This is a genomic window from Paludisphaera rhizosphaerae, assembly GCF_011065895.1.
Taxonomy (GTDB): Bacteria; Planctomycetota; Planctomycetia; order Isosphaerales; family Isosphaeraceae; genus Paludisphaera; species Paludisphaera rhizosphaerae.
The window spans coordinates 1-114,701 of record NZ_JAALCR010000005.1 but is presented as its reverse complement, the minus strand read 5'-3'; the positions used below and the strand labels follow the sequence as shown (position 1 = coordinate 114,701).

At 66.6% G+C, this 114,701-nt stretch carries 97 protein-coding genes and 1 tRNA gene (1 of these 98 running past the window's edge); 58 read left to right on the top strand and 40 right to left on the bottom strand.

Annotation, left to right across the window (positions count from 1 at the left end; genetic code table 11):
- Both G5C50_RS08070 and G5C50_RS08065 read left to right on the top strand, forming a co-directional pair.
- Positions 1-83 carry the 3' end of a class I SAM-dependent rRNA methyltransferase gene (locus G5C50_RS08070; RefSeq protein WP_165067562.1) on the top strand. Its footprint begins 1,225 nt before the window's first position, so 83 of the gene's 1,308 nt are visible here — the last part of the coding sequence; its start codon lies off the left edge, out of view; it ends in the stop codon at positions 81-83.
- 60 nt (positions 84-143) lie between these two features.
- Entirely contained in the window at positions 144-806 is a 663-nt protein-coding gene (locus tag G5C50_RS08065) for a metal-dependent transcriptional regulator (RefSeq protein ID WP_165067978.1), read from the top strand.
- 176 nt (positions 807-982) lie between these two features.
- On the opposite strand, the gene G5C50_RS08060 is transcribed toward G5C50_RS08065, so the two are convergent.
- Entirely contained in the window at positions 983-1,252 is a 270-nt protein-coding gene (locus tag G5C50_RS08060; protein ID WP_165067560.1) for a hypothetical protein, read from the bottom strand.
- Between the two features lie 376 nt (positions 1,253-1,628).
- On the opposite strand from G5C50_RS08060, the gene G5C50_RS08055 reads away from it, so the two are divergent.
- Positions 1,629-2,114, top strand: coding sequence for a YfcE family phosphodiesterase (locus G5C50_RS08055; protein WP_165067557.1), 486 nt, complete (start codon positions 1,629-1,631; stop codon positions 2,112-2,114).
- Between the two features lie 249 nt (positions 2,115-2,363).
- On the top strand, positions 2,364-3,125 hold the full coding sequence (locus G5C50_RS08050; RefSeq protein ID WP_165067555.1) for a hypothetical protein: 762 nt from the start codon (positions 2,364-2,366) through the stop codon (positions 3,123-3,125).
- 93 nt (positions 3,126-3,218) lie between these two features.
- Here the strand turns inward: G5C50_RS08050 and G5C50_RS08045 are convergent, their stop codons facing one another.
- Positions 3,219-6,521 carry an Ig-like domain-containing protein gene (locus G5C50_RS08045; RefSeq protein WP_165067552.1) on the bottom strand — a complete coding sequence of 1,101 codons (3,303 nt, stop codon included), beginning with the start codon at positions 6,519-6,521 and terminating at the stop codon, positions 3,219-3,221.
- A 230-nt stretch (positions 6,522-6,751) separates the two neighbouring features.
- Here G5C50_RS08045 and G5C50_RS08040 point away from each other — a divergent pair, with 230 nt between their 5' ends.
- Both G5C50_RS08040 and G5C50_RS08035 read left to right on the top strand, forming a co-directional pair.
- Positions 6,752-7,657, top strand: coding sequence for an RNA polymerase sigma-70 factor (locus G5C50_RS08040; RefSeq protein WP_165067549.1), 906 nt, complete (start codon positions 6,752-6,754; stop codon positions 7,655-7,657).
- Positions 7,642-8,130 (top strand): carboxymuconolactone decarboxylase family protein, encoded by a 489-nt coding sequence (locus tag G5C50_RS08035; RefSeq protein WP_165067546.1) that lies wholly within the window; start codon positions 7,642-7,644, stop codon positions 8,128-8,130. Before G5C50_RS08040 ends, G5C50_RS08035 begins: the two co-directional genes overlap by 16 nt.
- Before the next feature lie 81 nt (positions 8,131-8,211).
- Here G5C50_RS08035 and G5C50_RS08030 read toward each other — a convergent pair whose 3' ends face one another.
- Both G5C50_RS08030 and G5C50_RS08025 read right to left on the bottom strand, forming a co-directional pair.
- Positions 8,212-8,403, bottom strand: a complete 192-nt coding sequence (locus G5C50_RS08030) for a hypothetical protein (RefSeq protein ID WP_165067543.1) — start codon at positions 8,401-8,403, stop codon at positions 8,212-8,214.
- Between the two features lie 49 nt (positions 8,404-8,452).
- Positions 8,453-9,478 carry a DUF1559 domain-containing protein gene (locus tag G5C50_RS08025; protein WP_165067540.1) on the bottom strand — a complete coding sequence of 342 codons (1,026 nt, stop codon included), beginning with the start codon at positions 9,476-9,478 and terminating at the stop codon, positions 8,453-8,455.
- A 760-nt stretch (positions 9,479-10,238) separates the two neighbouring features.
- On the opposite strand from G5C50_RS08025, the gene G5C50_RS08020 reads away from it, so the two are divergent.
- Together G5C50_RS08020 and G5C50_RS08015 are read left to right on the top strand one after the other, a co-directional pair.
- Complete coding sequence (locus tag G5C50_RS08020; RefSeq protein ID WP_165067537.1) at positions 10,239-10,862, top strand: serine O-acetyltransferase; 624 nt, start codon at positions 10,239-10,241, stop codon at positions 10,860-10,862.
- 134 nt (positions 10,863-10,996) lie between these two features.
- Positions 10,997-11,713, top strand: coding sequence for a tetratricopeptide repeat protein (locus tag G5C50_RS08015; protein ID WP_165067534.1), 717 nt, complete (start codon positions 10,997-10,999; stop codon positions 11,711-11,713).
- 7 nt (positions 11,714-11,720) lie between these two features.
- Here G5C50_RS08015 and G5C50_RS08010 read toward each other — a convergent pair whose 3' ends face one another.
- Complete coding sequence (locus G5C50_RS08010; protein WP_165067531.1) at positions 11,721-12,188, bottom strand: Rrf2 family transcriptional regulator; 468 nt, start codon at positions 12,186-12,188, stop codon at positions 11,721-11,723.
- A gap of 132 nt (positions 12,189-12,320) precedes the next feature.
- Between G5C50_RS08010 and G5C50_RS08005 the strand changes: the two genes are divergently transcribed.
- From G5C50_RS08005 to G5C50_RS07995, 3 genes are all read left to right on the top strand, one after another.
- The gene (locus G5C50_RS08005; RefSeq protein ID WP_165067528.1) at positions 12,321-12,728 is read left to right on the top strand and encodes a group III truncated hemoglobin; all 408 of its coding nucleotides are present in this window, start codon (positions 12,321-12,323) and stop codon (positions 12,726-12,728) included.
- Between the two features lie 84 nt (positions 12,729-12,812).
- Positions 12,813-15,116, top strand: coding sequence for a nitric-oxide reductase large subunit (locus G5C50_RS08000; RefSeq protein WP_165067525.1), 2,304 nt, complete (start codon positions 12,813-12,815; stop codon positions 15,114-15,116).
- Positions 15,117-15,185: 69 nt separating this feature from the next.
- The gene (locus G5C50_RS07995; RefSeq protein ID WP_165067522.1) at positions 15,186-15,518 is read left to right on the top strand and encodes a cupin domain-containing protein; all 333 of its coding nucleotides are present in this window, start codon (positions 15,186-15,188) and stop codon (positions 15,516-15,518) included.
- Between the two features lie 16 nt (positions 15,519-15,534).
- On the opposite strand, the gene def is transcribed toward G5C50_RS07995, so the two are convergent.
- Positions 15,535-16,065 carry a peptide deformylase gene (def, locus tag G5C50_RS07990; protein WP_165067519.1) on the bottom strand — a complete coding sequence of 177 codons (531 nt, stop codon included), beginning with the start codon at positions 16,063-16,065 and terminating at the stop codon, positions 15,535-15,537.
- Positions 16,066-16,108: 43 nt separating this feature from the next.
- Here def and G5C50_RS07985 point away from each other — a divergent pair, with 43 nt between their 5' ends.
- The 4 genes from G5C50_RS07985 (at position 16,109) to G5C50_RS07970 (ending at position 21,042) form a co-directional block, all read left to right on the top strand.
- Positions 16,109-17,821, top strand: a complete 1,713-nt coding sequence (locus G5C50_RS07985) for a glycoside hydrolase family 9 protein (RefSeq protein WP_165067516.1) — start codon at positions 16,109-16,111, stop codon at positions 17,819-17,821.
- A 148-nt stretch (positions 17,822-17,969) separates the two neighbouring features.
- Positions 17,970-19,001, top strand: a complete 1,032-nt coding sequence (locus G5C50_RS07980; protein ID WP_165067480.1) for a GMP reductase — start codon at positions 17,970-17,972, stop codon at positions 18,999-19,001.
- Between the two features lie 88 nt (positions 19,002-19,089).
- Positions 19,090-19,653 (top strand): YqgE/AlgH family protein, encoded by a 564-nt coding sequence (locus G5C50_RS07975; protein WP_165067477.1) that lies wholly within the window; start codon positions 19,090-19,092, stop codon positions 19,651-19,653.
- A 36-nt stretch (positions 19,654-19,689) separates the two neighbouring features.
- Complete coding sequence (locus G5C50_RS07970) at positions 19,690-21,042, top strand: NAD(P)/FAD-dependent oxidoreductase (RefSeq protein ID WP_165067474.1); 1,353 nt, start codon at positions 19,690-19,692, stop codon at positions 21,040-21,042.
- Positions 21,043-21,060: 18 nt separating this feature from the next.
- On the opposite strand, the gene G5C50_RS07965 is transcribed toward G5C50_RS07970, so the two are convergent.
- Genes G5C50_RS07965 through G5C50_RS07955 form a run of 3 tightly spaced genes read right to left on the bottom strand, consistent with a single transcriptional unit; the run spans position 21,061 to position 25,408 of the window.
- Positions 21,061-23,502 (bottom strand): protein kinase domain-containing protein, encoded by a 2,442-nt coding sequence (locus G5C50_RS07965; RefSeq protein WP_165067471.1) that lies wholly within the window; start codon positions 23,500-23,502, stop codon positions 21,061-21,063.
- 24 nt (positions 23,503-23,526) lie between these two features.
- Positions 23,527-24,114: a sigma-70 family RNA polymerase sigma factor gene (locus G5C50_RS07960; protein WP_165067469.1), complete on the bottom strand. Its 588-nt coding sequence runs from the start codon at positions 24,112-24,114 to the stop codon at positions 23,527-23,529.
- 43 nt (positions 24,115-24,157) lie between these two features.
- On the bottom strand, positions 24,158-25,408 hold the full coding sequence (locus tag G5C50_RS07955; protein ID WP_165067466.1) for a hypothetical protein: 1,251 nt from the start codon (positions 25,406-25,408) through the stop codon (positions 24,158-24,160).
- A gap of 307 nt (positions 25,409-25,715) precedes the next feature.
- On the opposite strand from G5C50_RS07955, the gene G5C50_RS07950 reads away from it, so the two are divergent.
- Both G5C50_RS07950 and G5C50_RS07945 read left to right on the top strand, forming a co-directional pair.
- Positions 25,716-26,492: a hypothetical protein gene (locus tag G5C50_RS07950; RefSeq protein ID WP_165067463.1), complete on the top strand. Its 777-nt coding sequence runs from the start codon at positions 25,716-25,718 to the stop codon at positions 26,490-26,492.
- Positions 26,493-26,689: 197 nt separating this feature from the next.
- A complete protein-coding gene (locus tag G5C50_RS07945; protein WP_165067460.1) occupies positions 26,690-27,154 on the top strand; it encodes a DUF1569 domain-containing protein in 465 nt (154 codons plus the stop codon).
- A gap of 83 nt (positions 27,155-27,237) precedes the next feature.
- Here the strand turns inward: G5C50_RS07945 and G5C50_RS07940 are convergent, their stop codons facing one another.
- Both G5C50_RS07940 and G5C50_RS07935 read right to left on the bottom strand, forming a co-directional pair.
- A complete protein-coding gene (locus G5C50_RS07940; protein WP_165067457.1) occupies positions 27,238-30,387 on the bottom strand; it encodes an efflux RND transporter permease subunit in 3,150 nt (1,049 codons plus the stop codon).
- Between the two features lie 234 nt (positions 30,388-30,621).
- Positions 30,622-30,993, bottom strand: coding sequence for a hypothetical protein (locus tag G5C50_RS07935; RefSeq protein WP_165067454.1), 372 nt, complete (start codon positions 30,991-30,993; stop codon positions 30,622-30,624).
- A gap of 128 nt (positions 30,994-31,121) precedes the next feature.
- Between G5C50_RS07935 and G5C50_RS07930 the strand changes: the two genes are divergently transcribed.
- Positions 31,122-31,844 (top strand): hypothetical protein, encoded by a 723-nt coding sequence (locus G5C50_RS07930; RefSeq protein ID WP_165067451.1) that lies wholly within the window; start codon positions 31,122-31,124, stop codon positions 31,842-31,844.
- 262 nt (positions 31,845-32,106) lie between these two features.
- Here G5C50_RS07930 and G5C50_RS07925 read toward each other — a convergent pair whose 3' ends face one another.
- Positions 32,107-32,799: a PEP-CTERM sorting domain-containing protein gene (locus G5C50_RS07925; RefSeq protein WP_165067448.1), complete on the bottom strand. Its 693-nt coding sequence runs from the start codon at positions 32,797-32,799 to the stop codon at positions 32,107-32,109.
- A gap of 164 nt (positions 32,800-32,963) precedes the next feature.
- Between G5C50_RS07925 and G5C50_RS07920 the strand changes: the two genes are divergently transcribed.
- From G5C50_RS07920 to G5C50_RS07875, 10 genes are all read left to right on the top strand, one after another.
- Entirely contained in the window at positions 32,964-34,052 is a 1,089-nt protein-coding gene (locus G5C50_RS07920) for an IS630 family transposase (protein ID WP_165067445.1), read from the top strand.
- A gap of 416 nt (positions 34,053-34,468) precedes the next feature.
- Positions 34,469-36,256 (top strand): ATP-binding cassette domain-containing protein, encoded by a 1,788-nt coding sequence (locus tag G5C50_RS07915; protein ID WP_165067443.1) that lies wholly within the window; start codon positions 34,469-34,471, stop codon positions 36,254-36,256.
- 48 nt (positions 36,257-36,304) lie between these two features.
- Positions 36,305-38,059 (top strand): DNA polymerase/3'-5' exonuclease PolX, encoded by a 1,755-nt coding sequence (polX, locus tag G5C50_RS07910; protein ID WP_165067440.1) that lies wholly within the window; start codon positions 36,305-36,307, stop codon positions 38,057-38,059.
- Positions 38,060-38,358: 299 nt separating this feature from the next.
- A complete protein-coding gene (locus tag G5C50_RS07905) occupies positions 38,359-38,805 on the top strand; it encodes a DUF2203 domain-containing protein (RefSeq protein ID WP_165067437.1) in 447 nt (148 codons plus the stop codon).
- A gap of 143 nt (positions 38,806-38,948) precedes the next feature.
- Positions 38,949-39,602, top strand: a complete 654-nt coding sequence (gene cmk, locus G5C50_RS07900) for a (d)CMP kinase (RefSeq protein ID WP_165067434.1) — start codon at positions 38,949-38,951, stop codon at positions 39,600-39,602.
- Complete coding sequence (locus tag G5C50_RS07895; protein WP_165067431.1) at positions 39,599-40,336, top strand: lysophospholipid acyltransferase family protein; 738 nt, start codon at positions 39,599-39,601, stop codon at positions 40,334-40,336. The genes cmk and G5C50_RS07895 overlap by 4 nt, the downstream gene beginning before the upstream one ends.
- 567 nt (positions 40,337-40,903) lie before the next feature.
- The gene (locus G5C50_RS07890) at positions 40,904-41,857 is read left to right on the top strand and encodes a sugar phosphate isomerase/epimerase family protein (RefSeq protein WP_165067428.1); all 954 of its coding nucleotides are present in this window, start codon (positions 40,904-40,906) and stop codon (positions 41,855-41,857) included.
- A gap of 4 nt (positions 41,858-41,861) precedes the next feature.
- The gene (locus tag G5C50_RS07885; protein ID WP_165067425.1) at positions 41,862-42,431 is read left to right on the top strand and encodes a tRNA (mnm(5)s(2)U34)-methyltransferase; all 570 of its coding nucleotides are present in this window, start codon (positions 41,862-41,864) and stop codon (positions 42,429-42,431) included.
- 328 nt (positions 42,432-42,759) lie between these two features.
- Entirely contained in the window at positions 42,760-43,872 is a 1,113-nt protein-coding gene (locus tag G5C50_RS07880) for a DUF1559 domain-containing protein (RefSeq protein ID WP_165067422.1), read from the top strand.
- A gap of 60 nt (positions 43,873-43,932) precedes the next feature.
- Complete coding sequence (locus tag G5C50_RS07875) at positions 43,933-44,409, top strand: hypothetical protein (RefSeq protein ID WP_240907011.1); 477 nt, start codon at positions 43,933-43,935, stop codon at positions 44,407-44,409.
- 63 nt (positions 44,410-44,472) lie between these two features.
- Here G5C50_RS07875 and G5C50_RS07870 read toward each other — a convergent pair whose 3' ends face one another.
- The 3 genes from G5C50_RS07870 to G5C50_RS07860 form a co-directional block, all read right to left on the bottom strand.
- Complete coding sequence (locus G5C50_RS07870; protein ID WP_165067419.1) at positions 44,473-45,585, bottom strand: DUF1559 family PulG-like putative transporter; 1,113 nt, start codon at positions 45,583-45,585, stop codon at positions 44,473-44,475.
- Between the two features lie 86 nt (positions 45,586-45,671).
- On the bottom strand, positions 45,672-45,923 hold the full coding sequence (locus G5C50_RS07865) for a hypothetical protein (protein ID WP_165067416.1): 252 nt from the start codon (positions 45,921-45,923) through the stop codon (positions 45,672-45,674).
- A gap of 393 nt (positions 45,924-46,316) precedes the next feature.
- Positions 46,317-47,567, bottom strand: coding sequence for a heparan-alpha-glucosaminide N-acetyltransferase domain-containing protein (locus G5C50_RS07860; RefSeq protein ID WP_165067414.1), 1,251 nt, complete (start codon positions 47,565-47,567; stop codon positions 46,317-46,319).
- 229 nt (positions 47,568-47,796) lie between these two features.
- On the opposite strand from G5C50_RS07860, the gene G5C50_RS07855 reads away from it, so the two are divergent.
- The 10 genes from G5C50_RS07855 (at position 47,797) to G5C50_RS07810 (ending at position 57,253) form a co-directional block, all read left to right on the top strand.
- Complete coding sequence (locus G5C50_RS07855; RefSeq protein ID WP_165067411.1) at positions 47,797-48,417, top strand: flavin reductase family protein; 621 nt, start codon at positions 47,797-47,799, stop codon at positions 48,415-48,417.
- 31 nt (positions 48,418-48,448) lie between these two features.
- Positions 48,449-49,561 (top strand): o-succinylbenzoate synthase, encoded by a 1,113-nt coding sequence (menC, locus tag G5C50_RS07850; RefSeq protein ID WP_165067408.1) that lies wholly within the window; start codon positions 48,449-48,451, stop codon positions 49,559-49,561.
- A 24-nt stretch (positions 49,562-49,585) separates the two neighbouring features.
- Complete coding sequence (locus G5C50_RS07845) at positions 49,586-50,722, top strand: M20 family metallopeptidase (protein WP_165067405.1); 1,137 nt, start codon at positions 49,586-49,588, stop codon at positions 50,720-50,722.
- A gap of 28 nt (positions 50,723-50,750) precedes the next feature.
- Positions 50,751-51,563 (top strand): hypothetical protein, encoded by an 813-nt coding sequence (locus G5C50_RS07840; RefSeq protein ID WP_240907010.1) that lies wholly within the window; start codon positions 50,751-50,753, stop codon positions 51,561-51,563.
- A 43-nt stretch (positions 51,564-51,606) separates the two neighbouring features.
- Complete coding sequence (locus G5C50_RS07835) at positions 51,607-51,954, top strand: hypothetical protein (protein WP_165067402.1); 348 nt, start codon at positions 51,607-51,609, stop codon at positions 51,952-51,954.
- Positions 51,955-52,235: 281 nt separating this feature from the next.
- Positions 52,236-53,138 carry a GTP cyclohydrolase, FolE2/MptA family gene (locus G5C50_RS07830; protein WP_165067399.1) on the top strand — a complete coding sequence of 301 codons (903 nt, stop codon included), beginning with the start codon at positions 52,236-52,238 and terminating at the stop codon, positions 53,136-53,138.
- On the top strand, positions 53,135-53,833 hold the full coding sequence (locus tag G5C50_RS07825) for a RibD family protein (protein WP_165067396.1): 699 nt from the start codon (positions 53,135-53,137) through the stop codon (positions 53,831-53,833). The genes G5C50_RS07830 and G5C50_RS07825 overlap by 4 nt, the downstream gene beginning before the upstream one ends.
- Before the next feature lie 29 nt (positions 53,834-53,862).
- Positions 53,863-54,663, top strand: a complete 801-nt coding sequence (locus tag G5C50_RS07820; protein ID WP_165067393.1) for a glycosyltransferase family 4 protein — start codon at positions 53,863-53,865, stop codon at positions 54,661-54,663.
- A gap of 46 nt (positions 54,664-54,709) precedes the next feature.
- On the top strand, positions 54,710-56,116 hold the full coding sequence (locus G5C50_RS07815; protein WP_165067390.1) for a glycosyltransferase family 4 protein: 1,407 nt from the start codon (positions 54,710-54,712) through the stop codon (positions 56,114-56,116).
- 126 nt (positions 56,117-56,242) lie between these two features.
- The gene (locus tag G5C50_RS07810) at positions 56,243-57,253 is read left to right on the top strand and encodes a DUF1559 family PulG-like putative transporter (RefSeq protein ID WP_240907009.1); all 1,011 of its coding nucleotides are present in this window, start codon (positions 56,243-56,245) and stop codon (positions 57,251-57,253) included.
- Between the two features lie 55 nt (positions 57,254-57,308).
- Here G5C50_RS07810 and G5C50_RS07805 read toward each other — a convergent pair whose 3' ends face one another.
- The 5 genes from G5C50_RS07805 to G5C50_RS07785 form a co-directional block, all read right to left on the bottom strand.
- The gene (locus G5C50_RS07805) at positions 57,309-57,815 is read right to left on the bottom strand and encodes a hypothetical protein (RefSeq protein ID WP_165067388.1); all 507 of its coding nucleotides are present in this window, start codon (positions 57,813-57,815) and stop codon (positions 57,309-57,311) included.
- Positions 57,816-57,889: 74 nt separating this feature from the next.
- Positions 57,890-58,795 carry an alpha/beta hydrolase family protein gene (locus G5C50_RS07800; RefSeq protein ID WP_165067385.1) on the bottom strand — a complete coding sequence of 302 codons (906 nt, stop codon included), beginning with the start codon at positions 58,793-58,795 and terminating at the stop codon, positions 57,890-57,892.
- A gap of 89 nt (positions 58,796-58,884) precedes the next feature.
- A complete protein-coding gene (locus G5C50_RS07795; RefSeq protein WP_165067382.1) occupies positions 58,885-59,415 on the bottom strand; it encodes a hypothetical protein in 531 nt (176 codons plus the stop codon).
- Between the two features lie 35 nt (positions 59,416-59,450).
- Positions 59,451-60,488 (bottom strand): acetyl-CoA carboxylase carboxyltransferase subunit alpha, encoded by a 1,038-nt coding sequence (locus G5C50_RS07790; RefSeq protein ID WP_165067379.1) that lies wholly within the window; start codon positions 60,486-60,488, stop codon positions 59,451-59,453.
- Positions 60,489-60,550: 62 nt separating this feature from the next.
- The gene (locus G5C50_RS07785; RefSeq protein WP_165067376.1) at positions 60,551-61,435 is read right to left on the bottom strand and encodes a serine/threonine protein kinase; all 885 of its coding nucleotides are present in this window, start codon (positions 61,433-61,435) and stop codon (positions 60,551-60,553) included.
- A gap of 228 nt (positions 61,436-61,663) precedes the next feature.
- Between G5C50_RS07785 and G5C50_RS07780 the strand changes: the two genes are divergently transcribed.
- Positions 61,664-62,941 (top strand): ATP-binding protein, encoded by a 1,278-nt coding sequence (locus G5C50_RS07780; protein WP_165067373.1) that lies wholly within the window; start codon positions 61,664-61,666, stop codon positions 62,939-62,941.
- A gap of 115 nt (positions 62,942-63,056) precedes the next feature.
- Positions 63,057-63,596 (top strand): molybdopterin-dependent oxidoreductase, encoded by a 540-nt coding sequence (locus tag G5C50_RS07775; protein WP_165067370.1) that lies wholly within the window; start codon positions 63,057-63,059, stop codon positions 63,594-63,596.
- Positions 63,597-63,880: 284 nt separating this feature from the next.
- On the opposite strand, the gene G5C50_RS07770 is transcribed toward G5C50_RS07775, so the two are convergent.
- Together G5C50_RS07770 and G5C50_RS07765 are read right to left on the bottom strand one after the other, a co-directional pair.
- Entirely contained in the window at positions 63,881-64,234 is a 354-nt protein-coding gene (locus tag G5C50_RS07770; RefSeq protein WP_240907008.1) for a hypothetical protein, read from the bottom strand.
- Positions 64,231-64,542: a hypothetical protein gene (locus tag G5C50_RS07765; RefSeq protein ID WP_165067367.1), complete on the bottom strand. Its 312-nt coding sequence runs from the start codon at positions 64,540-64,542 to the stop codon at positions 64,231-64,233. The genes G5C50_RS07770 and G5C50_RS07765 overlap by 4 nt, the downstream gene beginning before the upstream one ends.
- A 340-nt stretch (positions 64,543-64,882) precedes the next feature.
- On the opposite strand from G5C50_RS07765, the gene G5C50_RS07760 reads away from it, so the two are divergent.
- Together G5C50_RS07760 and G5C50_RS07755 are read left to right on the top strand one after the other, a co-directional pair.
- The gene (locus G5C50_RS07760) at positions 64,883-65,800 is read left to right on the top strand and encodes a ThuA domain-containing protein (protein ID WP_165067365.1); all 918 of its coding nucleotides are present in this window, start codon (positions 64,883-64,885) and stop codon (positions 65,798-65,800) included.
- A 78-nt stretch (positions 65,801-65,878) separates the two neighbouring features.
- Entirely contained in the window at positions 65,879-66,481 is a 603-nt protein-coding gene (locus G5C50_RS07755) for a hypothetical protein (RefSeq protein WP_165067362.1), read from the top strand.
- A 35-nt stretch (positions 66,482-66,516) separates the two neighbouring features.
- On the opposite strand, the gene G5C50_RS07750 is transcribed toward G5C50_RS07755, so the two are convergent.
- The gene (locus tag G5C50_RS07750) at positions 66,517-69,735 is read right to left on the bottom strand and encodes an amidohydrolase family protein (protein ID WP_165067360.1); all 3,219 of its coding nucleotides are present in this window, start codon (positions 69,733-69,735) and stop codon (positions 66,517-66,519) included.
- 14 nt (positions 69,736-69,749) lie between these two features.
- Positions 69,750-72,230 (bottom strand): efflux RND transporter permease subunit, encoded by a 2,481-nt coding sequence (locus tag G5C50_RS07745; protein ID WP_240907007.1) that lies wholly within the window; start codon positions 72,228-72,230, stop codon positions 69,750-69,752.
- A 231-nt stretch (positions 72,231-72,461) separates the two neighbouring features.
- Here G5C50_RS07745 and G5C50_RS07740 point away from each other — a divergent pair, with 231 nt between their 5' ends.
- The 6 genes from G5C50_RS07740 (at position 72,462) to G5C50_RS07715 (ending at position 80,428) form a co-directional block, all read left to right on the top strand.
- A complete protein-coding gene (locus G5C50_RS07740; RefSeq protein ID WP_165067357.1) occupies positions 72,462-73,097 on the top strand; it encodes a TetR/AcrR family transcriptional regulator in 636 nt (211 codons plus the stop codon).
- A 61-nt stretch (positions 73,098-73,158) separates the two neighbouring features.
- Positions 73,159-74,367 carry an ABC transporter permease gene (locus tag G5C50_RS07735; protein ID WP_240907006.1) on the top strand — a complete coding sequence of 403 codons (1,209 nt, stop codon included), beginning with the start codon at positions 73,159-73,161 and terminating at the stop codon, positions 74,365-74,367.
- A gap of 62 nt (positions 74,368-74,429) precedes the next feature.
- Entirely contained in the window at positions 74,430-75,191 is a 762-nt protein-coding gene (locus tag G5C50_RS07730; RefSeq protein ID WP_165067354.1) for an ABC transporter ATP-binding protein, read from the top strand.
- A gap of 32 nt (positions 75,192-75,223) precedes the next feature.
- Positions 75,224-76,384: an HlyD family secretion protein gene (locus G5C50_RS07725; RefSeq protein ID WP_165067352.1), complete on the top strand. Its 1,161-nt coding sequence runs from the start codon at positions 75,224-75,226 to the stop codon at positions 76,382-76,384.
- Positions 76,385-76,441: 57 nt separating this feature from the next.
- Positions 76,442-76,903: a hypothetical protein gene (locus G5C50_RS07720; protein WP_165067349.1), complete on the top strand. Its 462-nt coding sequence runs from the start codon at positions 76,442-76,444 to the stop codon at positions 76,901-76,903.
- Between the two features lie 150 nt (positions 76,904-77,053).
- Positions 77,054-80,428: a PVC-type heme-binding CxxCH protein gene (locus tag G5C50_RS07715; protein ID WP_165067346.1), complete on the top strand. Its 3,375-nt coding sequence runs from the start codon at positions 77,054-77,056 to the stop codon at positions 80,426-80,428.
- Between the two features lie 242 nt (positions 80,429-80,670).
- Here G5C50_RS07715 and G5C50_RS07710 read toward each other — a convergent pair whose 3' ends face one another.
- A complete protein-coding gene (locus G5C50_RS07710) occupies positions 80,671-82,149 on the bottom strand; it encodes an Nramp family divalent metal transporter (protein ID WP_165067343.1) in 1,479 nt (492 codons plus the stop codon).
- A 243-nt stretch (positions 82,150-82,392) separates the two neighbouring features.
- Here G5C50_RS07710 and G5C50_RS07705 point away from each other — a divergent pair, with 243 nt between their 5' ends.
- Both G5C50_RS07705 and G5C50_RS07700 read left to right on the top strand, forming a co-directional pair.
- Positions 82,393-83,595, top strand: coding sequence for a serine/threonine-protein kinase (locus G5C50_RS07705; RefSeq protein WP_165067341.1), 1,203 nt, complete (start codon positions 82,393-82,395; stop codon positions 83,593-83,595).
- A gap of 9 nt (positions 83,596-83,604) precedes the next feature.
- Positions 83,605-84,351, top strand: a complete 747-nt coding sequence (locus tag G5C50_RS07700) for an alpha/beta hydrolase (RefSeq protein WP_165067338.1) — start codon at positions 83,605-83,607, stop codon at positions 84,349-84,351.
- A 7-nt stretch (positions 84,352-84,358) separates the two neighbouring features.
- Here G5C50_RS07700 and G5C50_RS07695 read toward each other — a convergent pair whose 3' ends face one another.
- On the bottom strand, positions 84,359-85,927 hold the full coding sequence (locus tag G5C50_RS07695) for a hypothetical protein (protein WP_165067335.1): 1,569 nt from the start codon (positions 85,925-85,927) through the stop codon (positions 84,359-84,361).
- 126 nt (positions 85,928-86,053) lie between these two features.
- Here G5C50_RS07695 and G5C50_RS07690 point away from each other — a divergent pair, with 126 nt between their 5' ends.
- Positions 86,054-86,611 (top strand): DNA-3-methyladenine glycosylase, encoded by a 558-nt coding sequence (locus G5C50_RS07690; RefSeq protein WP_165067333.1) that lies wholly within the window; start codon positions 86,054-86,056, stop codon positions 86,609-86,611.
- A 12-nt stretch (positions 86,612-86,623) separates the two neighbouring features.
- On the opposite strand, the gene G5C50_RS07685 is transcribed toward G5C50_RS07690, so the two are convergent.
- Positions 86,624-87,139, bottom strand: coding sequence for a response regulator (locus G5C50_RS07685; protein ID WP_165067330.1), 516 nt, complete (start codon positions 87,137-87,139; stop codon positions 86,624-86,626).
- Between the two features lie 94 nt (positions 87,140-87,233).
- Positions 87,234-88,460 carry a tetratricopeptide repeat protein gene (locus G5C50_RS07680; RefSeq protein WP_165067328.1) on the bottom strand — a complete coding sequence of 409 codons (1,227 nt, stop codon included), beginning with the start codon at positions 88,458-88,460 and terminating at the stop codon, positions 87,234-87,236.
- A 199-nt stretch (positions 88,461-88,659) separates the two neighbouring features.
- Here G5C50_RS07680 and G5C50_RS07675 point away from each other — a divergent pair, with 199 nt between their 5' ends.
- On the top strand, positions 88,660-90,636 hold the full coding sequence (locus G5C50_RS07675) for a gluzincin family metallopeptidase (protein ID WP_165067326.1): 1,977 nt from the start codon (positions 88,660-88,662) through the stop codon (positions 90,634-90,636).
- Positions 90,637-90,646: 10 nt separating this feature from the next.
- Here G5C50_RS07675 and G5C50_RS07670 read toward each other — a convergent pair whose 3' ends face one another.
- The 5 genes from G5C50_RS07670 to rimO form a co-directional block, all read right to left on the bottom strand.
- A complete protein-coding gene (locus G5C50_RS07670) occupies positions 90,647-94,054 on the bottom strand; it encodes a UvrD-helicase domain-containing protein (protein ID WP_165067324.1) in 3,408 nt (1,135 codons plus the stop codon).
- The gene (locus G5C50_RS32550) at positions 94,051-95,082 is read right to left on the bottom strand and encodes a PD-(D/E)XK nuclease family protein (RefSeq protein ID WP_240907025.1); all 1,032 of its coding nucleotides are present in this window, start codon (positions 95,080-95,082) and stop codon (positions 94,051-94,053) included. Before G5C50_RS32550 ends, G5C50_RS07670 begins: the two co-directional genes overlap by 4 nt.
- A gap of 2,059 nt (positions 95,083-97,141) precedes the next feature.
- On the bottom strand, positions 97,142-98,146 hold the full coding sequence (locus G5C50_RS32545) for an undecaprenyl-diphosphate phosphatase (protein ID WP_165067319.1): 1,005 nt from the start codon (positions 98,144-98,146) through the stop codon (positions 97,142-97,144).
- Between the two features lie 36 nt (positions 98,147-98,182).
- Positions 98,183-98,803, bottom strand: a complete 621-nt coding sequence (gene pgsA, locus G5C50_RS07655; RefSeq protein WP_165067317.1) for a CDP-diacylglycerol--glycerol-3-phosphate 3-phosphatidyltransferase — start codon at positions 98,801-98,803, stop codon at positions 98,183-98,185.
- Between the two features lie 21 nt (positions 98,804-98,824).
- A complete protein-coding gene (gene rimO, locus G5C50_RS07650) occupies positions 98,825-100,270 on the bottom strand; it encodes a 30S ribosomal protein S12 methylthiotransferase RimO (RefSeq protein WP_165067315.1) in 1,446 nt (481 codons plus the stop codon).
- Positions 100,271-100,491: 221 nt separating this feature from the next.
- Here rimO and G5C50_RS07645 point away from each other — a divergent pair.
- The 4 genes from G5C50_RS07645 to G5C50_RS07630 all read left to right on the top strand — a co-directional run bounded on the left by G5C50_RS07645 (position 100,492) and on the right by G5C50_RS07630 (position 102,961).
- Positions 100,492-100,564: transfer RNA gene (locus G5C50_RS07645), tRNA-Arg, on the top strand.
- 204 nt (positions 100,565-100,768) lie between these two features.
- A complete protein-coding gene (locus tag G5C50_RS07640; RefSeq protein ID WP_165067312.1) occupies positions 100,769-101,467 on the top strand; it encodes a class I SAM-dependent methyltransferase in 699 nt (232 codons plus the stop codon).
- A 63-nt stretch (positions 101,468-101,530) separates the two neighbouring features.
- Entirely contained in the window at positions 101,531-102,430 is a 900-nt protein-coding gene (locus G5C50_RS07635; protein ID WP_165067309.1) for a spermidine synthase, read from the top strand.
- A gap of 69 nt (positions 102,431-102,499) precedes the next feature.
- Positions 102,500-102,961, top strand: coding sequence for an MOSC domain-containing protein (locus tag G5C50_RS07630; RefSeq protein ID WP_165067306.1), 462 nt, complete (start codon positions 102,500-102,502; stop codon positions 102,959-102,961).
- 20 nt (positions 102,962-102,981) lie between these two features.
- On the opposite strand, the gene G5C50_RS07625 is transcribed toward G5C50_RS07630, so the two are convergent.
- The gene (locus G5C50_RS07625; protein WP_165067303.1) at positions 102,982-105,561 is read right to left on the bottom strand and encodes a DUF4132 domain-containing protein; all 2,580 of its coding nucleotides are present in this window, start codon (positions 105,559-105,561) and stop codon (positions 102,982-102,984) included.
- Positions 105,562-105,622: 61 nt separating this feature from the next.
- On the bottom strand, positions 105,623-106,027 hold the full coding sequence (locus G5C50_RS07620) for a hypothetical protein (RefSeq protein WP_165067300.1): 405 nt from the start codon (positions 106,025-106,027) through the stop codon (positions 105,623-105,625).
- 132 nt (positions 106,028-106,159) lie between these two features.
- Here G5C50_RS07620 and G5C50_RS07615 point away from each other — a divergent pair, with 132 nt between their 5' ends.
- The gene (locus tag G5C50_RS07615; RefSeq protein ID WP_165067297.1) at positions 106,160-106,765 is read left to right on the top strand and encodes a hypothetical protein; all 606 of its coding nucleotides are present in this window, start codon (positions 106,160-106,162) and stop codon (positions 106,763-106,765) included.
- 30 nt (positions 106,766-106,795) lie between these two features.
- Here the strand turns inward: G5C50_RS07615 and G5C50_RS07610 are convergent, their stop codons facing one another.
- Positions 106,796-107,584, bottom strand: a complete 789-nt coding sequence (locus G5C50_RS07610) for a YiiX/YebB-like N1pC/P60 family cysteine hydrolase (protein WP_165067294.1) — start codon at positions 107,582-107,584, stop codon at positions 106,796-106,798.
- Positions 107,585-108,569: 985 nt separating this feature from the next.
- Here G5C50_RS07610 and G5C50_RS07605 point away from each other — a divergent pair.
- Positions 108,570-109,586 carry a formylglycine-generating enzyme family protein gene (locus G5C50_RS07605; RefSeq protein WP_165067291.1) on the top strand — a complete coding sequence of 339 codons (1,017 nt, stop codon included), beginning with the start codon at positions 108,570-108,572 and terminating at the stop codon, positions 109,584-109,586.
- Positions 109,587-109,774: 188 nt separating this feature from the next.
- On the opposite strand, the gene G5C50_RS07600 is transcribed toward G5C50_RS07605, so the two are convergent.
- The 4 genes from G5C50_RS07600 to G5C50_RS07585 form a co-directional block, all read right to left on the bottom strand.
- Positions 109,775-110,203, bottom strand: a complete 429-nt coding sequence (locus G5C50_RS07600; protein ID WP_165067288.1) for a TIGR03067 domain-containing protein — start codon at positions 110,201-110,203, stop codon at positions 109,775-109,777.
- 155 nt (positions 110,204-110,358) lie between these two features.
- Positions 110,359-111,363, bottom strand: coding sequence for a family 43 glycosylhydrolase (locus G5C50_RS07595; protein ID WP_165067285.1), 1,005 nt, complete (start codon positions 111,361-111,363; stop codon positions 110,359-110,361).
- A gap of 96 nt (positions 111,364-111,459) precedes the next feature.
- Positions 111,460-112,215: an adenylate kinase family protein gene (locus G5C50_RS07590; protein WP_165067282.1), complete on the bottom strand. Its 756-nt coding sequence runs from the start codon at positions 112,213-112,215 to the stop codon at positions 111,460-111,462.
- 154 nt (positions 112,216-112,369) lie between these two features.
- Positions 112,370-114,508, bottom strand: a complete 2,139-nt coding sequence (locus G5C50_RS07585; RefSeq protein WP_206107615.1) for a sodium:solute symporter family transporter — start codon at positions 114,506-114,508, stop codon at positions 112,370-112,372.
- Positions 114,509-114,701 lie beyond the last annotated feature (193 nt).

Here is a 114,701-nt window from a genome sequence, read left to right as displayed (position 1 = left end):
GCGCCTACCTGAAAGCGGCCTGGCTGCGCGTCGGCGAGCGACTCCCCGAACCGATCGGGGCGTCTTCGGCTCCCGAAGCCTGACACGGCCCGACCTTGCTGTTCGACCCCCTCTCCGACGACCTCGAAGCCGAGACGACCGCCGTGGCCAGCCTGACCGTTGAGAACTACGTCAAGACGATCGCCCTGATCGCCGACCGCAGCCCGGCCGGGGCGGCCGTCGCCACCGGAGAACTCGCCCAGGCGATGGGGGTGTCGCCGGGGACCGTGACGGGGATGCTCAAGACGCTCTCCGAGGCGTCGCTGGCGACGTACACCCCCTATGAAGGCGCCCGGCTGACCGAGGCCGGCAACCGCCTGGCCCTGATGGTCATCCGCCGCCACCGGCTGCTGGAGCTGTTCCTCGCCAAGACCCTGGACATGTCCTGGGACGAGGTCCACGAGGAAGCCGAGCACATGGAGCACGCCGTTTCCGAACGGCTCATCGACCGCATCGAGCGGTTCCTGGGCCATCCGGCCGTCGACCCCCACGGCGATCCCATTCCCGCCGCCGACGGCTCGCTCAATGAGCCCAAGGGAATCCCCCTGGCGCGGTGTCGGGCCGGGGCGGGATTCCGCGTCGTCCGGGTCATGGATCAGGACCCGGCGTTCCTGCGGTATCTGACCGAGTGCGGCCTCGATCTCAACGCGCTCGGGCAGCTTCGCGAGAACCGGCCCGAGGCCGGCGCAGTGGTCTGCCGGATCGGCGACCGCGACGTGGCCCTGGGTCTGGCGGCCGCTGAAAAGGTGCTCGTCGAGCCTCGCTGAGAAACGAGGGCAGCCTTCGAAACGCCGAACGGCCGAGGGCGTTGGGCGCTCGGCCGTTCCGGTAGGAGAGGATCCTCGGGGACGTCGCTCGACCGGCTCTAAGGACGCCGGTGGGACGGTGCGGTGGGGCCTTCGGGCGAACCAGGACGTCCTGGCCCGACCGCTCCGCTCCTTCGTCAGCTGCGACCGCGATTCTCCCAATCCGACGACTCGGTGCAACGGCCGTAGCCGGCGTCGGGAGCCTCGGCGCTTTGAACGGCCGCTTCGGGCTCTTCGGCCGGAAGGGCGGAGTATTCCTGGGGTTCGACCTCGGCCGGCTTGCCCACGACGTGGACGGCCGTCTTCTCGAGATCGAAGGACGGCTCCTGGGTCACAGGACGCAACGCCTTGGACGCCTGGGCCTTCTTGGACTTGGTCTTCGTACGCGACTTCATTCCGATCGACATGGGACACCTCCCCGCGCGGCGCGGGAAAACCCTGGGGACGCCAGCCCGACCCCTCAAGGGACCGAAAGATCCCGGGCCAGGTTCGCGCTCCCCGCGACCGTCCCTTTCCTTCAGGTCGGTCGCACATCCACCGACGGGGTGGACGCAGAGCCCAAGCCCCCGAATGGTCTCGAACGGCCCCGAAGTGAAGATGGGACCGAGCGGGCCTCGCGGCGAGGCTGTGACTCCACTTGAAGTGTACCCGCCGGTGCACGCTCACGCCAGTCCTGGACCTGCAAAATCGCGCTGAACGACCCTTGCTCATGATCCAGGATGGTGCGACCATGCAACATGAATGCGGCTTCAAAACCTGCCTCGGCTTTGGGACGATCGATCCATGCGCATCGGCATTCTTTCCGACACGCACGACCAGGTGGAGCGCGCCCGACGCGCCGTGGCCTCGCTGCTGGCCGGCGGGGCCGAGGCCTTGATCCATTGCGGCGACCTTACCATCCCCGACGTGGTTGAGGAGATCGTCGGCGCTCCGGCCTACATCGTCTTTGGGAACTGCGACTATTACCCAGACGACCTCCGCCTGGCCATGCGTCGAACTGGAGCGACTTGCCTGGAGCAGGGGGGCCTGATCGAACTGGGGGGCCGGCGGATCGCCGTAACCCACGGCGACTCGCGCCGCGAGATCGACCGCCTCACCGCCGAAGCTCCCGACTACTTCTTTTCCGGCCACACCCACCTCCGCCGCGACGAGCGTCAGGGCCCGACCCGTTTCATCAACCCCGGCGCCCTCTACCGCGCGTCCGAGTTCACCGTCGGCCTTCTCGACCTTGACTCCGACGACTACCGATCGCTGACCATTCCCCGCTGACGGCGGCTTCGATTGGCTTTGATTGTCGTTTGGACGGTGCGGTGTTATTGTTGTTAAGTTGTTGTGTGAATTAAGCTTGCGCGGTTGACTCGCTGGCTTCGTTCGGCCGCGTTTCGACGTTTGGTGGAGGTTCGCAGCATCGGCGTGAGGTCTTGATCAGGGTGACTTTCACGGTGACTCCTTCTTCAGAGATCTTACGACCAGAATGCGATTTCTGGAGCGTTTGGCCGGGGAGGCGAGGGGACGTTCATGGCGGCAGCGGAGAAGGTCGGCGGACGATCGCAGAGGCTTTGGGGTCTCATCGAGTTGGGCGTCCCGCTGATCGGGCTGGTTTCGATCTATCACGTCGCCCGGACGAGAAGCCTTTACGATTGCTTGATTCGGTCGGCCGCCGACGCCGTGCCGTTCCTCGTCGTCTTTCAGTTGGTCTTGCACCGCGCGTTGAATCGTTGGCGCGTTCCTTCCTTCGGCGACGGCCTTCCCGCACGGCTGATCTGCAGCGTCGGGGCCACGGTGCTTGCGGCCGTCTGTGGGGCGTTGTTCTATTTCCTCGCGGCATCGACCGGCGACGTCGCCGACTGGTACCTGAGGTACTCGTTCGCCAATCCGACCGTCGGTCAGGTCTCGATGTGTCTCGTTCTGCCGATCATCGGCGGGGCGTTCTACCTGTTTCGCAAGAAGGCGAAGGTCGTCTACGGAATGACTGAGGTGGCCGCCGGGATCTACGCCGCGACCTCGCGGATCTTCTCCGACGCCATGGAGCGAAACTATAGCCGGGGCGACATCTATCTGATTCTGCTGACCGCCGGCGTCTATCTGATCGTGCGCGGCTACAGCAACATCGAAGAGGGGCTTCGCGCTGGACCCGAGGAGCGAGACGTCCTCTTCGACGGCGCCATGCAACGACTGAAACCGGGGTTGGCTCGGTTCGCTTCGCTCCTGGGCGCCGTGAAGCCTGCGAGGACGAGCGACGTTGAAGAGACGAGCCAAGGTCCCGGCTCTCGGCCCTGAGCTGTCGGGCTCAGAACCGAGACCGGCGTGGCCTTTCTCCTCGAGGACTCCCGCCCTACATCGTTCGGGTCGCCCGGTTGATCTCCGAAAGCGTCAGGACGAGGCGATTGGGTGCGCGGCGGATGGTCTCCGTTGGAGGAGCATGTGGGCGGCGATCGGCTTGTGCGCCGCACGGGGGACGGCCGGGGCTTGGAGGGGACGGATCGTCCCTCGCGACCTTCGGGTGGCGACGCCGAGGTTCGAGGCGTCGATCCTGAACGACGAGTCGCCGGCGAGTGCGTTGCCTGAGGCGTCTGCGATCCCCGCGCCGACGTTCAGGCGGTAGACGAGGTGGAGGTTCAACTGCCGCGCCAGGTGAAGGGTGGCCGTCGCGCCGGCGGCGTCGAGATCGACGTTCGAGGCCGTGAAGGTGGAATCGTCGCGAGTCCCGAACCGCCGATCCCGCCCTGGGTCGACGATCCGGTAGAGCGTCGGGTTGGTCGCCCCGGCGACGGGCTCGGTGAACGTCACGGTCAGCGTGGTCGGCTGGTGGTGGATGCCGTATCGTCTCACCGCCACGATGCTGGGCGCGACGACGTCGGCGGGCGGCGGCGAGGGCTCCGACGGCGGGGGAGGAATTGGGGCGACGTCGTCGTTGACGATGGTGACGGTCGTGGAGGTCAGCCCCCCCAGGGTGTATCCGTCGCCGGCGACAAGGGCGACCTGGAACGTCTCGTCGGGTTCGACCGTCGCATCGCCGATGACGGCGACCCGGATGACCTGCGTGAGCGGGCCGCCGGGTGTGAAGCTCAACGTGAGGTCGTCGGGGATCAGGAAGTCCGAACCCGCCGCGGCGGAACCGCCGACCACCTGGAAACGTAGCGTCACGTTCGACGTCGGGGCCGATGAGAGTGCGACGGGGATTTCGACGAACCGCGTCCCGGAATTCCCCTCGGCCTGGCTGTAAGCGGCCGAGCCGATCGAGGCCGACGGAGTCTCCGGCGTCGGCGGCGAGGTCGGGTTTGAGGCGACGACCCTCGCCGAGGCGGAATCGTTGGCGGCGTTCGGGTCGGGCGTGCCGCTGGCGAACGCCCCCCGCGCGACGAGGGCTCGGCCGTCGGCGATCCCGGAATCGACCTGGACGACCAGGCTGAACGTCAGAGAAGAACCGGCGCCCGCCTGGGTCGCCGTGGCTTTCGCCATCGCGTCGCTTCCGAGGCTGGTCCAACTGTTGGGGACGGCGAACCCGACGAGGTGCGTCCCAGCGGGGATCGGGATCGTGAGCGAGGGATTGGTCGGGCTCGGTCCGCCGGACGGCACCGTGACGACGAATCGATAGGTGATCTGGTCGCCGGGCCTGGCCGAGGAGACGCTCGCCGAGGCCGAAACCGAGACGTCGGCCGAAGCGGCCGGGGGCGGAGCGGTCACGCCGCCGAACTCGGAGGTCTTCCCCGCGTCGTCGGTGGCCGTTGCGCCGAAGGCGACCGAGGAGGAATCGGCGACGATTCGATCGAAGCTCGCCGCTCCCGACGAGTCCGTCGTCACGGCGAAGGTGCTCAGCAACGTCTTGCCCTGGACGTGGCCCGAGGCTTCGACGGCGTCATTGCCGAAGATCTGGATCGTGTACGTCTTGTTCGGAAGACTCTGGAGCGAGCCGATGATCCTCGTGCCTCCGGAGACGCGCGTGACGCTCGTCATGACGGGGAAGTTTTGGTAGTCGTTGGGGCCGACGTCGGAGTCGGTGGGGTCGTTGGCCGTGGCGCCGCCGCCGGCGATGAAGACCCCGCCCAGGTCGATGCCGAGCGTCCCGTTGCCGAAGATGCTGTTCCCCAGGATCGTGGCGACGTAGGTCCGGCCCACCCCGGCCGGGGACTCGCCCGCGGCGATCCCCGCCCGCGTGTTGAAGGCGATCACGTTTCCCGCTCCTGCGGCGGTCCCGCCGATCCGCGACGGTCCGTCGTAGGCCGTGATGCCGTCGGTCCCGTTCGGGATCGGGAGGTTTCCTGAAGCGTTGGTCCCGATCTTGTTTCCCTGGATGTCCAGGCTGTGGATCCCCGCAGCCGTGATGCCGATGCCAGCGGTCCCGTTGCCGGAGATCAGGTTGCCGGCGTTGGGGGCGGTCCCGCCGATGAGGATCGACCCCGGATTGCCGTCCCCTGAGACGGCGATGCCGTAGCCCGTATTGGGCAGTGCGCGGCTGCCGGAGACGTCAGTGCCGATGAGGTTGCCCTGGATTGTGAAGTCGCCGAGGCCAAGCTGGATCCCGTCGACGCCGCTGCCGGAGATCACGTTGCCGGCCCTGTTGGTCGAGCCGCCGATGCGGACGTGTTGCAGGGGAGTGCTGCTGGAGAACTGAATCCCGACGCCGCTGTTGGGGATGGCGGATTGGCCCCGGGGATCCGTCCCGAGGCGGTTGCCCTGGATGGTCAGGCCGTCGAAGACGTCCGCCGAGCCGGGACCCTGGACGAGAATCCCCGGGCCGCCGACGCCCGAAATGACGTTCCCGGCGCTCGCCGTGTCGTCCGTCGCGCCGTCGCCGCTGTCATCGGCTCCGATCCGCGTGTTCATCCCTTCCGCGACGGCGATCCCCGTCGTGCCGCCCAGTGCAGCGGTACCGGCGGCGTTCAGGCCGAGGTCATTCCCCCAGATGCGGGTGTCGACGGGGGCGGGGAGAGAATCGAACGTGTTGCCGACGGTGACCATTCCGACGGCCCCATTGCTCGAACCGCCGGCGATCACGTTCCGCGCCGCCGGCGTGGCTCCGCCGATCAGGTTGCCCGTCCCGGTGACGACCCAGACCTGGCTGGAGAAGCTCGCGGCGAGGGCGTCGCCGCTCGCGCTGACGCCAAGGTAGCAGCCCTCCACCACGTTCCCGTCGGAGCGGATCACCACGCCGACGTCGCCGCCGCCGATCGCGAGCCCTCGGACTAGCGAGCCGCCGCCGTCGAGCTGCAGGACCGTCGAGCTTCCCCCCGCGCTGATCTGGATCAGGATCGTCGCGTCCGAGCCGTAGCGTTGAGAGTTCGCCTTCGCGCCTGACTGCGAGTAGCCGTCGATCTCGACGGGGTCGCTGATCGAAGGAAGGGGGGCGACGAGCGCGATCGTATGCACGCCGGAGCCCGGGATGGCGAACTGGATCTTGTCCCGATTCGTCCCGCCCGAATTCACCGTCCCGGAGACCAGGGCCTGTTCGGCCGCCGAGAGCGAGGCGACGGCGAGCGAGCCGTCCGCGATCAGAATCGCCTCGCGGAGCGTGATCGAACCGTCGCGCGCCGGTGCGTCGTCGACCGCCGAATTGACCGTGATCGTCGCCGGCAGTCGGCGCACTTCCAGGACCTCGGGCCAGGCCATGAGCCGACGCCGGCCTCGGCGGAACTCCTTCACTCGCCGCCTACGATTCGAATGCGAGTCGCGCATGGTCCACCCCTTCTCGTCGGCGACGCCCCGCGCCGACGGGAAGCCGCCGGCTTGCGGTTGGAAGGGAGCCGCCGTTCATCGGCGAACACGCAAAACGCTCGAAAACCGCGCCGCCTTTGCGAGGTATTTTTGAGAACTCGCCGGTGGCCTCCGGAGAAAATCACGGGGGCTGTCACTGTTGGGAGGACCACTTCGTCCTTGAGGCTGATCGAGGAGATTGGAGAAGAGTGATGGGCGAAGCGGACGTGGAACGGCTGCGGCCGAAACTGCTGGCGGTGGCGTACCGGATGCTAGGGGACGCCGCCGAAGCCGAGGACGTGGTGCAGGACGCCTACCTGCGGTTTCAACAGCACGAGTCCGAGGTCCTCGACCCCGAGCCCTGGCTGGTGAAGGCGGCGACGCGGATCTGCATCGACCGATTGCGACGGGCGAAAGTTCGTCGCGAGACGTATGTTGGGCCGTGGCTGCCGGAGCCGGTCCCTTCCTCGTGGGCCGGGGCGACCCCCGACCGCGCCGAGATGGCGGAATCGCTGTCGATGGCGTTCCTCGTTCTGCTGGAGACTCTGTCTCCGGCTGAGCGCGCCGTGCATCTGCTTCGGGAGGTGTTCGGCTACTCCTTCGAGCAGGTTGCCGAGCTGATCGACAAGACGCCGGAGAACGTCCGTCAGATCGCCTCGCGGGCGAGGAAGCGGCTGGAAGCTCGCGAGCCCCGGTTCCGTCCCGACCCCGCCCAGGCGGATGCGCTGGCGGAACGGTTCTTCGCCGCTTGCCGAGACGGCGACGTGAAGGCCGTGGAGTCGATGCTCGCCGCCGACGTCGTGCTCACGTCCGACGGCGGGGGCAAGGCGTTCGCCGCGCCCCGGCCGGTGGTCGGCGTCCACAAGGTGGCCCGGCTGTTGACCGTCGCCTTCCGGAAGTTCCAGGCCGTCGGCGAGATCGCGCTCACGGTCGTTAACGGTCGATCGGGCGTCGCCCTGACGGTCGGCGGCCAACCGTTCGAGGTCGCCACCGTCGCCCTCGATCCGAGCGGTGAATCGGTCGCCGCCGTCTTCGCCGTCCTGAACCCCGACAAGCTGGCCCTCTGGTCGACCGATCCGGAGAGCCCCAAAGGAGTCAATCCATGGAAGCCCGGCTGAATTACGCGAACCTGTCGCACGAACCGATCAAGGCGATGTACGCGGTCAACGGCTACCTCGCCCGCTGCGGGCTGGAGCACTCGTTGCTGGAGCTGGTGAAGATCCGCGCCTCGCAGATCAACGGCTGCGCCTTCTGCCTGGACATGCACACGAAGGACGCCCGCGCCCACGGCGAGACCGAACAGCGCATCTACACTCTGACCGCCTGGCGAGAGACGCCGTTCTTCAGCGACCGCGAACGTGCGGCGCTCGCCTGGACCGAGGCCGTCACCCGGATCTCCGAGGGGGTCTCCGACGCCGTCTTCGAACAGGCTCGCGAGCACTTCACCGAGCAGGAGCTGGCCGACCTGACCTGGGCCGTCGTCCTGATCAACGGCTGGAATCGGCTGGCGATCTCGTTTCGAGTTCCGCCAGGTTCGTACAAGCCGCCCGTCTCAACCGAGGCCGTCGGGGCGGGGAGGGCGTCGGATTGACGATCATCGCCTGAGCCGACTCCGCGCGCGAAAACGCCCCGCGGAAATTCCCGCGGGGCGTCGCGTTTGGCAGCGGACGGCTCAGCGCTTCTTGGCCTTGTCGACGCCGGGGCCGTATTCCTTCCGCATGATGTCTTGCTGTTCCTTCTGAAGTTCCTCGGGCTTCTTGTCGGTCGGCGTCGGCGCGGATTCGCCGTCGCAGCCGGGGGCCAGAGGAAGAAGCATCACGAGAGACACCAGGGAGACGAAGAGTGACAGCGAGCGGCTCTTCAAGGCAAGGCTCCTGAATGGGTCGGGATGGATCGAAGGCGTCATGGGGCGATCAGTACGAGTCGGACGAGATGACCTCGCCGCCCGCTCGGGTGCTGAGCGCCATCCAGACCTGCTGGGAGACCGATTCCTTGAACGCCTTGACGCTGCCGTCGCAGAGGGCGGCGTTGACCACGCCGGGGTGGTACGACGAGGCCGGCTTGATGATGTACCACCAGGAGACGTCGTCCTCGCTGGCGCAAATCTTGTTCGGCGTCTGGATGGTGTTGAACCAGCTCCGCCACATGCTTCCCTCGACCCAGGGGTAGCCCTTGTACCGCCAGCCGCCGCTCCAGGGGATCGGGCCGGTGGACCAGTTGAGTCCGGCGAGCGCGGCGTTGACCTGCGCCAGGGTGGACGACTTGGAGAGGCCGCGAACCTCATAGCAGTCGGAGACGCGGGTCCGGCCGGCGCCGGTGCTCAGCGGGCCGTTGGCGACCTCGGCGGAGAGCAGCGTGTTGCTGGAACCGTCCGGCAAGGAGGCGAAGGTGATGCTCGTGCGGCTGAAAGGCTGAACGGTGGCGTCGTCGTCGTAGGTCCGGCCGAAAACGCCGTTCCAGCTCTGGGTCAGCGGCCACCAGGTGCCCGAGTTCCAGGCGTAGTTGACCGCGTAGGTGTTCCAGCCGTCGCTGGAGCGGCCGGTGTTGACCTCGGACGGGCAGGTGTAGGCGCCTACCCGGGCCTGGAGGACCGTCGTGTTCTCCGGCTGGGTCCAGAGCCAGCGCTGGTTGAGCGACGAGTTGAACGACGCCCAGAGCATCTGCTGCTCCACATAGGGGAGCATCGCCACGTTGACCGACGTCGCGCCGAAGCCTTCGCCCGGAGGGAAGACCCCCCAGGTATCGTGGTAGTTGTGCAGACCCAGACCGATCTGCTTGAGGTTGTTGACGCACTGGGCGCGACGCGCCGCCTCGCGGGCCGACTGCACGGCCGGCAAAAGCAGTGCGATCAAAACGGCGATGATGGCGATGACGACGAGCAACTCGATCAGTGTGAAACCCGATCGAGCTCGTCGGGGGCGACACGGAAGAGACGTCATGAACTAGCGCTCCTGTGTTGACGATGCGAGCCTGCCAGTGATGCAAAACGCACCGCGAACGCGCACGAGACCATCATCTCGCCAGACCGTTCAGGGCGGCTGAAATAGAGAATCGTCGAGCTCTCAAGACGAGACGTCGAAAGGGAGGCGTGCGGCCAAAAAAAGCTCTTATAGGTGACAGTCTGAGATAAACCGCGGGGTGAATCAAGGCAAGCAGAAAATGTCGGTCGAACCCGAGGATTTTCTGAGAATGAGGACCAGGCAATCGTTGCTGGGGAGCTCCACAGGTTTCATGACAGCGTGTTCGCAGTCTTGTTTTCCAAGGCCGTTGCCGGCTGGAGGGTGCGGACGCTCGCTTTGGCGAATGGAGCGGTCAGCCCGTAAGGCAACGGGCGTGCCGGGATCGATGGATTCTAATGAAATGCAATGTAAATCGAGTTTGGCGATGATCTTGCGGTTGCAACGATCCGCGCGGGGGTGGAATCGTTGAGGACGGTCCTTCGCCGTCCGCGCCTGTTGCGCGCGGTCGTGCTTAATCCGAAAACAGTCGGACGCCGCCGATCGGGGGGCCGTTGGTGAACGCGTGTTGATGTGTGATTTGGTGACTTGATGCGGTCGACGCCCCTCTGTTTGCTCCTTGTGGGAGTTATTTATAGAATGGCGAAGCAATCCAGTCCGCGATGAGGCGTCGCCGGGCGGCTGCCATCGGCCGGGAGGCGCGAACGCTTCGCCGGCGATCGAGTCGGGATCCCCAACATCCATGATTAAGCATCCGGCGTTCCGGGCGTCTCATCGCGTCGTCGGTTACTGGTTCAACCTCGTCCGCCTGAGTCCGTTTCTGGTCCTGTGGCGATTCAGCGCCAACCGAGGGCTGATCGACCAGGACGTTTGCCGTTGGGGAGAAGCGTTTCTCGGTCGCGCTTCAGGGGCTCCGTCCCTGCTTCAGGACTTCCTGACGCTCATGAGCGTGTTTCCTGAATATCGGTCGCTCTATTACTATCGCGTCGGCGGGATCGCGCGGCCGTTCTGGTTCCTCTGTCCGCCGTTGCAGTGCATGTTGCTGCACGCCGGGAGCATTGGGCCCGGCCTGGTCCTTCAGCACGGGATCGGGGCGGTCATCGTGGCCGACAAGATCGGATCGGGATGCTGGATCAACCAGCAGGTGACCCTGGGCGTCGGTCCGAAGCCTGGTTTCCCAACCCTGGGCGATGAGGTGGGCGTCGGCGCAGGGGCGAAGGTCCTCGGCGGCGTCGTCGTCGGCGATCGCGCCCGGATCGGCGCCAACGCCGTCGTCGTCAAGGACGTCCCACCCGACGTCACCGTCGTCGGCGTCCCCGCCTACATCGTCCGACGCAACGGCGTTCGCGTTCACGAGGAACTCTGACGACCGCCTCTCCATGAAGCTACCGGCTTGACAGCCGTCCCTCCCACAGGGGATGATAATTACATTGCAATTGAGACTGAATCTCAATTGCAATTCGTCGGCGATCCTGGAACGGGGATGCGGAGGCGCGCGCCATGAGTCAGGGCGGAGACATCCTGAGCCGTTGCTTCGAGCTGGCGGGGGCTGGGGACCTCGATGCGGCCGGGGACCTGGCGGAGCTGGCGCTGGAGGAAGAAGGGGACAACGGACCGCTCTGGCGGTTCGTGGGGTTATTGCGGCATCGTTCGGGGGATTACACGGGGGCTCGGGATGCGTTGGAAACGGCGCAGGCGCTGGTCCCCTTCGATCCCACGGCGACCTGCGCGCTGGCCGAGAGCCTGGCGCGGACGGGGCGTTCAGCGCCGGCTTGCGCGGTTTATCAGGCGCTGGCGTCTGACGGCCGTTGTCCGGAGCGATTGATGCCGGCGATTGCGGCGGGCCTCGGATACCTCGGCGAGTTCGAACAGGCGCTGGACGTCTGCGTGGAACTGATCCGCCGCCGACCGGACCATGCGGAGGCCTATTTCGGGGCGGCCTTCTACCTGCGGCGGCTCGGGCGGCCGTTGGAGACGGCGCTCTCTTACGTCGCCAAGGCGCACGCTCTGGCGCCGGATGCGGAGTTGTACCGGATCTCGCTGGCGACGCTCCTGGATCACGCCGGGCGTCGCGAGGAGGCCTACGAGCTGCTTCGCGGCGTGGATCTCGACGGCGTCTCTTGCCGCTGCTGTCTGCGGCGGATGACGACGATCTTCCTGGCTGTCGGCGACGTCGACCGCGTTCAGACCTGCCGTCGTCAGGCCGGCGAGGATTGAACTCGACTCAATCCGCTTCGCTGGACTTGGAATTCCTCAACAGAGACGCATCCAGGAGCTGGACCAACTCCCCCTTGCGCGTCAGGAGTTGGTCCAGCGTGTACTCGTCCAGCACGGCGAGAAACGCCTCGCGAGCTCGATAAAGGGCCCCCTTCAGGCCACAGGCCGGGGCGATCGGGCAGGTGTTGGTCTCGGGCCGGAAGCACTCCACCACGTCGAAATGAGGCTCGGTCCGGCGGATCAACCATCCGACGTTGATCGCAGACAGCTCCATCGCGAGTCGTATCCCGCCGCCGCGCCCTCGCCGAGAGGCCACCACGCCCAGTTCGGTCAGTGTCTGCACGACCCGAACCAGGTGATGCCGCGAGATCCCGTACGCCCGGCTGATCTCATCGACGGTCGCCGATCGATCCTCGCGTGTTCCCAAATAGATCGCCGTGCGCAAGGCATAGTCGGAGAACTGCGTCAACTGCATCGTCGCCTGCCGCCTTTCCTCCGCTCAGGAGTTCCTTGACCGATTGACAGGACCCGTCTCCAAGAATAATATGCATTTGGAATGCAGATTAAAAGCCCGGCCGCCTGGTCGGGATGGTGATGAGGCGCGGGCATGTCGACATCTTACACGCCCGGGTTGGGGACGCGGTGGTCCGAGGGGCCGGCCGTGTCCGAGGGGCGGATCCGTGAACTGGTGGTGGAGTTTTACCGCCGGGTTGCGAGCGACGATTGGTTGGGGCCGATCTTCGCTCGTCGGATTCTCGACTGGGATCGGCATCTGGATCGGATGGCGGACTTTTGGTCCACGGCGATGAACGGCACGGGGCGGTATCAGGGCCGCCCGGTGGAGGTGCATCGTGGGATTGAGGGGATGGCCGCTGGCCATTTCGATCGCTGGTTGGAGCTGTTCGAGGCGACGGTCCGCGAGGTCTGCACGCCGGAAGAAGCCGAAGCGTTCCTGGGTCGGGCGCGTCGGATGCGCGAGGGAATGGTCAAGGTGCTTGGCCTGACGGCGGGCTGAGCGGCCTGCGTCGGTTGGTTCGATGACCGAACACTTCATGAGACTTCGACGCGTCCTTCGCGACGTGTTGGGGAGGGTGACTCCATGCGCTATGGGAGGTTGTGGCTGGGGCTGGCGGCGGTCCTGGTCGGCTCGTTCACGGTCCTGATCTATTACGGGACGGAGCTGTACCGGATGGCGCCTCCGATCCCCTCGCGAGTCGTGACGACCGACGGCAAGGTGCTTTTCACGGGAGACGACGTCCGCGAGGGCCAGAACGTCTGGCAGTCGATGGGAGGTCAGGAGGTGGGCTCGATCTGGGGGCACGGCGCGTATGTGGCGCCCGACTGGTCGGCCGACTATCTCCACCGCGAATTGACCTGGATCCTCGATCGCTGGGCGGTCCAAAAGGGCGGCGCGAACTACGAGACGCTCGACGCCGAATCCCGCGCCGCGCTGCGTGAGCGTCTGAAGAACGAGATCCGTCACAACACCTACGACCCGGCGACCGGCGACTTGACCGTCTCTCCCGTTCGGGGAGAGGCGATCACGGCCGTCGCCGGACACTACGATTCCCTCTTCGGCGATGACCCGCAGTTGAGCGGCCTGCGCGACGCTTACGCCATTCCGACCGACACGATCAAGACTCCGGAGCGCCGGGCGCAGATCGCCGCGTTCTTCTTCTGGGCCTCGTGGGCGTGCTCGACGGATCGGCCAGGCTCGACGATCACGTACACCAACAACTGGCCGGCGGAGGAGTTGATTGAGAACCGACCGTCAGGCCAAGTCGTCGTCTGGTCGGTCGTCAGTTTCGTCTCGCTGCTGGCGGGCGTTGGAGCGTTGACCTGGGTCTTCGCCGTTCAACGCGGCCGCGAGGAGAGGGAAACCCAGCACCATGAGCCTCCGGAGCGCGACCCGCTGCTGGCGCTCGATCCGACGCCCTCAATGCGGGCGACGCTCAAGTATTTCTGGGTCGTGATCGCCCTGGCCGTCGTACAGGTCGGCCTGGGGGCGGTGACGGCGCACTACGGCGTCGAGGGGTCGGGCTTTTACGGGATTCCACTCGCGAAGGTCTTGCCGTACAGCGTGGTGCGGACCTGGCACACGCAGTTGGGCATTTTCTGGATCGCGACCGCCTGGCTGGCAACCGGCCTGTTCATCGCGCCGGCGGTTTCGGGCCACGAGCCGAAGTTCCAGAAAGCGGGCGTCGACTTCCTGTTCGTCTGCGTGCTGGTCATCGTGGTCGGCTCGATGTTCGGCCAGTGGCTAGCGGTGCAGCAGAGGCTGGGGAACGTCGCCAACTTCTGGTTCGGCCATCAGGGGTACGAGTACGTCGACCTGGGCCGGTTCTGGCAGCTCTTTCTGGCCGTCGGGTTGTTCCTCTGGCTGGGCCTGATGGTCCGGGCGATCTGGCCGGCGTTCCGTCGTCCGGAGACGAACCGGCATCTGCTGGGCCTCTTCCTGCTGGCCTCGGCGGCGATCCCGCTGTTCTACACGCCCGGCTTGATGTGGCATCGCCACACGAACCTGGCCATCGCCGAATACTGGCGGTGGTGGGTGGTCCATCTGTGGGTCGAGGGCTTCTTCGAGGTCTTCGCCACGGTGGTCATCGCGTTCCTCTTCACTCGGATGGGTCTCTTGAAGACGTCGAGTGCGGCGGCGGCCGTGTTGTTCTCGACGACGATCTTCCTCTCGGGAGGGATCATCGGCACGTTCCATCACCTGTATTTCACGGGGACGCCGACGGTCGTCACCTCGTTGGGAGCGGTCTTCAGCGCCCTGGAGGTCGTGCCGCTGGTCCTGATCGGCTTTGAGGCGTATGAAAACCTGACGCTCAGCCGGGCGCGGCCGTGGGTCGACGCCTATCGGTTGCCGATCCTCTTTTTCGTCTCCGTGGCCTTCTGGAACCTCGTCGGCGCGGGGTTGTTCGGGTTCTTCATCAACCCGCCGATCGCCCTCTACTACATGCAGGGGTTGAACACGACGCCCGTGCACGGCCACACGGCGCTTTTCGGGGTCTACGGCATGCTGGGCTTTGGCCTGGCGCTCTTCTGCCTGAAGGGTCTGACGGTCCGGCGGACCTGGAAGACGGGCGTTCTGACATTCGCCTTCTGGTCGATCAACCTGGGTCTGGTTCTGATGGTTCTGCTCAGCCTGCTGCCGGTGGGCTTGCTCCAGACCTGGGCCAGCGTCGAGCACGGCATGTGGTACGCGCGCTCGGCCGACTTCATGCAAAGCCCGACGATCCAGCGCCTGCACTGGATGCGGATCATCGGCGACACCATCTTCGCGATCGGCATTCTGGCCCTGGGCTGGTTCGTCCTGGGTCTGAAAGGCGGCTGGTCGCTCGATCCCGAGCCCGACGCCGTCGCCCGCAGTTTCTCCGTCGAACCGGCGTCGGCCCATTGAGTTGAGAGTCCGAATCTTAACGACCATCTCCCTCGAAGGGGGAAGGCGTCATCACGAAGGGACGTTGCGATGTCCGAGCCTCAAACCGCTTCCGTGGAAGCGATCGAACTCCTGAAGGGCGTGGAGATCCCGGTCGGCGGCCGAAAGATCGAAACGCTGGTGAAGACCGACGCATTCGAGCTGAAGCGGCTCCTGCTGGCGAAGGGGGTGGAGATCCCCGAGCACCACGCCCCAGGGCCGATCACCGTGCAGTGTCTCTCGGGTCGGATCGCCTTCAGGGCCGGCGGCGTCGTTCACGACCTGCGAGCCGGCAGCCTGTTGCACCTCGCGGCGCGCGAGCCACACGCCCTTGCCGGAGTTGAGGACTCGGTCGTCCTGGTCACCAAGCTCGCGCCGAGGTGATTGCTACGACGTGTTGTCAGCCGCGCGCGAGTCGCTTCTGATATTCGCGCTCGGCGACGACGTCGCGGGGGCTTTCCAGGCGGTCGAGGAAGACCAGGCTGTGAAGGTGGTCGTCCTCGTGCTGGAAGATGCGGGCGGGGAATCCTTCGAACTCGCGGACGATGCGGGCGCCCTGGACGTCCTGGTAGCTCGCCACGATTCGGCGGTGGCGAGGGACTTCGGCGCGGATGCCGGGGATGCTCAGGCAGCCCTCCCAGCCGCGCTCCATTTCGGCCGAGCGCTCGATCATCTCGGGGTTGATCACGACGATCGGCGGCTCTTCCACGGCGTCTGGGTAGCGCGGGTTGGGACGGGGGGCGACGATGAAGATCGCCAGCGACTGGTAGACCTGGGGCGCGGCGATCCCCACGCCGTCGGCCTCGCGCATCGTCGCCAGCATGTCGTCGACCAGGGCGCGGATCTCGTCCGATAGCGGGAACGCGACGGGCTCGGCGGGCGTCCGCAGTACCGGATGGCCCAGCAACGCGATCTGTCTCAATACGGGCATCGGACGCATTCCTCCCGGGCTTTCCTCAAGGGTCGACGCCCCGATGATCGCCCGCGACGGCCTGACGCACAAGGCGATTCGCCCGCGTGGGGCGGCGTGGTATCCTCGGGTCATGAAGAGGATCATCGCGCTTTTGATCGTGGCCCTGGGCCTGATATCCCCGGTCGTCGCCGTACCGCCGCCAGCCGGTCCGGGTCCGTGGATCCGCGTCAATCAGGTGGGTTACCTGTCGGGCGACCCGAAGGTCGCCGTCCTTTCGGGACCGATCGCTCTCTCGGGGACGTTTCGCGTCGGGAGCCTTGAAGCCTCCATTGGCCCGGACCAGGGGGCGTGGGGGCCGTTCGCCCACAACTATCGGCTGGATTTCTCGGCCGTGAAGACGCCGGGGCGGTATCGCGTGGAGTTCGGCGCGACCTCGTCGCCGGAGTTCGCGATCGGTCCAGACGCCTATGCCGAGGTCCCGAAGGCGCTCATCCATTTCATGCAGATCCAGCGCTGCGGAGACGACCCAATCGCCGGCCAACCGAAGTGCCACCTTCAAGACGCGATTGACGTCGAAACGAACGAGAAGGTCGATCTCGTCGGCGGCTGGCATGACGCGGCCGATCGGCTCAAGCACATGATCACGACCTCGTACTGCGTCGCGGCGTTGAAGCTCGTTCAGGACGACGGGGCCCAGGCCGAGGCTCGCCATGGCGCTCCCTTGATCAAGAAGCTGCATCCCAAGCCTGATGTGATCTACGTCCAGATCGGCGACGACCGCGATCATCGGCCGCCGCAGACGCTCTGGCACGACGACCAGTCCGACTACGGCCACGGTCTCGGCGGCCCGCGTTCCGCCTGGCCGGCGACAGGGAAGCCCGAGGGGCCGAAGTACAAGAACGCCTCCACCGGCAAGGCCAGTCTCGCCGCCCGATGCGCCGCGGCGATGGCCCTGAACGGCAACGTGGAGACGGCGCGGTCAATGTACCGGCTGGCGAAGGCGAGCCCCGGCGTGGCTATGTCGGTCCCGGTGCTCGCGCCCCACTACTACGGCGAGAGCACCGACAAGGACGACCTCGAATGGGGGGCCGTCGAACTCTACCGAGCCACCAACGAGTCCGCCTTCCTGGCTGACGCCGTCGCCTTCGCCGATCAGGCCGGCGACAACGTCTGGATGGGCCGCGACGCCCACGGACATTACGAGTTCTTCCCTTACGTCAACCTGGCCCACTGGCGGCTCCACGACCTCGTCGCGCCCGACGTGCAGGCGAGGGTGGCGGGCTACTATCGCTCGGGCCTGGAACGGATCCGCGACCGGGCGATGAAGAACCCGTACCGCATCGGCACGCCGGTCGTCTGGTGCTCGACGAACGACGTGATCGCATTTGCGACCCAGGGTCGGTTGTACGAGGCGATGACCGGCGACGACCAGTTCCGCACCTTGGCCGCCGAGGCTCGCGACTGGATCTTCGGCCGGAACCCGTGGGGCGTCTCGTTCGTCATCGGCGTCCCTGAGGCGGGCGTGGCGTCGAGCCGGCCGCACCACATGTTCTACAAGCTCGCCGGCCGCGCGCCGGTCGGAGGCCTGGTCGACGGGCCGGTGACGAAGGCGATCAACGACTCTTTGAAGTTCTCCCCGTTCGCCGACGACCCGCTCGCGCCGTTCCAGTCCGACTTCGCCGTCTTCCACGACGACTTCGCCGACTTCTCCACCAACGAGCCGATCATCGACGGTACGGTCTCACTCTTGCTGATGCTGGGTGTATGGAAGTGAGCGAGACTCTAACATAACTCCAAGCAAGGCTCTGAAGACGAACCTGGGTGCCATGGCCACGTTTGCGAGGCCATGAGATCGGCGAAGGTCTCGCAGCCACTCCATGCCGGCGCAGGACTCTACCCTTACCGGAGACGACTGACATCCCATGCGCATCGACAACGACCCGAAGCTGGATTTCGACGACGTGCTGATCCGCCCCAAGCGGTCCGAGGCGCCCAGCCGGGCGACGGTCGAGCTGGAGCAGGAATATCGCTTTCTCAACGGCGGCGGCGTGTGGCGCGGGGTGCCGATCGTCGCGGCGAACATGGATACGGTCGGGACCTTCGCCATGGCGAAGGCCATCGGCCCGCCGATGCTCACCTGTCTGCACAAGTACTATCCCGAGGAGGCCCTCGTCGACTTCTTCCGCGACGAGGCCCGCGCAAGCTCCACCTTCTTTACGCTCGGCCTGAAGGACGACGAGTTCGATAAGCTCGTCGCGGTGAAGAAGAAGGCCGACGTGAAGATGGTCTGCGTCGACGCGGCCAACGGCTACACCAAGTATTTCGTCGAGCGCGTGAAGCGAATCCGCGACACGTTCCCGGCGCTGACGATCATGGCCGGCAACGTCGCCACCGGCGACATGGTCCAGGAGTTGCTGATATCTGGTGCAGCCGACGTGGTGAAGATCGGGATCGGGCCGGGGAGCGTTTGCACGACCCGGCGGACGACGGGCGTCGGCTATCCCCAGCTCTCGGCGATCATCGAATGCGCCGACGCCGCCCACGGACTTCGCGGGCACGTCTGCGCCGACGGCGGCTGCCGATTCCCTGGCGACGTCGTCAAGGCGTTCGCCGCCGGGGCTGACTTCGTGATGCTCGGCGGTATGCTCGCCGGGCACGACGAATGCGAAGGGGAATGGGTCGAGGAGAACGGCCGGCGCGTGGCGTTGACCTTCTACGGAATGTCCAGCCGCGAGGCTCTCGACAAGTACGCCGGCGGTCGTCGCGACTACCGCGCCTGCGAGGGCCGTTCCGTCTCCGTCCCTTACAAGGGGCCCGTCCTGGAGACCATGCAGGAGATCACCGGCGGCATCCGCAGCGCGTGCGCTTATGTGGGCGCGACGCGGCTCAAGGACCTCTCCAAATGCACCACCTTCGTCATCTGCAACCGCCCCCACGGCAGCATGTTCGCCTGACGATCGCGTGAACGGGAGGCCCGGTTCTGAAATTGCAGCGTAGAATATCGTGGAGCCTCCCCACTCGAAACGACGGGCGGTACTCAAGATGACTCAACCATCGCTGAAGGGACGACTGCTGATCGCCTCGCCGCAGGTCGATTCCCCCATTTTCGCGCGGGCCGTGGTGCTCGTTCTGGAACATGGCGAGGAGCAAGGGGCCAAGGGGATCATCCTCAACCTGCCGACGAGCGCCACGATGACCGACCTCGCCGGCAAGTTGTTCGACGAGGACTTCGCCTGGGATAAACCGCTCCACCTGGGCGGTCCGGTGGCTGGACCCTTGCTGGTGCTGCACACCCGGCCGAAGATGGCAGATCTCGAGGTCGCCTCCGGCCTGTACGTGGCGCTCGATGCAACCAAGTCGCAGCACCTCATCACTCAGGAGATCGAGCCCTCGCTGGTCGTCGCCAACTTCTCGGGCTGGTCTCCGGGGCAGCTCGAAAAGGAGGTGGAGGAGGGAGTTTGGACCGTCGCCCCGATGGACGCCCAGCGCATCTTCAGGGGAGTCGACCAGGATCTTTGGTGGACGACGATGCGCGATCTTCGAGTGAATACGATGCGCGACATCCTGCGATTGCGATCGATCCCCACCGACCCGTCCGTGAACTAGCAGCACTGCTTTTCCGCCGGGAGTCGCCCGGCCTTCATGACCGATCGTAGGAGGTTTGCGAACGTGTCGAGCCGGGCGAAAGGACCTCATCGAGTCGTTGTGGTCGGGGCGGGGTTTGGGGGGCTTGCGGCGATTCAGGGGCTACGGCGGTCGAAGGCCTCGGTCACGGTCATCGACCGCCAGAATTTCCACCTGTTTCAGCCGCTGTTGTATCAGGTGGCGACGGCCGCGCTGAATCCCAGCGACATCGCCGCACCGATCCGTCGCGTGGTTCGCGGTTGGAAGAACACCGAGGTCATTTTGGCCGACGTGACGGGCGTCGATATGGACCGTCGCGTCGTTCAACTGGCCGACGGAGAGGTCCCCTATGATTCGCTGGTGCTGGCCGCGGGAGCGACGCATTCCTACTTCGGCCATCCCGAGTGGGAGGAACACGCGCCGGGGTTGAAGTCGATCGAGGACGCCCTGGAGATCCGCCGCCGTATGCTCCTCGCGTTCGAGATCGCCGAGCGCGAGCCAGATCCGGAAGTCCAGCGAGAGTGGTTGACGTTCGTGGTCGTCGGCGGCGGGCCGACCGGCGTGGAACTGGCGGGCACGCTCCGCGACGTGGCGCGGATGACGCTCGCGAAGGACTTTACCCACATCGACCCGTCGACGGCGAAGGTGATTCTGATCGAGGGATCGCCCCATGTTCTGCCCCCCTACGCATCCGAGCTTCAAGAGAGCGCCAAGCGACAGCTACAGGCCCTGGGCGTGGAGGTTCGGTCGGGGCTCCACGTGACGCACATCGACGCTCAGGGGGTGTGCATCAACGACGAACGCATCGCCGCTCGGACCGTCCTCTGGGCGGCCGGCGTGGCGGCGTCGCCGTTGGGGAAGACGCTGGGCGTTGCCGTCGATCGAGCGGGTAGGGTGCCGATCCAGCCGGACTTAACGATCCCCGGCCGACCCGAGGTTTACGTCATCGGCGATCTCGCTCACCTGGAACAAGACGGCAAGCCGGTGCCGGGGGTGGCTCCGGCCGCCGCCCAGATGGGATCGCACGCGGCTCAGAACATCCTGCGCGCCATGGCGGGCAAGCCGCTGCTGCCGTTCCACTACAAGGACAAGGGCTCGATGGCGACCATCGGCCGGGGGGCGGCGGTCGCCCAGGTGGGTCGGTTCAAGGTCTCCGGCTTCATCGCCTGGATGATGTGGATGTTCGTGCATGTTTTCTTTCTGGTCGGGTTTCGGAACCGACTCCTCGTGGTCCTCCAGTGGGCCTGGTCCTATGTAACGTACGACCGAGGCGCGCGTCTCATCACGGGCCGGGCTGACGGGCCCCTCGTGCAAGGGTTGACCGAGGACCGGCTTCCTTCCACCACCGGGGCGGAGCCGATCCGAGGATAAGAAATCGGCTCGGCTCGTTCACCTCGCGTCGAGGAGCGATCGAGCTTCCTTGACGCCCAGGCGCAGGGCGGCTTCGGCCTCGGTCCGGGCGGCGTCCGGGTTTCCCTGCGCGCGTCGCGTCAACGCCAGAGCGTAGCGGATCTTGCCGAGCGTCTCGCGGTCGGGATGCGAAAGGGCGCCGCGGTCGAGGTCGGCGGCGGCTTCATCGAGGCGGCCGACCTTGAAGGCGAGCAGGCCGCGGTTGAGCCGGGCGGGAGCGAAGTCAGGGTCTCGTTCCAGGGCCCGCGAGTAATCGGACTGGGCCTTCTCCACGAGGCCGAGGGCCTCATGGGCGACGCCCAGATTGTACGGGCAGAGGGCCGCCTTCAGATTGATCGCCTCGCAGGTGTGGAAGGCCGCGGCGGCGGCCTGATACTCCTTCAGCCGAAGAGCGCAGAAGCCCGCGTAGAAGTTGGGCCAGAAGCTCTGAGGGAGGATGTCGAGCGCGTGGGCGAATTCCTCGGCGGCCTCGCGGACGCGGCCTGAGCGGAGGAGAAAGCGGCCTCGGTCGTCGTGTTCCCAGGCCGTCTTCGGCAAGGGAGGATCCTGGTTCGAGCCGGCGAGTCGGGTCCGGCGGACGTCGAGAGCGTAGGTGGGGCCGAACGCCTCCTCGGCTTCGTTGAGGAGCTTCAGCGCTTCCTGGCGGTCCTTCCCGTCGCCGGAGCGGGTGAGCAGGTCGACGCGGACGGCGGCCAGTTCGATCAGGTCTGTCTTGAGCTGGGCTTCCGCTTCGGGGTCGAGGCTGGGGGAATCGGAGGCGGTCCGCCAGCCGCTGTTGTCCCAGACCGCCTGACAGGCGTGGGCTAGCGACCGAGCCTCCTCGTCGGCCGGAAGATCAACGCCGTGCTGGTAGCGGATCTGGTCGGCCAGGGCATGAAGCTCGGCGGCCGTCGCGCTGCGTTTGGCCAGACGGACTTCGGCCTCCATCTCGGCGCGGAGCCGGCCGACGGCGGGCAGTGAGCGGGCTTCCTCCAGGCCGGACGCCAGGAGCTGCAGGGCGGCGTCGAAGCGACCGACGGCCAGATCGCGGCGAGCGTCGGCCAGCGTGGTCTGGACGTGTTCGACGCGTTTGACGCGGTCGATGTACCAGAAGGCGACGGCCGCCGTCAGCGCTGTTAGAGCGGCCATCGCGGCGATCCCCCAGGCGAACGCGCCGGGGTGCCGCCGCCGCCATTTCTCCCAGAGTTCGATCGGGTCGCGGTTGCGAACGCCCCGCAGGGGGAGCGCGTTGAGATGGCGGCGGAGGTCCTCTGAGACGGCCGCGGCGTCGGCGTAGCGGTGGCGCGGCTGCGGGGCCAGGCACTTCCGCACGACGTCCGCCAGGGCGACCCCCACGCCGGCCGGCAGTCGGGAACGGGAGGTCACAGGCTCCGATCCCTTCCCGGCGATCCCCAGAGCGTCTCGGAGGAGCAGCCCGAGGGCGAAGACGTCAGCCCGACCGTCGACATCCGCCGGCGCGGGCAGGCCGTCGGAGACGGCTCGCATCGCCGCTTCCTGCTCCGGCGCCATCCAGCCCTGAGTTCCCCCCAGGCGGCCCGCGGGACTCTCGCCGGCCTGGATCGGCGGGCGAGCCAGGTGGAAGTCCAGCAGCATCGGCTGGCCGTCGGCCGTGATCAGCACGTTCGACGGCTTCAGGTCCATATGGACGATTCCACGCAGGTGGGCGTGGTGGAGGGCCTCGGCCAGGCAGGCGGCGATCCAGCAGACGGCGTCGACGTACGACGCCTCTTCCAGGCCGCGACGGAACGGCCCGGCGACCTTCGGCGCTCCTGGGATCGGTCGGCCTCGACGTTCCAGAACGTCGACGATCGCCGCTCCCGAACGCGTCGCCACCGGGAGGTAGGCCAGGTCCTGGAGCACCTCGGCCAGCGTCGCGCCGCCGAGGTAGGGCATGCAGAGGACTCGCAGGCCGCGTTCGGGGATCGTGTGCTCGGAGAAGAGCGGGACGATGTAGGTGTGGCGCAACGGGGCCAGCGCCAGGTGCTCGTCCTGCTCGTCGGAGACGACCTTGACCACCACGGGGCGGTCGGCGAGCGTCGGGTCGGTGGCCAGGAAGGTCCGTCCCGAGGCGCCCCGGCCGAGTTCCTCCAGCAGGACGAACGAGTCCAGCGTCTCGCCGGCGTCAGGGAAGTCGGCGACGGCCGTCGAAGGCCGGATCAGGCGGTCGCAGGCGAAGAGGTCGCGCAGCTCCTCGCTCCAGCGGGGGTGGCGACGGACGACCTCGGACGTGTCGACGTTTTCGCCGGCTTCGCGGCGGAGGCAGGCTTCCTCGTAGATGAGACGGATGGCGGATTCAGGGTCGGCGTCGGGATGGCGGCCCAGGACGTCGAGGGCGGTGACGGGCTCGCCGCGATCCCAGGCGGCGACCATCCCCGCGACCTCGTCCGAGACCCATTCCCCCTCGCTCGCTCCTTCGGCCATCCCCGCGCTCCCAGGTCTCGTCGATCAGTCCTCGTCGCCGCGGGAGATGGTCCGGCGGGCGACCGAGAGCCGTCGGGCCAGGTCGTAGAGGACCCGGCGGACGCTCCCCTCGTGCAGGCCGGTGGCGGCGGCGATTTCCGCCAGGCGGAGGCCGTCGCGGCGGAGCCGAACGATCTCGCGATGCCCCGGCGGGCAGGCCTGGAGGAGGCGGTCCCAGAACTCGTGCCCCTGGGCCTCCTGGCTAGGCCGGGGCAGGGGGGAACTGGGATGCTCGCCGGGCTCGGTCTCGTCGAGCGACTGCTCGCGGCCCATGGAGTGACGATGCTTGCGGCAGCGGTCGGCGATCCGCCGGGCGGCGATCCGCCGCAGGAACGCCAGGAGCTGCGCCCGTCCCGCGAACCGCCAGCCGCCGTCGCGGACGCCGGCCACGAAGTCCACGAAGACCGACTGGACGATGTCGCCGGAATCCACCTTGGTCCGCAGCCCTCGACTGAGCCGGCGGCGGACGATGATCCGGAGGTAGGGTTCGTAGGCCAGGAAGACGCGCTCGACGGCTGCGTCGTCGCCGTCGTTCAGACGCTCGATCCAGCGATCCAGGGATTCTTCGCTCATGGCGTCCGTTCTCGTCCTGGAGGGCGACGGAGGGATGCTCGCTTCAGGAGAGGCCCCGGAGCGAGGAGAGCCGCGAACCGCGACCGACGACCGGGCCCGGCGTCGAGGTCTTCCCCAGGCGTCGACGGGCTGTTTCCATGGCCGCCAGGGCGACGGCGACCGGGACGATGATCGGCAGCCGGTCCTGCGAGCCGGCGATCGGCGCCCCCAGGGCGTCGATCCGTTCCAGGAGCTTCTCCAGGGAAGCCTCGATCGTCTTCGGGTCCAGGGGCATGAACGCCGTCAGCACGCCTGCGGCCTGAGGCGCGGCGGCCTCCAGGTTCGGAGCCGTTTGCGAGTCGCCGGCTTCGCCTCGACCGTCGGTCGTCCCAGCCGGCATTCCGATCCCAGCCTGGATCGCGATCGTTGCGGGAGTGGAATTCGGCACACCGGCCACGAGGGCTTTCGTCGCGTCGTGCGTGTTCACGGACGTCTGCGTGACCGTCGCCGGTCCTGGCGATCCGACGACGCTGACGGTCGCCGTGGCGGTCCATGCGCCGCCGGGTTCGGCCAGCGGCTGTGCTGTGGACGGAGCCCCAGCGCCGGCGGCCATCGCGGCGGGGTTCGGTCCAGGCGGCGGGGGCGGATCGCCCGGATTCGGCCCTGGCGTCGCGGCGAGATTCCCCATCGCCTGCGGGTTACTCGTCGGCGCCGGCGTGGAAGGCGCCGCCCCCATCGGCAAGGCGGCGAGCGACGCCGCCGCGAATTCCCTGGGGCGGACGAACATGGGGCCGGTCGGCCCGACAGGTCCGCGACCTGTCGCTACGGCGTTGCCGTCCGCCGCGGCGGGACCCGAGGCCGAGGCCGACGGGTCCGGGGAGCCTGGAGGGGTCGCCGTCATCGGTGCGAGGCCTGTCGGCGCTGCATTCGGCCCGACTCCGCCGAAGGTCGTCCCGAAGCCGCCGGGGGGCGTCGCCATCGACGTCGACGCGCTGTTCGTCGCATCGCTGTTCGAATTTGTCTGCGACCATGCGTTCTGTCCGTCCTGCCAACCTCCGCCCTGCGGTCGTCCCCACGGGCCGACGCTGTTGTAGCCGAAGTGGAAGTCGGATTGCGGCCCGAAGTCGCGACTCGAACTCGCGCCCCAGCCCTTTTGGATCCCCCCAACGCCCCAGGGCGCCGGGTCGATCAGGACGACGACTGGCGTAATGGGGGCGGTCGTCACCAGGCCTTGCGCCTGGCTGAGCAGCATCCTCCCCTCAAGCGGTTGGAGGGTCGGCGCGAACCGGCCGGCTGCACGAGGAGCACTCCGCATCGACGGCTTCTCCCTCACGGACGACGAGTTCCGGGGCACGGCTGGGTGGGCTGCTTGATGTGATCGGGCGACCCGGAAACTGACGTGGTCTCGCGATTTCGAATACGAAGAATCTCGGACCCTGTTACGAAGATACCCCTCGCCATCTACTTTACGACATCATCTTCCGCACGCGGAGGCCAATTCCTTAAATCCCCTGCGATCGCCGCGCGCGCTTCGATCGCTTCCTGTGGATTTCTATCGGCAAGAGGACCGCCGGCCTCTCGATCTTCCCGACAAGATGGTCCACTCGCCAAGGAAACGCATCATGAGTCGTTCCAGGGAGATGCTGCGCCGGTTGGTTCCCGTCTGGAAGCGCCGTGACGACACTCCGCCGCGTCGGTCGAAAGGCATGCAGCCTTCCGTGGATAACCTGGAGGCGCGGCTGGTCCTCTCTCGGTTAGGAGCGCTTTCCGCTCCTTCGATGGCCTCACGCGCGGCGATTTTCGCGAAGGCCGCCGGTGGTGGATCAACGACCTCCCATCTGCACGGAGGGGGACCAGGGGGAATGGGCGGCGTTAAGGATACGCAGCTGGCCGCCGACCTGAAAACCTATCAGACGACTGTGAATTCGGTGTACCAGGGGTCGAGCGTCACCGACGCCCAACGTCTGGCGCTTCGCGACGCGTTCAGCGCCGTGAAGCAGGCCGGCGTAACCTATGATCCGACCAAGCTGGCAGCCGTGGCCGACACTGTCCTGGCTTCGCTGGCCGACTCCGATTCCTCGACGACCCCTGAAACCTCCCGCGCCGATTTCCTCGCCGCGTTCTCCGGTGCGACGTCTTCCACGGACACGGACAAGACCCTGACCGACGACGAGACGAAGTTGGTGAACACGGCGTTCGACGCCTTCGTCGCGGTCGCCGAGGGCCTGAGCGTCGACTCGACCGAGCTGTCGGCTCTTGCGACGGCCCGCGCGGCGATCGCCGCCGATTACACGAGGTTGAACCTCACGGCGACGCCGCCGCAGAATCTCGACCTGATCCTCGGCGGCCCCGGGTTCGGCGGCGGGCCTGGGGGCGGCGGCCCTCGCGGTTCCTGCTGATCCGGGCCGTCGGGGACCAACTCGGAACGTTCGACTCAACCCCGCCGACGCCGGCGTTGGGGAGAAGCCGACCGGTCGAAGCTGACCGGTCGGCTTCGCGTTTGAGGTCTGAACGTTCCGGGGCTGGCGGGGCGTCGGCGAATCGTTAGCATGGGCGTCGATCTGGGCCTGGAACCCGAACGAGCCGAGGACGACCCATGACCTCTGGACGACGCTCCCTGCAATTCCGCAACTTCGACGAGATCAACGACGAGGTCGCCCGCCTGCTTGAAGGCTGTTCCACGGTCGGCTCGTGGACGCTGGGGCAGATCTGCAACCACCTGGCGACCGTGACCCGACGGATTCTGAACGCACCCGTCAACGGTCCTCACGACACCTCCCTGCGCGTCAGCGAGGAGCAGCGCGACCGCGTGCTCTCAACGGGCGTCCTTCCCGAAGGGATCTCGCTCCCCGGCGGGCTTGCACCTCCGGAAGACATGGACGCTCGCGAGGCGGCGAGGTTCCTGCGCCAGACGCTCGCGGATTTCGCCGCGGCCCCCGGCCCATTCGCGCCGCATCGACTGTTCGGAACACTGTCCAGAGACCAGTGGAACCGCCTCGTCTGCGTCCATTGCGCCCACCATCTGAGCTTCGCGATTCCGACGATCGACGAGGCTTCCTGACGCGAGGTATCGCTGCAATCAGCGCGGCTGGCCTCGGGAACGAGAGTTCCCGAGGCCAGCCGCCGATCGCCAACCTTGCCGCGTCAGTGTCCGCCGCTCGTGCCGCCCGCGGCCAGGAGGTCGTCTTCTGCGGAAGACTCCTGCGGCTTGGGGACGCCCGGGTCGAACCACGGGTAGATGGCCGGGATGACGATCAGTTTCAGCAGGGTGCTGGTGAGGATGCCGCCGATGACGACTGTCGCCAGCGGGCGCTGGACCTCGGCGCCGGAGCCGTGGGAGAAGGCCATCGGGACGAACCCCAGACTGGCGACCAGGCCCGTCATCAGGATCGGCCTTAGACGAGACATCGAGGCGTTTCGAACGGCCTCGCGAGTGGGTTCGCCGTCCTCGATGAGCTGACGGATCGCCGAGACCAGCACCAGGCCGTCGAGCACCGCCACGCCCGAGAGCGCGATGAAGCCGACGCCCGCCGAAATGCTGAAGTTCAAGTCCCGCAGCCAGAGCGCCATCACCCCACCGATCGCCCCCAGCGGCACGGAGAGGAAGATCAACAGGCCCAGGCCGATCGACTGGAACGTCGCATAGAGGAGCAGGAAAATCCCCAGCAGTGCCACCGGCACGACGATCGTCAGCCGCTGGGTGGCTGACTGGAGGTTCTCGAACGTACCACCCCACTGAAGCACGTAGGATCTCGGCAGGGAGATCTGCTCCTTCACCTTCTCCTGGGCCTCGTTGACGAAGCTGGCCAGGTCGCGGCCGCGGACGTTGGCCTGGATCATCACGCGACGTCTACGGTCCTTCCGCCAGATTTCGTAGACGCCGTCGACGTTCTCGACGTCGGCCACGTCCTGGAGCGGGATCAGGCGGTTCTGAGCGTCTCGGATGCGGAGTTGGCCGATGGCCTGGGCGTCCTTGCGCATCTCCGGCGAGACGCGGACGACCAGGTCGAACCGTCGCTGGCCCTCGACGACCTGGCCGACGATCTTGCCGCCAAGCGCCGTGCCGACGTCGAGCACGTCGGCCGCGTCGATGCCGTAGCGAGCGATCCGATCGCGGTCGATCGTGATTTTCAGGAACGGCAGGCCGCCGAGTTCCTGGGCCTTCACGTCGGTCGCGCCGGGGATCTTCTGGAGCACGGCGGCGATGGCGTCGGCCTTCTCCTGGAGCACGTCCAGGTCGTCGCCGAACAGGCTGATGCCGACGTCGGCCCGGACGCCAGCGAGTAGGTCGTTGAACCGAAGTTGGATCGGCTGTGTGAAGCTGAGGAACGTTCCGGGCAAGACATCGGCGGCGATCTCATTGATCCGGTCGATCAGCTCATCCTTCGAGTGGACCGAGTGCCAGTCGTCGGAGGGCTTCAGCAGGACGAAGACGTCGGTGAGGTTCACGCCCGCCGGATCGATGCCGATCTCTGGTCGGCCAGTGCGGCTGACGACGGTGCGGATGACGTCCGGCAGCTTCTCATGGAGCGCCTTCTCGAACCGGGTGGTTCCCTCAAGGCCCTCGGAAAGCGAGGCATCCGGCGGACGAATCAGGACGACGACGAGGTCTCCCTCGTCGAGCTGGGGGATGAACTCGCCGCCGAGCTGCATCCCGAAGGGGACGGCGGCCGCCAGCGCCAGGGCCGCCGAGATCGCCACGACGTACGGCCGATTCACGGCCCAGTTGAGCGTCGGCTTGTACAACCGTTTGGCGATCCGGATCGGGAGCGTGTCGCGTTCGGCCGTTCCCGGCTTGAGGAAGAACGACGCCAGGACGGGCGTGGCCGTCAGCGAGAGCAGCAGCGAGCCGATGAGGGCGAAGACGACCGTCAATGCCATCGGCCGGAACATCTTCCCCTCGACACCCTCCAGCGCCAGAATCGGCAGGTGGACCATCGTGATGATCGCCACGCCGAAAACCACCGGCTTGCGGACCTCCAGCGTCGCGCGGCGGACGACCTCCACGGCGTTCTCGCGGGGGCTCGCGTGGGCCAGTCGACTCACGCAGTTCTCGATGACGATCACGGCGCTGTCGACGATCAAGCCGAAGTCGAGCGCGCCCAGGCTCATCAAACTGCCGGCGATCCCCGAGGCCAGCATCAGGTTCCCCGCGAAGAGCATCGAGAGCGGGATCGCCGAGGCCACGATCAGACCGGCGGTCAGGTTGCCCAGCAGGATCAGGAGCACCGCGACGACCAGCACGCCGCCCTCGGTCAGGTTGCGGGCGACGGTGGCGATGGTCCGCTCGATGAGCGACGCACGGTCGTAGAAGGGCTCGACGATCACGCCCGGGGGGAGAGTCTCCTGGATCTCGGCGATCTTCGCCTTGATCCGGTCGACGACCACGCGCGAGTTCTGGCCGGAGAGCATCAGCACGGTGGCCGTCGCGGCCTCGCCGCGACCGTCACGAGTGACGGCGCCCGTGCGGATCATGGGAGCGTAACGAGCTTCGCCGACGTCGCGGACCAGGATCGGCGTTCCGCTCACGCTGGTATCGACGACGACGTCGTTGAGCGCCTCCAGGTCGCCGATCAGTCCGACCATCCGGATCACGCGCTGCTGGCCGCTGCGCTCGATGTAGCCGCCGCCGGTGTTGGCGTTGTTGCGGCGGATGGCGTCGAAGACCTTGTCCATCGAGATGTTGCGGGCGGTGAGCCGCATGGGGTCGATGGTGACCTCGTAGGTCTTCAACTCGCCGCCGAACGGGTTGACCTCGACGACGCCGGGGACCGTCTTCAACGGCCGGGCGACCTCCCAGTCCAGGATCGTCCGCAGTTCCATCAGCGAGCGGGGGTGCTCGGCGTCGGGGGCGTTGCGGACCTCGAACTGGAAGATCTCGCCGAGGCCGGTGGCGACGGGGCCGATTTCAGGGCGGCCGAAGTCCGGCGGGATGTCGGCGGTGATCTGCCCCAGCCGTTCATTGACCTGCTGGCGGGCCCAGTAGATGTCGGTCCCTTCCTCGAACACGACGGTCACGCCCGAGATGCCTAGCTGCGAGAACGACCGCACCTCCTGAACGTAGGGGATGCCGTTCATCTCGTTCTCGACGGGAACCGTGATGAACTGCTCCACTTCCTCCGGCCCTAGAGCCGGGGCGTTGGTGAGGGCCATCACCTGGACGTTGGTGATGTCGGGGACCGCGTCGATCGGCAGGTTCAGGAGCGAATTCGCCCCCACCGCGATCAGAGCGGCCAGGGCCAGGACGACCAGCGATCGGTTGTTCAAGGCGCCGTTGATGAGACGATCGAACATGACTCGGCGAAGACTCCGTGGGAGATGAGACGTGAGGAACGCTGGCCGCGCGCGGAGATAGGGCGGCCGGAAGCCTTCAACATCCAGGATCCGAGACCATATCGGCCTTCACCCCTCGCGGGGGAAGGTGGCCGAAGGCCGGATGAGGGGGAATCGGCTTTGCGTCGAAATCGCTGCGGCGGATGTACAGGCGCCGAAGAGGAGGGCCCGCGCAGACGATTTCGCCGTCTCGTCTCAGAACAGGAGCCGGCAGAGGAGGCTCAGCGGCACGCCCCTGGGGTGTGCGGAGGTCTCGCGGAAGGAAAGGGGAGGGGAGGCGGCGATGAATCCGAGAAGCACCGGCGCTGCGATCAGGGCCGCCGTCGCCGAGCGTCCCTTGGTGTGGTCCACGGCATCGCCCGGGTCCTCGTCGTCCTCACCCTCGGGCTCTTCGGGGTAGTCCTCCACCTCGTCGTCGAGGGGGGTGGAGGTCGTCGACCCGGTTGCGACCTCCGTCCGCTCGATGGACCGAACCTCAGGCGCGCGGACGACGGCTCCGACCGAGACGGAGGAACCGTCCTGGCTGATGAGCGTCAGACCGAGCAGGCAGAGGAGCGGGGCGAGCATGGAACGAAGTACAACCTGGCTTTGGAGGCGGTTTGGGAGGCGAGGTACAATGATTATAGACGAAAGTTCAACCGGACGTTGAGCCGAATTTCCAGGCCAAGGATCGTGTTCCGGTTCCCGGAGGCGTTATGGCGAAGTCCTTGACGACCTTGTTGCGTGCCCTGGACGCCGCGGCGATTACCGTGTTGGTCGTTGTGGCGGCGCTGGAATACCCTCTGGTTCTCCTCGTCGTCGGCGTGCTTCTGGCGCTTTGGTGGTCAGACCGAGGCGGCCACATCGATTCACTCGGTCATCCCGCGAGGGCCACCCTCTCCACGACCCAGGGCGTTCTGGTCGCCGCGGTGATCGGCCTGGTCGCGGTCGTCGCCTCGAAACCCTATCACCTCGCCTTTCTGGCGTGCGGGGCCTTGCTGGCGGCGCGTCCACTGAGGGTGGGCGCCGGGATTGGTCGGATCGCGCCGGCCGTCGTCCTAGCCGCGATCGTGGTCGCCGCGTATTACGCACCCGTCAAGACGATCGAACGGAAGAAAGCCCAGCTCATCGCCCTGCCCAAGCTGGAGATGGCCGTCGCCGAGTTGCGAAGCCCGTGGGAGTTCGGTCTCGACCGGCCGTCGCCCGTCAGCTCGGGCAGCGCGTTCATCTACATGATCGGTGAGGACCCGCAAGGACGGATCGACGATCAACTGGTCAGGTTTCCCTCCCAGCGACTGACCATGGAGCAGTTCATCCAGGCGATTGAGGGGCAGACTCCGTTGCAACACTGGTTCGCCAGTTGTGGGAACGCTGGGTCGTCCATACTGTTCGGGAGAAACTGCGCGATGGGCCTGGCGTTCTCCATGCCGAGGCCGTAACGACGCGTTTTCGTTACGATGTCTCGGTGCGTCCGGTTCGCCGGTCGGGGGCGGGTTCGTGGTCCGACTCGAAGTCGAAACATGGCGTTATTGAGCTTGCGCGGGGCGAGCCTGTCGTTCGGCGGGTTCACGCTGTGACATGGCACGCGACAAACGCTTCGAAATGAAGCGGGGCCGATCAGCCAGAGCTGACCGGCCCCCGACCTGCTAGTGATCAGAGAAGCCGTGATCGCCTGCGGGAGGTTTCACAGAGGTAAGACCATCAGATGGTCGCGTGCCGCCGGCGGAACGCGATGGCGCCGATGCCCATCGCCCCCATCAGGCCAAGAACCACCGAGGCCGGCTCGGGAACGGACCCGACGGAATTGGCGCCGATGGCGCCGCTCGTGGTGCTGGAGCCGTCAGCGATCCCCGCGATGTGGGCAGCCGTGTAGTAAGGACCATTGGCGTTGTAGTTCGGGGCGCTGGTCACGTTGAACATTGAAGCCGTCACGCCCGTGCCGGTGACGTCGTAGACAACCTTCTCGCCGCCGTTGAACCGATTGCCTTGCGGGGTGGGGAAGTTGAAATAGATGTCCATGAGCCCCGACGAATTGTTTCCGAAGCCGGACGTGTTGTTGTTGCCGTAGGCGTTGAGGGTCGTGCCGGGGGTGCCGGCGCTCGCGCCGGTTGAGAGACCGGCGTTGTAGGTGAACGTCAGGGCGTTCAGGGCGGACTGGGTGCCGTCGAAGTTGAACAGCCAGGAGTCGACGAACTGACCAGTGGGCATGCCGGTGAGGTCCATCGTGATTTGGACCGTGTTGGCGCCCGCGTCGGCGATGGTGGCGGTTGCAAGGCCGAGCGGCGCTGCGCCGTTGACCGAAATGTCCAGACTGTAGGTGAAAGATGCGGCATGCGCCGATCCGGCTGCCGCCAACACGAGCAAAGCGGCCGACGCAAGAAGGTGACGAATCATTGTGGCGAAGGCTCCTGATAGCTGGGATGCGAACGAGTCGAACGTTCCAAGCGACCACAGCGTCGACTTGAAGAGAGCCCCTAGTGTCCTGAGTCGGAAATCCGTTGAATAATCTTGCGCCAGGAGCGATCGGCCGGTAGTGTTTCGGCAAAGGAGACCGACGCATGGCACGCCCGACGGCCGAGTTGATCCTCGGCGACGATGAGCGGCAGGCCCTGAAGACCTGGGCGAGCCGACCCAAGAGCACTCAACGCCTCGCCACCCGCGCCCGCATCATCTTGGCCTGCGCCGAGGGCCTGGACAACAAGGCCGTCGCCGCCAGGCTCGGCGTCTGCGCGGCCACCGTCGGCACCTGGAGGAAGCGGTTTGTTACGCGCCGCCTGGAGGGCCTGGCCGATGAGCCCCGGCCGGGCTCCCCGCGGACGATCACCGACGCCGACGTCGAGCGGGTCGTTACCAAGACGCTGGAGACCAAGCCCAAGGCGGCCACCCACTGGAGCACGCGCGGCATGGCCCGGGCCGAGGGGCTGTCGCAATCGTCGATCGGGCGGATCTGGCGGGCCTTCGGCCTGAAGCCGCACCGCACCGAGTCGTTCAAGCTGTCGACCGACCCCTACTTCGTCGACAAGGTCCGCGACGTCGTCGGCCTCTACATGAGCCCGCCGGAGCGGGCGATCGTCCTGTGCGTCGACGAGAAGAGCCAGGTCCAGGCGTTGGACCGGACGCAACCGCTGCTGCCCATGACGCCCGGCGCGGGCGAGCGGCCGACCCACGACTACGTCCGCAACGGCACGACCTCGCTGTTCGCGGCCCTGAACGTGGCCACCGGCCAGGTCATCGGCCAGTGCCATCGACGGCACCGGCATCAGGAGTTCCTCAAGTTCCTCAAGGAGCTGGACGCGAAGCTCGTCCGCGAGCCCGGCGTCGCGATCCACCTGGTCCTGGACAACTACGGGACGCACAAGACGGCGGCGGTGAAGCGGTGGTTCCTCCGCCACCCCGAATACCATCTGCACTTCACGCCGACCAGCGGCTCGTGGCTGAACCTGGTGGAGCGGTTCTTCGGCGAGATCACCGAGAAGCGGATCCGCCGCGGAGCCTTCCGGAGCGTGACGGCCTTGGAGGCGGCGATCCGGGAGTATCTGGAGCATCACAACGCCGCGCCCAAGCCGTTCGTCTGGACCGCCGACGCCGACCTGATCCTCGACCGCGTCAAGAAGGTTATCGAGCGGACTTCCGACTCAGGACACTAGTTTCACGCACTCTTCGGCTTCTTGAGGTCGTCGGATCTCTCGTCTTCGCCGTAACGTAGTGCATGGTCGAGGGCGTTGAGTGTTATTTCAACGCGTGCAAAAGTGAGCTGTGTCATTACGGTTAGCAGATTGAACATGTGATGCGTAGAGACAACGCGGCCGTCGTTTCTTGAGCGTTGTTCGCGGTTGATTAAGCTGCCGTCGCAATGAAGAGAGCAGGTCGACTTAGTTTGGCGGCGCGGAAGGGATTGTCCGGGACAGGGATCGATTCGGACGGTTTCGCACGGTCCGAAGAGAGTGGGGGCGTGGACCTTCCATACCCTGGGGTCTTCGATCCCGGGAATGCGGTACAATGACGCCCAGAGGCCCGGGGAGCGTCGGGTCCGCGTCAGGAAGTCCGGGTCAGAAGCGAGATCATGGCGTTATTGAGCTTGCGCGGGGTGAGCCTGTCGTTCGGCGGGCCGAAGTTGCTGGACGGCGTGGATCTGACGATCGAGGCCGGCGAGCGGGTCTGCTTGCTGGGCCGCAACGGCGAGGGGAAGTCCACGCTGATGAAGATCATCAGCGGCGAGCTTTCGCCCGATGAAGGGGACGTCCTCCGCCAGCAGGGGCTGCGGGTGGCTCGGCTGCTCCAGGACGTGCCGGCCGGCCACGGCGGGACCGTCGCCGATGAGGTCGCCGACGGGCTCTCGCACGACGACCACGGCTTCGGCGGCGACGACCATCGCGTTCAGGCCGTCGTCTCGCGGGTCGGGCTCGACCCGGACGCGAAATTCTCCGAGCTGTCCTCCGGCATGAAGCGTCGGGTGTTGCTGGCCCAGGCGATCGTCGGCGAGCCCGACGTCTTGCTGCTCGACGAGCCGACGAACCACCTTGACATCGAGTCGATCGGCTGGCTGGAGAACTTCCTCCTGCGGTATTCCGGCACGATCGTCTTCGTGACCCACGACCGCGTCTTCCTCCAGAAGCTGGCCACGCGGATCGTTGAGCTGGATCGCGGACATCTGGCCGACTGGGCCTGCGACTACCCCACGTTCCTCGTCCGTCGTGATCAGCTCCTCGCCGCCGAAGCCCGCGAGCGCGACCTCTTCGACAAGAAGCTGGCCGAGGAAGAGAAGTGGATCCGCAAGGGGATCGAGGCCCGCCGCACCCGCAACGAGGGCCGCGTCCGAGCCCTCAAGGCCATGCGAGTGGCCCATCAACAGCGCCGGGAACGCCAGGGGACGGCTCTGCTCCAGGCCCAGGAAGCTGAACGGTCGGGGATGCTCGTGATCGAGGCCGAGGACGTCGAGTTCGGCTACGGCGACCGCTCGGTGATCCGCGACCTCTCGACGACGATCATCCGCGGCGATAAGGTCGGCCTCATCGGTCCCAACGGCGCGGGCAAGACGACGCTCCTCAACCTGCTGCTGGGCAAGCTCTCCCCCCGCCAGGGGACGATCAAACAGGGGACCAACCTGGAGGTCTCGTACTTCGAGCAGCTCAAGTCGGCCCTCGACGACGAGAAGACGGTCCAGAAGAACGTCACCGACTACGAGACGGTCACGATCGACGGCCGCGAGCGCCATGTGCTGGGCTACTTGCAGGACTTCCTCTTCTCCCCCGACCGCGCCCGGACGCTGGTCAAGTACCTCTCCGGCGGTGAACGCAGCCGGCTCCTGCTGGCGAAGCTCTTCACCAGGCCCTCGAACGTGCTTGTCCTTGACGAGCCGACGAACGACCTCGACCTGGAGACGCTGGAGCTGCTGGAATCGCTGCTGGTCGACTATCAGGGGACCGTCCTGCTGGTCAGTCACGACCGAGCCTTCCTCAACGACGTCTCCACCAGCGTCCTGACGATCGAGCCCGACGGCCGCGTCAGGGAGTACGAGGGCGGCTACGACGACTACCTCCGCCAGCGCACCGTCGAACAGCCTCCCGAGCCCAAACCCGCCGCCCCGTCCAAACCCGCATCGGCCGAGCCTGCCCGGACCAAGTCGGTCAAGCTCTCGAACCTGGAGCGTAAGGAGCTGTCGACCCTGCCGGGGAAGATCGAGAAGCTGGAGACCAGCCTGGCCGCGCTCCACGAATCGATGGCCGATCCCTCGTTCTACAAGCAGGACCGCGACGCCATCGCCCAGGCCAACGCCAAGCTCCAGGCCCTGGAAACCGAACTCGCCGCCGCCTACGAGCGCTGGGAGGCCCTCGACGCGATCGGGGGCTGAGGGTACAAGCGGAGCGGATCGGAAGCCGGTCGCCGAGGAGACGAATCGATGGAGACGCCGCGGATAGCCCAGATCCTGGACGACATGGGGACGATCCTGGAGGTCCAGGGGGAGAACCCGTTCCGCTGTCGCGCCTACCATAATGCGGCCCAGGCGCTTCAGAGCCTTCCCTCGGACCTGACCGAGATGATCGCCGACGGCAGCCTGACCGAAGTGCCGGGGATCGGCGAGACCCTCTACGCCAAGATCGTCCAACTGGCCACCACAGGGAGGCTGCCGGCCTACGAGAAGCTCCGCGCCGAGACCCCCCCAGGTCTGCTGGCCCTGCTGCGGGTCCCCGGCGTTGGCCCCAAGAAGATCAAGGCCCTGCACGAGGCGCTCGACATCCAGAGTCTCGCGGACCTCCGCGCGGCCGCCCAGGCCGGTCAAATCGCCAAGGTGAAGGGCTTCGGAGCCAAGACGGAGGCCAACATCCTGGAAGGGATCGGCTTCCTGGAAACCACCGGCGGGCGGATCCTCCAGAACGAGGCCCTGGCGCTGGTCGCGCCGATCCTCGAATTCGTCAGGGCCCAGAAGGGCGTCATCCGCGCCGAGGTCTGCGGCAGCCTGCGACGTCGGGCCGAGACCATCGGCGACCTGGACGTCCTGTTCAGCTCGAAGGAGCCTGGGCCGGTCTTCGACGCCTTCGTGACGCTGCCGCAGGTCGCCAAGGTCCTCGGCCACGGGACGACCAAGGCGAGCGTCCTCTTGCCGGGCTTCAAGACCGATCAGTTCGTCCAGTGCGACCTTCGGGGGGTGGCCGACGACCAGTTCGCCTTCGCGCTCCACTACTTCACCGGCTCCAAGGCTCACAACATCGGCATGCGGAGGCGGGCCCTGGCGCGGGGGTACTCGCTCAACGAGTACGCCCTGACCGGGGTCAAGGACGAGTCCAAGACGCTCCCGTGCCGCGACGAGGCCGAACTGTTCGAGGCGATGGGTCTGGAGTACATCCCTCCGGAGCTTCGTGAGGACGCTGGGGAGTTCGAGGCCGCCGAGAACGGGTCCTTGCCCAAGCTCATTGAATACAGCGACCTGACCGGCACCTTCCACTGCCATTCCGACTGGTCGGACGGCGAGGCGACGCTCGAAGAAATGGCCGAGGGCGCCCGCGAATTGGGCATGCAGTATCTGGGGATTGGCGATCATTCACGGTCGCTGGCCATGGCCCGAGGTCTGACCATCGATCGCGTCCACGACCAGTGGGCCAAGATCGACGCTCTCAACGCGAAGTTCGGCGGGCAATTCCGGCTGTTCAAGGGGACCGAGTGCGACATCCTCGGCGACGGCTCGCTGGATTTCCCCGACGACGTCCTGGCCGGTTTCGACTATGTCGTCGCGAGCGTGCATTCGCGGTTCAAGATGTCTCGGGACGAGATGACCGCGCGGATCATCCGGGCGATCTCCAACCCCCACGTCACCATGCTCGGCCACGCGACGGGCCGGCTGCTGCTCTCGCGGGCGCCCTACGAGGTGGACCTCGACGCGGTCATCGAGGCCGCCGCGAAGCACCGGACCATGATCGAGATCAACGCCAGTCCGTACCGGCTGGATATGGACTCGGTCCACTGCCGACGGGCTCGCAAGAAGGGGGTGACGATCGTCATCAATCCTGACGCCCACTCGGTCGCCGGTCTCAAGGACCTGAGCTACGGCGTCGGAGTCGCCCGCCGCGCCTGGCTCACTCGCGACGACGTCTTCAACACGGCGCCGTTGGCTGAGGTCGCGCGGCGGCTGGAGATCCTGAAGGGGAAAGGCGACTGACGTTCACTGGCGGCCACGTCGTCTTGATGGGGTTCGACCACGTCCTATAATGATTTGGTGAATGCTCAGGGATGGACTTTTGAACGGCCTTTCCCGCTGGCGAGGTGTGGGGGGATTCCATTGATCCTCCTCAACCGCCGGCGTGAAAGGGATGTGAGCATGGAGAGGGAGGCCCGGTCCGTCCGTCTTACGTCATGAAGGGCGTCCGGCGCATGATTCGCTTTCTTCCCGCGACGACGCACCGGCCTTCCGGCCTCGGTTCCCTCCGTCTTCATCCATAAAGTTGCGAGGACGTTTCCATGGCCGCGACGAAACCCCTTCGGGAACCCCGTGTGAGATACTACTCGGTCGAGGAAGCCAACCGGGCGCTGCCGTACGTCCGGGCCATCGTCGCCGACATCGTCCGTCAGAACGCCGTCGTTGAAGAGCTTCAGCAGCGGCTCGCCCGCGTCGGCCGTGATCGCAAGCGGAACTCCGAGGACGCCTACTCCGAGGAGCTGACCCAGTTTCGCAGCGAGCTTGAGGCTGAGGAGGAACGTCTGAATACGTTCCACCAGGAGCTTCAGGCCCTTGGGGTTGAGCTTCGGAACATGGACGGCCTGTGCGACTTCCCCAGCCTGATGGACGGTCGCGAGGTCTACCTCTGCTGGCGGCTGGGGGAGCCTTCGGTGGCCTTCTGGCATGAGCGAGAGGCCGGTTTCGCCGGCCGGCAGAAGATCTCCGACCCCGCTGCCCCCGCCGTCTGACGGTCTCGTCTCAGGACTCATCGGCATCCCTTCTCGCCCCGCGCGGCCCCTCGGCTTCGCGGGGCGAGTGCTTGAAGTCGGCCGGCGGATGAGGACAATGGGCCGGAGCCGACCGTGACCCCTCCGCCTCCAGGACTTCGCTCGTGTATCGCGTCGTGACTATCGACGGCCCCGCCGGGGCCGGGAAGAGCACCGTCGCCCGGCTTCTGGCCGAGCGATTGGGCTGGCGGTTTCTGGACACCGGGGCGATGTACCGAGTCGTCACCCTGGCCGCGCTCCGCGAGGAAACCGACCTGGAAGACGCCGACGCCCTTGAACGCCTGGCGACCGGGCTCGACGCGGCGTTCCCACCGGGCCAAGCCCTGCTGGCGGGAGAGGACGTCTCGAAGGCGATTCGGGACGTGGCCGTGACGCGGGCGTCGCGGTTCATCGCCAACTGCGCCGCGGTTCGAGAACGGCTGGTCGCCTGGCAACGGGCGTTCGCCGAGGCGGCCGACGTCGTCACCGAGGGGCGCGACCAGGGGACCATCGTCTTTCCGGACGCCCCGCACAAGTTCTTCGTCACGGCGACGGAAGAGGAGCGGGCCCGCCGCCGGCTCGCCGAACTGCTGGCGAAGGGGGACGAGACCACGTTCGAGGTCGTCCTGGCCGACCAGCAGGCCCGAGACGCCCGCGACGCCTCCCGCGCCATCGCACCGATGCGGCCGGCCGACGACGCCGAGACCATCGACACCACCGGGATGACCATCGAAGAGGTGGTCGACCTCCTCCTCCGGAAAGTCCTCCCCCCGTCATGAGCGCCGACGCCGCCCCCGAACCCGCCTCGTCTCCAGCCGACCCCGCGTCGACCCCTTCCCGCCGCGAACGCCGGCCCGCCGCGACGGTCGATCGACCGCTCGCCTCCCGAATCTGGTACCGGTTTGTGAAGGCCGTGGTCTCAACCTGGTTCGCCGCGTTCGGCGGCTGGCGGTCGACGGGCTGGCGGAACATGCCGGAGACCGGCGGGGCGGTGCTGGTTTCCAACCACCTCAGCTTTCTGGACGTCTTCATCCTGGGAATGGGCGTCCGTCGGCCGCTCAATTACGTCGCCCGGTCGACTCTGTTCCTCCCCGGGCTCGCGTTCTTCATCCGCTCCGTCGGCGGGTTTCCCATCCAGCGCGAGGGGATGGGGGCCTCCGGGATGAAGGAGACCCTCAGACGCCTTCGCGACGGCGGCGTGGTCACCCTCTTTCCCGAAGGAACCCGCAGCGAGGACGGCGAGCTCGGCGAGTTGAAGCCGGGGATCGCCCTGCTGGTTTCCCGAGCGGGCGTCCCCGTCGTCCCGGCGGGAATCGCCGGGACCTTCGGGGCCTGGCCCCGACATCGACTCTTCCCCCGCCCCCACCCGATCCGCGTTCACTACGGCCCCCCCATCATGCCGGCCGATCTGGAAGGCCTCGACCCCCGCGCCGTCACCGCCCTGATCCACGATCGCATCGCCGAGTGCGTCGAGATCGCCCGCCAGGGGCTCGCCCGCGACCTGGGGGGCTGACGACGGCTTCGTTTGCAAGCGAAGCCAAGGCCGGGGTTCGGCGTAAGTTGTTTTATGGTCGTTTGTTGTGGTTTGGATCCGCAGTGGCTTCGTTCGCGCGCTTTTTCGATGCTCCCCGCTCAACACCACCCAGGAATGCCGAATCTGGGTACCGTGGCCACGCTTGGGTGGCCATGAACCGGCGGTCGCCGGTCGCACCGAGGTCGGATTGCCAATGAGCCTGAAAAACGAAGATCCCTCCATCTCATAGTGTGGTCCCGGACTCGCGATTTCTGATGAAGGAGAGTGGTTTGAATTTCGAAGGGGAGGGTCGGTCGTAGCGGAATTCCCTTTGGTGGTCTGTGTGGGCGTGGATTAGAATCCATCGCCAAGGTCCGCGAGGCCGTCGCCCGTTGGGGCTTCGCAAGACCTCCTGCACAATCCGACGCTCACTCCCTCTCCAACCCCGGCCCTCTCTCCTCTCCGGAGACTGTGAGGACCGGCGTACGTCCGATCCTCTCCGGACTTCGTCATCACGGAATCCTTTCCATGACCTCGATCGATTCGCAGCCGACCCGGAACGTCTCAATGAACCGACGCGCTCTGCTGGGCGCCGCTGCGGGGGCGACCTTGCTGGGCGGTCGCGTGGGTTGGGCCGCCGCCGATCGGCCGACGCCGGGGGCCAGCCCGTTCATCCTTGGTCTCAACACGTCGACCATCCGGGGCCAGAAGCTGGGGATCGTCGAGATCGTGGAGATCGCCGCGAAGGCCGGCTATCAGGGGATGGAACCCTGGCTCGACGAGATCCGAAGGTATAAGGACGGCGGCGGCTCGCTGGAAGACCTCGCCAAGCGGTTCCGCGACGCCGGCATCTCGATCGAGAGCGCCATCGACTTCTTCGAATGGTCCGTCGACGACCCTGAACGCCGCCGCAAGGGGCTGGAGAACGCCCGACGCTCGCTGGAGATTCTCCAGAAGCTCGGCGCGAAGCGCGTCGCCGCGCCGGCCTCGGGGGCGACGGACAAGCCCGTTGAGCTTCCCCGGTTGGCCGAGCGGTATCGGACGCTCCTGGAACTGGGGGACGAGTTCGGGATCGTTCCCGAGGTTGAGGTCTGGGGACCGTCGAAGACGCTGGGGAACCTGGCGGAGGCGGCCTATGTGGCGATCGCCTCGGGTCATCCCAGGGCCTGCATCCTGCCGGACGTCTACCACCTCCACCGCGGCGGCTCGGAGTTTGAGGGCCTGAAGCTGCTGGGGCCGGCGTCGATCTCCGTCCTGCACATGAACGACTACCCGGACGTTCCCGACCGGACCAAGCTCACCGACGCCGACCGCGTCTACCCCGGCGACGGCGTGGCGCCGATCAAGTCGATCCTGGAGACGCTGGCTTCGGGCGGGTTCCGCGTGATGCTCTCGCTGGAGCTTTTCAACCGGAAGTACTGGGCGGAGGACCCCGCGGCCGTGGCTGCGACGGGCCTCCAGAAAATGAAGGCGCTGGTCGACGCCCTGCCGGTGCCAGCGTCGGCGCGTGTGGGATCCTAACCGCGTGTTCCACCCGATCCTCAACCAGGCTCATGCGTGGGTCGAGCGAGTCCTGAAGCCGGGCGACCTGGCGATCGACGCCACGCTCGGCAATGGACGCGACACCGCCATCCTGGCGGAACGGGTGGGGCCGCATGGTCTGGTGATCGGCTTCGACCTCCAGCAGGAGGCGCTCGATTCGGCCCGCGCCCGGTTGACCTCGCCGGGCACGGCCGACCGCGTCATCCTCGTGAAGACGGGACACGAGGGGATGGCCGGAGTGCTGGCGCAGAGAGCGCCGGGACGACGGCCGCGGGCGGTGATGTTCAACCTCGGCTACCTTCCCGGCGGCAATCGCGAGTTCGCCACCAAGGCCGACACCACCCTCGCCGCGCTGGCCGCGGCGTTCGAGCTGATCGCCCCCGGCGGGATCATCACAGTCGTCTGCTATCCGGGCCACGCCGGCGGCCAGGACGAACAGGACGCCGTTCTGGTGTGGGCGCGATCCATCCCCTCGTTCCGGGCCACTGTCGTCCTCTATCAGTTTCTGAACGCCCACAAGGCGCCCTGTCTGCTGGCGATCACCCCCAAGTGAGCCTCTGTCGGGGGCTGGGATCGCCGTGTCGGCCTCAATTCATAGTAGGTCTATAGAAATTAACTGGATTGCGGTTGACCCTCACGTCGATCGTCAGCACAATGAGGAAACGATCGGCGGTCGCGAATGAATGAGCGCGACCTCGAAGGAGGGTGAAGCGTCGGGAAGTCGCTTCGCTGGATTGCAGGGCCGGAGCCGAAGGCACGCTGGCCCCAAGGTTCCCGTCGTGGAGCCATGCCGACTCGATCACGAGAGGCTCGATCGCTCAACCCCGCAAGCGGCCGACCATACCGATGGAGGCGCTGCCTGGGAGAAGAAGGTTCGTACCATGAGTACGCCCTCATCGCCGCGTCGCGGCGGATTCACGCTGATTGAATTGCTGGTCGTCATTGCCATCATCGCGGTCCTGATCGCCCTGCTTCTGCCGGCCGTGCAGGCCGCCCGCGAGGCCGCGCGGCGCGCCCAGTGCACCAACAACCTCAAGCAGATTGGGTTGGGCCTGCACAATTATCACAGTGTCTTCGATTCGTTCCCGCCGGGGGCTCTGTTCGGCCGCAACGCCGATGGGACGACGCGTAACAACGGCGACTTCTCGGCGAACGTGCGGCTGCTGGGATTCACGGAACAGCCGGCGCTGTACAACGCGGCGAACTTCAACCTCGCCTGCTTCAACGACGCCTATGGCATCGCCGTCAACACGACGACGACGGGGACGCGGCTCTCGTTGATGCTCTGCCCCTCGTCGCCGGAGCCTTCCTGGAACCACTCGGGTTCCGGGGCCCTGCTGGGGACGATCCGGGCGCCCGGGGGCAATTACTACGCCTCTCTGGGGGCGACTCTGGAATTCGCCGGCCAGCAGAGCGGTGGGCCTCCCAACGGCGTCTTCGAGTACGTCGGCGAACTTGGCCGGACCCATGGTCTCCATGAGATCACCGACGGCTCGAGCAACACGATCGCCTTCGGCGAATGGCGGACGGGCAGCGGCAATTCCAGCGTCACGACGATCCCCACCGACATCGTCTTCCTCGGACAGTTTCCCACTGGCACCAAGCGCAACGACGGCTCGCTCAGCGTGCCGAGCCTCTCTCGGCCGGTGCTGCTCTCCTGGCTCTCGCTCTGCGCCGCAGCCGCTCGGGATCGGAGCGGGTATTACGGCAAGTCGAACACGCTGGGCCAGAACTGGTCGATCGGCCTCATCGGCTATTCGATGGGCAACACCCTGACCGGTCCCAACCCGAAATACCCGAATTGCTCGGTGAACGGCACGGGGACACTCCAGAGCCCAGGCGCCTTCAGCCTCAGCAGCCTGCACCCCGGGGGGGCGAACATCCTGCTGAGCGATGGATCGGTCCGTTTCCTGAAGGACAGCGTCGACCTGGCCCCTGTCTGGGCTCTCGGCACTCGCGCCGGCGGTGAGATCCTCTCGTCGGATTCGTATTGAGCCCGGTCGAGCCGGTTCCCCTTCAGGATATCCATCCGAATCTTTGTGGAGGTCAAGATCGTGCCCCTCATCCGATCGTTCCGCGCCCTGGCGACGCTCTCAACGGCCTTCTTCGCCGTGGCTGTGGCGGGCTGTGGAGGAGTGGAAGGCCCTGCTCGCGAGCCTGTCAGCGGCGTGGTGACGCTCGACGGCAAGCCCCTGGATCAGGGGCTGATCACCTTCATCCCCGCGTCCGGCGGCGACCTGATCGTCAGCGGGCTGGTCGTGGACGGCGCTTTCGACCTGCCTCGGCACGAGGGGCCGGGCCTCGGCGCTCATCGCGTGGAGGTTCGGGCCCGGAAGGAGACGGGCAAAGTTTTGAAGAATCGGGAAGACCCTGAGAACCCGATCAGGGAGCAGGTCGAAGTCGTCCCTGTCCGCTACAACCAGCGCTCCGAGCTTCACGCCGAGGTTGTGGAGGGGGCGGACAACCGCTTCACCTACGAATTGGCCGGCTCGCAACCGGCGGTGAAGCGGATCGCGTCGAACCGACGCTGAGCGCAAACGTCAGCCGGCCGGGGCGAACAAGCCGCCCCGGCCGGCTGATGAATCTCAGGGAGCTCAATAAGCGTCGGCGCTGACGATTTCGCCGCCGGCCCGCGTGCCGAGCGCCTGGAAGACGCCCATCTGAGAGGTTGTGGTGTAGACCCAGTTGCTGCTGCTGCCCGAGGTGGTCACCGAGGCGGGGTTCCACGAGGAGACCGAGTTCTTGATGAAGCGGACCGAGCCATCGCAGAAGGCGAAGTTGGCCCCGCCGGAGTGGTTGCTGGCGGCCGTGTTGCTGAAGTTGTTGCCACGGGGGAATTTGTTCGGGGGCGCGCCGGGGTTCCTGCTCTGGTCGGCCTGAGCACTGTCCTTGAAGTAGTTGGGCGGGAAGAACGTCGAGAAGGCCGTGTCGCCCCAATCGCCCGAGATCCACATGTTCGTCCCGTACTTGACATAATCTGCCGCACCCGCTGGGACGAGCCGGCTGTGGGCGTGCTCTCCGTAGAGGATCGTGTTGCTGGTGCCGTCAGTGATGGAAGAGATCTTCACCGGCTGGAAGCTGGCGTTATATCCCCACCCGGATGCATCGGGCTGATTCGGGGCAGTGACCTTGCCGGCGTTGTGGTTGAAGATGCCGTCGGACTGCGGAAGCTTGGTGTCGTCGTAGCGATAGGCCAGCGTCCCCATATTGGCGGCATAGCTGCTGTAGGTGAACGGTTGGTAGACGTCGTCCCAGCCGTCGGTCTCGCCCGCGATGTACGGTGCACGGATGCCCGCCACGTCGTCACTGGGGCACCAGAGCGTGCTCATGCCGATCCCCGTGACGGTGCTGTTGGCGGCGACCCAGTTTGTGAGGCTGGTGTTCAGCGCGTTCCAGGCGGTGCCGCCCTCGTAGTAGGCGAGCAGGGCGACGAACGGGCCGTAGTCCTGACGCATCGCTTTTGCGTCGATCGTGCGGTTGATCTTGTCCCCGCAGGGGAATGAGCCGTTGCTGCTTTCGTAGTTGTGGGTCGCCAACCCGAGTTGTTTCAGGTTGTTGGTGCATTGCGCTCGGCGGGCAGCCTCGCGAGCGGCCTGAACAGCCGGTAGGAGTAGGGCGATCAACACGGCGATGATGGCGATAACGACCAGCAATTCAATCAGAGTGAACCCGCGACTTGGATTCGGCGCAGAGGAGGCACGTCGCATGAATTGTCCTTTCCGAGTATGAGGTACATCGACGAGAGATGCAGGAGAAGACCTGAGGATAGCGGTCCGAATCGGAACAAAGGTGGTCAGGGTGTCTTCCCGGCTTCCTGCGCCTTCTGACGCTGTTCGCGAAGCTCCTTGAATCCCATATCCAGGTTGGGATCCCTGGACTTTTTCCCCTTGGCGACCTTGGGCGGTTCCGCCGGGGCGGGAGTGGGGGTGGGAGTGGACGGCTGGGGTGTCGAGGCTGGCTCAGTCCCGCTACAGCCCAGCGACGTCCATGCGAGGCAGCCGGCGAGCGCCGGCACCGCCAACATCCATGTGCGACTGCGTATCATCGGATCCTGGCTCCTGGGAGAGGGAGTGATCGCCGACGCAATCCAGCGCGTACCTTCGACGAGCCGCCTCGGCGATGAGGGGCGCGTCGTGATCCGTGCTGGAGACTCATCGCAGGTCGGTCGTCCTCCGACGACGGCTCCGACCGGCGATCCTCGTGCGATCTTGAACGCGAAACTCAGGTGCAAACTTCGTCAGGACATCGGAACCGTTCCGCGAAAGGTCACTGCGGAACGACCCGTATTTCGGAGCCTGCGACTGCAGGCGTTGAGGATGCTAACGCGCCCCTTGGAAAATCGAAAATGGATTCTCGGAGGTTCACTGTTTTTCAGACCAAGTCCCTTGATTTCTCTCGGCGTCGAACTTCGGCGCGTCGGCCCAAGATCTAATTTCTCTCACAATCGGATCTGGACGCCCCGCTTTTCGAGCGAACGAATAAACATCCATGAAAGCACAAAAAAGACCGCGAGGGCGGTCGCCGCGTACCAGAGGGGCGAGTCCTTGGGGGTCGCGGCGTGGACGGCGCCTTCGACGTAGTGATGGATGACGTAGGCCGCCAGCGGGTTCTGGCCCAGCGTGCGGAAGAGCCCCAGCCGCATGCCGGCGACGTCGCACGCGGGGATGAACAAAGCGTAGAGCGCGATCGCGAAGCCCGACGCGAAGAGGACGAACGGCAGGCTCACCAGCTTCTTGTTGATCTGCCAGTAGTTCACCGGCAACACGCTCTTCGGCGGCGGCTCGATGAACGGGGGCGTCGCCAGCAGCGAACTAACCGGCCGACCGCCGGCGTTGCCGAAGGGCGGGACGACGGGCGACGCGGCCACGTCCTTGCCGACGACCTCGACCTGCCCGTGTCGCGTGTCGTAGAGCGTCGCCAGGCAGTTGAGCCCGTAGCCGAGCCCCGCCAGCACGAGCCCCCAGAACAGAAGCTTCCGCGACGCCGCACCGGGCGCATGGCTCGCCGTCACGTCGTAGACGAGCGTGCCGAAGAGCATGGGCACGGCCCAACTGATCGGCCCGAAGAAGCCGCCGTCCCAGGCCCCCTTGCCGACGGTTCCCCAGAGGTCGTCCATCCAGTTCGGTTGAGCGTAGATGAAGAAGACGTTGAACGACCAGGCCAGCGCCAGGGCGACCGCCATGTAGACGACCGCCGCGATCAGCCGGACCCGGAAGGCCGTCGCGATCCACGGCAGCACGAGGATCTGCGCCACGCCGATGATCGCCAGCGTCTCCCAGAGGTCGGCCTTGAGGATCCCCAGGATGTAGAGGCCGGGGGCCTTGGCCAGCTCATCCCATTTCTTGATCTCGATGTCCTCCGCGCCGTACATGATCAGCGAGATCAGGATCAGCGCCAGACTGCGCCAGATGAAATGGAGGTAGGGAATCGACCCGGTCTTCTCCAGCCGCTTCAGCGCTGAGAGCCGGAACGAGAAGCCGGCCGCGAAGAGGAACGCCGGCATGATGGTGTCGGCGTAGCTGAAGTAGAAATCGTGGTGCTTGATGATCTCCGGGAAGGCCTTCAGCCCCCCCACGAAGTTCACGAGGAACATCCCCGCGACCGTGTAGCCGCGAAACTGGTCCATCGAGACGATTCGGGATGACGACGTCGGCGTCGTGGCCGTGACGACCCCAGGGTCGGCGCTCATGGGCGGCCCTCGCTTGTTGATTCGACCTGCTGGAGACTTGGGAGCGACGATCGTAACGGGCCGGTGGGGCGTCGGCAACGAGGAGGGACGCGGCGAGAAGGATTTTGACGAGCGAGCCGACGGGAGTCGTCGGCGTGGCCCTTCCCGGAAGGTGCTTCCGTCTATAATGCGATCGTCGACCCACGCCAGGCTCGACGGGACGCGACGACGAACGAGAAGGGGAGCGGTCTTGAGCGACGTCTATTTCTACGAGCCCGCACGCGGCCACGGCCTGCCGCACGACCCGTTCAAGGCGATCGTCGCCCCGCGCCCCATCGGCTGGATCTCGTCGCGGGATCGTCAGGGGCGGGTGAACCTCGCGCCCTACAGCTTCTTCAACGCCTTCTGCGACGCGCCTCCCGTGGTGGGGTTCAGCAGCACCGGCCGCAAGGACAGCCTGCGAAACATCGAGGAGACCGGGGAATTCGTGGCCAACCTGGCGACGATGGCGCTCGCTGAGGCGATGAACGTCACCTCGGCGGCGGTCCCGCCGGAGGTCGATGAGATGGTGCTCGCCGGCCTGACCGCGGCTCCTTGCCGGATGGTCGACGTTCCGAAGGTCGCCGAGTCGCCGGCGGCCCTGGAGTGCAAGCTTCTTCAGGTCGTCACGATCAAGGATTTGGCCGGGGCCGAGACGACCAACCATCTGGTGCTGGGGCAAGTCGTCGGCGTCCACATCGACACGGCCTGTCTGAAGGACGGCCTGTTCGACATGACCCTCGCCCGGACGATTGCCCGTTGCGGCTACCAGGCCGACTACGCAGAGGTCGATCACCTGTTCCAGATGTTCCGACCGTCCACCTCTGCTTGACATTCCCGGCCTGCAGAACCAAGCTGAAATTATGCGTATCGAACAGATCGACCTCGCCATTGTCCGCCTCCCCCTCATCCGCCCGTTTCAGACGAGCTCCAGCCGCAAGGCGCACCTGGACCACATCCTCGTGCGGGTCGTCGCCGACGGCGTCGAAGGCTGGGGAGAGTGCGCCAGCCCGTCCGACCCGTTCTACTGCCCGGAGACGACCGAAACCTGCTGGCACATCCTTCACGACTTCCTCGCCCCCATGACCCTGGGCAAGCCCTGGGACACGATCGAGGAGCTGACGGCCTTCTACAAGAAAGTGAAGGGAAACGGGTTCGCCCGCGCCGGGCTGGAGATGGCCTGCTGGGACGCCCTGGCGCGGTCGCAGGGGTTGCCTCTGCATCGCATGCTGGGCGGCACGCGGACCGAGGTTCTCTCGGGAGTGAGTTTGGGCATTGAGTCGGATATCGGCGCGGTGTTCGAAAACATCGACCAGTATCGCGCTGAGGGCTATCGTCGTATCAAGCTGAAGATCGCCCCGGGGTGGGACGTCGACGTCGTCCGCCAGGTCCGCGAGCGCTACCCCGACATCCCGCTACAGGTTGACGCCAACTCGGCCTACACGTTGGCGGACGTCGACCTGTTGAAGAAGCTGGATGACTTCGATCTGCTCCTGATCGAGCAGCCTCTGGCTCACGACGACATCATCGACCACGTGAAGCTCCAGGCCGCGCTCAAAACGCCCGTCTGCCTGGACGAGAGCATCCACTCGGCCGAGGACGCCCGCAAGGCGATCGAGCTGAAGGCCTGCCGCGTCATCAACATCAAGGTGAGTCGCGTGGGCGGGCCGCTGGAGGCGAAGCGGATCCACGACGTCTGCCGCGAGCACGACATCCCCGTCTGGTGCGGCGGTATGCACGAGTTCGGAATTGGCCGCGCAGCGAATGTGGCGGTCGCCAGCCTGCGGGGGTTCTCGCTCCCCGGCGACGTCTCCGGGTCGGACAAGTACTATCGCGAGGACGTCGTCGAGCCGACGATCCTGGCCCCCAACGGTGCGATCGCCGTCTTCGAAGGGCCGGGCCTGGGCGTCGAGCCTGTCGTCGACCGCATCAAGAAGAACACCCTCCGCGCAGCGACCCTCCGCGCCGGGGCCTGACCCTGTTTCCGATCCGAGCCCGCCATGAACCCGCAAGCCGTCCGCTCGTTCGTCGCCGACCGTCTGGAGAAATACCTGGAGGAGTTGCGGGGCCTCGTCGAGCACGAGTCCCCCAGCGGCGACAAGGCTCGGCTCGACGCCCTGGCGGGGGGCATCGCCGATCGCTGGCGAGGGCTCGGCGGCGAGGTCGATCAACTAGCCAACCCGACGGGCGATCACCTCGTCGGCCGCTTCTTCGGCTCGATCCACGAGAAGCCGGCGCTGGTGGTCGGCCACTTCGACACCGTCTGGCCGGTGGGGACGCTCGCCCGGTTGCCGTTCCGCCGCGACGGCGGGAAGCTGTACGGGCCCGGCGTCTACGACATGAAGACCAGCCTGATCCTCGTCGCCGCCGTGCTGGAAGCCTTCGCGGCCCTGGGCCTGAAGCCGAGGCGGCCGATCACGGCGCTGTTCACGTCGGACGAGGAAGTGGGGAGCAAGACTTCCCGGGCCCTGATCGAAGACCTCGCCCGCGAGAGCGCGCACGCCCTGATCCTGGAACCGCCGCTGGCTGACGGCTCGCTCAAGACGGCGCGGAAGGGTGTCGGCCGTTTCCATCTGACGATCGAGGGGAAGGCGGCTCACGCGGGCGTCGCGCCGGAGCAGGGGGCCAGCGCGATCGTCGAGTTGGCGCATCAGATTCTCAAGATCCAGACGTTCAACGACCGGGCGTCCGGGACGACGGTGAACGTCGGCCTGGTGCAAGGGGGGACGACCCCCAACGTGGTTCCGGCGAATGCCTCGGCCGAGGTCGACGCCCGCGCGGTGACGCTCGCCGGCGCGGCGGCCCTGGAGAAGGCGATGGCCGGGCTGACGGCCGTGACGCCCGGGACGCGGGTGACGATCTCCGGCGGCTTCAACCGGCCGCCGATGGAACGTGGGCCGGGCGTCGTCGCGCTCTTCGAGCAGGCCCGCACGCTCGGGACGAAGCTCGGCCTGGCCCTCACCGAAGGCTCGACCGGAGGCGGCAGCGACGGCAACTTCACCGCCGCCGCCGGGACGCCGACGCTCGACGGCCTGGGGACGCTCGGCGGCGGCGCCCACGCCGACAACGAGCACATCATCGTCGACACGATCCCCGAACGCGCGGCGTTGCTGGCCGCGCTGTTGCTGGAAGTCTGAGTTCAAGCCACTACGAAAGAACGCTGATATGTCCGAATTTTGTCGCGTCCTGGATGGCGGCGTCGTCCTCCGTCGAGCGGAGACCCCGGCCGAGTACTTCGCCTGTCAGGAAGCCCAGCGCAAGGCGTGGGGGATCACCGAGGACGGTTACGTCATCCCGGTCGCGACGATGGTCGGGGCCAACCTGCACGGCGGGCTGGTGCTGGGAGCCTTTCAGGAGGACGGCTCGGCCGTGGCGATGTCGTTCGCTTTCCTGGGGAAGGTCGAGGGGCGGCTCTGCCTGTACTCGCAACTGACGGGAGTCGTGCCCGGCAAGCAGTCGCTGGGGCTGGGCCGCGAGGTGAAGCTGCTCCAGCGCGACTTCGCCCGAGCCGAGGGGATCCCCGTCATCGCCTGGGCCTTCGATCCGCTCCAGTCCGGCAACGCACGGTTCAACCTGGCGAAGCTCGGGGCCAGGGTCCGCAAGTACGTCGACGACATGTACGGCCCGCGCACCGACGCCCTCAACGCCGGCGTCCCCACCGACCGCGTCATCGCCGAGTGGGAGGTGGAGGAGGATCTCAAACCCATCGCCGACCCGGGCGGCGCTCCGAGTTTGATCGCCGTCCGCGATGGTCGTCCCGAGGCCGTCGCCGCGCCCGCCGGCGATCGCCTCTGGCTGCCGATTCCTCGCGACGCCGCCGCCCTCCGCAAGACCGATCACCAGGCCGCCGAAGCCTGGCGTAAGGCCGTCCGACAGGCCATGACTTCGGCCTTCGCCGCCGGCTACGAGGCCGCCGGCTTCGTCCGGGATGATGAGAACCGGTGCGGCTACATCCTGCAGCCCCGAAGCGACGACTGAGGGCGGAGCTTCCGGTCGTCGTCAGCCCATCCAGGATCGACGAATGCGAAGCCTCCGCGTGAAGTTGACCGTACGGCAGATGATGGGGCTGGTGGCCGTCGCGGCGATGGTGCTCGGATTGATCGACTTCGTGAGGATGAGCATCCGGGTCGCGGAGTACCGACGGCGCGCGAACTCGGCCGAGCGGATGGAACGTCGCTGTCGCGAGATCGTTGCGATGGACCCCGCGATCCGAGCCGATAAGGCCGAGGCAGCCATGGATAACCCTTTCCTCCTCGACCCCGAATGGACTCGTCGGATGATCCCGTGGTTTGAAAGTGTCAAGAAGAAGTATCGCGAGGCCGCCCTGCATCCCCGTGCGCCCGTTGCTCCCGATCCACCCCACCCTTGAGACGGACAATCGACGGAGGCTCTGACTTGGATCGCGACCCTCTCGTCGGTTGGACCCCCAGGACCTTCGCGTCTACAATGTCAGCCAGCGGCACGCCTCGGCGAACCTCTTCGACCAGGGCCGATTTACGACGCACCCCGAATCTCGACCCCGCGGTGACCATGCCGGATCAGCCGACCCCCGACCAGCCTTTCTCGAGCGCGTCGCCGCCCAGCCACCAACGATCTCGTCGGGGTTTCAACCAGACCTTTGCGAGGACGGCCGAGCAGACGATCGCCGCGATGAACGACGGGGGCCACGACATCCCCAACCAGGCCGCGCGACTGCCGTTGCAGATCCGGCGCATGGGGTTGACCCGCAGCTCGATCCCGGTGCGGCTGACCGATCCTCTCGGCGGATCCGGGACGGTCGACCTTTCCTGCGACGTCGACACCTTCGTCGACCTGGCGGCCGAACGTCGCGGGATCCACGTCTCGCGGATCGGCGACCTCCTCGCTCGGCTGGCCGGTGAGACCTATTCGTCGCTCTCGCACTACGCCCGTCGCGTGCACGACGAGTTGCGGGTCGTCCAGGAAAGCGAAACGGCGTCAGTCGCCGTCCGTGGCGTTCTCACGTACCTCGAACAGGTCCGGGGCGTGAAGAACAAGGCGTCGCTCGAGCATCTGGAACTGGCGGCCGAGGCCGTGACGCGAAACGGCGTCGCGACGTTCTCCCAGAGCGTGGGGTTCAGCCACATCACGGCCTGCCCCTGCGTGCAGGAGACGTATCGGAACAGCTTCGGGCCCGATCACGAGGCGCTGAATCGCGTGCTCTCGGAGACGCGGATGCCTCTGCTGACGCATTCCCAGCGGTGTCGGACGACGATCACGATCGCCGGCGCCGAGAGGCCGATCCCGCTGGAGCCGCTCGTTGCCTGCCTCGACCAGGTGGTTGTCCGCAGCCAGAACACGCTGCCCAGGGAGTTCGAACTGCTCAACGTCCACCGCTCGCACGTGAAGGCTCAGTTCCTCGAGGATGTGATCCGCGAGTTGACGTACAGCGTTTACAGGCTGATCGCCCGCGACCACCCGAACGCGACCATTCGAATCCAGTCGTCCAGCATGGAGTCGATCCACGACTTCGACCTGGAGGGGGAGATCGAATTCAAGGTCGCCGAACTCGATCGGATCTTCGCCGACACATGAGACCGTTCATCGCGATGAACGCCGCGATCTCGATCGACGGCAAGCTCACGACGGCCGACCGCGACCTTCACGGCTTCGGCGGTCCTGAAGACCGAGCCCTGATGGAAGACCTCCGCGCCGAGGCCGACGCCGTGATGATCGGTGCCGGGACGCTCCGCGAGGAAGACCCGCCGCTCACCATCAAAGCAGTGGAGAAGGTCGCCCACCGACGCGATGCCGGCAAGCCCGACCAACCCGACGGCGTCATCGTGAGCCGGTCGCTGGACTTTCCCGTGAAAGGCTCTCGCTTCTTCGAAACGCCGGGCGTCCGAAGGTTCGTCGTCTGCGGCGACGACGCTCCAAAGGATCGGGTCGAGGGACTGAAGGGTGCTGCGGAAGTCATCGCGGTTTCGACGGCTTCCGGCGATCTCGATTTGGAGCAGGCCGTGGCGGAGCTTGGTGAACGCGGCATGCGTCATCTTCTCCTCGAAGGCGGCGGCTCGCTGAATTTCGCCATGATCGCGGCGGGATTGGTCGACCGGATTCACCTGACGATTTGCCCCCTCGTCTTCGGCGGCGACAAGGCTCCCACGGCGTTCGGCGGGGCGGGCTTCCCGGGGGCATCGGTTCGACCGTTGGTTCTGGAGTCGGTTCGACAGGGAGCCTCGGGACGACTCTTCTTATCCTACCGGGCTAAGGCATCGGCTCGGCGCTGATCCCAACAGTCTTTCGTCCGCCGCGGCTTATGAAATCGATCTACATCAAGATCTGCGATGAGGGCTGGATCATCGAGCAACTCGCCTCGCGGCTGACGAGGGAACTCGACGATGTCGCCTATGGCCTCGACGATCGATCGGGCGCCACGCTTTGTTACCACCTCCCCTATCTGACATACGCTCGCCGCACGGCACCTCGGGTGGCGGGCTTTTTCACGCACATCGAGGCCGACGAGGAACGTCGGGCGAAGTTTTGGGCCGCGGCCCGCGATTTTGATCACTGCACATGCCAGTCTCTCCGATACGCCGAGGCCATGGTTCAAAAGGGTGTGTCGGCCGTCTCGGTCATCTCGCCCGGGGTCGACCTCGACTTCTTCCGCCCCGAAGTCCGTATCGGCGTCGTCGGTCGAACGTATGATTCGGGACGCAAGGGCGAGGCGATTATCGCGCAGCTCCTCGATCTGCCTGGGATTCGCTGGAGTTTCACTGGGCGAGGCTGGCCCGGCGGGGGGCGCATGATCGACGTTTCGGGCATGCCCGCCTTCTACAATGACCAGGACTACATCCTGATCAGCTCGCTTTACGAGGGCGGACCCATGTGCATGCTCGAGGCTCTCGCCTGCGGCAAGGAGGTCATCGCTCCGCCGATCGGTTGGGTCGAGGAGTTTCCTCACATTGAGTACCCAACCGGCGACGTCGAGGCGCTGCGTCGTATTCTGCTGGGCCTTGTCGCCAAGCGACAGGCCCTCCGCGAACACGTCATGACTCGCACCTGGCGGGCCTGGGTGGACGAGCACGACCTGCTCTTTCAGGCTCTCCTTCGGGCTTGACCGCCGTGAAGGCCTGGCATTCATCGATCTCGGAAGGGACGGCCCCGTGAAGATCGTCATCGGCACCATCAACCCGCTCTTCGCCGACAAGGTGATCGGCGGGTCGACAAAGCACCTGCGGCGGATCGCGGAGCATCTGGGCGACCTTGGCCACGACGTGACCGTCCTCTGCACGGCGAGACCCGGCGAGGATACCGACCTGCGCTGGGGGGATCGCGTGATCGTGAAGCGGCGCTTCAACTTCAAGCAGCCGTTCCCGATGCCCTACGACGTGCCGGCGTACCGCTTCGCCGACATCATCCAGCAGGTAGCCGACGAGTTGGCAGACGCGGATCGGCTCTACCTCCACGACGGCGAGATCCTCTTCCCTGCGCTCTGCCACGCTGTGCCGAGCGTGGTCTCTCTCCGCGACTGCGTCTATCCGGAGACGATGCTGGGGAGCTTCTTGTTCCAGGCCGACGCCCTGATCGCCGTGACCGACTATTGCCGCGATTCGGTGCTGGCCACCGCCGGGCGATTCCTGACCGATCTCAGCCCTCGGACGCGGGTGATCCCCAACGGTTTCGACTGGGAATTCTTCCGGCCGACGCCGCCGTCCGCTGAATTGCTCGGCATCCTCGGCGTCGATCCCTCCCGGCACACAATCGTTCTGCACCCGCATCGGCCCGAGTTGACCAAGGGGCTGAAGCAGACCATTGAGGTCGTCGATCGTCTCGTGAACCAGTACCGCTTCCACGACCTGAAGGTGCTGGCACCCCAGTGGTTCGACGCGCCCGAGACGCCCGAGATGGCGCGCTACCTGGACGACATGGCCGCCGAGATCCGGCGGCGCGGGTTGAGCGAGGTCTTTGTCTTCCACGGCTGGCTGCCGCACCGGCTGATGCCCGAGTATTACAGCCTGGGCGGCGTGACGCTCGTGCTCGGCAGCTTCGTGGAGGCGTTCGGCAACTCGGCCTACGAGTCGCTCGGCTGCGGCACGCCGGCGATCGTTTCCCGCGTCAGCAGCAATCGCTCCATCCTGCCCGACGACCTGATCGACAAGGTCCCGTTCGACGATCACGATGACGCCGCGGCCCGCGCCGCGGCGATCCTCCGGGAGCGTCGACGGACGTCGCCCGAGACGCTCGCCTACTTGCGTCGCCATTACAGCGTCGCCGATCAACTCAAAGCCTACGCCGACGCGATCCTGGGCGCGACCAAGCAGCCGCCGATGAGCTATCGTCTGGACCCGATGAGTGCATCGACCCGCTTCGCCCTCGCCCCCTGGTGCGACCTTCGGGGAGATCGGATCTATCACGACTACCACGGCGTCCACATCGAGGATCCGCGGTTGGTCCGTCTCGTGGACAGCCTTCCCGAAGGTTTCACACGCGATGAAGCGGCCGCCGTCGGCTGCGACGGAGCCGCCGTCGACGATTGGTATCGCCGGGGATACCTCAGCGTCATCGGTTGAGGGAGCCTGCGCGAAGCTGTCGCCGCGCTCCTGCATCTCAACGCATTCTTCTCACTTCATTCATCGGATCCGAAGGTTCAAGGAGTACCCTGTCGTCCTTGCTCTGTGCGAATTCAATGCTTACCGATGAGTTCACAGGACGACATGTGTATTAAAAAGTATTCATTCGGCGGCTGTCGAGTCCGGTTCGGATTCACACTGATCGAGCTTCTGGTGGTGATCGCGATCATCGCGGTGTTGATCTCGCTGTTGTTGCCCGCTGTTCAGGCTGCGCGAGAAGCGGCCAGGCGGATGCAGTGCATGAACAACCTGAAGCAGATGGGGCTGGCTCTGCACAATTTCGAGAGCGCCAACGGATTCTTCGCGCCGGCGGCCGTGGACGACGTTTTCCCGAAGCTCAACATCAACGTCGGGCCCCTGATCACGGGCCAGTTGGTGGAGCATGGCTGGGCGGTTTTGCTGCTGCCGTTCGCCGAGCAGGGGAATCTCGCCAACTCATACAACCTCATGCTCGATTTTCGCGATCGCGGCAACTCGACGGTCATGCTGACGAACCTGAACCTGATGATGTGCCCCTCGACGCCGAACTCGCCGCGGATCGATACCAACAACTCCGGCGGCTTCAAGGGCTGGCAGGCGGTCGCCGGCGACTACGGCCCGAACAACAGCGTTCAGGCGACTCTGGTCAACGCCGGCTTCGTTGCGCCGGGGACGTACGCCGGCGTCATGCAGGCCAACGTCGTGCGGACGATCGCCGAGATCGTGGACGGGACCTCGAACACGCTGGTCATCTCCGAAGACGCCGGCCGTCCCGACATCTGGCGGCGGGGCAACAAGCTTACGGCCTCGAACGCGGTCGGGTCCTCGCCTCGGGTCCGCGTCTCAGGCGCCGGCTGGGCCGATCGTGACAGCCCCTACGGACTTCACGGCTTCACGATGGACGGCATGAGCAACCCCGGCCCTTGCCACACGAACTGCACGAACGCCAACGAGGTCTTCAGCTTCCACCCTGGCGGTGCGCATCACCTCTTCGCCGACGGTTCAGTGCATTTCATCAAGGAAACCGCAACCATTCAGGTGTTCGCCAACATCATCTCCCGCGCCAACGGTGAGATCATCTCGGCGGACGCCTACTGAGATCCGAGGGTGACGCCCCGGTCCAAGGGTCGCGGGGCGTCGTCGCGCGCGAGGGTCACCTCTGAGTTTGTGTGGTGAAGCCGTAGATCGAGAACAACGAGGGGAGGGCGAAGGAGAGCGCCTCCGGCATAGCGGTCAGAACGATGAAGGCCGCTGCCATCCACCCCAGCCGAAACCAGGCGCGGTCCATGAGGCTGTAAATCCCCACCATCGGCACGAAGCAGAGCCCGAGAGCCATCGGTATCGCCGAGAAGCAAGGCGTGTCCAACGGAACGTCGACGAAGGCGACGGGCATCCAGAGGATCCCGAGGACTCCAAGCAGGAAGTGGCAGATCATGTCGTGGGGGCGTTCGCCCGCGGAAGGCGTGTCGTCGATCGGGGCTTCGACGTCGATGCTCGCATACCAGGCGTAGAATCGACGAATCGCCCGGAACGCGATCGTGACGAAGAACGGAACCGGTGCCAGGATGGCCGCATAGACCGAGCTATAAGTCGCGAACCGGTCAGGGCGAGACGACGCCAGAACGGCCAGACTGACGGCCGCGGCGGTCGTGAAGACCATCAGATCGCCTAGAGTGAACAGAGGGCGTGGCCTGGTCTGCGATATCATCTTTGGTTTGGATGATGCGGCATTCTTCATTCGGAGGCCGAGACGTTGCGGAAGAAGTTGATGCTGCTGCGGACGGCCTCCGGGACCGACGAGAAGTGGTCGCCGGGCGTCTCGACGGCCTGGGCGTCGATGCCCGACCGTTTTGCCAGGATCGCCGTGCGCTGGGTCGGACTTTGCAGCCAGAACTCCTCGTCGCCGCAATAGAGCCGGATCGGACACTTATAGCTGGATGCGTAGGCGACGGCCGAGCGGAGGCGGATTTCGGTCGGGTCGGTCGCATCGAACGGGGGCTTCGATCGGCTGGCTTGCAGGTAAACGGCCGCATCGGGCGAGCCGGACATCGAGGCGGCGGCACGGAATCGGTGGGACGTCAGCGCGGCCAGCATCGCCAGCGTGCCGCCGACGCTGTGGCCGGTGACGAAGATGTTGTGCGGGTCGACGTCAGCCTCGGCGGCGAGCGTCTCGGCCGCGGCCAGGACGTCGTCCACCTCGTTATAGAAGAGGCTGAAGTCTCCCGGTTGGCCGTTCTCCCCGCGCAGGAGGGGCGTCATCACAACGAACCCAGCGTCGCGAAACGGCTGGGACATCTCCCAATCGCCGTCGCCGAAGGCGAAGCCGCCGTGCAGGAACAACACCGCCGGTCGCTTCGCGCCGTCGCCTGACCTTTGGTTTCGATAGGCCTGGAGCCGCAGGTCGCCAGACTGGTATTCGACAGCCACGGCGTCGGGCGGCGTCGCGGCGGGATTGCTCGGCGCGGGCGACGGCCCGTGGCGGACGAGCTTGGTCGCGAAGCCGGCGCGGGCCTGGGCGTAGTCCTCGTCGCGAAGCTCCAGGCCGGGCGTCGGGCGTGGCGGGTCGTCATCGGGCACGGGACCGCCGCAGGCGATGCCGAAGCCGAGGAATGCGATGAGGAGAGGACGTTGAGGAGGCAAGGATTTCATTCGCCGCTGAGGCCGTTTGCTCAAAAATGCTCCGGCCGGATTGAGACAATTGTTGATCGAAGAAGACGCGTAGGTGAATCTCACTGATCGGTCAGGACGGCTACCAAGATCCCCCCGATCACATAGGCCCCGACCAGCAGGAAGGGGAGGGCGTTTCGATCGAGGACGCTGAGGAGGAGGATCGTCGCCAAAGTCCCGAGACACATGAATCCCAGGCCTATGATGATCTCCCCGACTGGTGGAATGAGAGTGAGCAACGAGGCGACGATCCAGATCACCCCGAGCGCGTCCCAGAGGTTCCCGACCAGTTCGTCGAACAACCGAGGTTGGATCTCGACCTTCGGGAAGGGTGACGAAATCTCAAATTCGTCGTCGAGATCCCCGGGGGCCGTTCCTCTAACTCCCAGGCGACGGACCAGGACTGGGCGAGCTCTGCGATACCATCTCGTCGCGAAGACGGGGATCGGCAGGAGGCACCAGGCGATGAACGGCGCCTCCGACCTTCGGTGCGGCGCCGATGGTTGCGGGATCAAGGACAGGACGACGGCCGCCGTCGCGGTAAAAACCATCAGGTCCTCGACGGAGAGCCCCTTGCGCTTTGCGGCGGCCATCGTCGCACCTTGATGTGATGTCAGGGACCGTCGCCTCAGACAGCCGAGGCGTGGCCGTTGCGGAGCGTCTCGGAGGCTTCGGCGTCGGCGGCCTGGTCGAGGAAGACGCCGATCTTGCGGTACTTCTCGTAGCGGCGGTCGAGGAGCTCGTCCTTCGGCACGCCGACGAGTTTGCGGAGGTTCCTGAGGAGGAACTGCTTGAGGTTGGCGGACATCTCGGCGTGGTCGCGGTGGGCGCCGCCGAGGGGCTCCTGCACGACCTCGTCGATGATCCCGAAGCGGAGAAGGTCGCGGCTGGTGAACTTCAGCGCGGCGGCCGCCTTGGGGGCGTGCTCGGCCCCCTTCCAGAGGATCGTGGCGCAGCCCTCGGGGCTGATGACCGAGTAGTACGTGTGCTCCAGCATCCCCAGGTGGTCGCCGATGCCGATCCCCAGCGCGCCTCCCGACCCCCCCTCGCCGATCACCACGCAGACGATGGGCGTCTTGATGCCCGACATCTCCATCAGATTCTCGGCGATGATCGCGGCCTGCCCGCGCTCCTCGGCCGTGATCCCCGGATAGGCGCCGGGGGTGTCGATGAAGGTGACGATCGGCAGGCCGAACTTCTCGGCGAACCGCATCTTCAGGAGCGCCTTGCGATAGCCTTCGGGGTGGGCGCAGCCGAAGTGGCAGGCCGTGCGCTCGGCCAGGTTCTTCCCCTTCTGGTGGCCGATGAACATGACCTTCATGTCGTCCAGGTAGCCCAGACCGGTGACGATGGCCTGGTCGTCGCCGATGGCCCGGTCGCCGTGCAGCTCCAGGAACTGGTCGAAGATCAGGTCGATGTAGTCGCGCGTTTGGGGTCGCTGGGGATGCCGCGAGACCTGCACCGTCTGCCAGGGGTCCAGTTGCGAGTAGATCTCACGCTTCAGCCCGGCCAATTCGCGGCGGAGGAGGCGGATCTGGTCGCCGACCTTCGAGCCTTCGCCCCCGGCGCGGTTCTTGGCGTACTGCGTCTCCATGTCGACGAGCCGCTGCTCCATCTCGTAGATGGGGGCTTCGAAGGGGAGTCGCTGTTCGTGGGCGCTGCGCATGGCGGGCATGATCCTCGGGAACGGGCGGGCGTCGGACTTTCGATCGATCCGCGATACGGCTCTTACTGATTATCGGCTTGCGGATCGGGGTCGTTTCGATAAATCCGAATATTCCGGAAGGCGGTCAGGAACTCGTGAAGGGTCGCAAGGCGTTCTTCGGGCTGCTTGCGGAGCGTCCGCATGATCAGGTCGTTGAACTCAGGGGTGATCTGTTCGTCGCGCGAGGAGAGCGGTATGGGCCGCTCGCGCTGATGCTTGCTCAGCAGCTCTTGCTGAGAGTTGGCCCGAAACGGAGGCCGTCCGCAGGTCAGCTCGTAGCAGGTGCAGCCGAAGCTGTAGATGTCAGCCGTTGGTGCGGGGGACTCGCAGCGGATCTGCTCCGGGGCCACGTAGGTCCCCGTCCCCTGGCGAGGAACCTTGCCGGAAAAGAGCCGAGCCAGGCCGGAACGAGCCCTCAGGGCGATGTTGTAGTCGATCACCCGGACTTCGCCGGCGGCGTTGGCCAGGATGTTCTCCGGCTTCACGTCGCGGTGGACCCAACCCTTGTCATGCATGTAGGCCAGTCCGGTGGCGGCCTGGCGGATGATCTTGTGGAGATGGTCCTTCGGCATGGGGTAGGCCGTGGGCTTCACCAGGGGAAGCTTTAGGTTGGGGGCCTGGAAGTACTCCATGACGAAGTAAGGCTCGCGGTCGGGGACGTACTCCAGGACTCGGATCAGGTTGGGGTGATGCAGATCAAGCCCGACCTTGGCCTCGAAGGCGAACTTGCGGCGTTCGGACGAGTCGTCGCAACGTGAGGGAGCAAGTTGTTTTACGGCCAGGCGACGATGGGTGGAGTCATCGACGACCTCCATGACCAGGGCGGTGGAGCCGGCATGGAGCACCCGGACGACGCGATAGCCGCCGATACGATCTTCCGCACTTGCCGCGCCGCCGCTCGTCGCCAATCTCAACCCCTTTGCAGGTGAAGTTCGTACAGTTTGTACGACCAGCAATATCCTACGAAATCCAGGCCGTTCGGACAACGCGTGCAGGCGTTCCGGGCCTCCCTCGGCCGACACCCTCAAGAGTGGAGGTGTAGAGAGTCGATCATGGAGGGGCAGGGGGAACCAGCCGGAGGCCCCGGACGGCGACGGAGCGTCGCCCGAGGACCCGAACCAAGGAGTGGGTCGATCATGGATCGGAATCGGCAGATGACCCCGCAGGAGGTCGCCCCGGGATCCCGGGCCGGGTCGAGGCCGGGCTCGTGGAACGCCGCGGTCGCCAGCCGCCGCTCGGCGCTGGAGTCGCTGGCGACGGCCCTGACGGGCGGCCCCGAAGCCGGTCCGGTCCTGCTGACCGGCGAACCGGGGGCGGGCAAAACCTGGACCCGCCGGCGGCTGGCCGAGGGTCTCCCCGCGGGTTGGCGTGCGGCGGTCGTCGAGGTTTCGCCGTCGCTCGACGCCGTCGACTTCCTGACTCTGGCCGCCGCCAAACTGGGCGTCGCTCCGCTCCCCGAGCGGCCGTCGACGCTCCGCCTGGCCGTCGCCCGGGTCCTGGAAGACGACGCCCGCGACGGCCGGTCGTGGCTCCTGGTCGTCGAGGACGCTCTCCACGCCGGGCCCGACGTCTGGGCCGAGGTCGAGACCCTCTGCGACAATCTGGGTCAGCCGGGAGGCTTCGCCGGAGCCTTGATCGTCGGCCGGACCGAGTTGGTTCGCCGGATGTCCGCGCAGCCGATGCGGGCCGTCGCCGCGAGGCTCTCCAAGCACCTCCACTTGCCCCCGCTGGACGTTGAGGAGGCCAGTCGGCTGCTCGGCGTCGAGGGCGAGGAGCTGGAACTGCTGCATCGCGACGCCGTCGGCAACCCCCGCCGGCTGCTGGCCCTGGCGGCCGCTCGCCCGGTGGAGCCGGTCCCCGTCCGTCTTCGACCTCTCGTGGAGGCTCCGAAGGCCGAGGCCGCTCCTCCGCACCCGGACGTCCCAGTCGTCCGGCCGGTCGCTTCGCCGCCGGCGACGGCGTTCCCGAACGGCAAGCCCCCGCGGGCTGAGACGGTGGTCGAGGTTCGGCCGATCGTTGCGCCGGCGTCGCTGCTGCCGAGCAAGCCGCCGCTTCGCGTCGAGGACGGTTTGATCGAGGTCGGCTGGGCCGGCGGCCTGGACGACGGGGAAGAGACCGTGCACGACTTCGGCGCGATGACCGCCTCGACCCCCGCCGACGGCGAACTGATCGAGGACCACTACGCCGCCCTTCAGGCCTGGTCTGAGTGGGCCCGCAACCGCGACCGCCTCACCCAGCCGGCCCAGGAAGCGGCCGTCGAAGACGAGATCGAGGCCGACGGCGAGGAAGCCGTCGCCGAGACCGTCGAGGAAGCCGAGGACGAATCGATCCTCGGCGGCGACGTCCGCGCGGAGGCTCCGCACGATCACGCACCGTACAGCCAGCTTTTCACCAAGCTGCGGCAGTCCAGCTGACCGCCGCTTGAATTCGATCCCAACGTCCCGCGATCATGGCTCAGGTGGGCCCTGATCGCGGCGTCGTTTCGAAGGGCGACGGCGACCGGCCCTCGTGCCGAGTGGAGGCGTCGTCATGATCGGGAGCCGGTTGCAGGCGTGGTTCGCCGGAGGGATGGTCGGGCTGGCTCTATGCATCGGCGGCGGCCTGACACGGGGCCAGGAGCCGGCGGGGGCGTCGCTGCGAGTCTCAGGTCAGGTTGATACACCCGTCCGTCTCTCGGCGACCGAGCTGGCGGGGATGCCCAGGGCGAAGGTTCAGGCGGCCGACCGTGGCGGCGTCAGCGCCGAGTACGAGGGAGTGCCGCTCGTGGAGATCCTCCGCAAGGCCGGCGCTCCGCTCGGTGAGAAGGGGCGAGGAGGCAAGGCGACGGCCTGCTACGTCGTCGTGGAGGCTTCCGACGGCTACCGAGCGGTCTTCGCCCTGGCGGAGCTGGATCCCGACGTCAGCGACAAGCTCGTCCTGCTGGCGGACCGTCGCGACGGCCGGCCGATGGCCGAGCCCGTCGGGCCTTTGCGACTAATCGTCCCGGGCGACAAGCGTCCGGCGCGCTGGGTGCGTATGGTCGAGTCGATCGCCGTTCAGCAGGCGGCGGCCGTCGAGACTCCCCGCTGACGGTCGCCGGCAGAACCCGGATTTTCGGAGGAACCATTGATGAAGGCGGGCGGCGGGGGCCGATGCCTTTTCTAGCGACCGAGCGCGCCGCGAGCCGGAGCGTCGCGTCGCGGCTTGGCAGTTTGGACGAGCAGGCGCCGCCAACGTTCCAACGCGGTGCTCCCACTCGCCCCCCATTCCCGGGGGAGGCGAGACGTACGGCGGCGTCGGGCGCGTGCAAACGCGGCCGACGCACCGAGGCGGCGTCTGCTCTTCCTCCCCTTCACCTGAAACCGACCTCGGCGTCAGCTGTGCTCGCGGCCGCGGACGGTGATGTAGACTTCCTGGCAGGTCTCGGCGATCTTCTCGCCCAGGCCTTGGTGCTTGGTCTCCAACTGGGCGGAGTACATCCCCAGCACCTTGCAGAGGAAGGCCCCGTGGCAGGGGTCCCCCTCCTGGCCGAGCTGGTCCAGGGACTCCTCGATCTGGTCGGCCAGATAGAGCAGGAACTGGGCCTGGCCCTTGATCTCCGCGAGATAACGGCGGAGGTCCGGCGAGACCGGATCGGCCGGCGCGGCGCCCTCGTCGTGCTCCGGGGCGTCGTCGGGGCTGGGGAACTCGTGCAGCTTCGGGACGCCGTTCTGGGTCGTGGCGCTCATGAGCGATCTCCGGCCGGGAAGGCGCCGCGGGTCTCGGGGGTGCGAACCATCGCTTCCAGCTGATCGCACAGGTCCGCGATGGCGTCCATGTGCTGGCTTTCCTGCCGGAGGTTGGCCGTGTGCATCTCGACGAGCTGCTTGATGAAGATCCGAGTCCCCGGGTCGGGTTCGTCCTGGAACCGCTCGACGTCGGCGACGGCCGCGCGAACCAGGTAGTCCATGAACTGGAGTTTGCCGCGGATCGAGACCGAGAGCCGGGAGAGCGTAGAGCTGCCCGCGGCTTCCGGCGGCGCTGTGAGTTGGGTCATCCTTGGAGCGTCTCCGGGCCAGCGGCCGGACACCTAGTTGACGAGGCGTCAGCGTCCGTGCGTCGCATGAGTCGTGAGGAGGGTCCAAACCTGGGAATCCAGGTTCTCCAGGGAGATTACTCCGGTCGGCTGGAGGTTGCAAGCGGAAAGCCGCTTTGGCTGGTGTTCGTTTGAGCATTTGTTCCGAGGGCGAAACGATCTGCGCGGCGGGGCGGCGGGCCGTTCCACCGTCGGTCGGGGCGTTGTACAAGAGGAGGGTCGCACGGGATCCTTCGACTCGATCCCGGACGCCGGAAATCCCCCCAGGGTCACAGCCGCAACGCAGATGGAGGACGTCGACATGTCGCAGGATTCGAAGCTCAGCCGTCGTGAATTGCTCATGGCCGGCGCCGGTGCCGCCTGGCTTGGCGCCGGTGCGTTCTCGAAAGCTTTGGGGGCCTCGGCCCGGGCGCCCAAGAAGATCCTCTACTTCACGAAAAGCTCGGGCTTCCAGCACTCCGTGATCGCCCGCAAGGACGACGCCCTGTCGCACTCCGAGAAGATCCTCAGCGAGATCGGCAAGGCACACGGCTTCGAGGTCGTCGCCTCGAAGGACGGCCGCCTGTTCGAGCCCGACAAGATCGGCGAATGGGACGGCTTCGTCTTCTGCACGACGGGCGACCTGACCACGCCCGGCACCGACAAGAACCCCCCGCTTTCGGCCGAGGGGGAGAAGGCCTTCTACGAAGCCATCCGCAAGGGCAAGGGCTTCGTCGGCATGCACTGCGCCGCCGACACCTTCGGCCACTTCAAGCCGCGGGACAAGAGCGGCGAAGACGCCTACATCCGAATGATCGGCGGCGAGTTCGTCTCGCACGGGCCGCAGCAGGTGGCGACGATGGAAGTCGTCGACCCCAAGTTCCCGGGCATGGCCGACGGCTTCGGCAAGTCATCGTCGTTCAAGATCAACGACGAATGGTACGCCCTGAAGAACCATCCCGAGGACCTGCGCGTCATCCTCGTGCAGAAGACCGAGGGGATGAAGAGCGGCCCCCGCAATGAGTACGACCGCCCCGACTACCCGGCCACCTGGGCCCGCAAGTTCGGCGACGGCCGCGTCTTCTACACCTCGATGGGCCACCGCGAGGACGTCTGGACCAACCCCAACTACCAGAGCCTGCTCCTCGGGGCCCTTGCCTGGTCCACCGGCCTCGCCGACGCCGACCTGACGCCCAACATCAAGGAAGTCACGCCGGATTACAAAAAGCTGACGCGGTGATCGAGCGACTAGAAGCCACTTGGGCCCTCTCCGATCGGAGAGGGCCCTCGGAGCTGGCCGAGGGGTGGAACGCTGGAAATGGGTGTGACGAGCTATTGCTACGGGGAAGTTCTCCTTAATGAGACGTGGGTCTTCCCTGGAGGCATGGAGGCCAACCCCGAGTATTACCCAGAGGACGATGAGCCCGAATTCCGGCCTCATGCGCTGTTCGAGTCCAGCATCAAGGAGTTGACCGCGATCCTGAACGGATCGAACACTACCATTCGGTCGAACGAGCCGTACGCGTCCGTCACTCCGCGTCGAGGACTCCCCTCGGACCTTTCAGAGCCGCTTGAGAAATGGCTCAGACGCTACGAGCATGTGAACGGCTTTAACGCGAACTGGTTCACGCTTGCGGAGTCGAACACCTTCGGTTGGGAGTCCCGCTTGATGAAGCGGCAGGCGATGGTCGATCCGCGCGTCGCTGAGTTATTCCGCGGCTGCCCACGAGGCTTTCCCTTCGAGCGTTGGCCACGAGATCTTCCGATCAGCTACTCGTCGTGGCACCGAGGCGGCGTGGAAGTGGAGTGGACCGAGTCCTACGCTGAAATCGTTCCGGATTTCTATAAGGAAGCCATTCCCCGCTTGGCGATGCTCGGTCCTCCCGATCGCGTTCGGATGGTGGTCGCATCGTTCCGGTGATGCTCTTGAGCGGCCGCGTAGGACGCAGTTGGACTTTACGGCTGGCTCGCTTCATACGCCACGCCGCCATCGACGATCGTGTAGCGGATCTTCGAGGCGAGGACGTCCGACGGCGGGACCTTGAACAGGTCGCGGTCGAAGACGGTGACGTCGGCGCGGAAGCCGGGTTTGAGGACGCCCAGGCGGTTCTCGGCGAAGGCGGCGTAGGCGGAACCGGCGGTGAAGGCGCGGAGGGTTTCGTCGAGGCTCATTCGCTGGTCGGGATGCCAGCCGCCGGCGGGATAGCCCTGGGCGTCCTGTCGCGTGAGCGCGGCGTACACGCCCCACTGCGGGTCGACGATCTCGACCGGGAAGTCGCTGCCGAAGGCCAGCGGGACGCCGGCGTCGAGGAACCACCGCCAGGCGTAGGCGCCGTCGACGCGCCCGGGGCCGAGCCTCGCGTCGGCCCAACGCATGTCGTCGCTGGAGTGTGAGGGTTGCATCGAGGCGATCACCCCCAGCTCCTTGAACCGTTTCACGTCTTCCTTGCGGACGACCTGGGCGTGCTCGATCCTCAGGCGCGGGTCGGTTGCCTCGGGCACGGCCTTTCGCGCGGCGGCGAAGGCGTCGAGCACCAGGGCGTTCCCCTTGTCGCCGATCGCATGGACGGCGATCTGCCAGCCGTTTTTCAGGCCGGCGACGGTGATCTTCTCGAGGTCGCCCGGATCGATCAGGAACAGCCCCTTGTTGTGCGGGTCGTCTGCGTAGGGCTCGAACAGGAGGGCGCCGCGCGAGCCCATCGCGCCGTCGATGAACAGCTTGACGGCGCGCATCTCAAACCGGCTCGTCGTCGGCTTCTCGACGGGAGCCATGCTGAGGGCCTGGACCTCGCGACCCGACGGGAGCGACGCCATCGCGTAGACGCGGAGCTTCAGGGCCCCCTCCTTGTCCAGATCTCCAAAGACCTCAGCCTCTCGGCGCGAGACTCCTGCGTCGTGGATGCCTGTCAGGCCGAGCGAGAGGATGCGATCCTGGGCGGTGAGGATCTGTTCGCGAAGCTCCTCGCGTGAGGAGGGCGGGACGACTCGACCGACAAGCCCCATCGCGCCGTCGATGAAAACGCCTGAGGGCTTACCGTCGGGCAGGTGGTGGATCTGGCCGTCGGACGGGGGCTGGGTGCTCGCGTCGATCTTCGCCCGCTTCATCGCCTCGGTGCTGGCCCAGCCGGCATGGCCGTCGACCCGCGAAAGCCAGACGGCCCGCCCAGGCGCAGCGGCGTCGAGTGTGGAGGCGTCTGGGAACTCCCCGCCGGGCCAGAGGCTCTGGTCCCAGTTCGCCCCCAGGATCCAGGCGTCGGGCGGGAGCTTCTCGGCGTGCTCCTTCACTCGCTTCGCCACCTCGTCGAGCGACTTCACCCCGCGCAGGTCGAGTTGGAGCAGGCTGGCGCCGAGCTGCTGGATGTGGCCGTGCGCATCGACCAATCCGGGGGTCGCCAGCGTGCCGGGGGCCTCGATCACACGGGTCGACGGCCCCTTGTAGAGCAGGGCATCGGAACGCGAACCGACAGCGACGACCTCGCCCTCGCGGATCGCCAATGCTTCGGCCCAGGGTTTGGCGGAATCCCCCGTCCAGATTCGCCCGGGGATCAGAACGACGTCGGCCGGGCCGTCCTTTTTCAGTCGAAGCGCCCGACCAGGGAGCTTGTCGGCGTTCGTCGGGAAATCGGGCCGCTTCCCTTCGGAGATCACGGCGACGCCGTTGACGAAGACGTACTTCGCCCCCTCGGCGTAGACCTGCGGGTCCTCGAAGGTCGCCTTGTCGCGGAAGGTCTTGGGGTCGAAGACGACGATGTCCGCATAGGCTCCCGGACGAACGACGCCGCGGTCCGGGAGGCCGAGGATCTGGGCCGGCAGCCCGGCGTTGGCGCGGACGGCCTGTTCGAGGGTGATGACGTGCTCGTCTTCGGCGTAACGGATCTTGCGAGGGAAGGTGCCGAAGGAGCGAGGATGGGGGCGAGACTCGTCGTTGATCTCGCCGCGGGCACCGCCGTCGGAGGCCGTCGCGACGTACTCGGACTTCATCACGTTCCGGACCTCGTCCTCGCTCATGCTGAAGTTGATCGCCTGCGTCCCGCCGTGGCGCTGGACGTCCAGGACGACGTCGAGCGGGGTCGAGCCTTCCTCCTTGGCGATCGTCGCCAGGTCCTTGCCGACGCGGCTGGGCTTGGGGTTGTAGACGGTCAACCGGATGGCCGCGCCTCCCATGCGCTCGTCGAGCGCCTGGAGGATCTCCTCTCGAAGCTTGGGGCCCTGGACGGGGTCGTCCGCCATCTTGGCGAACTCTTCCTTGCTCACGCGGACGGCCCAGTGCGGGACGACCATCGCGCCCAGCGACGTGCTGGAGGCGACGTACGGATACTGGTCGGCCGTGGCGACGCGGCCCTTGGCGCGGGCCTCGGCGATCTTCTCCAACGCGACGGCGGTCTTGCCCCAGTTACGTCGGCCGCTGGCCTTCAGGTGCGAGATGTGCACCGACGCGCCGGACTGCTCGCCGATCGCCAACGCCTCGTCGACGGCTTCAAGCAGGCCGGACTCTTCGTTGCGAATGTGGCTGGCGTAGATGCCTCCGTAGCCGTGCACGACCTTCGCCAACTCGACCAGTTCGGGAAGGCGGCCGTATCGGCTGGGGACGTAGATCAGGCCTGTAGACATCCCCCACGCGCCGGCGTCCATCGCCTTCTTCGTCATCTCCTTGAGCCGGTCCAACTCCGCGCGGTTGGGCTCGCGGTCCTCGACGCCCAGAACCGCTCGACGGATGGCCCCGTGCGGGATCAGGTGGATCACGTTCGAGCCCGCGCCGGAGCCGTCGATCCGCTTGAAGTAGCCCTCGACGTCGATCGGCCCCATCCCGCAGTTGCCGGTGACGATCGTGGTGACGCCCTGGGTGATGTAGTTGAGGTTGAGCCGCCCCTTGGCGCCGACGATGCCGTCGTCGGAGTGGGTGTGGAGGTCGATAAAGCCGGGGGCCACGACCAGGCCGGCGGCGTCGATCGTCTTCGTCCGGGCCATCTCCGACAGGTCGCCGACGGCGATGATCCGGTCGCCCTTGATCGCGACGTCGGCCGTGCGTCTCGCGGCGCCGGTGCCGTCGACGAGGGTCCCGCCGCGGAGCACGACGTCCGCCGGCGCCTCATCGGCCGCCATCGTTCGGCCGCCGAGCGCCAGCAGAACCCCTAGCGCGAGGGTTCGCGCCCAATTCACCCATGACATGCTCATGCGACGATCCTCGTTCAGCTCGATCCATTCCCGCCGCTCGTCCTGGCTGCCGGCGGCGCATCCCCCGAGATTACCGGAGGCGGGACGACCGGCGGAAGAGGAGCCCGCGACGTGGCGGGGTGAGCGGGGGACGACGAACTCGCGGCGACGGCTCGTCGGCGGAGGCGTTCGCCCAGCGTCAGGCAGGCGGGGAGGAGCACCAGGTTTCCCAGCGTGCTGCCGGCCGTCGCCACGGCCACCATCGTCCCGAAATTGACGAAGGGCTCGAATTCACTGGTCCGAAGCGCCAGGAAGCCGATCGCCACCGCCAGGCTGGACAGCAGCACGCCCGGTCCCGAAACGGCGTAACTGGCGAACAGGCTCCGGCGGAATCCTCTCGTCTTGCGCAGCTTGTGGAACTGGATCAGGCAGTGGAACGTATCGTCCACCGAAAGCCCCAGCGCGACGCTCGCCACCAGGGCCGTGGCGATGTCCAGCTTGATCGAGAGCCAACCCATCAGGCCCAGCACAAAGGCTACCGACAGCAAGGTCGGCAAGAGCGCGAGCACCGCCAGGACGATGCTGCGGAAGGCCAGCGTGAGCATCACCAGGATGCCCAGCGCCGACCAGGCGAAGGTGCTCCATTGCGTGGCGACGACGCCTTCGGTCGTCTTCGTCATCAGGAACGACAGGCCCGTCAGGTGGGCCTCCGGGCCGAACTCGGCGCGAGCGGCTTCCTCGGCCCGGTGGAAGATCGACGCCTTGGCCGCCGCCGGCTGCTGTTCCAGGAGCCGGACGAGGATTCGCGTCTCCTTCGCCTCGGGATTCCAGAAGCTTCGCAGGAGCGACGCCTGCGGCGAGGCCTCGATCAACTCCAGCTTGCCGGCCAAAACGCGGGCTCGGGCTTGCTCGTCGAGGGCGGCGATCCGGCCGTCAGGATCCATGACCGTCGCCAGCGAAAGGACCTGGGCGATCGCGCGAGGATTCTCCGGTTCGAGGCCGCGAATCGTGCGGCCAACGCGGTCGAGCTTCGCGATGGCGTCGTAGTCCAGACCCTTGGGGCCGACCGGGGCCACGATTTCCACCAGGCCGATGCCGCCGAGCTTGTTCTCCACGGTCCCGTAGTCGCGAACGACCCGGGCCTGCGGCTTGAACAGGTTGATGTAGTTGGTCTCGTAGGTCAGCCTGAAGACGCCTAGCGACAGGGGCAGAGTCACAGCGGCGACCGTCGCGACGACGATCGTCGGATGCTGGTGGACCAGCACCGTCAGCCGGTTCATCAATCCGGAGACGCGCGACTTCGAGCCCTGTCGCACGGGGATCTCCAGCGGGAACGGCGGCAGCATGGCGATCGGCGCCAGGGCCATCACCAGGATCGCGGCGACCAGCGTGCAGGTCCCGAGGATCGCCCCGAACTGCTGGATCGGCAGGACGTCGCTCGTCAACAGCGCCAGGTAGCCGATCGCGCCGGTGATCGCCGTCCAGACGATGGGAGTCGAGACCTTGGAAAGCGTTTCGCGGGCGGCGTCACGCGCGGGGAGCTTGCGGCGGTCGTCGCGGAAGTGGATCGCCAGGTGGCTCGCGGCCGGCATCGTCAGGACGATGATCTGAGCCACAAGCGGCCCGCCCGAGAGCGACAGTCGGATGTGGAAGCGGCTCAGCAAGGTCTCGGTCGCCAGCCAGACCGTCCAGCCGGCGGCCATCGGCACGATCGCCCACCAGACGCTTCGCACGGCGGAGAGCGTCACCAGCGCGATCAGGATCATCCCCACCGCCGCCAGCCTGCGTCCGTCGACCTCGATCGCCGCGAAGCCGTCCCCCAGAAGCGCCGGCGGGCCCACGACCGCCGGCCGGGGCAGGTGATGACGCTCGGCGAAGGCGTCGGCCTTCTCGCGGAGCGCCTTGATGGTGGAAACGACGTCGTGGTCGTTCGTCTTCCGGAGCCTCGCGACGACGGCGGTCGTCGTTGCCGTCGAGTCGATCAGCGTGCCGACGAACATCGGGTTCTTGGTCAGCCGCTCCTTGATGGGGCCCAGCCGAGATGCGTCCGTCGAGCGGACGGCCCCGCCGACGGTCATCTTGTTGGTCTTCAGGTCGATGTTCTTCACCGCCCCGAGCGCCGCGTTCATGGCGGCCTTGCGCGCGAAGCCGGGGAGCCTGTCCACGGCCAGCAGGGCGTCGTCGATCGCCCAGACGAGGGGCATGGCGTCGATGGACTCGACGCGCATCACACCGGGAATCGACCCGCCCCCGACGGCCGCGGCCAGATCGGCGGCGCGATCCATTCCGGCCGGGCTGATCACGTCGGGATCGTCATAGACCAGGAAGACGAAGTTGTCGTCGCCGAACTTCGTCGCGGCGTCCTGGTACACGTTCATGTCCGGGTCGTCCTCGGCGAAGAACGACCCGATCGACTGCTCGTAGCCGACCTTCTCGCCGAAGACGATCAGATAGGCGAGCAACGCCAGCACGATCGACCCGACCACGTAGCGCGAGCGCAGCAGAAGTTCGATCACGCGTCCGACGATCCTTCCTGGTGAGTTCGATCCATCCACGGCCGCTCCGAGTTTCGGGCCGCCGCCAAAGATTGGCCAGTTTACCAGGGCGGCCGGGCTTTGAGAGCGCCGGGGGCTGCACCCAGGCCGGTCGTCGGCGATCAAAGTACCCTGCAGGAATTGTCGGCGAAGTTTCTTGACGTGTAGACCGAATGGTCTACTATTAGACCGATCAGTCTAAACGAGGGCGTCATGGCGGAACGAGTGGACGTTGGGGCGATTCGGCGGGCGCAGATCGTGGACGCGGCCTGTCGGGTCATCCAGCAGAAGGGCATCCAGGGGGCGTCGCTCTCCGAGATCGAGCATGAAGCCGGGATCAGCCGAGGCGTGCTCACGTATCACTTTCCGACCAAGGAGAGCATCCTGCTGGCGGTCTTCGACGAGACGATGACCCGGATCAAGGCCGTCGGCGATGCGGATATGGCGACGGCGGGTTCGGGCTGGGAGCGTCTGGAGCGCGGGCTCGACTTCATGATCAATCGGAAGCCCGCGAACGACGAGGTCGACGCCCTCAATTACACCTTTCTAGCCCAGATCTCCCATCGCGAGGACTTCCGGGCGCGGTTGGCGGCCGAGTACGTCGACATCCGGAAAATGATCGCCCGCGACCTATCCGAGCGAGCCCGCGAGGCGGGGTTGGCGGCGGGAGAGGTCGAGGCGCTCGCCGCGATCATCCACGGTGTGCTGAGCGGTCTGAACATGCAGCTCAACGTCGACCCTCAGGCCCTCGAACGGGCCGAGGTGGTCCGCACACTCAAGGTGATGCTGGAGGCGCGTCTGGGCGGGGGAGTGAAAAGGTCGCGAGCCGCGAAACAGCGACGGACGTGATAGTAGCTCAACGCCGACGAGGATTGAGCCATTCGACGAGGATTCCAACGAGGGCCGGATCATGTGGCGGATCGCACTGAAGATGCTGATGGGCGACACGGCCAAGTTCTGCGGAATCCTCATCGGGCTCACATTCGCCGCGCTGCTGATCATGCAGCAGGGCTCCATCTTCTGCGGCCTGATGAGGCGGACCGCTGGTCAAATCAACGACGTTTCAGGCGTGGATTTGTGGGTGATGGACCCGAACGTCCGCCACATCGACGACGTCAAGGCGATGATGGAGAGCAACCTCCACCGGGTTCGGGGCGTCGAGGGCGTCGAATGGGCGGTCCCGTTCTACAAGGGGTCGGGCCGGGCCAAGCTGAACACGACCGACGCCAAGGGCGATCCGGCGACGATGATTGAGTCGGTGATCCTGCTCGGCCTGGACGACACCACCCTCGTCGGAGCGCCGACCCCCGACAAGATCATCGCCGGCGAGTTGCTCGACCTGCGGATGCCCGACGCGATCATCATCGACAAGATGCAACTCCCCAAGTACTACCCCGGAGAGCCCTGGCAGGATCTCGAAAAGCTGGGCGACGCGTTCTACAACCGGTTCCTCGGTCGGGACATGGAGATGAACGATCACCGCGCGACGATCGTGGGCGTCTGCAAGGCGGCCCCCACGTTCGGCTCCAACGCGGTCGTCTACACGACTTACGGTCGCGCCAAGCAGTTCGTCGCCCAGGAGCGGAAGGTCCTCAGCTTCATCCTGGTCAAGACCGACCCGACGTGGAAATCGGCCGACGTGGCGACGAATATCCGGACCAAGACGGGCCTGGGGGCCTACAGCGCGGAGGACTTCGCCCGCAAGACGATCCTCTTCTTCCTGACGAACACCGGGATCGTGATCAACTTCGGCATCACATCGCTGCTCGGTTTGTTCGTGGGGACGGCGATCGCCGGCCAGACGTTTTACCTCTTCACGGTGGACAACCTCAAGCAGTTCGGCGCCCTGAAGGCGATGGGCGCGACGAACCGTAAGATCGTCGGGATGATCCTGCTCCAGGCGGCCGTGGTGGGGCTCATCGGATACGGGCTCGGGGTCGGGATCTCCACGTTCGTCGCCGACCGAGCGTCGGCGGGGGGCGGTGAGGTCGAGTTCTTCGTCTGGTGGCCTCTGCTTCCGCTCACGGCGGCGGTCGTGGTCTTCATCTGCGTCGCGTCCAGCCTGCTCTGTATTCGGCGGGTGATGGTGCTGGAGCCGGCGGTCGTTTTCCGGGGCTGACGGTCGGCCTCGGATCGGGAATCGTCGTCGATCGAGGCTGGTGGAGCAGGGGAGGGGCTCGAATGTCGCACGCGAGCGAAAGTCCGATCTTCAATCCGGCGGTTGAGGCCGCGTTCCCTCGAGAGACGGCCGTGCGGATCCGGGGCCTGTGCAAGCACTTCGGCTCGGGCAACCAGCGCGTCACGGTGCTCCGTTCGGTCGACTGGGACGTGTTCGCCGGGGAGATGTCGATGATCGTCGGCCCCTCGGGCTGTGGCAAGACGACGCTGCTGTCGATCATCGCCGGCGTTCTCGACGCCGACGAGGGGGAGGTTTCGGTCTTCGGTCGGGACCTCACGAGGATGAGCGACCACGCCAAGACGGTCTTCCGCGCCCAGAAGATCGGCTTCGTGTTCCAGCAGTACAACCTCCTGCCGGCCCTGACCGCCGCCGAGAACGCGGCCGTCCCCCTGGTGCTGGCCGGGTGGACCTGGAAGGACGCCGTGCGCCGGAGCAGGGACGTGCTGGAACAGCTTGGAATGGGAGGACGGACCGAGAGCCTCCCCAGGCAACTCTCCGGCGGCCAGCAGCAGCGGGTGGCCATCTCCCGGGCGTTGGTTCACGACCCGGCCCTGCTCGTCTGCGACGAGCCCACCGCGGCGCTCGACCACGAGACGGGGCACACGGTCATGGAACTGCTCCATTCGAGCGTCGTCCGACCTGACCGCGCCGTCATCGTCGTGACCCACGACAACCGGATCTTCCAGTACGGCGACCGCACGGTCCACATGGACGACGGCCGCATCACCAAGCACGAGCAACGATCCCAGTCTCCCGCCGCCTGAGCCATCCTTTCCACGTGTATAGGGCGATCGCCATGCTGACCCGTCGCATCATCCCGATTCTGGCCATCGCGGGCGTCGTGTACTCCATCGTCTCGACGGTGATGGGGGCGAAGTCGCCCGAGCCCTCGAAGCCCGTCATCCAGCCCCACCCGCGACCCGCCAAGGAACGGATGCTCGCAGGCTCGGGCCTGGTCGAGTCGCGTCGCGAGAACATCCCGATCGGCGCGAGCATCCCGGGCGTCGTCATCCAGGTTCACGTCAAGAAGGGGGACCATGTGAAGCAGGGCGACCCTCTCTTCCTTGTGGACGACCGCGAGGTCCGCGGGCAGATCGGCGTCAAGCAGGCTCAGTTGGAATCGGCCTGCGCCCAGCTTCACAAACTGCAGGCCGCTCCTCGTCCTGAAGACCTGCCGCCTCTGGAAGCTGCGGTCGAGGAGGCGCAGGCCAAGCTCGACGACGCCGAGACGGCCCTGGGACGCACCCGGCAACTCTTCAGTCGGCAGGCCGTTCCCTCCAGCGACCTCGACAAGGACAAGTTCGCCTACTACGCGGCCAAGGCGTCTCTCGACCGCGCTATCGCGGAGCTGGAAAGGGTGAAGAAGGGGAGCTGGCAGGAGGACGTCGATGTGTCGAAGGTCGCCGTGAAGCTCGCCCAGAGCGAGCTGGACAGTTGCAAACTGTTGCTCGACCGACATACCGTCCGGGCCCCGATCGACGGCGACGTCCTTCAGCTCAACGTCCGTCCCGGCCAGTTCGCCGCGACGAACTGGAACGAGCCGATGATCGTCCTGGGAGACGTCAACCGCCTGCACGTCCGGGTCGACATCGACGAGAACGACGTCCCGCTTTTCGATCATGCGTCGATGGCCGCAGCCTACCTCAAGGGCCGATCGCATGGTCGACTGGCCCTGAAATTCGAGTACGTCGAACCCTACATGATCCCCAAGCAGAGCCTGACCGGCGCGACGTCCGAACGGGTCGACACCCGGGTCCTTCGGGTGGTGTATTCGCTCCCCGACGGCTGCCAGGATCGGGTCTATGTGGGCCAGCAGATGGACGTTTACATCAAGGTGCCGAAGGACCGCTGGGACGCCGCGTTCGACGCCGTGGGGCGGCCCGAAGATCCGTTCGGCGATGCTCCGAAGCCGACGCCGGCTCCGGCCGTCCCGGCGACCGAGAAGGTCGGCGGATGAAGTTCAGCAGAGTCTTCCCTACGCTCATCCACTCGGGGCTTGAGAGGAGCATTCCAAATGGCGGCGGATCGACGAAAGATTGTGAAGAGGCGCGACCGGTTCGCCCTGGTCGGCCTTAGAGTCACTCTCGCTCTTGCTTTCGCGGCGTTGGGCTGTGGTTTGCTTCTACCCCGTCTGTCGGTGGAGCTGGAACGGGCGGGGGTCAGCCCGACGCTCCAATTGCTGCTCGGCGCGTCCCATTTCGCGGTGGCCGGGGCGCTTTTGGTCCCGCGCCTCGCCGCCGGCGTGATCTTTACACTGGGCTCGTTCGTCGTCTGGTCGGTGGCCTCGAACCTTCCCAAGGGTCCGCTCCCCACCTTCGCCATTCCGGCACTGCTGACGATCGCACTGTTCATGCTCGCCGTTGGCTGTGGGTTGCGCAGTCGGGCTCAGTCCCTGGCGTGGGGGCGGATGCTCGCCCGGTATGCGGAGGGCGGCGGATCTTCGGTTCCCTCGACGCGTCGGTCGAAGCCTGTTTGACGCCCTGTCTCTCGGCTGGATCGCGCGGAACGCGGCTCGAAGACCGGGAGATTGATATGCTACGATGACGTCCTCGACGGGGGCGGGTCCGGCCTGTGGGTCTGCGGCGTCCCCGCAACCATTGCCACTTGCTCGCTCGCGAGGACATCCATGATTCGACGTCTGGGCGCTGTCGCATTTCTTGGCCTCCTCGCCTTGCTGGCGACGGCCGTCGGTCGATCGGCCGCGGCCGACGACGAGTCGAACAAGCGGAAGCCCGTCGGGCAAGTTCCCGACCCTGAAACGGCGCAAAAGGCCCTACGGGTCCTCCCCGGGTTCAAGGTGGACCTGTTCGCCGCCGAACCAAACGTGGCGAACATCGTGGCCTTCCACGCCGACGAGAAGGGGCGGTTTTACGTCGTCGAGACCTTCCGCCACAGCGACGGCGTGACCGATACTCGCGGCCACATGAACTGGCTGGTCGACGACCTGGCCGCGCGGACGGTCTCCGACCGCGTCGCCATGTACCGCAAATTCTTCACGCTGCAGGAGTTCGCCGACTACCGCGTCGAGCATGACCGCATTCGGCTGGTGGAGGACCGCGACGGCGACGGCAAGGCCGACCACGCCGAGGTCTTCGCCGACGGCTTCAACCTTCCCGAGACCGGCATCGGGGCCGGCGTGCTGGCCCGCAAGGGGGACGTCTACTTCACCTGCATCCCCGACCTCTGGATGCTCAAGGACACGAATGGCGACGGCAAGGCCGACGTCCGCAAGCTCCTGCACAACGGCTATGGAGTCCACGTCGGCTTCCTCGGCCACGACCTGCACGGCCTGATCTTCGGGCCCGACGGCAAGCTGTATTTCTCGATCGGCGACCGCGGCTTCAACGTCAAGACGCTGGACGGCAAGGAACTCGCGGTGATCGACACCGGCTCGGTCCTCCGCTGCGAGCCGGACGGCACGAACCTGGAAGTGGTCGCGACCGGCCTGCGGAATCCCCAGGAACTCGCCTTCAACGACTCGGGCGACCTCTTCACCGTCGACAACAACTCCGACGGCGGCGACAAGGCTCGCTTCGTCCACATCGTCGAGGGGGGAGACAGCGGCTGGCGGATCGGCTTCCAGTTCATCAACAAGCCCAACGCCCGAGGCGTCTGGAACAGCGAGAAGATGTGGACGCCCGAGTGGGACGGCAAGCCCGCCTACATGATCCCGCCGATCATCAACTTCGCCGACGGCCCCTCCGGCCTGACCTACTACCCAGGCGTTGGCCTCAACGACGGTGAGCTGGGGCGATTCTACCTGAGCGACTTCCGAGGCGCAGCCGCCACCAGCGGCGTCCGCTCGTTCCTCGCCAAGCCCAAGGGGGCCTCGTTCGAGCTGGCCGATCCCAGGCAGTTCCTCTGGGGCCTTCAGGCCACCGACTGCGACTTCGCGCCCGACGGCGCGCTCTACGTGAGCGACTGGATCAAGGGCTGGGACAAGACCGGCAAGGGCCGCATCTGGCGCGTCTCCGACCCGTCGGCCGCTTCCGACCCCCGCGTGGCCGAGACCCGCAAGCTGATCGCCGAGGGCTTCGACGGCCGCTCCGACGAGGAACTTGGCCGGCTGTTGTCCTATCCGGATCGCCGCGTCCGCCAGGAGGCCCAGTTCACGCTGGCTGATCGCGCCAAGGCGGGACGCGGCAACGCCCAGGCGACGCTCGTCCGCGTCGCTCAGGGGGCCGACGCGAATCACTCGCGGTTCCACGGCGTCTGGGGGATCGGCCAGGTTCTCCGAGGCTCCGACGACGCCCGCCGTCGCGAGCTGTCGCCTGTCCTGCTCGCCCTGCTGAAGGACTCCGACGCCGATGTCCGCGCTCAGGCGGCGCGGGCGTCGACGGAATGGACGGCGACCCCGCCGGCCGCGATCCTTCCGCTTGTGCAGGATGAGAACCCCCGTGTGCGGCTTTTCGCCATGCTCTCCCTGGCCAGGCTGGCACCCTCGGCCGAAGTGGTCGGGCCGATCATGGATCGGATCGCCGCCGGCGACGGGCTTGACCCATACCTGCGACACGCGGCCGTCTTCGCGCTGGCCCGCGCCGCCGAGGACGCGAAGGCTCGCGAGCGAATCGTCGCCCGCGCTGGCGACTCCTCGGTTGAGGTCCGCATGGCGGTGCTGCTGACGATGCGAAGGCTCGACGACCCGGCCGTCGCCCGTTTCCTTGACGACGCCGTCCCGGCGATCGTGCTGGAAGCCGCCCGCTGCATCACCGAGCGTCCCGGAATGGAACAGGCGATCGGCAAGCTGGCGGCGATGGCGACGAAAGCGAACCTGTCCGAGGCGCTCTGGCGGCGCGTGCTGACCGCCAGCGAGGGCTTCGGCCGGTCCGAGGCCGACCCACGCCCTCTCGCCGCGATCGCCGCTCGCTCGGACGTTCCCGAATCGATCCGGGTCGAGGCTCTGGGGATGCTCGCCAAGTGGGGCGAGCCGTCGGCCTTGCATCCGCTGACGGGGTTGTGGCGGGGCGAGTCCAAGCGTTCGGCCGAGCCGGCCGTCGCCGCGATGACCTCGGCGCTTCCCAAGCTGGTTTCCGGTTCGTCCAACAAGGTCCGCAGCGCTACGGCTGCGGCCGTGGCCGAGTTGAAGGTCGCCGACGCCGGGCCGTCGCTCCGAGGTCTCGCCGCCGACGTCTCGCTCCCGGCTGGCTCGCGCGTCGAGGCCCTTCGCGCTCTCGATGCGTTGAAAGATGAGAATCTCGCCGAGTCCGTTGCCGCCGCCATGAAGGACCAGGCCGGCCCCGTTCGTTCGGAGGGCCTGCGGATCCTCGCCCGCCTGGAGCCGGAACGGGCCGTCGATGAGGCCTCTACCGTGCTCCAATCCGGCGCGGCGTCCGAGAAGCAGGCGGCCTTTGCCACTCTGGGCTCAATCCCTGGGGCGAAGTCCGACGCGGTCCTCGCGAAGTGGCTCACGAAGCTCCAGGCCGGCGAACTCCCTCCGGAGGTTCGCCTCGACCTGACCGAGGCCGTCGCGAAGCGGGAAGCTGCCGAGGTGAAGAAGGGGCTGGCGGGCTACGAGGCGCTCCGCGACTCGAAGGATCCACTGGCCGCCTATCGCGACGCTCTTGCCGGCGGCGACGCCGAGCGTGGCCGTCAGATCTTCCGCGAGAAGGCGGAGGTCCAGTGCATGCGCTGTCACAAGGTCTCTGGCGACGGCGGAGAGGTCGGCCCCGAACTGGCCGGCATCGGCCGTAAGAAGGGCCGGGAGTACGTTCTCGAGTCGATCGTCATTCCTAACAAGCAGATCGCCCAGGGCTTCGAAACCCAGGTGATCGCCCGCGAGAACGGCCAGGTCGTCGCGGGGATCGTGAAGTCCGAGGACGAGAAAGAGGTCCGTCTCGTCACGGCCGAGGGGAACACGGTGGTGATTCCCAAGAGCGAGATCGAGGAGAAGGCCCGCGGCGCCTCGGCCATGCCCGAGGACATCATCAAGGACCTCTCCAAGCCCGAGATCCGCGACCTGGTTGAGTTCCTCTCGACCACGGAGCCGTTCGGACAGCCGTGAGGCTGTTTCCCACATCACCAACCGCGGTGCGGCGATTCGCAGCTCCCTCTCCCGCCGGGAGAGGGCAGCCGCGCAGCGGCGGGTGAGGGTCATGGGATTTCGGAGGGCATGTCGGACGGAGGCGATCGAAGACCCGTCGCTAAGCCTACAGTCCGACGACCCTCACCCGGCCCATCGTTCCCTCTCCCGGCGGGAGAGGGAACGATGGGCTACCGGCGGCGACGGAGACGAGATCCACCGCCTCACGACTTCACAAAGCTCCTCGCCAGGTCGAACACGCTGTAGCCCGCAACGGCCGAGATGGCGATGAACGCGATCCAGGTGAAGACGTCGCTAAGGCGTGAGGGGCCGACGCGGGGGTCGTCGTCGCGGCGGCGGAGATAAATCGTCGCGCCGGCGATCAGGGGGAGCATCAACCCCTGGGCCATGCCGCCGGCTTTGACCAGCCCCTGGGGCTCGCGGACGGCGTAGTACAGCACCAGCGCCAGCAGGGGATAGACGACGCAGAAGACCTTGATCGCTCGCTCACGGCCAACCTCGCCCGAGGGACGCCAGAGGCCGGTGATCCCAAGGAAGTCCACCGTCAATCGGCTGTTGGCTGCGGTGGCGACGTACAGCGTCTTGAACAGAACGGCCCATGCACCCAGCAGGAAGGCGATCCTCACGCCGCCTCTCAGCGGCGCCAGCGGCGTCCCTTCCAGGGGGCCGAGGTACATTTGCGCCAGGGTCGGGATCATGTCCGGCCCCTTGGGGTCCATCCCCTGGGGATGCAGCACCGCCGCTCCCAGCATGTAGAACGCGACCGTGGCGATCGTGAAGACGACCATGCTGACCCAGGCGTCGAGCTGCATCACACGCGTCCAGCCCTGGGCGCGGTCGACCCATCTCGAATCGTCGCTGACGGGCTTAGGGCCGACGAATCGGGCGTATCCTTTCTCGATACACCAGTAAGGGTAGGCCACCAATTCCGCCGCGCCGACGCCCGTGATGCCGAAGGCCGAGAACGCCAGCGCCACGGCCGTCGCCGGCAGGGCGAACGTGAAGCCCGAGGCCACGTCCGCCAGACCGATGCGGAACCTCGTCCATTGGAGGATCGCCACGCTGGCGACGGTGAAGAGCGTTACGGCGGCTACCAGGATCGTCGTGATGAACTCGATCCGCCGATAGCCCCCTGAGAGCAGCAGGGCCGAGGCCGCGATCGTCGTCAGCGCCGCCCAGATGTACTCCTCGTGGGACTGGAGGAACGTCCCCCACGAGGGCGAAACCGCCGCCACGGCCTGGGCCATGGAGTCGGACGCTCCTGGGAAGGCCATGTGGGCCGCCTGGCCGACGGTCCCTTCCATCGCGGCGATCTGCGCCTGGGTCGCCAGCATCATGAACAGCCAGAGCCAGCAGACCCAAGACGCCCCCACCCGAGGCCCTGGAAGGGTGTCGAAGGCCGCCAGCGTCGTTTTGCCGTGAACGATCGCGTACCGCCCCAACTCGATCTGGACGAAGACCTTGACGACGCAACTGGCCAAAATCAGCCAGAGCAGCGTGAACCCGGCCTTCGCTCCCAGGCCCGTCGTGTTGATGAGTTCGCCCGTGCCGACGATCGCAGCCGCCAGGATCAATCCGGGGCCGATCCGCCCCAGCGCCTTCACCAAGGATCGCGGCGGTTCCTCCACGGATTCGGCCGGCGTGGCGTAGAGGTCGTTCTCCTCGTGCGCAAGCTCACTCATCGATCAGACTCCGATCCGACTTGACGACCCTTCAGCCTCGCGACGGCGACCATCCTAAAGGCCCGCGGCGGTCGACGCCACCGCCTGGTCGATGGTGCGGAAAGGCAGCATGCGTCGCGATTGGGCAACAAGCGTCGCCGGCTCCCGGCGGATTGCGAAGTCGGAGCCTAGCGTTGAATCGGGAGGCCGAATCGCGACGGCGCGTGGGCCGCGACTCGAAGACACCCAGGAGGCTCACCGACCATGATGATCGCGGCGAAAGATCCGGCGTCATGGGGCGTCTCTCCCAGCCCCCAGACAGGAATCGAGGTTGAGCCGAGCCTGCATTCCCACGCGACTCACCTTTTGATGTCGCGGCTGCTGGACGAACCCGCGGGTCTGGTTTCGGAGTCGCCCGTCGTTGGGCTGTCGCCGACGCCGACTCCGACGTCTTCGGCCCCGCAGCCGGCCATGCGGTTGCGGCCGTTTCAGCGAATCGGCGAGTATCGGTTGATCGCTCGGCTAGGGAGGGGGGCTCAGGGCGAGGTCTGGAAGGCCGTCCGCGGCGCAGGTCGACATCGGGTCGTCGCTCTCAAGATCCTCAACCCCGGATTGTCGATCCACCATCGAAGGCTCGCCCAGTTCCGCCGGGAGGCCGAGCGTGGGGCTCGGCTGGTCGGACCGTCGCTCCTCCAGGTCGTCGACGCCGGCGAGGCCGACGGCTTCTTCTTCATGGCGATGCCTTTCATTGAGGCCGTGACGCTTCACGACGTGATCCGCGAACGTCGGATCCGCCGTCAGGGAGATCCCGTCGAACCGCTCCATCCGATCGTCGACCTGGACGATGCGAGGTATTACGTGGAGGCGGCTCGCACGATCGCCCGGTCTTCAAGGGCCCTCGACCGCATCCACGTCCACCGGATCGTCCATCGCGACGTCAAGCCAGCGAACATTCTGCTGGAGCGGCGGTCGCCGTTCGGGGTCTTTCTCTGCGACCTCGGCCTGGGCCGCGACCTCGACCAGGCGACCCGCGAGCAGATGCGCGACGGCGCTGGGACTCCCATGTACATGGCGCCCGAACGGCTTCGCAAGGACCCCGCGGACGAGATCCTCTCCGACGTCTACTCGATGGGGGCGACCCTGTTCGAGGCCCTGACGCTTGGCCGCCAGTTCGAGCCGATCCGCGACGTTCCCCTGCCTGCGCTGGCGCCCATGCTCGCCAAGGCCTCGCCGCGGACTCCCCGGGCGGTTGACCCGAATCTCCCCGCTTGCTTCGAGCCGGTCATCCTCCGGGCCGTCGCCCCCGAGCCTCAGGATCGTTACCAGTCGGCCGGAGCGCTGGCCGACGCTCTCGACAACGCCGCGGCCGAAGCCCATCGCCGACTCAACACCGGCGTCAACTGTCATCGTCCCCGCCACCTTGATCCTCGCCGCCGCTCCGCCGACGTCCGCGCCGAGATGCGATAGAATCGCGGCATGGACGATCCCATTCGCCCCGCGCTCCTGATCCTCCACGGCCTGGGAGGCGGCCCTTACGAACTTCAACCCCTGCTCGACGCTCTCCTGGAGTCGGGCCGTCGCGTCGAGGCGCCGACGCTCCCGGGCCACGACGGGGCCGGCCCCGTCATGCCCGCCTCGACCTGGCCTGAATGGACCGATGCCGCCGAGCGTTGGTTCGATCAACTGGCCGCGGAGGGACGGCCTGTGGCGGTCGTCGGCTTCTCGACGGGAGGACTGATCGCCTTGCATCTGGCGACACGCCGGCCCGTCGAACGCCTGGCGCTGATCGCGCCCTTCTTCGCCGTCCGATACACGGACTGGCTTCCCTTCCGCGTCGGACCGATCGTTCGCACCCTCGCGTACTTTGTTCCGAACCCCCGCCGCCGATCGCCGGCCGTTCGCGATCCCGAGGCCCGCCGCCGCCTGGCGAAGCTCGACCGCTTTCGGACGTTCAGCCTCCCCGCCGCAGCCTCCGCCCTGGAACTGATCGAAGCTGTCGAGCCGACGTTGCCGACGGTCGCCGCTCCCACGTTGATCGTGCAGGGCGACCTCGACACCGTCGTTGAACCGGCCCGGGCGGCTCGCTTGCTTGAACGTCTCGGCTCATCACGCAAACGGCTTGTGGCGCTCGCACGAAGCGACCACCTGGCGCTGCACGACCGGGACCGCGACCAGGCGCTCGCCGAGATCATCGCGTTCCTGAACGAAGACCTGGGCGAATGAAGGAGCATCAGCCCGGTCGGTTTGGGCCGTGAATCGTGGCGTTCGGGCCGAACCGGATGTGCAAGTTGGCGTGGCCGGCGAAGCGGTCGCCGTAGATCGCTCTGACGATCGCCCAGTCCGAGAGGATCGCCGCCATCGTCGCAAGCACGCCCGCCGCAACGACCCGCCTCCAACGGACGGGACGACCGGCGAAGGTCTTTGGTGTCGGCGCTGGCGTAGTCTCGTCACGCGCCGGCGAGGCCGCCAGCAGGATGATCGAGCAGAGCAGGGCGTTCGCGTAGATGACGCCCTCGGTGATGAGTCTCTGATCGGCGAACTTGACGACCGCCTTCTCGAAGTTGCCGACCACGACGATCGCCAGCAGCATCAGGAAGAGCGCCTGACCTCGCCCCAGGGGGCTTTCCGGCACAACGGCGAACGGCCGGCGGTCGTGGCGGATCATCAGGATGAAAAGCGTCGCCGCGGCGAGCGTGAATCCCAGGTCGAACCAATGTTCGGCGGCGATCCCGTACATCGTGGCCGGTACTGCCTGGACGTCGACCCAGTGGCTGACGCTCTTCCGGAAGTTCACCAGCGGGATGATGAGCAACGTGAAGGCGACCGCCAATCGCTCCGGCCATCGCCGATCTGGGGGAATCGTTCCGTCGTCGATCGGCCCGGTCCGCATGGCGAGGCCCGCGACCGCCGCGGCCAGGCCGAGTCCATTGATGAGACCCGTCGTCTGTTCCAGCACGCTGTGCCAGTTGGTCTCGTAGCCGCTGGTCACGGCGACCAGCTTGATCATGGAGGCTCCGGCGAAACTGATCCCTCCTACCACACCCGAAACCGCCGCAGCCCGCGCTGTCTGAGGCAACCCGTTGCGCAGGCAGTAGACGAAGAGGCCGACGACCATCCCGGTCATGCCGGCCCAGTTGTCTCCCCGAGGCGGCGTCATCCTCAGGCCGAGCACCAGCACGAGCAGCACAAACCCAACCCACCAACCGCCCGCCATGTGAAGGATCAGCGAACAGGCCCGGTCGATTCGCCCTCGAACGGCTGAGTAGAGGAGCACGACGGCCGCCGCCGTCGCAACTCCCAACCAGTCGGAGTCGTACCAGTTCAGGTCGAAGCCCCTGCCGCGCAGCCAGGGCTCAAAGAGCCTTCCCTGAAACTGCCAGGCTGCGAAAACAGCGAGGATCGGGGGGAAGAGTTCGACCAGGCGACCGCGGTCGGCCTCCGCCGGTAAAGCCGTCCCCGCGCCCCCGGGCGCGGCCCAGAGGAAGCCGATGACGAAGAGGGCGGCGAAACCGTAGAGGACTGACAGCGAATGCCCGGAATGCGTATAGCCGATCACCTGCATGTACGAGATGCTGCCGCCAAACGACCACCCCAGCGCACCAAACAGCGCGAAGAACGGCAGGCGGTCGTACCAGTCGCGACGTCCGGAGAGCAAGACGGCCGCCATGGCCGCCAGCGCGCCGGGGATCAACGCCCCGTACTCGTGCCCGAAGTTTCCCCGAATCCCCCAGCCGATCGACAGCGCCATCGCCGTCGCAATCCAGAAGGCTGCACCCCGCACGTACTCCCGTTCCGGCATCGTCGCCCTCCCGTGGAACGTCGTCTTCGTCTCTGGACAGCGACGATCAGGGTACGACGCCCGGCAGCGTCAGGCAACGATCATCCCTCGTTGCAGCATCCTCCGATCCGCGGTTAGTCTGATCGCATGGATATCCTGCCGCGAGCGTTCTACGACCGAAACGCCAGGGAGGTCGCCCCGGAACTCCTGGGGATGCACGTGATTCGGACGATTAGGGGCGAACCCCGCGTAGGTCGAATCGTGGAGGCCGAGGCCTACCTGGGTCCACACGACCTCGCCGCGCATTCGTCGAAGGGGCTGACGAAGCGGACCCGCGTCATGTTTGGACCGCCAGGTTTTGCCTATGTTTACCTGATCTACGGGATGTATCACTGCCTGAACGCCGTCACTGGCCCCGACGATCACGCGTCGGCGGTGCTTATACGGGCGCTGGAACCCGTCGCTGGGATCACTGGGGCCACCAACGGCCCGGGGCGGCTCTGCCGAGCCCTGGAGATTGATCTCGGGCTGTACGGGCACGACCTGACTTCAGGCGGCGAGTTGACGATCGTGCGGCCGAAGGATTTCGGAGCCCCGTTCACCATTGAGGCGGGTCCTCGGATCGGCGTGGACTACGCCCGGGAATGGGCGCAGGAGCCCCTGCGTTTTACGATCGCCGGGAGTCCTTGTCTTTCGCGACGTTAGGACGATATCCCGTCAGCCGTAAGCGCAGGCCTCGCCCCAATCGGACCCGGATCGCGGAGGGAACGTACGGATGTTTCGAGGGGGGAGGGGCGTCGGCGGAGAGTCGTCTCCGGAACCCGCGTTCGAGTCGTTCAGAGCCTCCCGCCCGTGCAGAACGTGGCGAATGATCTCGCTGGGGTCGACGGGTTTCACGAGGTGGGCGTCGAAGCCGGCTTCGCGTGATTTCCGGAGATCCTCGGGCTGGCCGTATGCCGTCTGCGCCAGCAGGATCGGCGGATCGGCGAGGGCCGATCGGATGGCGCGGACGACCTCATAACCCGACATTCCCGGCAGCCCGATGTCGATAAAGATGACGTCATGCGGCTTTTGGGTTGCGAGTCGCAGCCCTTCCCAGCCGTCGTGCGCGACATCCACCCGACATCCATAGTATTGCAAGAGGCTGGCCTGCGAGAGCGCCAGGTCCTCGTTGTCGTCGATGATCAGGACGCAGCGTTCGGGGGTCGCCTTGTCCGTCGACTTGGTCTTCATGATGCTCCCTCCCGACCACTGTCTACGCAACATCTCTTCAAGCAACATCCGTGCCGCGGTCGCGTCTTCGAAGACCGGACGTGCGACGGTGAGGTCAAGGCTTGTTGGCGCCGGGCGCCTTGGCGAGGCGGTCCTTTTCAGGTGGGTGCTTCTCGTTGAAGCGGAAGAGTTCCTGCTGGGCGGCGGCGTCAAGCGGGTCGCGGCTGATGGCTAATTTGAGCCATCCACGGGCCTCGGGGATGAGTCCCGCCTGCGCGCAGGCGCGAGCCGCCTGACGGATCATGTCGGGGTCGTTGCGGCCGGCGGGCGTGGCCATCCGCTGGACGAGCGAATTAAACGCTTCCAGGGACTCGGCTTCCTTGCGGAGGGGGGCGGCCATTTCAGGCTGGCCGCAGAGTTCATAGGCATGGATGAGGCCGAAAACGGCGTCGCGGTTGGTCCGGTCGTCGTCATACGCGATCCGATACCAGCGCAGGGCTTCCGGCCCGTCGCGGCGGGCGAGAGCGATCCGCCCCTTGAGTCGGGCCAGTTCCGGGTCGTTCGAGCGGTCGGCGGCCAGAAGTTCCTCGGCCCGGTCTTCCTGACGACGTTCCATCAGGATCATCACTCGCAGAGCGAGAGCCCGAGCGTCGGTTTCCGGAAGTGGGGCCAGCGCCTCCTCGGCCTCGTCGTAGAGTCCCAACCGGCGGTCGTTGTCGGCCAGGGCCAGGCGGGATTCGCGGTCGTCTGGGTCGGCCGCGAGGTACTTGCCGAGGGTTTGAGCGACCTCGCCGGCCTCCCACTGGCAGTTTCGCATCAGGCACCAGTGGAAGAGGTTCTCGTACCGCAGCGCCGAGACCTCCGCCAGCGCGGCGAACTGCTCGCTCAACTCACGACGACGCAACTGCATCCCGTAGATGTAGATCAATTCTCGAAGCGGCTGGGCCGCCCTGGGATCGAGCCTGATCGCCTCCAGGAGATGTTTCTCAGCGAACCGAGCTCGGTCGCGCCGCAACTCGATCTGGCCGGCGAGCAGCCGGGCCTGAGACGCCAGCGGGGTGTCGTCTGGGATCTCCGCCAGCGCGGCGAGCGCTTCGTCGGTCTGTTCACGGGCGAGGGCGATCTGGGCTCGCAGCATCCAGTCGCGGGGAAGCGGCGCGCGCGCCTTGCCGAGACGCTCGAACAGGGCCTGCGCCTCGTCGAAGCGTCGCGCTTGAATGCTTGCCTCGGCGTCGCGCCAGAGTTGATCGGGATTCTCCGCGCCGGGGCCGTTGCAAGCGGCGAACGCTGCGGCTACAAGGATTCCCAGGCCGGTTCGGCGTCGTCCGTGCGTCGTTCCCATGGGCCGAATCGTTCTTGATCCTGTTCGAGGAGATGGGGACTCGACCCGATCATGGCCGACGCATCGGCCGGATCGCAAGCCCTCCCCTTGACGAGCCGGCGGTTTGCCGACATACTCCGACTGACCTCTCAAACCGGGACACGGATCCCCGCAGACTGAGCCGACGGACCGATCGCACCTTCAGCAGGACACGGATGTCATGCGCCAGGCTCTCCGCTCCCTCGCGATCGTCGCCGCTCTCCTGGCACCCATCTCCGCGGTCGCCGCCCCTGCCGATTCGGTCAGTCAGGCTCGACTGAAGATCGCCGCCAAGGATCTGAAAGGGGCCGCAGCTCTGCTGGAAGAGGCCCTCGGCAGTTCGCCCACACCCTCAGCCGAGGACCGAAAGGCGCTGGTCGATCTGCTCAAGGAAACCTACCGGGGCCTGATCCGCGACGCCCGGGCCGCCGGGAACTCGAAGTCCGCAGCGGCTTACGAAGACGATCTGGCGATCCTGGAAGTTACGACTCCCGCACCGGCGGTTGCGAGCCCCGCGCCGGCCCCAGCCGCCGCACCGTCTCCGGCGGTGACCGCTCCGGTCCGCTCGCTGCCGCCGATTCCGACGCCGGCCTCGACCCCCAAGGTTGCAGCCGAGGCATCCCCCAAGACGCTTCCTGCGGACGCTGAATCGACGGCCATCCCCCGCGTCGATCCTCCCTCGGATCCGCTGGCGGACCAGTCGACCGAACTCCCGGCGCTCGGCGGGCCGGCCTCGCCCCCCGCGAAGCCCGCGGCTGCTCCCTCGGCGAGGACGCGCGACGACCGCGTCGGCAGGGCCTCCGCCTCGACCCCCGCCGCCGCTCCGGATCCGGTCGAAACGCCCGCGTCGACCCCTCCCGCCGCCCGCGATGAACTGGCTGAGGCCGACGCCCTCTTCAACGCCAAGAAGTACGAGCAAGCGGGGAAGAGCTACGCGGCATTGGCGCGTCAGGGGAAGCTGCCGGATACGCGGGCCAAGGCCTGGGCGTATTGCCGGTGGGCCGGGATCGTCGCCCGGATCAACGCCGGCCCCAAGACCAAGCAGGAATGGGAACAACTCGACCGCGAGGTCGACAGCGTCCAGAAGCTGATGCCGGGGAACTGGTTCGGCGATTACCTCAAGGATCTTGTGGCCGAGGGTCGCAGCGGTCGGCGGCCGGTCGCCAAAGGGCCGAGCGTCTCCGTCCGAGGGGCTTCTCCCGACGAGCCCGAGACCGAGCCTATAACGCCCGCTCCGCGCAAGCCCCGGGTCGACCCTCAGGCTCGCAAGGCCGCCGCGCAAGAGCTTCAGCTTCCGGCCGCGACCGACGACCTGCCGGCACCCGCTCCGGTCCCGGCGGCACCCGTCGAAGAGCTTTCACCGGCTGCGCAGGCGGCTCCCGCTCGGAAGGCCGCTTCGCCCGTCTCCTGGCAGGTTCTGGAGACGGCCAGCTTCCGGATTTTTCACACCGACCCCAAACTGGCCGCGAGGGCCGCCGAGGCCGCCGAGGCCGTGCGAGCTTCGCAGGGCGCCCGTTGGGGCAGTCCCACGGCCCGGACGGCCTGGTCCCCGCGCTGCGACCTTTACCTCTACCCCACGCCGGCCGACTTCGCCAAGATGACCGGCCAGCCTGAAACCTCGCCCGGTTTCTCGACGATGGGCATCGGCGGCGGCCGGGTCGTCGCACGACGTGTGAACCTCCGGGCCGATCACCCCCAAATCATCTCAGCCATTCTTCCCCACGAGGTCACGCACGTCGTCCTGGCCGACGTCTTCACCGACCAGCAGATTCCGCGATGGGCCGACGAGGGGATGGCCGTCCTCGCCGAACCGGTCTCTGAGCAGGTCGGCCGCGCCGTCGAGTTGAACGCCCCGCTCGCCGAGGGCCGCGTCTTCGGGCTCGACAAGCTGATGACCATCGACTACCCCGCGGCCAAGGACTGGAATCTCTACTACGCCCAGAGCGTCTCCCTGACTCAATTCCTGATGTCGCAGGGAACTCCCGCGCAGTTCGTGACGTTCCTCAAGGACGCCCAGCGCCGAGGTCCCGACGCCGCTCTCCAGGGGGCGTACCAGATCGACGGCGTGGCCGAACTCGACCGCCGATGGCGAGACCACGCCGCCCTCGAAGCCTCACGCCTGGCGACGTCTGAAGAAGGCGTGGCGACGGCCAAGTAATCATCGGCGTTCAAACGGCCGCCATCTCTCGCAGCAGCCGGTCACGCTCGGCGTCGGTAATTGGGTTGCAACGCTCGGCCTTCAACTCGCCGCCGGTCGTGACGATCAGGAGCCACGAGGGGCCTAGCGGGCCGACATTCTTCGCTTCGAGGGCAGCCGCAGCGAGCGAGGCTCGCAGTCGGCCCCAGGCTTCGGGCTCTCCAGGGGCGAGGAAGGTCAAGGGCCGCCAGCGACGGTCCTCCCCGCCGCGGATCAGGGCGTCGGTCGAGCCTCTGACCGTGGTCGCGCCCTGGAGCACCCACGCCTCGGACGGGCGGACGTCGGCCGGCGACTGGACGGCGGCCCGGAGTCTGGTGAAGAACGAGCTGTCGACCCACGTTCGGAGCCAGGCGACGGCCTCGGCCTGCAGCGACTTCCCCGCGGCCGGCGTTCGCCTCGCGGCCAACCTGGCGACGACCTTCTGGGGATCCGCCCCCGCGAGCAACTCGGCGTCGACGGCCGCCGCTCGGATGATCTCGCCCAGACGGCTGGAGCGCGTGTCCGAGAGCCGGGGCGCTTCCAGGTCGACGAACCGAGGCGCGGCGGGCGGCGACGCTTCGACGGGTGTTTCACGGGGGGCGTCGAGGATCGCTCCCACGATCTCGGGGAGCTTCACCCATTCGGGGCGAGAACGCTCCTCAGTCGCTCCGATCGCGGCGACGTCGACGACGGCGACCTCGGGGTCGGGCCAGTCCTCGGGGATGACGGCGGTTCGGCGGCCGGTGCGACCGTCGAACCGCTCCCACAACAGGTTCAGCGCGGGCGAGAGCTTCGAGACCGAGGCCGCGACCTCGGCCAGCGGCTTGTCGAAGCCGGACGAGAGGATCAGGTCGTCGCGCGCCCGGGTGGCGGCCACGTAGAAGAGCCGCAGGGCTTCCTCGCGTTCTTCGCGTTCCTCGATCGCCCGGTACGCCAGCCAGCCCAGGCTCTCGCCGTTGCCGTCCAGGTTCTCCAACTCGGTCGCGAGGACTTGAGGGCGAAGGACGAGCCCAAGATCGCGGTCGAACCCCATCGAGCCGGTCCGGACGCCGGCGTCGCGGTTCAGGTCGGGGAGGAAGACGATGGGGAACTCCAGGCCCTTGGCCTGGTGAACGGTCATGATCCGGACGCTCTCGCCGTCTTCCTCGGTGGTCGACGCCTGCTCCTCGCGCGGCGGGTCGTCGGCGAAGGCGCGGAGGCGGCCGACGAAGTCCGCCAGGCCGAACCCGCCGCGGCGGTCGAACTCGCGGGCCGTCTCGACGAGCTTGCGCACGTTGGCCAGCTTCCGCGCGCCCAGGAACTCGCACACGATGGCCGCTGTGAAACCCGATTCGTCGAGCATCCGCGACAGCAACTCGGCCATCGGGACGTGATCCTTCAACGCCCGCCATCCGGCGAGCAACCGACGGGCGCGGCGGGCCTGTTCGCGGTCGCGGTTGGAGAGCCCAGGCACGTCGGCCGCCCGCTCCAGACCCCGGCTCAGGCCGCCCCCGCGCGAGAGCCAGAACAAACCCTCGTCGCTGAGGGCGAAGAACGGGCTCCGCAGGCAGCCGGCCAGAGCGGTCTCGTCGAGCGGGTCCTCCACGACCGAGAGCAGGTTGACGACGTCCAGGATCTCCTGCTGCGCATAGAAGGCCGATCCGCCGATGGTGTGGTACTCGAACCCCTGATCAGCGAGCGCTGTCTCGTAGGGCCAGACGTCGGTCATGGCTCGGAGCAGGATCGCCACGTCGCCGGCGTGGGCGTTGCGAGGCTCGCGCGCCTTGCGGTCGATCACCGTCCAGCCGGCGTCGAGTTCGGCGCGGAGCCATCGCGCCAGGGCGTCGGCCTCGCGGACGCGGCACTCCCGTGCGGAGGGCTTCGGCGCGGGCTCGCCGTCCGCGGCGGCGGGCGGCTCGACCCAGAAAAAGTGGACGCCCGGGTCGTCGGCGTGGTCGGGGCGGACGGGCGACAGCCGGACCGAGGCCGGGTCGGGCTCGGAGCCGGTTGAGAAGGAATCGGCGAACAGGGCGTTGACGAAGTGGATCAGCTTGGGGACCGTCCGGAAGTTCTCCGAGAGGCGCAGCCGGCCCGGCTCGGGGAACTCCTCGCGCCAGCGGCCGAAGACGGCCGGTTCGGCGCCCCGGAAGCGGTAGATCGACTGCTTGGCGTCGCCGACGACGAACATGCGGCCCTCGCGGAAGCCCTCGCGGGCCAGCAGGCGGAGGACGTCGCTCTGCACCTCGTCGGTGTCCTGGAACTCGTCGACCAGCACCAGGTCGATCGCCGTGGGCTCCACCTCCGGCTCGTCGGCGTCCTCCTGGGCGAGCGTCGCGCGGAGGGCCTCGCGGGTCAGGACGATCAGGTCGGAGAAGTCCAGACCGCGGCGTCGGCGCTTCAGGCGGTCGTACTCCTCGCGGGCGGCCTTCACGAGCCTCGCGAACTGCGCCGTCTCCTCGGCCGCGGCGAGCGTGACGTCCTCGTCCCAGGAGAGCTTCTTGCCGAGGTCGCGGATCTTGCCGCGAAGATCCTCGAAGACCTTCCCCACGCGAGCCTTCACGTCATCGTCGGGCCAGTCGTTCTTGCCGCGCAGGCCGGCGACCTTGGCGGCCTCTCGAAGGCGGTCGAGGTCATCGTCGCGACACGAGTCGGATTCCACGGCGTCGAGCGCATCAAGCACCTCGCCCCGCAGCGCCGTCAGTTTGGGACTGACGCCGACGAGCGGTTCAAGCGTGCGGCGGCAGGCGCGAAAGAGCGGATCGAGCCGCGCGAGGGTCGCCGGGCGGGCGCGTTTCGTCCAGACGTCCTGCCAGCGGGCGACGATCTGGGGCGGCTCCAGATCGCCGAGCGGATCGACCTCGTCGGGGGTCCGTCTCGCCAAAGCGTCCTCGAGCATCTCGCGGATCGCGCGTAGGCCGTGCGAGACCGACAGGAGCAGCATGTCGGCGTCGCGGTCGGCGATCAGGCGGCGGATCGTCGCGGCGACGGCCTGCGCCCGGAGCGCGCCGGCGACCACGTCGTCGAGGACGACGAACTCCGGGTCGACGCCGACCGCGCCGGCGCGAGTCCGCAGCACGCGGCCGCAGAACTCGTGGAAGGTGCCGATCGGGGCCGCTTCCAGGGCGCGGAGGACCGTCGTCCACCACGCCGGATCGGCCCCGGCGGCGAGCTTCGCCCGGCAACGGCCGCGGATCCGCTGGCGAAGCTCCCGCGCCGCCTTCTCGGTGAACGTCATGACGGCCAGCGACCGCAGCGCGCGGCCTTCGAGGCCGTCGATCTCCCCCAGGAACCGCTCGGTGAGGACGGTCGTCTTGCCGCAGCCGGCTCCGGCCGCCAGCGCCACGCTCGACCGCCGCTCGATCAACGGCCCGCGCTGCTCGCTTGTGAGCCGGACCTGGTCGTCGCCGACGTGTCCGCTCATGATCGGCCCGCCTTCGAGCGACCGGGCTTCTTTGCCGGCCGGCCGCTCAACGTCTTGTCTGTGGAGGGACCGGGGACGACCTCGATCGCCTTGTCCGCGTTGCGGACCTGGCGGATCCGGCAGACGCTCCGGTACTCGCAATACGACTCGCAGCCGTCCTTCTGGGGGGCGACCGGGAAGGTCCCGCTCTGGAGACGTTTGACGACGGCGAAAACGCGCTCGATCAGGGCCTCGCGGAATTCGGCCCACTGCTCCAGGAGGATCGGTTTGAAGCCCTTGTCCTTCAACCCCCAGTAACCGACGTCCAGGAGCGCCGCGCCGCCGTTCTGGTAGACGAGCCGTTCGACGGCCATCGCGTAGAGGGGGAGTTGGAGCATCCGTTGCTCGGTCACGTCCTTGCCGCTGGGGGCGTGGCCGCTCTTGTAGTCGATCACGCGGAATTGCGGGACCGGCCCGGTCTCCACCACGTCGACCCGATCGATCCGCCCCTTGAGCCGCACCACCTCCGCGCCGAGGGCCAGCTCGAACTCCGGATGCTCGGCTCCCGGCTCACCGAAGTTCAATTCGAAGTGCCTTGGGATCGGCGGCGTCTCGGACTTCGATTCGTAGTCGGAGCGTTGGCGGGCGTACTGTTCGATGACCCGACGCGTCTGGGCCTGCTCGATCTCGCGGAGACCCAGCTCCAACTCGCTGAGGTCGTTCAGCTCGTGGGCGAGCACCTTGTCGACGGCCTCGACAAGCAGCCGGTCGTCGGCGACGGCTCCGGCGGCCTCGATTCGACGCCGCTCGAACTCCTCCAGGATGTCGTGCAGCCGGCTGCCGCGCTCGGTGTAGTCCTCGTCCAGCTCGTGGCGTTCGATGATCGGCTCCAGGTGGAGGACGTGCCGGCTGAAGAACTGGAACGGGCAGAGGAGGTACGTCTCAAGCTGGCTGGGGCTGAACGTGTGCTCGGCCGGGCCGAACTCCTTGGCGAGCCTCCCCAGGGCGTCGGCGTCTTCCAAAAGCCCGTCGTACGAGCCGAACGGCATCCCCTTGCGACGGCTCTCCAGGGCGTACAGCGCCGCCGCCGCGCCCTCCAGCGGTTCGCGATGAGCCGGATCGCGAGCCAGGGCGCGGAGCTTCCCCATGCGGCCCTGTTCGGCGGCCTTCGCCGCGGCGAGCACGCGCGCGTCGCTGGGGGCGATGGCCAGGTCTTCGTCGCCGATCAAGGCGGGGTGGAACCGCGCCCGAGCGACGTGGCAGGCGGCGTCCGCGGTCGGCGACAGGGCGTTGACCAGGTCGTCCAGGAATCCGGCCCGCAAGAGCGGCTGACCCTTGGCGTCGGTGGTGGGGTAGAACAGGTGGGCCCCGCGGTCAGCCGCCCCGAGGGCGCGAGCGAATCGGAGCGCCTCGACGGCGTACTGGCGACGGGCGTCGGCCGGGATCTCCTCGCCGGGCTTCAGCGTCAGGAACGGCTGCACGGCCGGCCGGCGGGGGAAACTCCCTTCCACCAGACCGGCCAGGACGACGTGCCCGGCGCGACAGCCCGGCAGGTCGTCGACGAGCGTCGTGCGGGTTGACCCAGGGGCCGGGGACGTCGGCGTTGCGGCGGTCTCGGCGGCGAGGTCCGCGAGTTCGTCCACGAAGTCGACCCAGGCGATCTCAGCCCGGTCGCGGCCCAGGCGTTCGAGGACGTCCGCACGCTCCTCGGCGGCGTCCCAAAGGGTCTCCAACGCCCGACACTCGTTTCGGCCGATCCCCAGCGAGCCGACCGCGCGGCGAAGCTCGGCGACGTGCTCGCCCCGGGGGCGAGGACGGTTGAGCGTGTCGAGCGCGCCGATGAGGTTTTCCAGGATCGGGTGGGCCCGCATGGCCTGCTCGATCCGCCGCTTGCGACTGGCCTGCTCGGCAGGATCGGCCGCCTCCTCGCTGCGAGCGATCTCGCGCGCCAGGGCCGTGAGGATTCGTTTGCCGCCGCGGAAGACGTCCAGGCGGCGGAGGGTCGAAGCGGCCTCGGCGAGGGCGAAGCGGTCGATCCCCCCGTCCCAACTCGGCTGGAGCCGGCCGTTGCGGAGGAGGCGGACGACGGCATCGGCTTCCCATTCCTCGCCCGGCCGGTGAGCCGCCGGGATCCGCGCCGCCTGGAGTGCCGCGGCGACCCCTGGATCGCGGTCGAGCGCCTTCGGAGCGGCGTCGTGGATCGGCAGGCCGGCCCCGCGCATGGCCTCGCAGACGGCCTCCGCCTGGTCGTCCCAGCGTGGGAAGCCCACCAGGATCTCGTCGGGATCGACTCCCTGATCGTGCAGGCTCTTCACCTCTCGGGCGACCATCCGGCCCAGGTCCATACCGACGGGGCCGCCTCGGATGTGGAGTCCATCGCTGGTCTCGATCCGCAGGTCGGTCTCGCTGAAGAGCAGGGCGTCGACCGCCCGCAGCCCAGCCGGCCGTTGGGGGCAGGAAGGCACGGCCGATTCCGTCATCCCACGTTCGAGAAGCCGCTCGCGGAGGGAGGAGGCGGCCAGGTACAGCTCGGCGCGGTCCTCGGCGTTCTCGTAACAGAGCGTGACGTCGACGGATCGAGGGCGTTCGAGGACGTCGATGAGCGTCCGCCACTGCGCCGGGGACTCGTCGGGAAAGTCGAGGAAGACGAGGTGGTCGCCGTCGCCTCCCGAGCGGGCGGCGCGATCGCGGAGGCGGATCGACGCCCAGACGGCCAATCCGGCCTCGTCCTCGGCCTTCAACTGCTCCAGCAGGCGGCGGTAGCGGTGGAAGACCGAGCGCTCGGCGGCGGCGGTCTCGTCGGCCGGTTCGGCCCAGTCGCGGTCGCGATGGCGTTCCTGGGTCGTCCACGCGGCGATCCGGCGTCGCAGGCGGCGACGCCATCCCGCTTGGCCCGCCAGCGGGCCGAGCGGCTTTCGACGGCCGCCGTTCGTCTCGTCGCTCAGGGCCTCTTCGAAGACGGCCGTCGCGGCTGGTACCGAGAGGAGCCCCGGGGCGTCCTTGACGGACGAGGCCACCCAGCGCCAGAGGTCGGCCCAGCACCGGACGCGAGGAGACGCGCCGTGGGTTTCGCGCGAGGGCCGCAGGGCCAGCTCGCGGATCGTTCGATCACGGCAGAGGGGAGTCGGGACGATCCACTGGGCTTCGCGGACCGTCGGGTCCAGTTGCAGCAGGCGTTCGCACATCGCTGCGCCGGGAGGGCCCGTCCAGAGCGTTCGGTGAGGCGTCGCCGCCACTCCTGCCTCCCTTCGCCGAAACCAGCCCGAGCACCACCGCCGCGAGCAACACTAAGTATACAGAAAAATACCACATTTTCCCCGAGCGGACAACGCGGATCAGCCAGAGGATGGCCATGTAACCGACGAGTCCTGCGAGGACCATCGCGACCAGCGTCTGCGCCACGTTGTCGGCCGCCAGGCCCAGTTCTTCCGGGTGTTTGATCGCGTCTTTCAGCTCGTTGGCGACGGCTCCCAGGACGGCGGGGACGGCGATCATCAGGCTGAACCGGACGGCCCAGACGCGTGAGAGCCCCAGCAGCAGGGCGGCGACGATCGTCGTCCCGCTGCGGCTGACCCCGGGGAGGGGGGCCAGCATCTGGGCCGAGCCGATCACCAGGGCGTCGACCCAGGTCGTCTCCGACGGGCCTCGGCCGTGGCCGTCAGGGCCCCGCATCTTGAACGAGACCAGCGCCAGTACGGCCGCCGAGATCAGGAAGCCGATCGGCGCGGCGACGTCGCTCTCGAACAGGCTGTCGACCCATTTCTTCAGGAACAGCGCGAACGGGACGAGCGGCAGAGTGGCGACCAGGGCCAGCAGGACGACGTGCATCACCTTGGGCCGGCGGAAGTCCGGGCCGACGTCGGGGTCGTCGCTGAGCAAGCCGCGGATTCCGAGTCGGATCGGTCCGCGGTAGTGGTAGAGGATGGCGGCTGTCGTCCCCAGGTGGAGCATGACGTCGCGGAAGATGTTCGCCGCGCCGCCGCGGTCGACGCCTGTCAGCCAGGAAAAGAACTGCTGCGTGACGAGCAAGTGGCCGTCGCTGGAGACCGGGAGGAACTCCGTGACGCCCTGGACCACGCCGAGGACCAGGGCCTCGATCCATTCGATCAGCATTCGGCGGCCATCCGACTCATGAGGAAAGCGGGTGGGTCAACGTCCCCGGGCGGCCTCGGCCCTGAGGGCGGGGCCTGCACCCCAAAGATAGCTCGCCCCGCTGTAGACGGTCAGGAAAACGGCGATCCAGGTGAAGCCGTCGCGCAGGATCGTCAATCCCTGATGCGGCGTGACGAACCAGAGGCAGAGCAGGGCGGCCGAGATCGACAGGCACTGGAAGAGGGTCTTCAACTTGCCGGCCATCTTGGCGCCGAACGCCTGGCCCTGGCCTTCCAGCAGGCTGCGGAGACCCTGGATGAGCAACTCGCGGACGACGATCGTGGTGACCATCCAGGGGAAGATCCCGGTGCCTGGGATCGCCGCCAGGTAGATGTACGCGCCGGCGACGATCACCTTGTCGATCAACGGATCAAGCTGGCGGCCGAGGGGCGTATCCTGGTTCAGCAGGCGGGCGAAATAGCCGTCGAGGGCGTCGGAGAGAGCGGCGACGACGAACAGGCCGAAGGCCCAACCGTACCACTCCATCGAGATCGCCGCGAACACGAAGACCGACAGCACCAGGCGGCCGACGGTCAGCGTGTTGGGGACGTTCCAGAACCGGCCGGCCGGCCGCGCTGGGGCGTCGGGCTCGGCGACGGCGGAGGTCTCGGGAGGCATGGCGGGTATCACCTTGGCTTCTTACATTCCGTCGAGGATGGTCAGCGACGACCCAGGCCGCTTGCGGGGGCGGGGACGGGCCCGCTTCCGCCGCGTGGGGAGGGCCAGCGAGCGTCCCACGAAGTCGTAACCCTGGGTGCCCAGGATCTCGCAGGGGACGAAGTCGCCGGTCTGGAGGTTGGGGTCCGGGATCAGGACGACGCCGTCGACGTCCGGGGCGTCGGCGTAGGTCCGGCCGATCCAGAGGTCGTCCTGGCCGGGCGCGCGGCCGTCGATCAGCACGTCCAGCTCGTTGCCGATGAGGGTCTTGTTGAACGCCTCGGCGATCGGCTGCTGGATCTGCATGATCCGCTCACGCCGAGCGTTTTTGAGGTCGTCCGGCAACTGGTTCGGGAGCTTGGCGGCCGGCGTGTCGGGCTCGAGCGAGTAGGTGAAGACCCCCAGCCGCTCGAACTTCGCCTCAGCGACGTAGTCGGCCATCTCCTGGAACTCGGCGTCGGTCTCGCCGGGGAAGCCGACGATGAACGTGGTGCGAAGGACCAGGTTGGGGATCGAGGATCGCAGCCGGTCGACGATCGTCGTGGTCTCCGCCCGGGTGTGGCGGCGGTTCATGACCTTGAGCATCCGGTCGTTGATGTGCTGCAAGGGCATGTCGAGATACGGGATGATCCGCTTGGCCCCGGCGATCGTCTCGTACAACTCGTCGGTGAAGTGCCGGGGATAGTTGTAGAGGATCCGGATCCAGTTGATGTCCTCGATCTGGTCCAGTTCTCGGAGCAGTTCGGCCAGGCGGGGCTCGCCGTAAAGGTCCATGCCGTAGTAGGTCATGTCCTGGGCGACGAGGATCAGCTCGCGGACGCCGTCCCGGGCCAGCTCACGGGCCTCGTCGACGACCATCTCGATCGGCTTCGTGACGTGCTTTCCGCGCATGTAGGGGATCGCGCAGAAGGTGCAGAGCCGGTCGCAGCCCTCGGAGACCTTCAGGTAGGCGAGGTGCCGCGGGGTGATCCGGAGCCGGGCGCGGTCGTCCTGGGCGTTGACCGGAGCGGGGTTGAACAGCGTGCGCTGCTCGTGGAGGCCGCCGAGGATCCGATTGGACACCTGGGCGATCTGCTCGCGTCCGAAGACCCCGACGATCTGGTCGACGTCCGGGTATTCTTCCAGCAGGACGTCTTTCTGCCGCTCGGCGAGGCAGCCGGCGACGATCACGCCCTTAACGCGGCCTTCGCGCTTGCGGTCGAGCATCTCCTCGATGACGCCGCACGATTCCTTGCGGGCGGCGTCGATGAAGCCGCAGGTGTTGACGATGACGAGGTCGGAATCCTTCCCCTCGGGCACCAGCGCATAGCCTTCCTGAGCCAGCAGACCGAGCATCCGCTCGGAGTCCACGGTGTTCTTGGAGCAGCCGAGGCTGACGAACGAGATCGTCCCCCGGACTTCGGGATCGGTCGAATGTTCTGGCGTCATGGGGCTCGTGGTGGTGTTCGATCGTGGGGCCGAGGCGCGCACGAAGGGGCTCGGTCGGACCTCATTATATCCCTCCGCCCCCCGTTCGTGGCCCCCCAATCCGGGGAAGATTCCGGGATCGGGCACGAACCTGGATGATCCCCCGGCCGTCCGAACGAGGCGGAATCCATGAGTCGATCTGTTGCCGAAGCCGGTTCCTTCGGTATACTCATCCCCCACAGGCGCCCGTAGCTCAACGGATAGAGTCACTGACTTCGAATCAGAAGGTTGCAGGTTCGAATCCTGCCGGGCGCACTTCTCAAACCTCGCCGTTGACGCGATTTGCGTCAGCCCGCCGCTTGCGGCGATGACGGCCACTCTCCGGTTGTCTACCGGAATCGAGCTGTCGCCGAACGCCAGATCGCCTCGCTCGATGGTCTCAACAGATCCGTCGCCTCGCGCCAGGAGCGTGGGAGAGGTTCCGGAACCGACCTCGGCGACTCGCACTTTGGAAGGCCCATGGAACGGGAAGAGCTTCAAAAGGTCTTCGACCAGAAGCGCGCTTCGGGGTATGACCAGCAGTGGTCGAGGATGGCCCCGCTGAGGGACGCCCTCCACCTCCTCATCGGGGCGGTGCTTTCGGGATTGAAAACCGACGCGAGGATCTTGTGCGTCGGTGCGGGGACGGGCCCGGAACTGATCTACCTGGCCGAGCGTTTCCCAACGTGGCGATTCGTCGCGGTCGAGCCGTCGGGGCCGATGCTCGACGTCTGCCGCCGTAAGGCCGAGGAACGCGGGTTCGCCGCCCGCTGCGAGTTCCACGAGGGCTACCTCGAGACGCTCCCTCCGGGAGAGCCGTTCGACGCGGCCACGTGTCTCCTCGTCTCGCAGTTCATCCTGGATCGCGAGGCGCGGATCGGTTTCTTTCGAGGGATCGCCGATCGGCTTCGCCCTGACGGGTTGCTGATCGACTCGGATCTGGCGTCCGCCACGAACCCGTCGGCCTACCAGAGCCTGCGCGACGTCTGGTTTCGGGTGATGCGGGACGGAGACCTTACTCCCGAGGCCATCGAGAAGATGCAAGCGGCCTATGACCGGGATGTGGCCGTGCTCCCTCCGGACGAGGTCGGGGCCGTCATTTCGGCCGGCGGATTCGAGCCGCCGATCCAGTTCCTCCAGACCGGTCTCATCCGCGCCTGGTATACTCGCCGGTCGTAATCCCAGGAGCGGAATCTGGGTCGAGGTCGACAGGCGTCGTCGCCGACGATTGAGGAGCATCCCATGGTTTTGAGTTCGATCTCGCGGAAGGTCCCGCTGGGAGCGAGAGGCGTCCTGGCGTTGGGGCTGGTGATCGCGGCGACGATCGTCTCCACGGGTTTGATCCACGTGGCGATGGGGCAGGTTCCCGGTCAGCCCCTCCTTGATCAGAAGTCGAAGTACTCGCACATGAAGGTCACGCGCGACGGCGACGTCCGCACGCTTTGGTTCGTCCGGGCCAACGGCCAGCACGTCGTCGAGAGCAAGGTCGACCTGAGCCGGCCCGACGACCTGCTGGTCGAGTACACCCGCTTCATGTTCCTCAGCTACGTCTTCAACCCCCAGCCCAAGCGGGCGCTGATCGTGGGGCTTGGGGGCGGGGCGATGGTCCACTTCCTCAAGGCCAAGGATCCCAGCCTCAAGGTGGACGTCGTCGAGATCGACCCCCTGGTCGTCAGCGTCGCCGATCGCTTCTTCGGGGTCCGAACCGAGGGGAACGTCGACGTCAAGGTGGGCGACGGCTTGCTCTACCTGAAGGAGGCGAAGGAGAAGTACGACGTCATCTACATGGACGCCTTTCTCCGCCCCTCGGCCGGTACTGACCTGGTCGGGGTGCCCAGGCACCTGAAGACCGAGCAGTTCTACGACACGATCGTGCGTGAGCGGCTCAACCCCGACGGCGTCGTCGTCTTCAACCTCAACCCCCACCCGGATATCAACCAGGACATTCGGACCATCAAGAAGGTCTTCCCGAACACCTACGTGTTCCGACTCACCGGATACGAGGGATTCGTCGTCGTTGCCTCCACCTCCCAGAAGAAGTGGGACGAGGCCGCCATCGACGAGGAAACCGACCGACTCGACGCCCGCTTCAACGCCCCGTTCCTGTTCCACCCGATGGTCGGTGGTCTTCAGTCGCGTTGAGGGTCCCCCCGCTCGTAGGCCGGTTTTCTTGGGCGGTCTTCCGCTTGAACTGCATCCGAGGGAAGGGCGATGGGCCGGATCGTCGCGATTCTCACATCCCCAGCCAGCGGCTCGCCCGTGGGCGACCACCCGGCGGTCGAGGTGCTGGCAGGTCGCGGGATCGTCGGCGACCGCTATGCGACGGGCCAGGGCTTCTATTCCGGGATGGCCGAGTGGGACGCCCAGGTGACGCTCATCGAACGCGAGCCCTTCGATGCGCCGGGCGGCGAGGGGTTGGAGCCGATGGACCTGCGGCGGAACCTCGTCACGCTCGGGGTCGACCTGACCTCTCTGGTTGGTCGACGCTTTCGGATCGGCGAACGGGTGGTCCTGTACGGCCGCAAGCCCTGGCCGCCGTGCATGCACATCGTGCAGACCTCCGGGAAGGTCGCGATCTTCAAGCACCTCGGCCGCCGTTGCGGGATCGGCGCCGACGTGCTCGAAGGGGGGGAGATCCGCGTCGGAGATGCGATCGTCGTTGAGAATGAATGAGGCCGAGGCCTTTCCGTCCCTCATTTCCGGCCGATCTGGCTGGTGATGGTGGCGTCGGTGATCTTCTTGTCATCGGCGAGCATCAAGGCTTTGCTGAGAATGATGGAGAGGACGTTGTCTCCTTCGAAGGGGAGGAAGACGCCCTGGCCCTGGGGTTCGGGCGTGCTTCGTTTGGGGACGATGCAGAGGTACTGGTCGTTCGGTTCCATCAGGATGTTGCCGCTCCCCAGGTGGATCTTGTAGGTCCGGATGTCGCCGCGGACGACCAGGAACTTGTCGCTGAACGAGCATCGGGACGCGATCTTCAGCCGAGGGATCAAGCGCTCCAGCACATCCTTGCGGGTCTTGCCGTTGGCGTTGAGGTCGCCGAAGCTGTAGCTCTGCCAGTAGTCGACGTGGCGTCCCTGGGGGCCGCCGTCGGACCAGTTCGGGTCGTTGCCGACGCTCGCCACGCCGACGAACAGGTCGACGTCGCGGAAGATCTCGCTGAGGACCAGCGGCGGAATGCGGTCGAGCGGAACGGGCTCGGCCTGGGCCTGTCTCCAACCCGCCGAGTACCCTCCGCCGCCGGCGTGGGCTTCCACCTGAGGGGCCGCGATCTCGTAGAACCGGACCTGATCGGTGTTCAGATAGGCGTACGCTCCGGAGTCGGTCATGTTGTCGCCGATCCCCTCCACCCAGAACTCGGCGCGGAGGCCCCACTCGGGGAGGTCGCGGCTGGTCGGGGGATACGAGTCGTCCACCATCATCCGAAGCCGGTTCCGCCATCCCCGGGCGGCGCAGAGGGCGTGGTACTGGTGCTGCCGGAGGATGTGGGCGGCGAACCGATTCGAGTACACCCGTGTGTTCCGCTCGGCATCGGTGAGGACGTAGACCTCGCGATACGCCTGCTTGAAGGGCTGGCGGACCTGATGGCGGTCGAACCAGTCGCGCCAGGTCGACACCTCCTCGACGGTCCTGTCGATCGGGTGCCAGAGCGAGACCCTCGTCGAATCGCCAAGCCCCTCCATCGCCGCGTCGTCGACGCCGACGATCCCGTCCTTCAGCCACGCGCCGGCGACGGGCTTGCCGTCGTCCTCGAAAACCCAGATCAGCCTTCGCGCGATCCCGCCGACGAGGGGGTGGTTCAGATACCGTTCCCGCCAGGCCGCGAACGGCCAGGACTTGCGAGCGAGGAAGAGGCCGTCGATCCGCTCGCGCTGGGCGGTGAGCATCTTGCCCACGTCCTTGACGGCGGCCTGCAACTCCTTGACCTCCTCCGCGTGCTCCTTCTTCAACGCGGCCGGGACCGACTTGATCGGCTTGCCCGCCTTGCTCCATCGCAGGTGAGCGTCGGGGCCCTCGACGACGATCTCGGCCGTGTAATCCCCGAACGTCTCCACACGGCGGCCGACTTCGGTCAGGCCGTAAGTCGGAACGGCCAACTCCTCGATCTCGCTTCGTGGAAGCTTCTCGCGTTCGGCGGCCGCGGACAGGGCCTTTTCGATCTGCTTCTGGGCGGCGGGGAGCTTGACCTTGAGCTTTAAGACGGCAAGTTGGCCGATCGCGTCCAGTCCAGGCATCATCCCGAGGGCCGTCGCGACGGCGGTCCCCAGCGCGAGGATTCGCAGGTCATAGGCCGAACGCGCCAGTGCGCCTAACGCTCTTGCGAGTTCTCGGTCGGCTTCGAGCCCCGCGCACCAGGCGAGGCCTTTCCAGAGGTCGACGTGCGGCGGGATGACCGGATTGTCATAGGGCGACGACCATTCCGACGGGTGCCTGTCCAGGCTTGGCGGGTTCTTCCCGACCAGTCTTCCCCAACGGATGAACTTCGAGCGGAATTCATCCCGACCGATGGCCTCGATCAGCGGTTTGACCGACTTGATCCACTTCGCCGTCGGCTTGCTCCCCGTGCCCCCCTGCTGACAGGTCGCGAGCAGGACGGTCCAGGCCGACCGTAGCTCCGGAGACATGGAAGCGAGGTCGGCGAGTGCGGCGTCGGACCAGCCCTCGCCGGGCTCGATCTGGATCGGTTCGTCGTCGGAGATCAGTCTCACCAGCTCTCCGAGAGGCTTGCGAATATCGGAGTTGAGTACGACCTGCGTCTTCAGACGATTCACGGCGGCCTGGCCAGCGTGCTTGACCTTCTCTCCCGGCGAAGAGCCGCCACTCAGATTCTCGACGGCCTTCGCAATCGCCCCGAGGGGGTGAGTATGTGGGCCGGGATCGGGGTATTGAGCGATCCAGTTCAACAGAGCGACGACCGTTTCCTCGGAGAACGGGAGCCTGCGACGCATCAGGGCGACGAGGCCCAGGAGGAGAAGCCTCCGCTCCTCGTTGAGTTCTCGCTGCTCAGGGCTCATCAAGAATACCGCTGAGCGAGCAGCCGCCTTCGCCAGCATCAAGGTGCGTTGATCGACGTCGATGAGGCGTTCCACGAGGCGATCGACGGCCTTGGCCTGCGCTTCGCGATCCAGGGCGATAAGCCGCTTCCCGCTCTCAAGGTCAGCCAGTTCGATTCCGTACCAGCTGTTTTCGTACTTGCCGGTCGGCTTCTCGCTCAGAAGCGTCTCGATCAACTCGTCCAACTCGTCAGGCGATCTCAAGTCAGCCCTGCCCATGATCGCCTCCAACGGAATCGCCAAGGAAGGAATCCACCGACTGTACCTCCCCGTCCTTTGATCATCCCCCGACCAGCAGCGTCAGCCTCAAAAAGGTCACGGCCGTCGCGGGGCCGATGGTGAAGGTTTCGTCGAGGGATTCGGCCTGGTTGTCGTCAATGAGGATGAGGATGCGGTTGGTCTCGAACGCCTCGACGGCTTTCTCGTACTGCTTCTTCCAGTCGATCGGGCGGAACGCGTCGGCCGGTTTGGGGGCATTCAGCGCCTTCTCCAGGCCTTCGGGTTGGACGAGGCCTCGGTAGGGGGCCGTGGAGTTGCGCTTGAGGTTGTAGTCCTGGACTTCCTGGTAGACGCGCTCGCGGATCAGGTCGCGGACGGTGATGGTCTCGGTCAGGAATTCCAGGGACCAGGCGTCCGAGACTGCGCCGGCGGGCGTTTCGTCGCGGATGGTGAGGGTGGCGGCCATGGATGGACCTCCCGGTTGGGTTGGAGTCGATTCCAGGTGCTTATTTAGCCTAGGATAGGTCCGTCCGGGGCGATTCGCGACGGCCTCGGTCGCCGACTGGACGGAACCTACTTCGCTTTGAGGACGCCGATCTTGCTGGTATCGTTCGCCTTGATCGCCGTGGATCAGCCGAGTCGCTCGTTCATCCGCCCCTGGTTCGTGGCGCTGGCCTATCTGGTCCTGGTCGGCCTGGCCCTCTGGGTCTGGAGGCGCGACGGACTTCGGAGGCCTTCCGGCTCGTGGCTATGGCCGGGCCTGATGATCCTCTTCGCGGTTCTGGGGGCGGGCAAGCTGGTGGACGCCCAAGGGGCGCTGACGGACCTGCTGAGGCAAGAGGCGATCCACGAGGAGTGGTATCACTTTCGAGGCCCGGTCCAGGTCGGCATCATCGCCGCCTCTATCGTCGCAGCCGCTTTGGGCGTGCTCATGGTCCGTCGACTCGCCACGGGCCGGGAATCCCGTCGCGATCTCGTCATCCTTGCGCCGGTGCTCCTGCTGCTGGCTTTCTACGCGATCCGGGCGACGTCGTGGCACAACGTCGACGCCCTCCTCTTCCGGTTCGTGGCCGGGACGAGGATCAACACCTGGGCCGAACTGACGATCCAGGGACTGATCGCCCTGGCGCTGCTGGAGCAGGGGGCTCGACGTCGAGCGCCCGGCTCGGCCCTGAATCCAAGGGAAGAAGCCGTCGTCGGGTGATGGACGGCCCCTCCCAGGATTCGGCTGAGATCAGTTCGCGGAAGCGACGTCCTGGGGCAGGCCGTGGTCCGCCATGAACGGATAGCCCGGGGTGAACGTGGGCGGAACGACGACCTGGAGCTTGTCGGACGACCAGATCCCGTGCCGCTCGTTGCCGGGGAAGAAGACCTCCTGCTCGAAGGTCAGCGGGCTCTTGAGCGCGAACTGCGAGGCCTGCGCGATCCCGATCATCTGCACAGGGAACTCCGCAGCGCGTTCCATGTCGCCCAGCCGGATCGGGTCGGAGAGCTTCAGCCCGGCGTGACGGAACGCCTTCTCGGTCAACTCGATGCAGTACAGGGCCTTGTCGTCCAGCCCTAGCTCGTAGTCGAACGGAACCTGCTTTTCAAACACGTCGTGCACATAGTCGACCACTTGCGGGATCTGAGACCGGTATTCCGGCTTCAGCCGCTTGACCCCGAAATGCCCGACGTTGTCCAGAATCCACACACAGAACGGCTGGCGGGCGACGCTCGTCCGCGTGGTGTCGTAAACGAACGGCTCGCCGTCCTCGACCGACACCACGCCCGTGTGTGAGAACTTACTGTTACTGGCATTGGCCAGGAACCGGCTCATCGGAAACCAGCCCTTCGCCACCCGAGCGTCTCCAAGGCGGAAGACGATGTCGCCGCTCCGGAGGTTTTTCCGACCCCATTCATCCCAGCGCTGCATTTGAGGGGTCAGCGTGATCTTCGGTAGACGACCATCCTTACGGGCCTCCGTGGCCGCGGGTCCCCAGTAATTGCCGTGGAAGCCGGCGGGGACCATTCGTTCCGTCATCTCCCGCTCCTCGGGTGGGTTCAGAATCCATGGAGCGACGAGAAGCAGAAAGGTAACCATGGGGCCAATCTCCGGTGTATTGGATCGCGGCGGCGCACCCGCGCGTTTTTTGGAAAACGTGCCGGAAGGCCGACGAGTGACGCCGGCGTCGACGTCCAATACGTAGGATTATATCACATGGGAAAACTGGGGTGCGCCGTCGTTTCCATAACGCGACTGCACCGCCCCCTTCGACGCCCCTCTGGATCGTAACCCACGAGGATTTCCGGGCGCGTCCTCCTCCCTTTCGCAAGAATCAAGCCGGCCTCGCTCGCCGCCGGCTTCGTTCGTCGAGGATGAATCCGCCCAGAATCCGCAAGTCATGATTGGAGCGTGGTTTACGGATCCAAAATTGGGTTCGTTCGACGCTTTTTCGAGCCCCTCCGAGTGAAGAGGCCGGCCTGTCGACCAAGACCTCCGCGAGAGAAGACTCTTCACTCCCTTCGTCGATGCCAGGGGGAAGGTTCGTCGTAGGCCGCTCGACGGTTGTGGTCGACTTGCCGCAGATCCTCCCCGAGTCCCGGCTTCGATTGGCTTCCCTCGCTTTCGACGACGATCGGTTCATGATACGCAACTTGTTTGTTGAAAGCGATTTGAGTCAGCGCGGTCGCCCCTGACGGCGGGTTCGTTCGACCATTTTCCTCTCGGGCCGAGGCCGCATCGACTGCCTCGCTTCAACACCGCATCACGAATTGTGAAAGATCGTCCTCTATCCAATAACATGGCGCAGGATCGGGTTGGTGGGACGAGAATTCGGATTGGGGCGACGAGAGCGATTGGGCTGGCGGCGGACGGGCGGTCGAAATTTTGGATCGCCGTCCTCCCCATCGGAGCTGCCGCAGCCTTCGACCGGGTACGCCTGTCCCTACAGCCGTTCAGCGGGAAGCGGTAGGATCCCGGAATCGATCCCTGGCTTCCGACCGTTCTCGGCTCTTCGAGCGTTACCGTGAAGCACCCCATCGGACGGCTTCCTCTTTTGAAGGGTGTTGTCGCATCCGCGGCGGCGGTTCTGGCGTTGCTCTATCTGGTCGACCGGTTGCGGGCGACTTTCCCGCGGGGCGACGAGGCACCCACCCCGGTGGCGAAACCGGCGCTGCGCCCCCCGGAAGGGCCGCCCGTTCGCATCAACCCCGACGACCTGCCCCGGGCTGGGAGGGAGCGGGACGACAACGGGCTGGGGATGAGGTTCTGCTGGTGTCCTCCCGGATCCTTCCAGATGGGGCGGCTCCCGGACCAACTGGGTCGATTTCGGGATGTCGCCATTCCCGTTGAGGTGACTCTTCGTCACGGCTTCTGGATGGGCAAGTTTGAGGTGACCCAGGCCCAGTGGCAAAGCGTCATGGGGGCGACCCTGCGCGAGCAGCGGGCCAAGGACCCGACCCAGCCCCGCCCCGTCGGGGACGGCACCACGCGCGACCACGTCGGCGAAGGCCCCGACCATCCCATCTACTTCGTCAGCCACGCCGAGTCCGAGGAGTTCTGTCGCAAACTCACCGAGTCCGAGCGCCGCGCGGGTCGGCTCGAGCCGGGGTGGGAATATCGGCTGCCGACCGAGGCCGAATGGGAGTTCGCCTGCCGAGCCGGAACCGCAACGGCCACGGCCTTCGGCGACCAGCCCAGCAGCACCCAGGCCAACTTCGACGGTTCCCGGCCCGTCAACGGCGCGCCCGCCGGCCCCTATCTCCGCGAGACGACCCCGGTGGGCCGCTACCCCGCCAACGCCTGGGGCCTCCACGACATGCACGGCAACGTCTGGGAATGGTGCCTCGACGGCTACCTCCCGCAGCCTTCGGGAGGCGTGGACCCGCTCCAAACCTCCGACTCGCCAGACCGGGTGATGCGCGGCGGTTGCTGGCACAACTGGGGTTCCATGTGCCTCTCGACGTCGCGAGGCTCGGGAAAGGCCGACCAGCGCGGCTCCGGCCTGGGCTTTCGAGTGGTTCTGGCGCTGGTCGGCCCCTGAACGCGAGGAAGTCCCTCCGGCCACATGCCCTCCCCACGGAGGACCGTCATGACATGCCTTTAATGACCCCCAAATGCCCGGGCTTGTGGCGGTCTCGACAAGTTCTGATCGGCCTGGTTCGCGTTTTCAAACGGCTGTGGAAGCTTGACCGATGACCCTGAGATTCCCTGGGCTTGGCATCCTGAGCATCACTTCTGCGGCGGCTTCTCTCGCTTGTAGACGATCAAGGTCCGTCGATCACCGGGTTGGGTGGCGAACGTCGACGGTCGGTCGCCCGGGCTTCCCAGGCAGACTTTGAATGCGTCGCCATCCAGTTCATAGATCCCAGGGACGACGACGCCTCCCAGCGTCTTGAAGTCGTAGTGTTTCGGCGTCTGTTTTGGATCGAGTTTGACGGTCCCCTGTGTCTCCGGCTGCCTCCGGCCCGCCTGCGCCAGGACCTCGTCTTTCTCAAAGATCAACTTCACGGGGAAGAGCGGATTCCTGGGCTGCTTCCGGCCTTCGTTTTCCATTGAGGCGACACTCCAAGTCCCCTGGATCGCGTCGAGATCCTTCTTTTCAGACGGTTCTGGATCGATGAGCAGCATCGCGACGAAGGCCGACAGCAAAATAGACATAGAGGAGTCTTCCAAAGAATGTAGGAATGCGTGCCGTGAGCACGTCCCAGAAATCAGTTTGAGTCTTTGATCTGAAAGCGTTCGGTGCCAGCCCGTTTTTCCCAGAGAGAAGGAGTAGGCGATCGGATGAAGGAGTTGTTCTGGTCCTATCTTCTCTACGGTCGTGAGATCGGTTCACCCAGGGAGCCAGGCGGGAACGGGTTCGACAGCGGGTCCATCGGGCGGATGGAGCCGTCGGGGTTGAACTCCATGCGGACGAGGCAGACTTCTCGTTGATAGCCGCTGCCGTTGGGGATCGCGTGTCGGTGGTAGGCGACGTACCAGCGGTCCGTCCCCGGGACGTTCACGACGCCGTGATGCCCGGTGCCGACGGCCGGGCCGTTCTTCTTCAGAACGATAAAGCCCTCGGTCGGCGATTGGACCGGGCCGAAGGGGGTGTCGGCGACGCCCCAACCCACGCGGTAGTCCGGGCTGCGGGCGTCGTCGACCGACCACATGAAGTAATACTTGCCGTTTCGCTTGAAGACGACGATGCCTTCGCGAAACTCCTTGAGCGGGATCCGCGTCGGGTCGCCGTCCAGGGTGATCATGTCTCGCTTCAGCCGGAAGACCTGGGCGAAGGGACCGTTGCCGAAATAGAGGTAGGCCTGACCGTCGTCGTCGATAAAGGCGAAGGGGTCGATGGTCTGGTGGACGTCGACCTTCCCCCCCTTGCGAATCAACGGACGCCCCAGCGCGTCCTTGAACGGCCCCGTCGGCCGGTCGCTCGTCGCCACGCCGATCATCCCCTCGGCGCAAAAGTAGAAGAAGTACCTGCCGTCGCGCTCGATGCAGTCGGGGGCCCACGCCTTGATCCGGGCCCAGGCCAGGTCCTTGGTGACGTCCAGGATTTGCCCCTCACGCTTCCAGTCGATCAGGTTCTTCGAAGACCAGACCGAGAAATCCGTCGTCAGCCAGTTCGGCTTGTCGGATGTCGGGTAGACGTAATACGTGTCCCCGAACACCCGGATGGACGGGTCGGCGGTGAAACCGTCGAGGATCGGCCGCGGCGCGGCCACTGCGGCGTGGACGGCGGCCGTCGTCGGCGTCTCCTGTCCAACGGCCTCATTCCAGAAATCCAGGGGTAATAACGCGACGGCGAAAATGAAGCGAGTTTTCATGGCGTCCTTCGGGTTGAGGGCTTTCACCTCGACCTGACGCGAATGGCGAGCGACCGACGACCCGCCCGCCTTTCGCCATGAATCAGCCTCGCATCTTCAACTCCGCACCGCCACCGTCCGCTCCTCCAGCGCCTGGATCGACCGCTCCAGGATCTCCTCCGGCTTTCCGTCGGCCGATACGCGGATCAGGCGGCCGTCCTTCTCGTAATAGTCGGCCAGGGGGCGGGTGCTCTCCTCGTAGGCTTTCATCCGGACCCGGATCGACTCCGGCCGGTCGTCCTCTCGCTGGATCAAGGAGCCGCCGCAGGCGTCGCAGACGCCCTCCTTTTGGGGAGGCCGAGCCGTGACGTGGTAGACAGCCTTGCACTTCGAGCAGGTCCGCCGACCGCTCAGGCGATCGACGATCTCCGACAGCGGCAACTCATACGAGAGGACCGCGTCGAGCTTCACCCCCTGTTCGTCCAGCAATTCGTCGAGTGCCTCGGCCTGCATGACCGTCCGGGGGAACCCGTCCAGCAGGAACCCGCCGCAGCACGACAGGCAGACCGATCGCTCCTCGACCATCGTCACGACCAACCCGTCCGACACCAGATCCCCCCGCTTCATCGCGGCGAGGGCCGTCTGGAGCGCCGGGCTCGGGTGATCCTGGCAGGCCGCCGCCCGGAAAACGTCGCCCGTGGAGAGATGGCAGGTTCCCAGCTTGTGGCAAAGCAACTCAGCCTGCGTTCCCTTGCCTACCCCCGGCGGACCCAGCAAAACCAACCGATACGCCCGCTTCCGAGCCTCCGGCTTTACGCTGCAATGGGCTTCGCCGCCCTGAAACCACGCCGCCCGATCGTTGTGCTCGCTCATGCCTCTCGCCTCGATTACGTCCCGGAGTCGCTTTGTCGGGACCCCTGGGAACTTGATTCCAGTCTAGAGGCGGTTGGACGCTAGATCCATCTGATTCGGCGATTGCAGCGGTTGGTTTCGTCGAAATCGTCGAAACCAACGAAATCGGCCGGCGTCACCAGAAGATGATGTTCAGCGCGACGAGCACGATGGCCACGACGCTCGCCCAGAGCTTCGGCGACCGATACCACGGGGCGGGTCCGTCGTCGGGCAGGGGGGTGAGGCCCATAACGAGGTTGTGCAACTCAGATTCGGGCTTGGGGGTCGTAAACAGGCTTACGACAATCAGGACCGACATGCAGATGAGCAGCGTCCACATGGAGCTGTAGACGTTGACCGCCATCGGCTTGGCTTTCTCGGACCGGGCGATGTACTTCGCGTGAGCGGGGTTGAACTCGGCCGGATTGAAGGTCTGCGTCACGTCCGAGGCCACCACCCGCACTCCCGGCTTCAAGACCACGTCCGCCCCCTCCGCGCCGAACTTGTCGGCGGCATTCGAGTCGGCCAGGGTGACGCCGGGCGCGATCAGGCGAACGGGGACCGTCTTGTCTTTCTCGGTCACCTTCGAAGGCGCGGCGGCCTCCTTCTCCAGCGTCTTGTCTCCTGCCGCCCACGGGGTCTCGCCGGGCGCCTCGATGGGGACGTTGGTCGTCCGGACGGTCCCCTTTTCGACGATCACGCGATGGATGACCGCCGCGTCGCCTTCGCCCGTTTTCTCGACCCGCACCACCGCGCCGGGGTCGAGGAACGCGGTTGGCGAGGGTCGGTGGCCGTCGGGGAAGGTGTGGACGAAGGCCCACATCGCCATCGACGCCAGGATGGCCGTCAGAAAACCGACGAAAGCCCCGGTCGGCGTCGCCTTCTTCCAGAGCATCCCCAGAATGACCACCCCGAACAGCGGCACGATGAAGAAGAAGATCAGGACCTGGAGGAACTCCAGGATGTTCGAGAAGTAGAACAGCGAGTACGCCGTCCCCACCGACATCATGATCCCCAGCAGCGAACACCACCGCCCCATCGCCAGATAGTGAGCGTCGCTGGCGTTCTTGCGGATCAGCGTCCGGTAAACGTCGTAGGTCCAGACCGTCGCGAAGGCGCTGGCGTTCCCCGCCATCCCCGACATGAACCCGGCGATCATCGCCGTTACGCCAAGTCCCAGCAGCCCGGGGCCAAGATATCTTCCCATTAATAAAGGAAGCACGTCGTTGTACGTCCGATGCGTGATGTTCGCCCGGGGGTCGGCCTCGGAGACGAGCACCATCGGCGATCCGTCCGAGTGCAAGAGCACCGCCAGCCCCAGCAGTCCTGGCAGGGTGACGATCAATGGCACGCACATCTTCAAGGCCGCGCCGATGATCGTCCCGTTCTGAGCGGCTCGCAGATCCTTGGCCACGATCACCCGCTGCACCTGCAGGAAGTCGGTGCACCAGTAGCCGAACCCCACCCCGACCGCCAGGCCGAAGACGATGCCGATCCAGTCCACCCCCATCGGGTTGGCGTCGAACGAGCCGAGGTTCTGCCAGAGGCTCGTGAAGTTGGCGTTGGCCACCGTGGGATGGATCACCGGCACGTTACGCTCAATCTTCTGGACCAGCCCGCTCCAGCCGCCGGCGTCGATCAGACCCAGGATCGGGATCAGCAACGACCCGAACCAGATCAGGAAGTACTGCAAGACCTCGTTGAAGACCGCCGAGATCAGGCCGCCGAGCGTCACGTACACGGCCACCGTCAGCGAGGAGACCCAGATGCTGACGTTCATGTCCCAGCCCAGCAGCAGGTTGAGGATCTTCGCCATCGCGAACATGCTCGCCCCGCTCACCAGCACGGTCAGGAACGAGAACGAGATCCCCGCCAGCGCACTCGTCCTCTCGTCGAACCGCAGCTTCAGATAGCCGGGAACCGAGTGCGTGTTGCAGATGTAATAGAAGGGCATCATCACCACGGCCAGGAACAGGATCGCCGGCACGGCCCCGAACCAGTAGGCGTGCGCGCCCAGCATCCCGTACTGATAGGCCATCGCCGACCAGCCCATCGTCTCCAGCGAACTGAGGTTCGCCGAGATGAAGCTCAACCCCGCGATCCAGGCCGTCATCTTCCGGCCGGCCATGAAGAAGTCCTCGCCCGTGCTGACGTACTTCTTCAGATAGAAGCCGATCCCCAGCACGACGACGAAGTAGATGGCGATGATCGCCACGTCCAGCGGGCCCATCGAGATCAAAGGGGCGGCCGCGGCCAGAAGAGGAACCGACGTCACGAGCAGCCTCCCCACGCACCCGCCTCGCCGCAGGCGCTGACGATTCAAGAGATGCAGCACGACTTATGAGAATCGACCGACATGGTAGAAGGGCCCAGGAGGCGACGCAAGGACCCGCCGAGAGCCCTCTGAGAAAAAATCGGGGAGAAACCGGGGAGGATTGTTGACGTCCGGCGATCTCCTGATACTATTA

Excerpts from the sequence above, each read along its gene's own strand:
- G5C50_RS08060 (WP_165067560.1), bottom strand. The coding sequence starts at position 1,252 with ATGTCGATCGGAATGAAGTCGCGTACGAAGACCAAGTCCAAGAAGGCC.
- G5C50_RS08055 (WP_165067557.1), top strand. The coding sequence starts at position 1,629 with ATGCGCATCGGCATTCTTTCCGACACGCACGACCAGGTGGAGCGCGCC.
- G5C50_RS08050 (WP_165067555.1), top strand. The coding sequence starts at position 2,364 with ATGGCGGCAGCGGAGAAGGTCGGCGGACGATCGCAGAGGCTTTGGGGT.
- G5C50_RS08045 (WP_165067552.1), bottom strand. The coding sequence starts at position 6,521 with ATGCGCGACTCGCATTCGAATCGTAGGCGGCGAGTGAAGGAGTTCCGC.
- G5C50_RS08040 (WP_165067549.1), top strand. The coding sequence starts at position 6,752 with ATGGGCGAAGCGGACGTGGAACGGCTGCGGCCGAAACTGCTGGCGGTG.
- G5C50_RS08035 (WP_165067546.1), top strand. The coding sequence starts at position 7,642 with ATGGAAGCCCGGCTGAATTACGCGAACCTGTCGCACGAACCGATCAAG.
- G5C50_RS08025 (WP_165067540.1), bottom strand. The coding sequence starts at position 9,478 with ATGACGTCTCTTCCGTGTCGCCCCCGACGAGCTCGATCGGGTTTCACA.
- G5C50_RS08020 (WP_165067537.1), top strand. The coding sequence starts at position 10,239 with ATGATTAAGCATCCGGCGTTCCGGGCGTCTCATCGCGTCGTCGGTTAC.
- G5C50_RS08015 (WP_165067534.1), top strand. The coding sequence starts at position 10,997 with ATGAGTCAGGGCGGAGACATCCTGAGCCGTTGCTTCGAGCTGGCGGGG.
- G5C50_RS08010 (WP_165067531.1), bottom strand. The coding sequence starts at position 12,188 with ATGCAGTTGACGCAGTTCTCCGACTATGCCTTGCGCACGGCGATCTAT.
- G5C50_RS08005 (WP_165067528.1), top strand. The coding sequence starts at position 12,321 with ATGTCGACATCTTACACGCCCGGGTTGGGGACGCGGTGGTCCGAGGGG.
- G5C50_RS08000 (WP_165067525.1), top strand. The coding sequence starts at position 12,813 with ATGCGCTATGGGAGGTTGTGGCTGGGGCTGGCGGCGGTCCTGGTCGGC.
- G5C50_RS07995 (WP_165067522.1), top strand. The coding sequence starts at position 15,186 with ATGTCCGAGCCTCAAACCGCTTCCGTGGAAGCGATCGAACTCCTGAAG.
- def (WP_165067519.1), bottom strand. The coding sequence starts at position 16,065 with ATGCCCGTATTGAGACAGATCGCGTTGCTGGGCCATCCGGTACTGCGG.
- G5C50_RS07985 (WP_165067516.1), top strand. The coding sequence starts at position 16,109 with ATGATCGCCCGCGACGGCCTGACGCACAAGGCGATTCGCCCGCGTGGG.
- G5C50_RS07980 (WP_165067480.1), top strand. The coding sequence starts at position 17,970 with ATGCGCATCGACAACGACCCGAAGCTGGATTTCGACGACGTGCTGATC.
- G5C50_RS07975 (WP_165067477.1), top strand. The coding sequence starts at position 19,090 with ATGACTCAACCATCGCTGAAGGGACGACTGCTGATCGCCTCGCCGCAG.
- G5C50_RS07970 (WP_165067474.1), top strand. The coding sequence starts at position 19,690 with ATGACCGATCGTAGGAGGTTTGCGAACGTGTCGAGCCGGGCGAAAGGA.
- G5C50_RS07965 (WP_165067471.1), bottom strand. The coding sequence starts at position 23,502 with ATGGCCGAAGGAGCGAGCGAGGGGGAATGGGTCTCGGACGAGGTCGCG.
- G5C50_RS07960 (WP_165067469.1), bottom strand. The coding sequence starts at position 24,114 with ATGAGCGAAGAATCCCTGGATCGCTGGATCGAGCGTCTGAACGACGGC.
- G5C50_RS07955 (WP_165067466.1), bottom strand. The coding sequence starts at position 25,408 with ATGCGGAGTGCTCCTCGTGCAGCCGGCCGGTTCGCGCCGACCCTCCAA.
- G5C50_RS07950 (WP_165067463.1), top strand. The coding sequence starts at position 25,716 with ATGAGTCGTTCCAGGGAGATGCTGCGCCGGTTGGTTCCCGTCTGGAAG.
- G5C50_RS07945 (WP_165067460.1), top strand. The coding sequence starts at position 26,690 with ATGACCTCTGGACGACGCTCCCTGCAATTCCGCAACTTCGACGAGATC.
- G5C50_RS07940 (WP_165067457.1), bottom strand. The coding sequence starts at position 30,387 with ATGTTCGATCGTCTCATCAACGGCGCCTTGAACAACCGATCGCTGGTC.
- G5C50_RS07935 (WP_165067454.1), bottom strand. The coding sequence starts at position 30,993 with ATGCTCGCCCCGCTCCTCTGCCTGCTCGGTCTGACGCTCATCAGCCAG.
- G5C50_RS07930 (WP_165067451.1), top strand. The coding sequence starts at position 31,122 with ATGGCGAAGTCCTTGACGACCTTGTTGCGTGCCCTGGACGCCGCGGCG.
- G5C50_RS07925 (WP_165067448.1), bottom strand. The coding sequence starts at position 32,799 with ATGATTCGTCACCTTCTTGCGTCGGCCGCTTTGCTCGTGTTGGCGGCA.
- G5C50_RS07920 (WP_165067445.1), top strand. The coding sequence starts at position 32,964 with ATGGCACGCCCGACGGCCGAGTTGATCCTCGGCGACGATGAGCGGCAG.
- G5C50_RS07915 (WP_165067443.1), top strand. The coding sequence starts at position 34,469 with ATGGCGTTATTGAGCTTGCGCGGGGTGAGCCTGTCGTTCGGCGGGCCG.
- polX (WP_165067440.1), top strand. The coding sequence starts at position 36,305 with ATGGAGACGCCGCGGATAGCCCAGATCCTGGACGACATGGGGACGATC.
- G5C50_RS07905 (WP_165067437.1), top strand. The coding sequence starts at position 38,359 with ATGGCCGCGACGAAACCCCTTCGGGAACCCCGTGTGAGATACTACTCG.
- G5C50_RS07895 (WP_165067431.1), top strand. The coding sequence starts at position 39,599 with ATGAGCGCCGACGCCGCCCCCGAACCCGCCTCGTCTCCAGCCGACCCC.
- G5C50_RS07890 (WP_165067428.1), top strand. The coding sequence starts at position 40,904 with ATGAACCGACGCGCTCTGCTGGGCGCCGCTGCGGGGGCGACCTTGCTG.
- G5C50_RS07880 (WP_165067422.1), top strand. The coding sequence starts at position 42,760 with ATGAGTACGCCCTCATCGCCGCGTCGCGGCGGATTCACGCTGATTGAA.
- G5C50_RS07870 (WP_165067419.1), bottom strand. The coding sequence starts at position 45,585 with ATGCGACGTGCCTCCTCTGCGCCGAATCCAAGTCGCGGGTTCACTCTG.
- G5C50_RS07865 (WP_165067416.1), bottom strand. The coding sequence starts at position 45,923 with ATGATACGCAGTCGCACATGGATGTTGGCGGTGCCGGCGCTCGCCGGC.
- G5C50_RS07860 (WP_165067414.1), bottom strand. The coding sequence starts at position 47,567 with ATGAGCGCCGACCCTGGGGTCGTCACGGCCACGACGCCGACGTCGTCA.
- menC (WP_165067408.1), top strand. The coding sequence starts at position 48,449 with ATGCGTATCGAACAGATCGACCTCGCCATTGTCCGCCTCCCCCTCATC.
- G5C50_RS07845 (WP_165067405.1), top strand. The coding sequence starts at position 49,586 with ATGAACCCGCAAGCCGTCCGCTCGTTCGTCGCCGACCGTCTGGAGAAA.
- G5C50_RS07840 (WP_240907010.1), top strand. The coding sequence starts at position 50,751 with ATGTCCGAATTTTGTCGCGTCCTGGATGGCGGCGTCGTCCTCCGTCGA.
- G5C50_RS07835 (WP_165067402.1), top strand. The coding sequence starts at position 51,607 with ATGCGAAGCCTCCGCGTGAAGTTGACCGTACGGCAGATGATGGGGCTG.
- G5C50_RS07830 (WP_165067399.1), top strand. The coding sequence starts at position 52,236 with ATGAACGACGGGGGCCACGACATCCCCAACCAGGCCGCGCGACTGCCG.
- G5C50_RS07825 (WP_165067396.1), top strand. The coding sequence starts at position 53,135 with ATGAGACCGTTCATCGCGATGAACGCCGCGATCTCGATCGACGGCAAG.
- G5C50_RS07820 (WP_165067393.1), top strand. The coding sequence starts at position 53,863 with ATGAAATCGATCTACATCAAGATCTGCGATGAGGGCTGGATCATCGAG.
- G5C50_RS07810 (WP_240907009.1), top strand. The coding sequence starts at position 56,243 with ATGAGTTCACAGGACGACATGTGTATTAAAAAGTATTCATTCGGCGGC.
- G5C50_RS07805 (WP_165067388.1), bottom strand. The coding sequence starts at position 57,815 with ATGGTCTTCACGACCGCCGCGGCCGTCAGTCTGGCCGTTCTGGCGTCG.
- G5C50_RS07795 (WP_165067382.1), bottom strand. The coding sequence starts at position 59,415 with ATGGCCGCCGCAAAGCGCAAGGGGCTCTCCGTCGAGGACCTGATGGTT.
- G5C50_RS07790 (WP_165067379.1), bottom strand. The coding sequence starts at position 60,488 with ATGCGCAGCGCCCACGAACAGCGACTCCCCTTCGAAGCCCCCATCTAC.
- G5C50_RS07780 (WP_165067373.1), top strand. The coding sequence starts at position 61,664 with ATGGATCGGAATCGGCAGATGACCCCGCAGGAGGTCGCCCCGGGATCC.
- G5C50_RS07775 (WP_165067370.1), top strand. The coding sequence starts at position 63,057 with ATGATCGGGAGCCGGTTGCAGGCGTGGTTCGCCGGAGGGATGGTCGGG.
- G5C50_RS07770 (WP_240907008.1), bottom strand. The coding sequence starts at position 64,234 with ATGAGCGCCACGACCCAGAACGGCGTCCCGAAGCTGCACGAGTTCCCC.
- G5C50_RS07765 (WP_165067367.1), bottom strand. The coding sequence starts at position 64,542 with ATGACCCAACTCACAGCGCCGCCGGAAGCCGCGGGCAGCTCTACGCTC.
- G5C50_RS07760 (WP_165067365.1), top strand. The coding sequence starts at position 64,883 with ATGTCGCAGGATTCGAAGCTCAGCCGTCGTGAATTGCTCATGGCCGGC.
- G5C50_RS07755 (WP_165067362.1), top strand. The coding sequence starts at position 65,879 with ATGGGTGTGACGAGCTATTGCTACGGGGAAGTTCTCCTTAATGAGACG.
- G5C50_RS07750 (WP_165067360.1), bottom strand. The coding sequence starts at position 69,735 with ATGAGCATGTCATGGGTGAATTGGGCGCGAACCCTCGCGCTAGGGGTT.
- G5C50_RS07740 (WP_165067357.1), top strand. The coding sequence starts at position 72,462 with ATGGCGGAACGAGTGGACGTTGGGGCGATTCGGCGGGCGCAGATCGTG.
- G5C50_RS07735 (WP_240907006.1), top strand. The coding sequence starts at position 73,159 with ATGTGGCGGATCGCACTGAAGATGCTGATGGGCGACACGGCCAAGTTC.
- G5C50_RS07730 (WP_165067354.1), top strand. The coding sequence starts at position 74,430 with ATGTCGCACGCGAGCGAAAGTCCGATCTTCAATCCGGCGGTTGAGGCC.
- G5C50_RS07725 (WP_165067352.1), top strand. The coding sequence starts at position 75,224 with ATGCTGACCCGTCGCATCATCCCGATTCTGGCCATCGCGGGCGTCGTG.
- G5C50_RS07720 (WP_165067349.1), top strand. The coding sequence starts at position 76,442 with ATGGCGGCGGATCGACGAAAGATTGTGAAGAGGCGCGACCGGTTCGCC.
- G5C50_RS07715 (WP_165067346.1), top strand. The coding sequence starts at position 77,054 with ATGATTCGACGTCTGGGCGCTGTCGCATTTCTTGGCCTCCTCGCCTTG.
- G5C50_RS07710 (WP_165067343.1), bottom strand. The coding sequence starts at position 82,149 with ATGAGTGAGCTTGCGCACGAGGAGAACGACCTCTACGCCACGCCGGCC.
- G5C50_RS07705 (WP_165067341.1), top strand. The coding sequence starts at position 82,393 with ATGATGATCGCGGCGAAAGATCCGGCGTCATGGGGCGTCTCTCCCAGC.
- G5C50_RS07700 (WP_165067338.1), top strand. The coding sequence starts at position 83,605 with ATGGACGATCCCATTCGCCCCGCGCTCCTGATCCTCCACGGCCTGGGA.
- G5C50_RS07695 (WP_165067335.1), bottom strand. The coding sequence starts at position 85,927 with ATGCCGGAACGGGAGTACGTGCGGGGTGCAGCCTTCTGGATTGCGACG.
- G5C50_RS07690 (WP_165067333.1), top strand. The coding sequence starts at position 86,054 with ATGGATATCCTGCCGCGAGCGTTCTACGACCGAAACGCCAGGGAGGTC.
- G5C50_RS07685 (WP_165067330.1), bottom strand. The coding sequence starts at position 87,139 with ATGAAGACCAAGTCGACGGACAAGGCGACCCCCGAACGCTGCGTCCTG.
- G5C50_RS07680 (WP_165067328.1), bottom strand. The coding sequence starts at position 88,460 with ATGGGAACGACGCACGGACGACGCCGAACCGGCCTGGGAATCCTTGTA.
- G5C50_RS07675 (WP_165067326.1), top strand. The coding sequence starts at position 88,660 with ATGCGCCAGGCTCTCCGCTCCCTCGCGATCGTCGCCGCTCTCCTGGCA.
- G5C50_RS07670 (WP_165067324.1), bottom strand. The coding sequence starts at position 94,054 with ATGAGCGGACACGTCGGCGACGACCAGGTCCGGCTCACAAGCGAGCAG.
- G5C50_RS32550 (WP_240907025.1), bottom strand. The coding sequence starts at position 95,082 with ATGCCGTTCGGCTCGTACGACGGGCTTTTGGAAGACGCCGACGCCCTG.
- G5C50_RS32545 (WP_165067319.1), bottom strand. The coding sequence starts at position 98,146 with ATGCTGATCGAATGGATCGAGGCCCTGGTCCTCGGCGTGGTCCAGGGC.
- pgsA (WP_165067317.1), bottom strand. The coding sequence starts at position 98,803 with ATGCCTCCCGAGACCTCCGCCGTCGCCGAGCCCGACGCCCCAGCGCGG.
- rimO (WP_165067315.1), bottom strand. The coding sequence starts at position 100,270 with ATGACGCCAGAACATTCGACCGATCCCGAAGTCCGGGGGACGATCTCG.
- G5C50_RS07640 (WP_165067312.1), top strand. The coding sequence starts at position 100,769 with ATGGAACGGGAAGAGCTTCAAAAGGTCTTCGACCAGAAGCGCGCTTCG.
- G5C50_RS07635 (WP_165067309.1), top strand. The coding sequence starts at position 101,531 with ATGGTTTTGAGTTCGATCTCGCGGAAGGTCCCGCTGGGAGCGAGAGGC.
- G5C50_RS07630 (WP_165067306.1), top strand. The coding sequence starts at position 102,500 with ATGGGCCGGATCGTCGCGATTCTCACATCCCCAGCCAGCGGCTCGCCC.
- G5C50_RS07625 (WP_165067303.1), bottom strand. The coding sequence starts at position 105,561 with ATGGGCAGGGCTGACTTGAGATCGCCTGACGAGTTGGACGAGTTGATC.
- G5C50_RS07620 (WP_165067300.1), bottom strand. The coding sequence starts at position 106,027 with ATGGCCGCCACCCTCACCATCCGCGACGAAACGCCCGCCGGCGCAGTC.
- G5C50_RS07610 (WP_165067294.1), bottom strand. The coding sequence starts at position 107,584 with ATGACGGAACGAATGGTCCCCGCCGGCTTCCACGGCAATTACTGGGGA.
- G5C50_RS07600 (WP_165067288.1), bottom strand. The coding sequence starts at position 110,203 with ATGTCTATTTTGCTGTCGGCCTTCGTCGCGATGCTGCTCATCGATCCA.
- G5C50_RS07595 (WP_165067285.1), bottom strand. The coding sequence starts at position 111,363 with ATGAAAACTCGCTTCATTTTCGCCGTCGCGTTATTACCCCTGGATTTC.
- G5C50_RS07590 (WP_165067282.1), bottom strand. The coding sequence starts at position 112,215 with ATGAGCGAGCACAACGATCGGGCGGCGTGGTTTCAGGGCGGCGAAGCC.